Below are 110,947 nucleotides of genomic sequence, written 5' to 3'. Positions count from 1 at the left end.
TTTGTCCAGCCAGGCCAATCGCGACCGGCAACCCGAGCTTGAACAGGATGGCAGTGGTCCTGGCGTTGTACCGGGGCGCTATGGAGAGCCCGCGTGCGCTGGAAAAAATAATTAGCGTCAGAAACGTGATCAGTTCGATGACCACGAAATAGCTCATGCCGATCGCAAGTAGGTGTTCCTCGCCATAAATCCAGGCCGGAATAAGGAATGCGATGCCGGCGCACGTCGCGAAGGTTTTCGTTTTTGCACATGCGGCAGCATTGCCCGCGCCCTCATGAAATAAATGCAGAAACGTATTGATGACCGCCATCGGGATACAGGCGGTATAGATGAGCGCCAGGTAGGTGATGGTATAGGGGCAGAGCGTCTGCGCTCCGGGAAACCAGGAGATCATGCTGGCCAACGCTATTGACAGCAGGGTCGCTGTCGCTGCGATGGTGCATGAAAGGAACAGCCCGGCGCTGAATGTTGCCTGTGATGAATGCTTGTCTTGAGAGGGTGCCGCGATTACGTTCCCTGCGGCGGAGAGACACATGGAAGTAATGGCCGAAATGATGGAGAACAGTGCCAGCGTATAAGCAAAAATTGCCAGCCCATCGCTGTCGTTGCGGGCCAGGATTGAAAATACCAGACTTACACCAATGATCGGCACTGTGCGGCTGACGAGGATGGGGGCATAGTTTTTTTTGAGGTGTTCGTTGTAGCTCATTGGTTCAAGACCAGATTGAGATCATACGGTCTCCGAATTCGTGCTCGTACAATTTTTGCATCTGCGCAAGAGCGATCGCCAGGTGTTGTAACAGTGCAGATAGTAGGAGGATTTATGGAGGTGTCAATACGCGGAAAGTCTCTGCTGCAATTTTTAGTTGCTTGGGAAAAGTCCTACATATTTTTATTTTGAAGTTTGGCGAGATAGAGATTTTTGGTTTTTATTTCACGCTCCTGTTGTCTCGTTTTGATGTTTGATTGCCTCCACTTTGTTTTTGGAAAGTGGCCTGGCCCAGCCACTTTAATGCCTCGGTCCAGCGCGAGGTTTTAGGGCCGGTAGCATGCTCAATTCAAGTGGATGCTGGCTTGAACAGCCTATGGGTCCCTACGAGCCCTGCCACGCAAAGCCCTAAAAACACTACTCCCAGGATGAATTCAAAATCGGCCGCCACCAGGCTGATCGCCGCGCTGCCTAAACCCCCTGCCACCAACACCAGCGTGTTCAACACCGACGCCGACGCCCCCGCGCTGGCCGGCACCAGCTCCATGGCGCGGGAGGTGGCGGCCGGGCGGGCGATGGTGGTGCCGGCGGTGCAGATCATCATCGGCAACAGCACGGTCGCCACGCTGCGTTCGGTGGCCAGGCCCAGCACCAGCATGGCCAGGCCTGCAGCGCCGATCAGCAACAACCCGGTGAACAGCTGGTGGCGGTGGCTGACGCTGCGGCTCATGCGGCTGGCCAACAGGCCGCCCAGCACATAGGCCGCGCCGTAGCCGAGCAGGGTCAGGCCGAATTCGAGCTGTGACAGTTGGAAGTAGTCGAGGAAGATCAACGGCGAGATGGCAATAAAGCTGAAGTGGCAGGTAAAGGCGATTGCAGCAATCAATGAGAAGCCCATGAAAGCCGGGTTGAGGAACAACTCGCTGTAGGTTGCCAGCAAGCTTTGGCTTTTTCGAACGGCGCCACGGGCGGGCGGCAGGATGCGCATGGCCTGTATCAGCACGCCCAGGGCGATCAGCGTGAACACATGGAAGCTGGCCTGCCAGCCGAACAGATGCTGCAGCAACGCCCCCGCCAAGGGCGAAAGTGAAATCAGCACGCCGCTGGCGCTGGTGACCAGGATGCGTGCGCGTTCCCGCTCGCGGCCTTCGAACAGATCCTGCACCAGTGCATTGAGCAGCACGAAGCAGCCGCAGCCGATGGCTTGCACCGCGCGGAACGCTATGAAGCTGGCGAAGGTGTCGGCGTTCGCGCAGCCAATCGCGCCGATGATGGAAATCCCCAGCCCCAGGATCAGCAGCCCCTTGCGGCCAACCCGGTCAGACAGTGGACCGAGCAAGAACTGCGACACGGCAACCCCGATGGCGAACACGCTGATGGACAGGGCGATGTCGTGGGTGGGGGTGGCGAAATGAGCAGACAGCGCGGGGAAGGAGGGCAGGACGACGTCGAGGGGGAAGACGGCGAGCAGAACCATGGCCAGCAGCAGTGCCATGACGGAGTGTTTGTGCGGAGCAGACATGAGCCAAGCCTTTTTGACAACGAAGGCTACTCGCATCCAAATCGTGGTCAATAGCGGCTAGATCACGAAATTTCCCAAGTTTTTGTAGGAATAATCGTAGCCGCTACCGCAGGCTGCGCTAGCCCTGTGCCTCGCTAGACATCTCCAGTGAATGCGAGGGCCAGCGCAGCCTGCGGCAGCGGCTACGCGGCATTTCTCATCGCTGAGCAGGCATCAGCTATTCGGCAGCAACCGGCAGGTAATGCTCTTGATGTAGCGGGTTTCCGGGATGGCCGGGTGTACCGGGTGGTCCGGGCCCTGGCCGCCGCGTTCCAGCAGCTGGATGTTGCGGTCCAGGTGGCGGGCGCTGGTCAGCAGGATGTTCTGCAGGTCGTCTTCAGGCAGGTGCATGGAGCACGAGGCGCTGACCAGGATGCCGTCCTTGCTGAGCAGGCGCATGGCCTGTTCGTTCAGGCGGCGGTAGGCGCCTTCGCCGTTTTTCAGGTCTTTTTTGCGCTTGATGAAGGCGGGCGGGTCGGCGACGATCACGTCGAAGCGCTCTTCGGAGGCCTTCAGTTGCTTCAGGGCTTCGAACACGTCGCCTTCGACGCAGGTGACCTTCTCGGCGAAGCCGTTGAGGGCGGCGTTGCGCTCAACACCGTCCAGGGCGAAGCCCGAGGCGTCGACGCAGAACACTTCGCTGGCGCCGAAGGCACCGGCCTGCACGCCCCAGCCACCGATGTAGCTGAACAGGTCGAGCACGCGCTTGCCCTTGACGTACGGGGCCAGGCGGGCGCGGTTCATGCGGTGGTCGTAGAACCAGCCGGTCTTCTGGCCTTCCATGACCGGGGCCTGGAATTTCACGCCGTTTTCTTCCAGGTCGACCCACTCCGGCACCACGCCGAAAGCGGTTTCCACGTAGCGTTCCAGGCCTTCGGCGTCACGGGCAGCCGAGTCGTTCTTGAACAGGATGCCGCTGGGCTTGATGACCTGGATCAGCGCGGCCATGACGTCGGCCTTGTGCTGTTCCATGGTGGCCGAGGCCAGCTGTACCACCAGAATGTCGCCGAAACGGTCGACAACCAGGCCCGGCAGCAGGTCGGAATCGCCGTACACCAGGCGGTAGAACGGCTTGTCGAACAGGCGCTCGCGCAGCGACAGGCAGACGTTCAGGCGGTGCACCAGCAGCGACTTGTCCAGCGGCAGCTTGGCGTCGCGCGACAGCAGGCGGGCGCAGATCAGGTTGTTGGGGCTCATGGCGACGATGCCCAGCGGCTTGCCACCGGCGGCTTCGAGCACGGCCTGGTCGCCGGCCTTGAAACCATGCAGGGGCGTGGCGGCTACGTCGATCTCGTTGCTGTAGACCCACAGGTGACCGGCGCGCAGGCGGCGGTCGGCATTGGCTTTGAGGCGAAGGCTGGGCAGGGACATGAAGTCGCTCCGGGGAAAAAAGAGCGGGAGTATAGCGTGAACGCAAATGGCAGGCTTGCCGGCTTGACGAATAGCTTCTGCGTCGCTCTGTGGGAGCTGGCTTGCCAGCGAGCTGTTGAGGTCCGAGAAGCTCGCTGGCAAGCCAGCTCCCACAAGGACAGTGATTTTCACGGGGTATCGGTTTTGATACGTGAAAGGTAGTGGCCACTTGTCATGAATCATATCGCTAGCGGTTGTGCCGTCGCCCCTCGCAGGGGTTAAAATCGCGCCTCAGTCCAGAGTGTGTACTTATGTCCCAAGAGCTTTCAGAAGAACAGATCCAGCAGGCCTTGCAGGGGATCAGTGTGCCGCCTCAACCGCAGATCATGGTAGATCTGCAGATGGAGCAGTACATGCCCGACCCGGACCTGGAAGTGATTGCTCGTCTGATAGCGCAGGACCCGGGCCTGTCGGGGGCGCTGCTGAAAATCGTCAACTCGCCGTACTACGGGCTGTCGAACAAGATCGCCTCCATCCAGCGCGCGGTGAACCTGCTGGGCAGCCGCTCCATCATCAACCTGATCAACGCCCAGTCGATCAAGGGCGAGATGAGCGACGAAACCATCGTCACCCTCAACCGTTTCTGGGACACCGCCCAGGACGTGGCCATGACCTGCCTGACGCTGGCCAAGCGCATCGGCTCCCAGGCGGTGGACGAGGCCTATGCCCTGGGCCTGTTCCACGACTGCGGCATCCCGCTGATGCTCAAGCGTTTCCCCGACTACATGAGCACCCTGGAGCGCGCCTACGCCAACGCCGGCCCCGGGCTGCGCGTGGTGGACACCGAAAACCAGGCCTACAACACCAACCACTCGGTGGTGGGCTACTACACCGCCAAGTCCTGGCGCCTGCCCGAGCACCTGGGCAATGCCATCGCCAACCATCACAATGCCCTGGCGATCTTCAGCGATGACTCCAACCAGAACAGCCAGTTGAAAAACCTGCTGGCGATCCTGAAGATGGCCGAACACATCTGCTCGTCGCATCGGGTGCTGGGCAACCAGAACGAAGACCACGAGTGGAACACCATCAGCCATCTGGTGCTCGATTACGTCGGCCTGTCGGACTACGACTTCGAGAACCTGAAGGAATCCATCCGCGAGCTGGGCGCGCGCTGACGCTTCCCGCCGCTCTGCAACGAGCCTTCCATGCCTGAATTGCCTGAAGTCGAAACGACCCGCCGGGGCATCGCGCCCCACCTTGAAGGGCAGCGCGTGAGCCGCGTGATCGTGCGCGATCGCCGCCTGCGCTGGCCGATCCCCGAAGATCTGGACACGCGGTTGTCGGGGCAGAAGATCATCGGCGTCGAGCGGCGGGCCAAATACCTGCTGATCAACGCCGAGGTCGGCACGTTGATCAGCCACCTGGGCATGTCCGGCAACCTGCGCCTGGTGGAAGTGGGGCTGCCGGCGCTCAAGCATGAGCACGTGGACATCGAGCTGGAGTCGGGCCTGGCGCTGCGCTACACCGACCCGCGGCGCTTCGGCGCCATGCTCTGGAGCCTGGACCCGCTCAACCACGAGTTGCTGGTGCGCCTGGGGCCGGAGCCGCTGACCGCGCTGTTCGACGGCGAGCGGCTGTTCCAGCTGTCGCGCGGCAAAAGCATGGCGGTGAAGCCGTTCATCATGGACAACGCCGTGGTGGTGGGGGTGGGCAACATCTACGCCACCGAAGCGCTGTTCGCCGCTGGTATCGACCCGCGCCGCGAGGCGGGTGGCATTTCTCGGGCGCGCTACCTGAAGCTGGCCATCGAGATCAAGCGCATCCTGGCCATGGCCATCGAGCGCGGCGGCACCACCTTGCGCGACTTCATCGGCGGCGACGGCCAGCCGGGCTACTTCCAGCAGGAGCTGTTCGTCTACGGGCGCGGCGGCGAGATGTGCAAGGTGTGCGGCAGCACCCTGCGCGAGGTGAAGCTGGGCCAGCGCGCCAGCGTGTACTGCCCGCGCTGCCAGAAGTAAGCGGTTACGCGCCGGGCCTGACAACCCGGCAGACGCTGATATAGTGAAGAATCAAGTAGCCGCAAACGCCCGCAAAAGGACTGTGCCATGAATTGCTTCCGTACCCTGTCCCTCGTACTGATGCTGTGCCTGGGCCTGCAGGCCTTGCCCAGCCTGGCCGACGAACTGCAGGAAAGCAGTGGCAGCGGCGACCCGGTGTACCAGGTGCAGAGCCCGCCCGCTTTTTCGATGATCGCCGACCTGGTCATTGCCCGGCCCTTGCTGATTGCGGCCACGGCCATCGGTGCGGCGGTGTTCGTGGTGTCACTGCCGTTCACCGCCCTGGGCGGCAACGTCAAGGACGCCGGCAAGGCGCTGGTGGTTGACCCCGGCAAGGCGGCGTTCGTGCGGTGCCTGGGCTGCACCGGCGACGGCTACGGCAAGCGCCAGTAACCGCCGCGCCGGTCACGGGTTGGCCGGCATCACCTCGGAAACACCCACGCCGCGCGGGTCGCTGGCGGCTTCCACCTTGCCATTATCCTTATGCCACAGCAGCACCTGCTGGTTGCCGTAGGCGCGGCCGGCCTGCTTGAGGCTGTAGCCGCGGCCCTGCAGCTCGGCCAGTTGGGCAGCGCTGAACGCACCCGGCTCGTACTCCACCACGTCCGGCAGGTACTGGTGATGGTAGCGCGGCACGGCTGGCCAGGTTGGCACCGGCTGGCCATCCAGGTACTGCAGCATCGCCAGCAGCACCATGCTCGGGATACGACTGCCGCCCGGCGTGCCAAAGGCGGCAAAATCCGTCGGGCTTTCGATGAAGCTGGGGCTCATGCTCGACAGCGGGCGCTTGCCCGGCGCCACGGCGTTGGCCTGGCTGCCGGCCAGCCCGTAGGCATTGCTGCCGTGGGGGTCGGCGGCGAAGTCGTCCATCTCGTCGTTGAGCACCACGCCAGTGCCGGCGGCGGTGAAGGCGGCGCCGAACGGCAGGTTCACCGACAGCGTGGCGGCCACGGCGTTGCCCTGGTTGTCGAGCACGGCAAAATGGGTGGTGTGCTCGCCCTCGCGCCAGGCCGGGGCGGGCGGCAGGTCGGCGCTGGGCGTGGCTTGCTGCGGGGCGATGCTGGCGGCCAGGCTTTTCAGGTAGGCGGGGGCCAGCAGCGCCTGGGTCGGGTTGTTGACGAAATCCGGGTCGCCCAGCTGGCTGCGGTCACGGTAGGCGCGGCGCAGGGCTTCCACCACGTAATGCACGCGCTGCACCGGCTCGGCCTGGCGCCACGGCACCTGCTGCAGGATGGCCAGGGACTGGGCCAGGGCGATGCCACCGGCCGAAGGCGGCGGTGCGCTGATCAGCTCGCGCTGGTCGGCCAGGGCAAAGCGCAGCGGCGCGCGGCTGGCCACCTGGTAGTCGGCCAGGTCCTTCAGGGTCCAGATGCCGCCGCCCGCCTGCACCGCCTTGACCAGCGCCTGGGCGGTGGCGCCGGCGTAGTAGCCATCGCGGCCCTGTTCGGCGATGCGGGTGAGGGTTTGCCCCAGCTCGGGTTGGCGCAGCACTTCGCCGACGGCCGGTACCTCGCCATCGCGCAGGAACAGGCGCGCGGTTTCCGGGTCGTCGCGCATGGCCGCCAGGCGCGCGGTGGCCCAGGCGCGGTACACGCGGTCCACGGCAAAGCCCTTGTTGGCCAGGCGGATGGCCGGCGCCAGGGAGTCCTTCAGCGGCAGCTTGCCGTAATGCCCGGCCAGTTCCACCAGCGCCGCGGGCAGGCCGGGGATGCCGCTGGCCAGTGCGCCGGTGGTGGACAGCCCCGGTTGTTCCTTGCCGTCGCGCAGGTACATGTCGGCGCGGGCCGCAAGCGGTGCTTTCTCCCGGGCATCCAGGAAGCGATAGGTGGCCGGGGTGCCGGCCTGGCGCAGCAGGAAGTAGCCGCCACCGCCCAGCCCGGAGGCGTAGGGCTCCACGACCGCCAGGGCGGCACTGATGGCAATGGCGGCATCGAAGGCGTTGCCGCCCTCGGCGAGAATCTTCTGCCCGGCGGCGGTAGCCTGCGGGTGAGGGCTGGCGATGGCCGCCGCAGCCGGCAGCGGCTGGGCGTGGGCCAGGGCGGAGCAGCACAGCAGCAACGCGCCGAACAGCAGTGAGCGGGTGTTCGGCATGGGCGGCTCCTCCTTGAGCGGCAAGATCAGGCTTTGCCGGTGATCTTGCGGTATTTCTCCATCAACTGTTCTTCTGTTTCCGGGTGGGCTTCATCCAGGGGGATGCAGTCGACCGGACACACCTGCTGGCACTGCGGTTCGTCGTAGTGGCCGACGCACTGGGTGCACAGGTTCGGGTCGATCACGTAGATCTCCTCGCCTTGGGAAATCGCCGCGTTCGGGCACTCGGGTTCGCAGACGTCGCAGTTGATGCAATCGTCGGTGATGATCAGGGACATGGGTACTCCGGCCGGGGCCTTGGCCCGGGCATATGAACACTAATGTGCGCAATTGTGCCGCATAAGCGCGCGCAGTGCACGCTTATGCAAGGCGGCCGGCACTGGCTATTTCTTGAAGCGCAGGGTTAGCGCCTCGGCCACGGCCGGGTGCACGAACTTGGTGATATCGCCGCCCAATGCCGCTATTTCCCGGACCAGGGTCGAGGAAATGAACGAATAACGCTCCGACGGGGTAAGGAACAGGCTCTCGACGTCGGGCGCCAGCTGGCGGTTCATGTTGGCCAGCTGGAACTCGTACTCGAAGTCCGAGACCGCACGCAGGCCGCGCAGGAACACGTTGGCACCCTGCTCCTTGGCGAAGTGCGCCAGCAGGGTAGAGAAGCCGACCACCTCGACGTTGGGCAGATGCTTGGTGACCTCGCGCGCCAGCTCGACCCGTTGTTCCAGGGGGAACAGCGGGTTTTTCTTGGGGCTCGCGGCCACGGCTATGACCACGTGGTCGAACAGGCGCGAGGCGCGTTCGACCAGATCGCCGTGACCCTTGGTGATGGGGTCGAAGGTACCTGGGTACAACACTCGGTTCATCGCGTCGTCCTGGCGGGAATCCGTTGGGGACTGGGATGGTATCGCAGCATTCCCGGCCGGCCAAGTCGGCGTGCAGGGTATATCGGACTATAGACAGGTTTGCCGTTCGCTGATTGCTAGCTGGAAATCTGTCCTCGTTTGCTGCCGCAGGCGCTGTGGCGGCGCCCGGCCAGGGCCGGCTTCTACCGCGGTTTCCGTAGCAGCGGCCGCAGGCCGCGTCCAAAGCACTGTGCTTTTACCGGCACACCGCGGTGAATCCGGACGCAGCCTGCGGCAGCTGCTACGGGGGCTCTGGCTTCAGGCGCTGGGCGAGCAGGGTGCTCAGCTGCGCGCTCAGGCCGTACACCGACAGCTGCGGGTTGGCGCCAATGCTGGTGGGGAACAGCGAGCCGTCGTGGATCGACAGGTTCTCCAGCTGGTGGTGCCGGCCCAGGCTGTCAGTGACCGCGCGGCCCGGATCTTCGCCCATGGCGCAGCCGCCCATGACGTGGGCGCTGCCCAGGCGGGTGCGGAACAGCTCCAGGGGCAACCCGGCGATCATCTGGCGGGCCTGGTCGAGGGTTTTCGCCGGGCGGGCGTCGTTGTGCAGCGGCAGCACGCTTTGCGCGCCGGCGGCGAACTGGATCTCGGCCATGCTCAGGAAGGCCCGGCGCACGCCGTCCCAGGCGTAGTCGGAAACCCGGTAGTCGAGCACCGGCGAGCCATCGTCGCGCAGCTCCACGCTGCCGCCCTGGCTGTCGGGGTGGAAGCCGTCGCGCAGCAGCGCCAGCATCATGTGGGTGTGGGGCAGCTGCGCCATGCGCGCGGCGTTTTCCTCACCGAAGCCGCCCAGCAGGGTGCTGGCCAGGGCCGGTTGCAGGGGCGGCACTTCGAGCTTGTAGGCCATGGGCCCGGTGGTGCCGTCGAGCCACTGGAAATGGTCGGAATAGATCGACTGGGGCGCGCCGTAGAACGGGTTGATCACCTGTTCGAACAGCCCGGCGGAGAAATTCACCAGGTGCAGGAAGGTGCGCTTGCCCAGCCGGTCGTGAGGGTCGGGGGCCTTGGAGCGCAGCAGCAGGGCCGGGCTGTTGATGCCGCCGCCGGCCAGCAGGTAGTGACGGGCCTTGAGGGTGATGGTGGTGCCGGTGGGCGCCACGCAGCGCTCATCCATGGCCAGGCATTGCAGGCCGGTTACCCGCGTGCCGTCGATCAGCAGGCGCTGGGCTCGGGTCAGGTAGAGCAGCTCGGCACCCTTGTCGAGGGCGGCCGGGATGGTTGTCACCAGCATCGACTGCTTTGCGTTGGTGGGGCAACCCATGCCGCAATAGCCCAGGTTCCAGCAGCCGCGCACGTTGCGCGGGATGACTTTCCAGCTGTAGCCCAGGGCTTCGCAGCCGCGGCTGATGACCTCGTTGTTGGCGTTGGGCGGGATCAGCCAGGGCGCCACGCCCAGGCGTTGTTCCATGCGCTCGAACCAGGGCGCCATGTCATCCACGCCATGGCCCTTCACCCCGTGCTCGCTGGCCCAGTGCGCGAGGGTCTGGGGTGGCGTGCGAAAGCTCGACGTCCAGTTCACCAGGGTAGTGCCGCCCACCGCGCGGCCCTGGAGGATGGTGATGGCGCCGTCCTTGCTCATGCGGCCGATGCCTTCCTGGTAGAGGCTGGCGTAGGCCTGGGGCTCGATCATCTTGAAGTCGCTGCTGGTCTTGAGCGGGCCTTCCTCGACGATCAGCACCTTGAGCCCGGCGGCGCTGAGGATCTCGGCAGCGGTGCCGCCACCGGCACCGCTGCCGATGATGACCACGTCGGCTTCAAGCGTCAGGTCCTGCTGCAGGCGTGAGCCGTCATGGGTTTTCCAGCCGCGGGCCATGCCGTCGCGGAACAGATCGGGTACAGGCATCACAGGCTCTCTTATTGTTGTTTTTCAGACGGTGGGTGGCCCTGGGTAGCCGCAGTGGGCCCAGGCTTGCGGGCGGCCGTACCAGGCCATCAGCACCAGTTGTAGCAAGGACGCGTGCCCCTGGCGCAGCAGGTTCAGGCTGCTGCCTTGCCAGCGTTGCAGGAACGCCTCGATCTGCTCGGAACTGGCCTGCTGCCAGCTGCCCCACACCCCGGTCAGCGGGCCGCGGGTAACGGGTAGGGTGAGTACGTCGAACAGTTGCTGGGTGAGCTTGAGCATGGGCGCGGACAGGTGGTCGAGGCTGCTGTCCAGGCCTTGCAGCGTCTGTTCCACGGCGGCCGGCATGGCGTCGGTGCTGCCGGCCAGCATGACCGGCACCAGCGCCCGCAGGAACGCCAGGTCGCTGTCGCGCAGCACCGCGAAGCCGTTGGCCGGCGTGGCCTGGCTGCAGCCGCTGAGGCTGGCGCCCAGGCCAGCCACGGCGAGAAAAGCGCTCGCGCCCAGGCCCAGCTTGAGCACGGCGCGGCGGTCGAGGCTGTGCATGGCGGCGCCCTCAGCGAATAAACAGCTTGTACACCAGTTTCTGCAGGGTCTTGCCGTAGGGCGGGTAGATCACCCGGGCGGCGTTGAAGCGCTGCTTGACCAGCACGCCCTTGGCCTTGCTGAAGGTCAGGAAGCCCTCGTGGCCGTGATAGTGGCCCATGCCCGAGGGGCCGATGCCACCGAACGGCATGTCGTCCTGGGCCACGTGCAACAGGGTGTCGTTCAGGCAGGCGCCGCCGGAATGGGTGTGGGCCAATACGTGCTGTTGGGCGGCCTTGTCGTAGCCGAAGTAATACAGGGCCAGCGGGCGAGGGCGGGCGTTGACGTAGGCCAGGGCCTCGTCCAGCTCGCCGTAGGGCACGATGGGCAGCAGCGGGCCGAAGATTTCGTCCTGCATGACCGTCATGCCATCGTTGACGTTGAGCAGCACCTGCGGCGCCAGGCAGCGCCCCGCATCCGGTGTTTGCGGGTACAGCTCGACTACCCGCGCGCCCTTGCGCCGGGCGTCGTCGAGGTAATGGTTGAGCCGCGCCAGCTGGCGCTCGTTGATGATGTGGGTGTAGTCCGGGTTACCGTGCACCTGTGGATAAAAGCCCAGCACGGCCTGGCGGTAAGCGTCGACAAAGGCGTCCAGGCGCTCGGCCGGCACCAGCACGTAGTCGGGGGCAACGCAGGTCTGCCCGGCGTTCAGGGTCTTGCCGAAGGCGATACGCTCGGCGGCGTCCTTGAGGGGCACGTCGTGGCTGACGATGGCCGGCGACTTGCCGCCCAGTTCCAGGGTCACCGGGGTGAGGTTGTCGGCCGCGGCGCGCATCACCTGGCGGCCGACGCTGGTGGCACCGGTGAACAGCAGGTGGTCGAACGGCAGCCGTGAGAAGGCGATGCCCACGTCGGCCTCGCCCAGCACCACGCACACCAGGTCGCTGGGGAACACCCGTTCCAGCAGGCGCTTGAGCAGCAGGCCGGTGGCCGGGGTGGCCTCGCTGAGCTTGAGCATCACCCGGTTGCCCGCCGACAGCGCCCCCACCAGCGGCCCCACGGCGAGGAACAGCGGGTAGTTCCACGGCACGATCACCCCGACTACGCCGAGGGGCTGGTAGGCCACCTTGGCCGAAGCTGGCTGGAAAGCCACCCCGACCTTGCGCCGCGAGGCTTTCATCCAGCCCTTGAGGTGGCGGCTGGCATAGTGGATGCCTTGCAGGCTGGGCATCAGCTCGGCCAGCAGGGTCTCGTCGGCGCTGCGGTTGCCGAAGTCCTGGCGCAGGGCTTCGACCAACGCCTGCTGCTCGGCCACCAGCACCTCGCGCAGGCTCTTGAGCCATTGCCGGCGCTGGGCGGCAGGCGGCATGGGGTTGGCGGCGAAGGCCTGGCGCTGGGCCTGGAACAGGGGCTCCAGCAGGGCCAGGGCGTCTGGCGATGCTTGCAGTTGCGCGGACATGGCGTGGGCTCTCTGGTTAATTATTGTACTTTGTAGAGCTTATACTCTAACGACGTTAATCGTGCCTGAACATTCGGCGGGGGAATGTCGCGCCTGTTGTGGGAGCTGGCTTGCCAGCGAGCTGTTGAGGCCCAAAAGCTCGCTGGCAAGCCAGCTCCCACACTGGATCATGGCGCTACGTGTACACTGTGATCATTCATTCAAGACCATGGCCAGGGAATCGCACATGGCTGCCCGCCCCAAGACCCGTGACCGTATCGTCCAGCACAGCCTGGAGCTGTTCAACCAGCAGGGCGAGCGCAGTGTCAGTACCAACCACATCGCCGCGCACATGGAGATATCGCCCGGCAACCTGTACTACCACTTCGCCAACAAGCAGGAAATCATCAGCGAACTGTTCGACCAGTACCAGGCGCTGGTGGACGGTTTCCTGCGCCCGCCGGCCGGGCGCCTGCCCACGGTGGACGACAAGCGCTATTACCTGCGCGCGGTGCTGTCGGCCATGTGGAACTACCGCTTCCTGCACCGCGACCTGGAGCACCTGCTGGACAGCGACGCCGAACTGGCCGAGCGCTACCGGCGCTTCTCCCAGCGTTGCATGGTGCAGGCGCAGCTGATCTACAAGGGCTTCGTCGAGGCCGGGATCCTGGACATGAACCCCACCCAGATCGAGGTGGTGACCCTCAATGCCTGGATCATCCTCAGTTCGTGGGGGCGTTTTCTCAGCACCACGCGGGAAAACTCCGCGCGCATGAGCGAAGAAGCCATCAAGCGTGGTGTCTATCAAGTATTGATGCTGGAGTGGGGCTACGTCACCGCCGGTTACCGCGCGGCGGTCGACAGCCTGTTCCAGGAGTTCCACGTGTCGCTGAACCAGGCGCTGGAACCGTCGGACTAACCGTTAACTGTTCATATCCCAGGGAGGCTGCCATGCCCATCGCGCAATTGATCACCCCCCAGCAATTGGCTGCTCGCCTCGAGCAACCGGGGCTGGTGGTGCTGGACTGTCGTTTTGCACTGGAAGACCCGGACTACGGCCAGCGCAGCTACGCCGAGGGGCATATCGCCGGGGCGCACTTCGCTGACCTCGAGCGTGACCTGAGCGGCCGCGTGGTCAAGGGCGTGACCGGGCGCCACCCGCTGCCGGAGCCGGGCCGCCTGCTCGAGCGCCTGCAACAGTGGGGCATCAATGCCGACAGCGAGGTGGTGCTGTATGACGACGGCCCCGGCGCCTTCGCCGCGCGTGCCTGGTGGCTGCTGGCCTGGCTGGGCAAACGCAGTGGCGTGGCCATTCTCGACGGTGGCCTGAAGGCCTGGCACGCCGCTGGCCTGCCGCTGAGCCTGGATGCCCCGCACACCACGCCGGGGCACCTGCAGGGCAAGCCCGATGCACACTTGGTGGTGACCGCCCGGCAACTGCAGGAGCGCCTGGGCCAGCCCGAACTGACCCTGCTCGATGCCCGCGCGTTGCCGCGTTTTCGTGGCGAAGTGGAGCCCATCGACCCGGTGGCCGGGCATATTCCGGGCGCGCAGTGCGCGGCCTTCACCGACAATCTGGGGCCCGATGGCCGTTTCCTGCCGGCGGACACGCTCAAGCAGCGCTTCGCCGAGAAGCTGGGCGCGCGCCCGGTGGAGTCGCTGGTGGCGTACTGCGGCTCGGGCGTGACTGCCTGCCATAACCTGTTCGCCTTGTGCCTGGCCGGCTACCCGCTGGCGCCGTTGTACGCCGGTTCGTGGAGCGAGTGGATCACCGACGCTCAGCGGCCGCTGGCCAAGGGCGACTGAGCCCCGGCGTCGCGGTAGGCCCGCGGCCCCACGCCGTAGACCTTCTTGAATTGCCGGCTCAGGTGGCTCTGGTCGGCAAACCCCAGCTGCGTGGCCACCGCCAGCGGCAGGCAGCCCTCGCGCAGCAGCGCGCGGGCGCGGGCGATGCGTTGCTGCATCAGCCAGGCGTGGGGCGGCAGGCCGGTAGCCTTGCGGAAGCAGCGGGCGAAATGGAAAGGCGACAGGTGCACCGCGGCGGCCAGCGCCTCCAGTGAAGGCGGCTCGGCCAGTTGCGTCAGCAGCAGGTCCTTGGCCCGGGCGATGGCCTGGGGCTCGCGCCCGATCCTGGTGGGCACCCGCACCTTGGCGTGGCGGGCGAACAGCGCCAGTACCATCTCCCGCCACAAGGTCTGTTGCTCAAGGGCCTGGCCGTTGTGCTCCAGCAGTTGGTGCAGGCGGTAGAAGCCGCTGACCAGGTCCGGGTCGCGGTACAGGGTCTCGCTGAACGACGGCGTGGCGCTGCTGCTGATGTCCAGTTCCTGCAGCAGGCTTTCCAGTCGCGCGTTCTGTGGATAAAACGCCCGGTACAGCCAGCCCTGGTCGTGGCCCTTGCTGCCGGTATGCACCTCGTCGGGGTTGATCAGCACCAGGGTGCCGCTGGGCGCCAGGTGGTCGGCGCCACGGTAGCGATAACGCTGGGCGCCGCTGACGATCATGCCGATGACGAAGCCGTCGTGCACATGGGGCACGAAGCGCTGCTCGATGTAGCGCGCCGACAGCAACTCCACCCCCGCCAGCGGTGGCGTTTGCCAGAAGTGGATCGACTCCTGGCTCATGCCAGTGCCGTCAGCCATTGGGGGATGCGACGTTCCAGGTAGTAAGCGGGCTTGCGCAGGCTGCCCTCGACGAAGCCCACGTGGCCGCCGTGCTCGTGCAGCTCGAAGGTGATGCTGGGCGACAGTTCGTTGGCCTGGGGCAGGCTGTGGCGGAACACGAAGGGATCGTCGGCGGCCTGGATGATCAGCGTGGGCGTGGCGATGGCTGCCAGGTAGTAGCCGCTGGACGAGCGCCGATAGTAGTCGTGGGCGTCGGTGAAGCCGTTGAGCGGCGCGGTGACCTTGCCGTCGAAGTCCCAGAAGGTGCGCAGGTTCTTCAGCGGCCCCAGGTTGCTCAGGGTTGCCAGGCCATCGTGCTTGCCTTCGTGCAGGAAGCGCCGCTGCTTGTCCTTCACGTAGGCCAGCATCTCGCGCATGAAGTGCGCCTGGTACACCTTGGAGAAGCCCATGGCGATGCGGTCGGCGCACTGGTCCAGGCGGAAGGGCACCGAGACCGCAACCGCCCCCTGCAGCTCGCTGTTTGCGCCCACTTCGCCCAGGTGCTTGAGCAGGATGTTGGCGCCCAGCGAATAGCCGGCGGCGAACAGCGGCGCCATGGGCCGGCGGCTGCGCAGGTGGGCGATGACCTCCGCCAGGTCCTCGCTGCTGCCCGAGTGATAGCTGCGCGCCAGCAGGTTGGGTTCGCCCGAGCAGCCGCGCCAGTTCAACGCCACGCTGGCCCAGCCCTGGGCCGCCAGCGCACGTTGCAGGCCGACCACGTAGGGCGAGTTCGACGAGCCGGTGAGTCCGTGAAGGACCAGCACCAGGGGGCTGTCGGCGCTGTGCGGGCCATGCCAGTCCAGGTCCATGAAGTCGCCATCGGCCAGCCACAGGCGTTGGCGTTCACGTTGCAGGGGGGGCTGACGGCGCAACACCGGGCCCCAGAGGGTTTGCAAATGCGGGTTGCCCAGCCCCGTGGCGGGGTGGAAAGGCGCAGCAGCCTGCGCGGTAGACGTGTGCACGGGTGTTTCTTCCTCCAGTAACCCGGCTAAGTTGCCACAATCGTCGCCGCCTGTATCGGCCTATTTATTGCCGGATAGCGGCAGGGGTGGCCGGACTACCGTGGGACCATTGTTTGATGCCCGGGGCGCTGGAGCCCAGTGCATGGCCCACGGCCAGGCCAACGCCAAGCACCACGATGAGGATCGAAAGGTGTGGCGTGCTCATGAAATATCGCCTGGAGGCTTTGCTGGCCAGGACGCGTAGCGCATAGGGCTGTGGCTTGGGGAACATCACGGTTGCACCTCGTGATCGATGGATGACGAGGGGCAGGGTCTTGCAAGCGGGGAGGGTGGAGGGGGTACATATATGTAGCCGCTGCCTGCGGCAGCGGCTACGCGGTTGCGAAAGGCAGTATCAGCCGCGCTGCCACAGGGCGTAGTAGACCTGGCCGGCCTTCTTCTCGCGGTGCAGGCGCCAGTTGCCCGGCAGCTCCAGGGTGGAGGGCGGCGTCTCGCTTTCGGTGTACACCCAGGCGTGCTCGCTCAGCCAGCCACGGGTTTCCAGCAGCGCACAGGCGGCGGGCAGCAGGTTCTGGTGGAACGGCGGGTCGAGGAACACCAGGTCGAAGGCGCTGGCCGCCTGGGTTTCCAGGTAGCGCAGGGCATCGCTTTGCAGCAGCTGGCCGGTGGCGCAGTTGAGCAGGTCGAGGTTGGCCCGCAGGCTGGCGATGGCCTGGGCATTGCTGTCCAGCGCCAGGCCCATGCTGGCGCCACGGGACAGGGCCTCCAGGTACAGGGCGCCGCTGCCGCAGAACGGGTCCAGCACCTTGGCGCCGTTGACGTAGGCCGCCAGCCAGTTGAACAGGGTTTCACGCACCCGGTCCGGCGTGGGGCGCAGGCCCGGGCCGTCGGGGAAGCTCAGCTTGCGGCTGCGCCATTGGCCGCCAATGATGCGCAGCTGGCCCTGGCCGTTGTGTTTCACAGGTTTTGCAGGGGGATGTGCCATTAATGCTCCGGAACGCCCATGGGTTGTTCCTGGGGTTTGTCTGTAGGGGGTGGCAGCGGTTTCTGGGCCACGGTGGGGCCAGCGGTGACAATCACCAGCTTGTCGGCGTCCAGGTGGCGGTTCATGGCGGCCTTGACCTGCTCGATGGTCAGGTCCTGGGACTGCTGCATGAAGTCTTCCAGAAAGCTCAGGGGCAGATTATAGAAGCCAATGGCCCCCAATTGCCCGACGATGCTCGAATTGCTTGCCGTGGACAGCGGGAAGCTGCCGGCCAGCTCGCGCTTGGCGGCATCCAGCTCCTGCTGGGTAGGGCCGGTTTTCAGGTAGTCACGCAGGATGTCCTGCACCAGCTTGAGGGTGGCTTCGCTCAGTTCGGCGCGGGTCTGCAGGCTGATGGAGAACGGCCCGCGGGCCTGCATCGGGGTGAAGCCCGAATAGATGCCGTAGGTCAGGCCGCGCTTTTCCCGCACTTCACTCATCAGGCGGGTGCCGAAGGTGCCGCCGCCCAGGATCTGGTTGCCCATGGACAGTGCCGCGTAGTCGGGGTCGTCGCGGGTGATGCCCAGCTCGGCCAGCAGCATGGTGGTCTGCTTGGAGGGGAATTCGAGGTGGGTAAGGCCGGGCTTGGGCGCCTGGGGTTCGGGCATCAGCGCCAGGGCTGGGCCCTTGGGCAGTGCCGACGAGACCTGCTCGGCGATTTTTTCCGCTTCCTCCCGCGACAGGTCGCCGACCAGGGCGATCACCGTGTTGCCAGCCGCGTAGGCGCGGTTGTGGAAGGCGCGCAGCTGCTGGGCGTTGATGGCATTTATGGACTTGGCGTCACCGTCGCTGGGGTGCGCGTACGGATGGTCGCCGTACAGGCGGCTGAACAGCTCGTTGCCCGCCAGCTTGCCGGGGCTCTGCTTCTGGTACTGGAAGCTGGCCAGCAGCTGGTTCTTGATGCGGGCCATGGAGTCGGCAGGGAAGGTCGGCTTGCCCACCACCTCGGCGAACAGTTTCAGCGCCGGCTCGCGTTTGTCGGGCGCGCTGAGGCTGCGCAGCGAGGCGATGGCCATGTCGCGGTAGGCGCCGTTGGCGAAGTCCGCGCCCAAGCCTTCGAAGCCCTGGGCGATGGCCTCGACGTTCTTGCCGGCTACGCCTTCATTGAGCATGGCGTTGGTCAGCAGGCCAATGCCCGGGGTTTTCTGGTCCTGGCTGCTGCCGGCGGCGAAGGTCAGGCGCAGGTCGAACATGGGCAGCTGGTGCGCTTCGACGAACATCACCTTGGAGCCGGCGGCGGTGCGCCAGGTCTGGATGTCCATCAGGCGGTGGCTGGGCGCCTTGCCGTCCAGTTCCTTCAGGGTCTGCAGGTTGTCCAGCGGCGCCGGGGCTTCGGCGGCCAGCGCCTGGCCGGTGACCAGCGCGGCCAGCAGCGCCACGCCCAGCAGGGCGCGGCGGGGTGAGTTGCGCTTATTCATGCGCCGATTCCTCTGGCAGTACGTGGGCGACGCTCAGGCGCGACCGGGTGAAATAGGTACGAGCAGCGTTCTGGATGTCCTGGGGGGTGACGCTCTTGATGTCATCCAGTTCGGTGTCCATCAGCTTCCACGACAGGCCCACGGTTTCCAGCTGGCCAATGGTGGTGGCCTGGCTGCTGATGGAATCGCGCTCATACACCAGCCCGGCAATGACCTGGGCGCGCACGCGCTCGAGTTCCTCGGCGGTGGGCGGCTTGGTCTTGAGCTGGTCCAGCAGGCGCCAGAAACCTTTCTCGACGTCGGCCAGGGTCTTTTTCTTCTGGGTATTGGGCGTGGCCGACAACATGAACAGGCTGTCGCCGCGGGTGAACGGGTTGTAGCTGGCGGAGGCGCCGGTGACCAGTTCCTCGCCGCGCTCCAGCTGGGTGGACAGGCGCGCGCTGTAGCCGCCGTCCAGCAGCGCCGAGATCAGGCGCAGGGCCTGGGCGTCGCGTGGGTTGGCGGCGGTGGCCAGGCCCGGCACGTTGAAGCCGTAGACCACGCTGGGCAGCTCGGTCTTGACGTGCAGGGTGATCTGCCGCTCGCCAGGCTCGGCCAGCTCCAGCGGGAGCTTGCTGGGCGGCGTGTCGCGCCGGGCTATGCTGCCGAAGAAGCGTTGGGCCAGGGCCTTGACCTGGTCGGGGGTGACGTCGCCGACCACCACCAGGGTGGCGTTGTTGGGCACGTACCAGGCCTTGTACCAGGCGCGCAGCTCGTCGATTTTCATGCGGTCGAGGTCAGCCATCCAGCCGATGGTCGGCGTGTGGTAGCCGCTGGCCGGGTAGGCCATGGCCTTGAACAGCTCGAAGGCCTTGGCGCTGGGCTTGTCGTCGGTGCGCATGCGCCGCTCTTCCTTGATCACCTCGATCTCGCGGCTGAACTCGTCGGCCGGCAGCTTCAAGGTGGCCATGCGGTCGGCTTCCAGCTCCAGGGACACCGGCAGGCGGTCCTTGGCCAGCACCTGGTAGAAGGCGGTGTAGTCATCGCTGGTGAAGGCGTTCTCCTCGGCGCCCAGGTCGCGCAGCACCCGCGAGGCCTCGCCTGGGCCAAGCTTCTCGCTGCCCTTGAACATCATGTGTTCCAGGGCGTGGGACAGGCCGGTCTGGCCCGGGGTCTCGTAGCTGGAGCCGACCTTGTACCAGATCTGCGAAACCACCACCGGCGCGCGATGGTCTTCGCGCACCACGACCTTCAGGCCGTTGTCGAGGGTGAACTCGGTGGTGGGTTGGGGATCGGCGGCCAAGGCGGCAAATGGCAGACAAACCGAGCTGAGCAGCAGGCCGGCGGCACGGCGGGCTAGAGCATTCATTCGTTTTTTAACCTGTCGGACTGCCCGCTTGGTCTTAGCGTCCACGGGCGAGGAGGTGCTAGGATACTGATCCGGTTACCTGGCGACCATGCCTGGTTGCAGAGAATGGCCTGCGGGCTCTCTACAAAATGTTGCGCATGAACGAGCCGGGAAAAATACAGTCTGTTCTGCGTTATTAGAATTTCCTGAGGCGCCGCTCTGGCGCGTCGCTACCTTGAGATAGCCGTCTTCCATGTTTGGTTCCAACGACGACAAAAAGTCCCCCGAAAAGAAAGGCCTGTTCGGCTGGCTGCGCAAAAAGCCTGCGCAAGAAGCCGTCGAGCAGCCCAAAGCCCCTGAAACCGTTGCGCCCGAGACCATCGTCGAGGTAGCGCCGGAGCCCGTACTGGCACCTGTGCCACCCGTGGTGGCGCAGCCTGAACCCGTGGCCGCGCCTGCGCCTGCGCCGGTGGTGCTGGAGTTGCCGGTGCCGGAAGAGCCGGTGGCCCTGGTCCCGGACCTGGAACCCCATGCGCCGCCGCCGATCGCCCCGGTCGCCGAGGCGCCGGTGGTTGTGCCGGTCATCGAGCCAGAGCTTGTGCCTGAGCCGGTAGTGGTCGCGCCCGAGCCTGTAGTCGCGCCTTCGGTGCCTGAGCCGGTGGTGGTTGCGCCTGCGCCAACGCCTGAACCAGAGCCAGCCCCAGCGCCGCAACCAGAGCCGGTTGCCTTCGTCGCCCCGGTGGTAGCGCCTGCACCTGCGCCGGAGCCGGTGGTTGCCGCCCCGGCCCCCGTTGCCGCGGTCGAACCCCAGCTTGCACCTGCCCCGGAGCCAGCCCCGGAGCCAGCCGCCCAGACCGAAGCCGCCAAGGTCGGCTTCTTCGCCCGCCTCAAGCAGGGCCTGGCCAAGACCAGCGCCAGCCTGGGCGAGGGCATGGCCAGCCTGTTCATGGGCAAGAAGGTCATCGACGACGACCTGCTGGAAGAGATCGAGACCCGCCTGCTGACCGCCGACGTCGGCGTCGAGGCCACCTCGGTGATCGTCCAGAGCCTGACCCAGAAGGTGGCGCGCAAGCAGCTGGCCGACAGCGACGCGCTGTACAAGTCGCTGCAGGGCGAGCTGACCGACCTGCTGCGCCCGGTGGAGCAGCCGCTGAAAATCGAGTCGCAGAACAAGCCGTTCGTGATCCTGGTGGTGGGCGTCAACGGCGCCGGCAAGACCACCACCATCGGCAAGCTGGCCAAGAAGCTGCAGCTGGAAGGCAAGAAGGTCATGCTGGCTGCCGGTGACACCTTCCGTGCCGCTGCCGTCGAGCAGCTGCAGGTGTGGGGCGAACGCAACAAGATCCCGGTCATCGCCCAGCACACTGGCGCCGACTCGGCCTCGGTGATCTTCGACGCCGTGCAGGCCGCCAAGGCCCGTGGCATCGACGTGCTGATCGCCGACACCGCCGGCCGCCTGCACACCAAAGACAACCTGATGGAAGAGCTGAAGAAGGTGCGCCGGGTCATCGGCAAGCTCGACGCCGACGCGCCGCACGAAGTGCTGCTGGTGCTGGACGCCGGCACCGGGCAGAACGCCATCAACCAGGCCAAGCAGTTCAACAACACCGTGGCCCTGACCGGCCTGGCCCTGACCAAGCTCGACGGTACCGCCAAGGGCGGCGTGATCTTCGCCCTGGCCAAGCAGTTCGGCCTGCCTATCCGCTACATCGGCGTGGGCGAAGGCATCGACGACCTGCGTACCTTTGAAGCAGAACCCTTTGTCCAGGCACTGTTTGCCGAGCGGGAGCGTTCATGATTCGTTTCGAACAGGTCGGTAAGCGCTATCCGAACGGACACGTCGGCTTGCATGAGCTGAGCTTTCGAGTGCGTCGCGGCGAGTTTCTGTTTGTAACCGGGCACTCCGGTGCCGGTAAAAGTACCCTGTTGCGCCTGCTGCTGGCGATGGAACGGCCCACCTCCGGCAAGCTGCTGCTGGCCGGCCAGGACCTGGGCCAGATCAGCAACTCGCAGATCCCGTTCCTGCGCCGCCAGATCGGCGTGGTGTTCCAGAACCACCAGTTGCTGTTCGACCGCACGGTGTTCAACAACATTGCCCTGCCGCTGCAGATCCTCGGGCTGTCCAAGCCCGAGATCGCCAAGCGCGTGGACTCGGCGCTCGAACGCGTGTCGCTGTCCGACAAGGGCGAGCTCTACCCGGGCGACCTGTCCACCGGCCAGCAACAACGCGTCGGTATCGCCCGGGCCATCGTTCACCGCCCGGCCTTGCTGCTGGCGGACGAACCCACCGGTAACCTCGACCCACGGCTGGCAGCGGAAATCATGGGTGTATTCGAAGACATCAACCGGCTGGGCACCAGCGTGCTGATCGCCAGCCACGACCTGGCGCTGATCGCGCGCATGCGCCACCGCATGCTGACCCTGCAGCGCGGCCGCCTGATCGGCGACGGGGAGGCAGCAGAATGAGCTCCACCCGCAGCCCCAAGGTCACCGACCGCGTAGCCCCCAAGGCCGCCGAGCCGCCACCGTCGAAGCAGCAGAAGCAGCAGGAAGACGACGGCCCGGATTTCGCCACCCTGTTCAAGGCGTGGGTGGAAAGCCACCGCGCCAGCCTCAAGGACAGCCTCAAGCGCCTGGGCAAGCAGCCTATCGGCAGCTTCTTTACCTGCCTGGTAATGGCCGTGGCCCTGAGCCTGCCCATGGGCCTGTCGCTGCTGCTCAAGAACGTCGAGCGCCTGGGCGGCTCGTGGCAGCGTGCGGCGCAGATCTCCCTGTACCTGGACATGAACGCCAGCAACCGCGACGGCGACGCCCTGGTCACCCAGATCAAGGGCCTGAACGGCGTGGCCGATGCCGAGTTCATCAGCAAGGACAAGGCCCTCACCGAGTTCCAGCAGCAGTCGGGCCTGGGCGAGGCGCTCAAGGAACTGCCCGACAACCCGCTGCCGGGCGTAGTGGTGGTGACCCCGCTGGAAATCGACAAGGCCGCGCTCGAGGCCCTGCGTTCGCAACTGGCCGACCTGCCCAAGGTGCAACAGGCGCAGCTTGACCTGGTGTGGGTGGAGCGCCTGGCGGCCATTCTCAAGCTGGGCGACCGCTTCGTCTTCGGCCTGACCGTGCTGCTGGTGTCGGCGCTGCTGCTGGTGGTGGGCAATACCATTCGTCTGCACATCGAGAACCGCCGCACGGAAATCGAGGTCATCAAGTTGGTGGGCGGTACAGACGCCTACGTGCGTAGGCCGTTTCTCTACATGGGGGCGATTTATGGCTTGGGCGGCGGTGTTTTTGCCTGGGGCGTGCTGGCTTTCGGCCTGGATTGGCTGAATGACGCCGTGGTAGGGCTTTCCGGGCTGTATGGCAGTGATTTTGCCTTGGCCGGTGTTCCGTCGTCCGATGGTCTGTCGCTCTTGCTAGGCGCCTTGTTGTTGGGGTATATCGGTGCGTGGATTGCGGTAGCCCGCCATTTGCGAGAGCTCGCTCCTCGGTAATATTTTGAAATATTTCGTGTGCCAGCATTGACCTTTGGTGAAATTAACTTTAGGGAACTTGTTTAGCGGTTCCCGGTCTATGCGTCTGTGCTTTAATGCACAAATTCGTGAGTCGGAGGTTTTTTCGTATGACCACTTCTTTGCAACCTGCGTATGCCTTGGTCCCGGGTCAGAACCTGGAAGCCTATGTGCACACGGTGAACAGCATTCCATTGCTGACGCCGGAGCAGGAGCGTGAACTGGCCGAGAGTCTCTACTATGAGCAGGATCTTGGGGCGGCTCGGCAGATGGTGCTCGCCCACCTGCGTTTCGTCGTGCACATCGCACGCAGCTATTCGGGGTACGGCCTGGCACAGGCCGACCTGATCCAGGAAGGTAACGTCGGCCTGATGAAGGCCGTGAAGCGCTTCAACCCGGAAATGGGCGTACGCCTGGTGTCCTTTGCCGTGCACTGGATCAAGGCGGAAATCCACGAGTTCATCCTGCGCAACTGGCGCATCGTCAAGGTGGCTACCACCAAGGCCCAGCGCAAGTTGTTCTTCAACCTGCGCAGCCAGAAGAAGCGCCTGGCCTGGTTGAACAACGAGGAAGTCCACCGCGTGGCCGAAAGCCTGGGCGTGGAGCCGCGTGAAGTGCGCGAGATGGAAAGCCGCCTGACCGGCCATGACATGGCCTTCGACCCGGCCGCGGAAGCGGACGACGACAGCGCCTTCCAATCGCCGGCCAACTACCTGGAAGACCACCGCTACGACCCGGCGCGTCAGCTGGAGGATGCCGACTGGAGCGACAACTCCAACAGCAACCTGCACGAGGCCCTGGAAGTGCTGGACGACCGCAGCCGTGACATCCTCTACCAGCGCTGGCTGGCCGAGGAAAAGGCCACGCTGCACGAGTTGGCCGAGAAGTACAACGTGTCGGCGGAGCGTATCCGCCAGCTCGAAAAGAGCGCGATGAACAAGCTGAAGGTCTCGATCGCAGCCTGATTCACCCGCTTGATCAAAAAGACCCGGCCATGTGCCGGGGCTTTTTTTTGTGGGCGAAGATGACGCGGCCTGGCGGCCGCTGCTACGGATCGCGTCTTGTAGCAGCAACTGTCTTGTGGGAGCTGGCTTGCCAGCGAGCTTTTATGGCCCCAACAGCTCGCTGGCAAGCCAGCTCCCACAGGATGTAACAGCGGCGGGGCGGCCATCCGCCTAAGGCCGCGTCAGCGGTCACATCGCCCAAGGCGTTGCACTGCGCGAATGGTTGAGGTCGGTCAGGTAGGCCGAACCGCCCAGCTGCCCCATCTGCGTGCGAATCCAGCCGGCGCGGCGGGCCACGTAGGTGCTCGGGTGGCTGGCGCTCCACACGCGCGGGTTGGGCAGCACGGCGGCCAGCAGGCTGGCCTGCTGGGTGGACAGGCTGCCGGCGCCGACGCCGAAGTGGTGGCGGGCAGCCGCCTCGGCACCGAATACGCCGTCGTCCCATTCCACGCTGTTGAGGTACACCTCGAGAATCCGCTGCTTGGACCAGAACGTCTCGATCAGCGCGGTGAACCAGGCCTCCAGCGCCTTGCGGAAGTAGCTGCGGCCCGACCACAGGAACAGGTTCTTCGACACCTGCTGGCTGAGGGTGCTGGCGCCGCGAATGGAGCCACCGCGTTCGTTGTGCAGGAAGGCCGCCTGCATGGCGTCGAAATCAAAGCCCCAGTGCTGGGCGAAGCGCTGGTCTTCGCCGGCGATGACGGCGATTTTCAGCGAGTCGGAGATTTCGTCGTAGGAGCGCCAGCTGCGCTGCAGGTCGATGGGCTCGCCGTCCGTCCAGGACTCGACCTTGCGTTCCACCATCAGCATGGTCCCTGGCGGCGGCACGAAGCGAAACAGCACCACCAGCAGGACGCTGCCGACGACGAACCAGATCGCCACTTTACGCAGCAGGGTGAACACGGAATTGAGCATGGATGACTTGGCCGGGCGCATTGAGCGGGCCATTATACAGACCCTGTGCCAACGAACCGGAGTTCCTGGATGCTGCGACAATTTCTCATGCTGGCTGCCTTTTTCGGATTCACCGGGGTAGGGCTAGGCGCGTTCGCCGCCCATGGCCTCAAGGATCGTTTGAGCAGCGACTACCTGGCGGTGTTCCACACCGGGGTCAACTATCAACTCATTCACGCCCTGGCGCTGCTGGCCGTGGCCGTGCTCAGCGTGCAGGTGCCCAGCCGCCTGGTGAACGCCGCCGGGGTGATGTTCTGCATCGGTATCGTGCTGTTCTCCGGCAGCCTCTACCTGCTGACGCTCAGCGGCGTGCGCGTGTTCGGCGTGATCACCCCATTCGGTGGCCTGGCATTCCTGGTCGGCTGGGCCTGCCTGGGCATGGCTGCCTGGAACCTGGGCAAGGCGTGAGACGAATGGGCCGCGTTTGTGTTGGTCGCCAGCGGCGAACGGGCTAGAATGCCAGCCCCTTTGAAATGATGGCTGCTGCCTGCATGCACATTCAGTTGAACGGTGAATCCTTTGAATTGCCCGACGGCGAGACCGTCGCGGCGCTGTTGACCCGCCTGGAGCTGACCGGCCGCCGGGTCGCGGTGGAACTGAACCTGGATATCGTGCCGCGCAGCCAGCACGAAGCCACTGCCCTGCGCGAAGGCGACCAGGTCGAAGTGGTGCACGCCATCGGTGGCGGCTGACTGCCGCCGCCTTCCACCGCCCCTTCAACCCCCGAGAGGAACGACGATGAGCAATCCGCGTACCGACAAGCCCTTCATCCTGGCTGGCCGCACCTTCGAATCGCGTCTGCTGGTAGGCACCGGCAAGTACCGCGACCTGGAAGAAACCCGCCTGGCCATCGAAGCCTCGGGGGCCGAGATCGTCACCGTGGCGGTGCGCCGCACCAACATCGGCCAGAACCCTGGCGAGCCGAACCTGCTGGACGTGCTGCCGCCGGACCGCTACACCATCCTGCCCAACACCGCCGGCTGCTACGACGCCGTGGAAGCGGTGCGTACCTGCCGCCTGGCCCGTGAGCTGCTCGACGGCCACAACCTGGTGAAGCTGGAAGTGCTGGCCGACCAGAAAACCCTGTTCCCCAACGTCATCGAGACCCTCAAGGCCGCCGAAGTGCTGGTCAAGGACGGTTTCGACGTGATGGTGTACACCAGCGATGACCCGATCATCGCCCGCCAGCTGGCCGAGATCGGCTGCATCGCCGTGATGCCGCTGGCCGGCCTGATCGGCACCGGCCTGGGCATCTGCAACCCCTACAACCTGCAGATCATCCTGGAAGAAGCCAAGGTGCCGGTACTGGTCGACGCCGGCGTGGGCACCGCCTCGGACGCCACCATCGCCATGGAACTGGGCTGCGAGGCCGTGCTGATGAACTCGGCCATTGCCCACGCCCAGGACCCGATCATGATGGCCGGTGCCATGAAGCACGCCATCGTCGCCGGGCGCATGGCCTACCTGGCCGGCCGCATGCCGAAAAAACTCTATGCCAGCGCATCTTCGCCGCTGGATGGTCTGATCAAGTAAGAGCCACCATGACTGAACCGCAAGATACCCCGACCCCGGAAAACGACGACGTGCAGGGCGAGGGCGAGCAGCGCCAACACCGCGCCATCAAGAGCTTCGTGATGCGCGCCGGGCGCATGACCGAAGGCCAGCAGCGCGGCCTGGACCAGGGCGCGCCACTGTTCGTGCTGCCCCTGGCCGACGCGCCGGTGGACTACGACCAGGTGTTTGGCCGCAGTGCCCCGCGCACCGTGGAAATCGGCTTCGGCATGGGCCACTCGCTGCTGGAAATGGCCGCTGCCGCGCCCGACCAGGACTTCATCGGCATCGAAGTACACCGTCCGGGCGTGGGTGCACTGCTCAACGGCGTGCTCACCCAGGGCCTGAAGAACCTGCGCGTGTACGACACCGACGCCATCGAAGTGCTCAAGCGCTGCATCGCCGACAACAGCCTGGACCGCCTGATGCTGTTCTTCCCGGACCCATGGCACAAGAGCCGCCACCACAAGCGTCGCATCGTGCAGCCGGCGTTCGCCGAGCTGGTACGCAGCAAGCTGAAGGTAGGGGGTGTGTTGCACATGGCCACCGACTGGGAGCCCTATGCCGAGTACATGCTGGAAGTGATGAACGTGGCGCCTGGGTATCGCAACCTGGCCGAAGACGGCAAGTGCGTGCCACGCCCGGCCGAGCGGCCGATCACCAAGTTCGAGCGCCGCGGTGAGCGCCTGGGCCATGGTGTGTGGGACCTGAAGTTCGAAAAGCTCGACTGATACCTCACCGTAGCAGCGGCCACAGGCCGCGTCCGGCATCAACACGGTGTTGCGTCGGACGCGGCCTGGGGCCGCTGCTACGGGGTTTGGTTATTTGCGGTCGGCGACTACGCCCAGTATCACCAGCACCACCAACAGCACCGGCGCCAGGCTGTAGTTGTTGAACTGGCTCAACCCCTTCACCACCCACGGCGTGGCATAGATCAGCGCCGCGCCGCTGCCGATGCAGCACACCAGCGCCATCACCGGTACGCGCAATGCGCCGGCGATACCCCCCAGGCGGGCGTCCAGCCAGGCCTTGATATCCGCACCGAACAGCACCAGCAGGCAGCCCACCAGCGCCAGGGCGATTTCCGACAGGTTGCCACGGCTCCAGCGGGACGCCGTAGCCAGCAGGTTCAACACTAATTCCATGGTCAATCCTTAGGTCAAGAAGTACTGCAGCAGGTCGTTGAGGAACAGCTGGCCTTGGGGCGTGGCGACCAGGCGCGACGGTTCGACCTGCAAAAGGCCTTTTTGTTCGGCCTGCCGGCGCCCCTCGTCCAGGCTTTCCAGGGTCAGGCCGGTGCGTTGCGGGTACAGCTGCGCGTCCACGCCGGCGGTCAGGCGCAGCGCGTTCATCAGGAACTCGAACGGCAGTTCGTCCAGCGCCAGCAGCTTCTCGCCGGCCTGGAACGGCTTGGCCGGGTTCAGGTAGTCCTTGGGCAGCCGGGTCTTCCAGGTGCGCACGATGCGCCCGTCCGGGTGGCTGAGCTTGCCGTGGGCACCGGCGCCGATGCCGATGAAATCACCGAAGCTCCAGTAGTTCAGGTTGTGCCGCGCGGCCTTGCCCGGCTGGGCGTAGGCCGACACTTCGTATTGACCGTAACCGTGCTCGGCCAACAGTGCCTGGCCGGCTTCCTGAATGTCCCACAGGGTGTCGTCTTCAGGCAGCACCGGCGGCTGGTTCCAGAACACCGTGTTGGGCTCCAGGGTCAGCTGGTACCAGGACAGGTGCGTGGGTTTGAGCGCGATGGCCTGGCGCAGGTCGTCCAGCGCTTCTTCCAGGGACTGGTCGGGCAGGCCGTGCATCAGGTCCAGGTTGAAGTTGTCGAAGCCGGCCTGGCGCGCCATGTCGGCGGCGCGGATGGCCTCGTCGCCGTTGTGGATGCGCCCCAGGGCTTCCAGCTTGCTGGCCTGGAAGCTCTGGATGCCGATGGACAGGCGGTTGATGCCCAGCTGCCGGTAGGCGCGGAATTTCTCCTGCTCGAAGGTGCCCGGGTTGGCTTCCAGGGTGATCTCGATGTCGGGCGCGAACGGAATGCGCTGCTCCACGCCCTCCAGCAGCCGCCCTAGCGCCTTGGCGCTGAACAGGCTGGGCGTGCCGCCACCGAAGAAGATCGAGCTCAGGGGGCGCCCGTAGGCGGCCGGCAGGTCGATGTCCAGGTCGGCCAGCAGCGCGTCCACATACTCTTCTTCCGGCAGCTCCGGGCTGGCAGCGTGGGAGTTGAAGTCGCAGTACGGGCATTTGCGCACGCACCACGGGATATGGATGTACAGGGCCAGGGGCGGCAGCACGGGCAGCGGCGCCCGCGGTGCTACCGAGGAAAAACCATCCTCACCGGCAAACAGCGTGGTGGTGGTCATGCAAGGCCCAGGCGTTGACGCAGGATGGCCATGGCGCGGGCGCGGTGGCTCAGCTGGTTTTTTTCCACCGGGCTCAGCTCGGCGCTCGAGCAGTCGCGCTCGGGCACCCAGAACAGCGGGTCGTAGCCAAAGCCGTGGTCGCCGCTGGCGGCGTGCAGGATGCGCCCGTGCCACAGGCCTTCGCACAAGATGGGCAGCGGGTCATCGGCGTGGCGCACCAGGGCCAGCACGCAGACGAACTGCGCGCCGCGCTCGGCGTCCGGCACGTCTTTCAGGGCGTCCAGCAGCTTGGCGTTGTTGGCCGCGTCGCCCTTGCCGTCGGCGTAGCGCGCCGAGTAGATGCCCGGCGCACCGCCGAGGAAGTCCACCGCCAGGCCCGAGTCGTCGGCCAGGGCCGGCAGGCCGGACAGGCGCGAGGCGTTGCGGGCCTTGAGGATGGCGTTCTCGACGAACGACAGGCCGGTCTCTTCCGGCTCTACCTGGCTGAATTCGCCCACCGAGCGCAGCTGCACGCTGCCGCCCAGCATGGCCTGGAGTTCCTTGAGTTTGCCGGCGTTGTGGCTGGCCAGCACGAGTTGCGTGAAGTTCATGAGTCGCCCGGGAAGAGTTCTTGGTCGAAGGTCAGGCGGTGTTCGTCACCGGCCGCCTTGACGCTCAGGTCAAAGGTATAGGTCGCGTCCTGCGGAATCTGGAACTGTGTAACGTAGGACACGGCGCCCTGTTCGGTTACCTGGGTGAAGGTCAGCTGCTCTTTCTTGCCGCCCGGCCCGCTGACGGTGCCGCTGATGGCGGCGGGGAAGGACTTGCCGGCCTTCTCCAGTGCCACGTTGAGCACGCCCAGGTTTTTGCCGCGCAGCAGCCCTGCAGCCTTGGCGATGCCTGGCTGGAGGATGCTGGAGGTGATCGCATTGTAATGCACCGTCAGCTCGCCGAACTGTTCCTGGCGGTTGTCCCTGGCCGCATCGGCGGCGAAGGCCGGCAGGGCGAGGCAGCAGGTAAGCAGGAGCAGGGCGAGCTGGCGCATGATCGATCTCCGTGGGTGGGCAGGTCACACCGCCAGGCGATGCTCCTGCAGGCCCGGGCTGTTGACCCGGTAGATGCCGATTTCACCCAACAGATTAGGCCACAGTTTGCTCGCCCAGCCATGCCTGTGCTGGTGGTCTACCGCCAGACGGTCGAGGACCTGGGCGCTGCGCTCGCGGCACAGCTCCTCGAAGTCCTCGAAGGTGCAGAAGTGGATGTTCGGCGTGTTGTACCAGGTATACGGCAGGAATTCCGACACCGGCATGCGGCCGTTGCGGGCCAGGTACCAGCGGCAGCGCCAGTGGCCGAAGTTGGGGAAGGTGATGATGCACTGGCGGCCCACGCGCAGCATCTCGTCGAGGATGCGGTCGGGGTATTCCACGGCCTGCAGCGCCTGGGTCATCACCACCACGTCGAAGCTGTTGCTGGCGAAGTTGCCCAGGCCCTTGTCCAGGTCCTGCTCGATGACGTTGATGCCCTTGCGCACGCACTCGTTGATGTTGGCGGCGTCGATTTCCAGGCCGTAGCCGGTCACCTGCTTGTTGTCGCGCAGCCAGGCCAGCAGTTCACCGTCGCCGCAACCGAGGTCGAGCACGCGGCTGCCGGCCGGAATCCAGTCCTGGATGATTTCAAGATCGGCTCTCATGGCTTCCTCAGATCGCAATTCGGTTCATGTAGCGGGTGAAGGCCTGCAGGTAGCGCGGGATCGGGATCAGGAAGGCGTCATGGCCTTGCGGGGCGTCGATCTCCAGGTAGCAGACGTTCTTGCGCGCGGCCATCAGCGCGTCGACGATCTCCCGCGAACGGGCCGGGGAGAAGCGCCAGTCGGTGGTGAACGACATCACGCAGAAATCGGCCGTGGCGTGCTTGAAGGTCTCGGCCAGGTCGTCGCCGTGCTGGGCGGCCGGGTCGAAGTAGTCCAGCGCCTTGGTCATCAGCAGGTAGGTGTTGGCGTCGAAACGTCCGGAGAACTCCTCGCCCTGGTAGCGCAGGTAGCTTTCCACCTGGAATTCCACGCTGTGGAAGTCGTAGTTGAGCTTCTCGCTCTTCAGGCCACGGCCGAATTTCTCGCCCATGGAGTCGTCCGACAGGTAGGTGATGTGGCCCACCATGCGCGCCAGCATCAGCCCGCGCTTGGGGATGACCCCGGCTTCCTGGAACGAACCGCCGTGGAACTCGGGGTCGGTGAGGATGGCTTGGCGCGCCACTTCGTTGAAGGCGATGTTCTGCGCCGACAGCTTGGGCGCCGAGGCGATGGCCACGCAATGGCGCACGCGGTCGGGGTAGGTGATGGTCCACTGCTGGGCCTGCATGCCGCCCAGGCTGCCACCGACTACGGCGGCCCACTGGTGGATGCCCAGGTAGTCGGCCAGGCGCGCCTGGCTGTGCACCCAGTCTTCCACGGTCAGCACCGGGAAATCGGCGCCAAACGGCTTGCCGGTGTCCGGGTTGATGCTGCTGGGGCCGGTGGAGCCGTTGCAACCGCCGAGGTTGTTGAGGCTCACCACGAAGAACTTGTTGGTGTCGATCGGCTTGCCGGGGCCGATGCAGCTGTCCCACCAGCCGGGCTTGCGGTCAGCGGCCGAGTGGTAGCCGGCGGCATGATGGTGCCCCGACAGCGCGTGGCAGATGAGGATCGCGTTGCTGGCGGCGGCGTTGAGCTGGCCGTAGGTTTCGTAGATGAGGTCGTAGGCGTTCAGCGCGCGGCCACAGGCAAGGGCCAGGGGTTCGCTGAAGTGGGCTATTTGCGGTGTGACTAAACCGACGGAATCTTCGGGGAAGACAGTGGACATCGACCCTGCTCTCGCATAAATGAGGCGTAAGTCTAAAGACCCCCGCACCCAGCGGCAAGCGGCGCCGGTGACGCGGCCTGCCGCCGCTGCTACAAGGCCTGTAGCAGCGGCTAAAGGCCGCGTCCCGGGAGGTCAGATCAGCATACGCAGGATGCTTGGCATCAGGGTCATGGCGGCGAGGTTGTTGATCACCAGCATGTCCAGCAGCTTGAGCACCATGAACGCCAGGATCGGCGAAATGTCCAGGCCGCCCAGGTTGGGCAGGATGCGGCGGAACGGCGCCAGGGCCGGTTCGCAGATCTGGTTCACCAGTTCGGCGCCCGGGTTGTGGCTGCCTGGCGCTACCCACGAGAGGATCACGCTGATGATCAGGGCGTAGAAGAAGATCTTCAGGAACAGCGCGGTGACGCCAATGATCGACCAGATCAGCAGCTGCAGCGGGTTGCCGGTGGTGCCGTAGGCCAGCAGCAGCGTCAGGCCCATGACGATCAGCTGGATAACGATGGCCAGCAGCAGCGACGACATGTCCAGCCCGAACAGGCTGGGCACGATGCGGCGGATAGGCTTGAGCAGCGGCTGGGTGGCGCGCACCGCGAACTGGCTCAGCGGGTTGTAGAAGTCGGCGCGCACCAGTTGCAGCACGAAGCGCAACAGCACGATCAGCAGGTACAGGCTGCCGACGGTTTGAATGATGTAGATACCTGCGGTGTTCAATCCGATCATGTCGGCTCCTTACTTGCCCAGTTGTTCGGCCATTTCGGCCGAGCGGTGTGCAGCGGCGCCCAGCGCCTTTTCCACCAGGGCTTCGAAACCACCGGCCTGGAACGATTTGATTGCAGCTTCGGTAGTGCCGGCCGGCGAGGTGACGCGGCGGCGCAGCTCGGCGGCGTCGACGTCGCTGGAAACCGCCATGTGGGCGGCGCCCAGGGCGGTCTGCAGGGTCAGTTTGGCAGCGGTCTCGCGTGGCAGGCCAAGCTTCTCGCCGGCGGCGGTCATGGCTTCGATCAGCAGGAAGAAGTACGCCGGGCCGCTGCCCGAGACGGCGGTGACGGCGTCCAGTTGCTGTTCGTCGTCCAGCCACAGGGCGATGCCCACGGCCGACAGCAGTGCCTCGGCCTGCTGGCGTTGCTGCTCCGTGACCTGTGCGGTGGCGTACAGGCCGCTGACGCCCTGGCGCAGCAGCGCCGGGGTGTTGGGCATGCAGCGCACGATGGGCTGCTGGCCCAGCCACTGGGTCATGCTGGCGCAGGTGATGCCGGCGGCGATGGAAACCACCACCTGGTTGGGCGCAAGGCTGGGGCGCAGGGCCTCGCACACGGCCTTCATGGCCTGCGGCTTGACCGCCAGCACCACCACGTCGGCGCCTGCCACGGCTTGGCCGTTGTCGGCGAAGGTTTCGATGCCGTGTTCGGCGCTGATGCGCGCGCGGGTCTCTTCGCCCGGGTCGCTGGCGCGGATCTGCTGTGCTTCCAGGCCTTGGGCGCGCAGGCCGCCGATCAGGCTGGCGGCCATGTTGCCGGCGCCGATAAACGCAATACGAGTCTTGCTCATGTCAGGTCCTTGAGAGGTTGCGGGGGTACCCGCGCTATGGCTGCTGGCCATAGTCGCGGGCGCCGAACAGGGCAGTGCCGATACGCACCCAGGTGGCGCCTTGTGCAACGGCGGCTTCCAGGTCGTGGCTCATGCCCATGGATAAAGTGTCCAGTGGCAGGTTCAGGCTCGCCTGCAGGCTGCGCACGGTGGCGAAGGCCGCGTCTTGCTCGGCACGGTCCTCGGTAGGTTCGGGAATCGCCATCAGGCCGCGCAGCTTCAGCCGCGGCAGGGCGGCAATGGCCTGGGCCAGCGCCGGCAGGTCCGCAGCGGTGCAGCCGGACTTGCTGGCCTCGCCACTGACGTTGACCTGGATGCAGATGTTCAGCGGTGGCAGGTCGGCCGGGCGTTGCTCGGACAGGCGTTGGGCGATTTTCAGGCGGTCCACGGAATGTACCCAGGCGAAATGCTCGGCAATGGCACGAGTCTTGTTCGACTGAATGGGGCCGATGAAATGCCAAGTCAAGGGCAGGTCGGTCAATTGCGCCTGTTTGCCCAGGGCTTCCTGCAGGTAATTTTCGCCGAATTCGCTGATTCCGGCGGCGAACGCCTCGCGAACGGCCTCGGCCGGCTTGGTCTTGCTGACCGCCAGCAGGCCGATGCCCGCAGGGTCGCGCTGCACGGCCTGTGCGGCGGCGTCGATTCGGGCGCTTACCCGTAAAACGTTGTCTGCTATCGTGGACATTAATTTGTGCCAGCGGGTCTTGGGGTCCGGGGCATTCTACCTGCTTGTCTGTTTTTGGGGAGTCTCATGGACATTACTGAATTGCTGGCTTTCAGCGCCAAGCAAGGCGCTTCCGACCTGCACCTGTCCGCCGGGCTGCCGCCAATGATCCGGGTCGATGGTGATGTACGCAGAATCAATTTGCCAGCACTGGATCACAAGCAGGTCCACGAGCTGATCTACGACATCATGAACGACAAGCAGCGCAAGGACTTCGAGGAGTACCTGGAGACTGACTTCTCCTTCGAAGTACCTGGCGTGGCGCGCTTCCGGGTCAACGCCTTCAACCAGAACCGCGGCGCTGGCGCAGTGTTCCGTACCATCCCCTCCAAGGTGCTGACCATGGAAGACCTGGGCATGGGCGATGTGTTTCGAAAGATTACCGATGTGCCCCGCGGCCTGGTGCTGGTCACCGGCCCCACCGGTTCGGGCAAGTCCACCACGCTGGCAGCGATGATCGACTACCTGAACAACAACAAACACCACCACATCCTCACCATCGAGGACCCGATCGAATTCGTCCACGAGTCGAAGAAGTGCCTGGTCAACCAGCGCGAGGTGCACCGCGACACCCTGGGCTTCTCCAACGCCCTGCGCTCGGCCCTGCGTGAAGACCCGGACATCATCCTGGTGGGCGAGATGCGCGACCTGGAGACCATCCGCCTGGCGCTGACCGCGGCCGAGACCGGCCACCTGGTGTTCGGCACCCTGCACACCACCTCGGCGGCCAAGACCATCGACCGGGTGGTGGACGTGTTCCCGGCCGAGGAGAAATCCATGGTCCGCTCCATGCTCTCCGAATCGCTGCAGGCGGTGATCTCCCAGACCCTGCTGAAGAAGATCGGCGGTGGCCGGGTGGCGGCGCACGAAATCATGATCGGCACCCCGGCCATCCGCAACCTGATCCGCGAGGACAAGGTGGCGCAGATGTACTCGTCGATCCAGACCGGCGGCGCGCTGGGCATGCAGACCCTCGACATGTGCCTCAAGGACCTGGTGGCCCGCGGGCTGATCGGTCGCGAGGCGGCGCGCGAGAAGGCCAAGTCCCCCGACAATTTCTGACCGCTGGATGCGAGGTGTAGGCCATGGAGTTCGAAAGGCTGTTGAAACTGATGGTCGACAAGGCCGGTTCCGACCTTTTCATCACGCCAGGCCTGCCACCCTCGCTGAAGGTGCACGGCAAGATCATGCCGGTCACCAAGAACGCCATGAGCCCCGAGCAGGTGCGCGAGGCCGTGCTGGGGCTGATGAGCGAGCCCCAGCGGCTGGCGTTCGTCGAGCACCGCGAGTGCAACTTCGCCATCCACGCCCGCGACATCGGCCGCTTCCGCGTCAGCGCGTTCTGCCAGCGCAGCCTGCCGGCCATGGTCATCCGCCGCATCGAAAGCCGCATTCCCACCTTCGATGAGCTGAAACTGCCCGACACCCTCAAGGGCCTGGCCATGCTCAAGCGCGGCCTGGTGCTGGTAGTGGGCGCCACTGGCACCGGCAAGTCCTCGACCCTGGCGGCGATGATCGACCACCGCAGCAAGCACAGCAGCGGCCACATCATCACCATCGAGGACCCCATCGAGTTCCTCCACGAACACCAGAACTGCATCGTCACCCAGCGCGAGGTGGGCATCGACACCGACTCGTTCGAAGTGGCACTGCGCAACACCCTGCGCCAGGCCCCGGACGTGATCATGATCGGCGAGGTGCGCAGCCGCGAGACCATGGGCCAGGCCCTGAGCTTCGCCGAAACCGGCCACCTGTGCGTGGCCACCCTGCATGCCTCCAACGCCGACCAGGCGCTGGAGCGGGTGATCAGCTTCTTCCCCCAGGACCGCCACACCCAAGTGTGGATGGAGCTGTCGCTGAACCTGCGCGCCATCATCGCCCAGCAACTGGTGCCCACCCCGGATGGAACTAGTCGGCGTGCCGTGGTCGAAATCCTGGTGAATACGCCGCTGATGGCCGACCGCATCCGCCGGGGCGAGGTGCCGGGCCTGAAAACCCTGATGCGCCGCACCAACGACCAGGGCATGCGTACCCTGGACCAGGCGTTGTACGAGTTGTACCGGGAGAAGGCGATCAGCTACGAGGACGCGCTGGCGTATGCCGATTCGGCGAACGACCTGCGGTTGATGATCAAGCTGGAGTCGAGCACGGGCGCGGAGCCCAGGGAGGGGTTGAACCTGGCGCCGGAACGGGGCCCGACGCCAGGGTCACGGTGAATCAGCGCTGGACCACGCGCATGGCCTGGTCCTTTGGCAGGACGCGCTTGGCAACAACGTAGTGTTCCTGCCAGTACGGCTTGTTCAGGGTGTCGATGGTCACCGACTTGCCGCGACGCGGCGCGTGGATGAAGCGATCGTTGCCCAGGTAGATGGCCACGTGGTTGACCCGGCGGCTCTTGATGTTGAAGAACAGCAGGTCGCCCGGCTTCAGGTCCTTCTGGTCCACCTTCTGGCCGTGGCCGGCGGCCATGGCGTTGGAAGTGCGCGGCAGGTCCACCGCATGCACGTCGTTGAAGGCGTATTTCACCAGCCCGCTGCAATCGAACCCTTTACTTGGGCTGCTGCCGCCCCAACGATAGGGAGTACCCAGGACGTTGACCGCGCGCGACAGCACTTCGCTGCTCTGCTTGGGCGACATCTGGGCCACGGCCTTGGCCGCCGGGCTGTTGCTGCTGCCGCTGTTGCGGCCGTGGCGGTTGCGCCCCGACTGCTTCTTGCTGCGGCTGGTGGATTTGCTGGCCAGCACCTCGGTACGTTCTACCGGGGTGGATGTATGTTCTGCTGCGCCGGTCTTGGCAGCGTGACCGGTGAAGCCGGCGGGTAGTCGTTGCTCACGATTGGTGGCGTGGGCGGCCAGTGGCAATAAAAGGCAAATGGTTAGCCATGTCTTCAAAAATGGACGCATTCGGCAAGGCTCTTGTGGGTAAGCGCGCAACTTTATAACAGCTTTTTGATCAGTTTTTAACCCGCTGGTCGGCAGTGATCCTGATCGAAAAGTGATCAATCTACGGCAAATTCCCACAATTTTTGCGTGGAAGTCAGGCGGGGCAAGGGTTTGCTCGACTCGGTGGTCACACAACCACACGTCGGCACGGGACAAAAAAGTCACATAAATGTTTAGAAAATTTAATTATCAGAGGGTACGAAGCCGCTCATGAACAGCTATCAGCAAGACAGCCAGTACCAGGACACCCACAGCGTGGTGCTGGGTTACCTGTTGTGGATTTTCGGTTTTACCGGGTCGCATCGCTTCTATTACGGCAAGCCGATCACCGGCACGTTGTGGTTCTTCACCTTCGGCCTGTTCGGCATTGGCTGGCTGATCGACCTGTTCCTGATACCGGGGATGGACCGCGAGGCGGACATGCGTTTCTTCGCCGGCCCCACCGACTACAGCGTGGCCTGGATCCTGCTGACCTTCCTGGGGGTGTTCGGGGTGCATCGCATGTACCAGGGCAAATGGATCAGTGGCCTGATCTACCTGCTCACGGGCGGGTTCTTCCTGATTGGCGTGCTGTATGACTTCTGGACGTTGAATGACCAGATTTCCCTGAAGAACGCGCAGAACCGGTAAGCAGCGGCGCCTGGGGGCGCGGCCTGGCGGCCGCTGCTACAGGGATTTGCGTCAGCCGTTGTGGGCGATATGGCCGTCCACCAGGGTGTAGCGCACCACGCCCGGCAGGGTGTGGCCGATGAACGGGCAGTTGTCGCCCTTGGACAGCCAGCGCTCGCCCGCCACGGTGGAGACGTTGCGGGCGAACAGCACCAGGTCGGCCGGGCCACCCACTTTCAATTCGCCTAACGGCAGGCGCAGGGCCGCGGCCGGGCCGCTGCTCAGGCGTGCCAGCAGGGTGGGCAGGTCCAGCAGGCCATCTTCCACCAGAGTCAGCGCCAGTGGCAGCAGCAGCTCGACGCTGCTGATGCCCGGCTCGGTGGCCCCGAACGGCGCCAGCTTGGCGTCGCGCTCGTGGGGCTGGTGATGGCTGGAAATGGCCTGGATCACGCCGGACTTCACCCCCTCACGCAAGGCGTCGCGATCGGCGCGGGTGCGCAGCGGCGGCTGCACGTGGTACAGGCTGGAAAAGTCGATCAGCGCCTCGTCGGTGAGGATCAACTGGTACAGCGCCACATCCGCCGTCACCGGCAGGCCACGGGCCTGGGCCTGGGCAATCAGCTCCACGCCACGGGCGCTGGTCAGCTGGCTGAAGTGCGCGCGCACGCCGCTCTGTTCCACCAGCAGCAGGTCGCGGGCCAGGGCCACGGTCTCGGCGGTTTCCGGAATACCGGCCAGGCCCAGGAAGCTGGCGGTGGGACCTTCGTGGGCCAGGCCTCCCTGGGCCAGGTCGCGGTCCTGGGAGTGGAACACCACGGTCAGGTCGAAGGTGGCGGCGTATTCCAGCGCCCGGCACAGGGTGCGGGTGTTCTGGAAGCTTGCCAGGCCGTTGCCGAAGGCCACGCAACCGGCGTCACGCAACGCCACCAGCTCGGCCAGCTGTTCGCCTTCCAGGCCCTTGCTCAGGGCGCCGACCGGGAACACCTTGGCGTGGCCGGCCTCGCGGGCGCGGTCCAGGATCAGTTCGGCCACCGCCGGGGTGTCCAGCACCGGCCTGGTGCGTGGCGGGCAGCACAGGCTGGTGACGCCACCGGCGGCAGCAGCGCGGGTTTCGCTGGCGATGGTGCCCTTGCGGCTGTAGCCCGGCTCGCGCAGGGCCACGCTCAGGTCCACCAGGCCAGGGGCGGCGATCAGGCCGTTGGCCTCCAGGGTCTGGCTGGGCACGAAGCCTGCGGGCGCGGCGCCCATGGCCAGCAGCTTGCCTTCGCTGATGTGCAGGTCGCTGACCTGGTCCAGGCCGGTAGCCGGGTCGATGACGCGAGCGCCGAGGATACTGAGGCTCACTGGGCGTTCTCCTGGTCGAGTTGACGCTGGGCATTCTGGCCACTCATGGCCATGGACAGCACGGCCATGCGCACGGCGATGCCATAGGTGACCTGGTTGAGGATGACCGAGTGGGCGCCGTCGGCCACCGCCGATTCGATCTCCACGCCGCGGTTGATCGGCCCGGGGTGCATCACGATGCAATCGGGCTTGGCGCCGGCCAGGCGCGCGGTGGTCAGGCCGAACAGGCGGTAGAACTCACCCTCGCTGGGCAGCAGGCCGCCGGCCATGCGCTCGCGCTGCAGGCGCAGCATGATCACCACGTCGACGTCCTTGAGGCCCTGGGCCAGGTCGGTGTACACCTTGACGCCGTACTGTTCCACGCCAACCGGCAGCAGGGTTTTGGGCGCCACCACGCGGATGTCCGGGCAGCCCAGGGCCTTGAGCGCGATCATGTTCGAACGGGCCACCCGCGAGTGCAGGATATCGCCGACGATCGCCACCGACAGATGCTCGAAGCTGCCTTTGTGGCGGCGGATGGTCAGCATGTCGAGCATGCCCTGGGTAGGGTGCGCGTGGCGGCCGTCGCCGCCGTTGATGATCGCCACCTCCGGGCACACGTGCTCGGCGATGAAGTGCGCGGCGCCGGAATCGGCGTGGCGCACCACGAACATGTCGGCGGCCATGGCCTCCAGGTTGCGCAGGGTGTCGAACAGCGTCTCGCCCTTGCTGGTGGAGGAGGTGGACACGTTCAGGGTGATGACGTCCGCCGACAGCCGCTGGGCCGCCAGCTCGAACGTGGTGCGGGTGCGCGTGGAGTTCTCGAAGAACACGTTGCACACGGTCTTGCCGCGCAATAGCGGGACCTTCTTGACCGCCCGCGCGCCCACTTCCAGGAACGAGTCGGCGGTGTCGAGGATCTCGGTCAGCAACTCGCGGGGCAGGCCGTCGAGCGAAAGGAAATGGCGCAGCTGGCCCTGGTCGTTGAGCTGCAGCGGGCGCTTGGCGTCGATAGGCGTCATCACGGGAACTCTCAAAGGGCGGAAGCGAGGTCCTGGCGCTCGAAGGCGAGCGGGGCGGGCCCGGTCAGTTTGATCCGTTCGTGCGGTGCCAGCGACAGGGTGGCGCCGACGACGTTGGGGCGAATCGGCAGCTCGCCGGCGTCCAGGTCCAGCAGGCTGACCAGGGTCACGCTGGCCGGGCGGCCGTAGTCGAACAGCTCGTTGAGGGCGGCGCGCACGGTGCGGCCGCTCATCAGCACGTCATCCACCAGCACCAGGTGCTGGCCTTCGATCTCGAACGGCAGGTCCGAGGGCCGCACCTGCGGGTGCAGGCCGTTCTGGCTGAAGTCGTCGCGGTAGAAGGACACGTCGAGGGTGCCCAGCGGCGCGTCCTTGCCCAGGGCTTGCAGCAGGGCCTGGGCCACCCACACGCCGCCGGTGCGGATGCCGATGAAGCGCGGCTCGGCGATGTTGCGCCGGGCCAGGTGCGCCGTGAGGTCGGCCGCCATCTGGCTGATCAGCTGGGCGGGGTTTGGAAGGCTCATGACTTGCTCCTTGAGAAACCGGGCGGCGCGCGCCCGGCGGTGCAACGGGGATGTTCAGGCACCGAACTGGCCGGCGTGCTCCTCCAGCCAGCCCTGCAGCAGCAATGCCGCGGCGATGGCGTCCACCGGGTTGTCGCGGTAGCTGCCTTTCTGGCCGCCACGGTCGCGGCGCTGGCCCTTGGCCTCGAAGGTGGTCAGGCGCTCGTCGTGGGTGTGCACCGGCAGGTTGTAGCGGCCGTTGAGGCGGCGGGCGAACTTCTCGGCGCGCTCGCACATTTCGCTGGGGGTGCCGTCCATGTTCAGGGGTAGGCCGACGACGATGGCGTCGGGCTTCCACTCCTTGATCAGGGCTTCCACCTGGTTCCAGTCGGGCACGCCGTTCTGGGCCTTGAGGGTGCACAGCTCGCGGGCCTGGCCGGTGATGACCTGGCCCACGGCGACGCCGATCTGCTTGGTGCCGTAGTCGAAGCCCAGCAATAGACGAACCTGGGCCATCAGGCGTGCCCCGCCTGGTTGGTCAGCAGGCTGAGGTTGACCCCCAGCAGGGCGGCGGCGGCGCTCAGGCGCTGCTCGCTTTCCATGCCGAACAGGATGTCGGCGTCGAACGGGCAGGTCAGCCAGGCGTTCTCGGCCAGTTCGGCTTCAAGCTGCCCGGCTTCCCAGCCGGCGTAGCCGAGGGTGATCAGGCTCTGCTTGGGCCCCAGGCCGTCGGCGATGGCGAACAGCACGTCCTGGGAGGTGGACAGCGAGATGCCGCCCAGGTCCACGGTGGCCTGGTAGGTCGGGCCGCTGGGGTGCAGCACGAAGCCGCGGTCGGTCTGCACCGGGCCGCCGCTGTAGATGGGGATGTGCTGGCAGCTGGCGGGCGGGTCGACGTCCGGGCGCAATTGCTCGAGGATATCGGCCAGGTTCAGTTCCTGGGGCCGGTTGACCACCAGACCCATGGCGCCATTGGCCGTGTGCTCGACGATGTAGGTCAAGGTCTGCGCAAAGTTCGGGTCCGCCATGTGGGGCATGGCGATCAGGAATTGATGCTTGAGGTAACTCGGATCGACGTTCTTCATGGCCTGTAGTGTGGCGCCGCCCAGGCGGGCTGACAAGCCGACTTTCAAGACTGTTTTCGTGCCAATCAGTTGCTGGAAAGACGATCGCCCTTGGCAAAGCGCCAGGTACGGATGATTTCCAGGCGGTCGACGTCCGACAGGTCGCCGGTGAACGGCGCGAACGGCGCGGCCAGGCGCACGATGCGCTGGGCGGCCTGGTCCAGCAGCGGCTGGCCGGAGGACTCCAGCACCATCACGTCGTACAGCGAGCCGTCGCTGTTGATCGAGACCATCAGCCGCAGGCTGCCGTAGATCTGCTGGCGGCGGGCTTCCTCGGGGTAGTTGAGGTTGCCGATGCGCTCGACCTTCTTGCGCCAGTCGTCCTTGTACCAGGCACCCTTGTCATGCATGGTCGAGGCGGCCGTCAGGCGGTGGATGCGCGGGCGCTTGGCATACAGCTGCTGCTCGTGCGCCAGCTCGGCCTCCAGGCTGGAGATCTCGCTGGACAGCTTGGTGCTGTCGAAGTCGGGGGTGGCCTTCTGCGGCTGGGCCTCCTGCTTGACTGCATCGCGACGGGTGTCGACCTTCTGCGGCTTGGGCGCCACGGTGGTCACGGCCTTCTTCACCGGCGCGGTCTCGGGCTTGACCTCGGGCTTGGCCACGGGCGGCGGGGTGACCTTGTTGATGACGTTGTCCTGGAACGGCGCCACCTCGGTGGTCTTGGGCAGTGCCTTCTTGTCCAGGGTGCCGCTGCCTTGCTGGTTGTCCTGGGCCAGGTAGTCGGCCTTCTTCGGCGCCTTGGCGTCCTTGAAGGTGGACAGGGTGATTTCCAGGGTCTGGCGGATTTCCGCAGGCTTGACCATGGTGAAGCTCACACCCAGGATCACCGCCACGTGCAGCAGGGCGGCGACGAACAGGGTGAAGCCGAGCCGGTCCGCCGGGCGCACGGAAGCACGGGAATACTTGGCAGGAAGATCGGTTACGGCAGTCATCGGGTATCCGGCAGTCATGCGGCGCGGGGGTCAGTCCGCCAGCGCACGCCCCACAGCTGAAAAAGGGCGTGCATCATAACGCACTGGGCGGAAAAACCCCCGGCTTGTCGCTCAGCGGGCCTTGAGCTTGCGATCGATGGCGTCCATCAGCTGGCCGCCGATGTTGGTGCCGAACGCAGCGTCGATCTCGCGGATGCAGGTGGGGCTGGTGACGTTGATCTCGGTGAGGTTTTCACCGATCACGTCCAGGCCCACGAACAGCAGGCCCTTGGCGCGCAGGGTAGGGCCCACTTGCTCGGCGATCCAGCGGTCCTTGTCGCTCAGCGGGCGCGCTTCGCCACGGCCACCGGCGGCCAGGTTGCCACGGGTCTCGCCGGCGGCGGGGATGCGCGCCAGGCAGTAGGGCACCGGCTCGCCGTCGATCATCAGGATGCGCTTGTCGCCGTCCTTGATGGCCGGCAGGTAGCGCTGGGCCATGATCTGCTGGGTGCCGTTGGCGGTCAGGGTCTCGAGGATCACCGACAGGTTGGGGTCGCCCGGGCGGTGCCGGAAGATCGAGGTGCCACCCATGCCGTCCAGCGGCTTGAGGATGACGTCGCCGTGCTCGGCGGCGAACTCGCGCAGGATGTCGGCGCGGCGGCTGACCATGGTCGGCGGGGTCAGCTGCGGGAACAGCGTGGCGAACATTTTCTCGTTGCAGTCACGCAGCGATTGCGGCTTGTTCACCACCAGCACGCCGTCGTTCTCGGCCTGTTCCAGCAGGTAGGTGCTGTAGACGAACTCCAGGTCGAAGGGCGGGTCCTTGCGCATCAGGATCACGTCGAGGTCGGCCAGCGGCGCGTCCACTTCGGATTCGAACTCGAACCAGTGCTCGGGGTTGGCGAACACTTTCAGCGGGCGCATGCGCGCGCGGGCCTGGCCCTTGGCCTGGTAGAGGTCCTGGATTTCCATGTGGAACAGGGTCCAGCCGCGCTCCTGGGCAGCCAGCAGCATGGCCAGCGAGCTGTCCTTTTTGTAGGAGATTTCGGCGATGGGGTCCATGACAATGCCGAGGCGTACGCTCATGGGAAGCTCCTTTGGGCGGCTTGGGCCGCCGTGGACAGGTCTTGAAAAGTGGCGTCAGGGTGGCGCCGACGGGCCGCCGGGTCAAGGGGGCGCTTGATGGAATGCACCGAGCGAGTGTGCTAAAAAGGCTTGTTGATGTGGGAGCCGGTTCCCGGCCAGTTTTTCAGCCTTCCAAAGCAGACCCTTATGGAACAGCACCCCGCAGCGCTCAAGGTCATGGTCATCGACGACTCCAAGACGATTCGTCGCACCGCCCAGATGCTGCTCGAAAATGTCGGCTGCGAGGTCATCACGGCCACCGACGGCTTCGATGCATTGGCCAAGATCGCCGACAATCATCCGCGTATCATCTTTGTCGATATCATGATGCCGCGCCTGGACGGTTACCAGACCTGTGCGCTGATCAAGAACAACAGCGCGTTCAAGGCCACCCCGGTGATCATGCTGTCGTCGCGCGACGGCCTGTTCGACAAGGCCCGCGGGCGCATCGTGGGCTCCGACCAGTTCCTGACCAAGCCCTTCAGCAAGGAAGAACTGCTGGGCGCCATCAGGGCGCACGTACCGGGCTTCGCCGCCGCGCACTAATCAATGAAATGGGGAACACCATGGCTCGTATTCTGATCGTCGACGACTCGCCGACCGAAATGTACAAACTGACCAGCATGCTCGAGAAGCACGGTCATGAAGTGCTCAAGGCCGAGAACGGCGCCGATGGCGTGGCCCTGGCCCGCCAGGAAAAGCCCGATGCGGTGCTGATGGACATTGTCATGCCTGGCCTCAACGGCTTCCAGGCCACCCGCCAGTTGCACAAGGACGCCGAAACCGCGCACATCAAGGTGATCATCATCACCACCAAGGACCAGGAGACCGACAAGGTCTGGGGCACCCGCCAGGGCGCCAAGGACTACCTGACCAAGCCGGTGGAAGAAGAAACCCTGATCAAGACCCTGAACGCCGTGCTGGCGGGCTGATAGCCGGCCATGGCGCAGACCGCCTTCGAACTGTTGCTGGACATCGACCAGCGCTGCCGGCAGCTGGCGGCGCAGCTGCCGTCCCAGGAAAACCACCTGCAGACCTGGAGCGGCATCGGCTTCCGCCTGGGCAGCCACTGGTACGTGGCGCCCATGGGCGAGGTGGCCGAAGTGCTGCACGAGCCGCGCCTGAGCCGCGTGCCGGGGGTGAAGCCCTGGCTGCTGGGCGTGGCCAACGTGCGCGGGCGGCTGTTGCCGGTGCTGGACCTGAGCGGCCTGCTGGGCCACGAGCCCCTGGCCGTGCACAAGCACCGGCGGGTGCTGGTGATCGACCGTGACGAATGGATTGCCGGGTTGCTGGTGGACGAAGTGGGCGGCCTGCAGCATTTTCCGCTGCACAGCCTCGACCTGTCGGTGGCCGGCGACCTGCCGGCGGGCATGGCGGCCTTCGTGCAGGGCCACTTCCAGCGCGACCAGCTGTGGCACGTGTTCAGCCCGTTCGCGCTGGCCCACCTGCCCGGGTTCATGAACGTGGCTCTTTGATATGCTCCCAGTACAGGCGGGGGCCTGACCATGACCAAGGCAAACACCACTGGCAAACCGGCACAGCGCTCGCGCAGCAGCGCGCAGATCGCGGGGCTGTTCGTCGCCCTAATCGTCTCGATCATGCTGCTGTTCGCCAACTTCGCCTACCTCAACACCCAGTCCAACTACGACAAGCAGTACATCGGCAACGCCGGCGAACTGCGGGTGCTGTCGCAGAACATCGCCAAGAACGCCACCGAAGCCGCGTCCGGCAAGCCCCAGGCGTTCAAGCTGTTGGCCGAGGCGCGCAACGACTTCGATCGCCGCTGGAGCCTGCTCAAGTCCGGCGACACCAGCACCGGCCTGCCGCCGGCGCCGGCCGCCGTGCACCAGGACATGCGCCTGGTGCAGCGCGACTGGGAAAACCTGCGCAAGAACACCGACGCCATCCTCGCCAGCGAGCAGACGGTGCTGTCGCTGCACCAAGTGGCCGCCACCCTCGGCGAGACGGTGCCGCAGTTGCAGGTGGAATACGAAAAGGTGGTGGAAATCCTCCTGCAGCGCGGCGCTCCCGCCAGCCAGGTGGCCGTGGCCCAGCGCCAGTCGCTGCTGGCCGAGCGTATCCTGGGCTCGGTGAACACCGTGCTCTCGGGTGACGAGACGGCGGCGGCGGCTGCCGAGTCCTTCGGCCGCGACGCCAACCGCTTCGGCCAGGTGCTGCGCGGCATGCTCGATGGCGACCCGAGCATCCAGATCAGCCAGGTGCAGGACCGCGACGCCCGCGCACGGCTCAAGGAAATTGCCGAGCTGTTCGAATTCGTCTCCGGCTCCGTGGACGAAATCCTCGAGACCTCGCCGCAGCTGTTCCAGGTCCGCGAGGCCTCCACCACCATCTTCGGCCTGTCCCAGACCCTGCTGGACGAGGCCTCGCACCTGGCCATCAGCTTCGAGAACCTGGCCGGCAGCCGCACCCTGGATACCGTCGGTGGCTACGTGCTGGGCCTGCTGGCCCTGGGCTCGATCATCCTCATCGGCCTGGTGATGGTGCGCGAGACCAACCGCCAGCTTCGCGAAACCGCGCTGAAGAACGAACGCAACCAGGCGGCGATCATGCGCCTGCTGGACGAGATCGAGGACCTGGCCGACGGCGACCTGACCGTGACCGCCTCGGTGACCGAGGACTTCACCGGCACCATCGCCGACTCCATCAATTATTCCATCGACCAGCTGCGCGACCTGGTGGCCACCATCAACCTCACCGCCGAGGAAGTCGCCGCCGCCGTGCAGGACACCCAGGCCAGCGCCCGCCAGCTGGCGCGCGCCTCGGAGATGCAGGCGCAACAGATCAGCGAGGCGTCCATGGCCATCAGCGACATGGCCGAGTCCATCGACCGGGTGTCCACCAACGCCTGGGAGTCAGCCAAGGTGGCCGAGCGTTCGGTGACCATCGCCAGCAAGGGCAGCGAGGTGGTGCACAACACCATCCGCGGCATGGACAATATTCGCGAGCAGATCCAGGATACGTCCAAGCGCATCAAGCGCCTGGGTGAGTCTTCCCAGGAAATCGGTGACATTGTCAGCCTGATCGACGACATCGCCGACCAGACCAACATCCTCGCCCTGAACGCTGCCATCCAGGCGTCCATGGCCGGCGAGGCCGGGCGCGGCTTTGCCGTGGTGGCGGACGAGGTGCAGCGCCTGGCCGAGCGCTCATCGTCGGCCACCCGCCAGATCGAGATGCTGGTGCGCGCCATCCAGGCCGACACCAACGAAGCCGTCATCTCCATGGAGCAGACTACCTTCGAGGTGGTGCGCGGTGCGCGCCTGGCCCACGACGCCGGGGTGGCCCTGGAGGAGATCGAAGGCGTGTCCGAGGACCTGGCGGCGTTGATCCAGACCATTTCCGCCGCCGCGCAGCAGCAGACCAGCTCGGCCGGGCAGATTTCCCATACCATGTCGGTAATCCAGCAGATCACCGAGCAGACCTCGTCCGGCACCACCACCACCGCCGAGAGCATCGGCAACCTGGCCCACATGGCCAGCGAGATGCGCCGCTCGGTGTCGGGTTTTACCTTGCCCAAGGCCAGGGAGCCGGGCTGAGTTGAGGCACCACCAGGGGATGCGCCATGGCTGACCGCCACGATTACGTAGCGCTGGAGTGGGTCCGCGGCGAAATCGCCGAGACCCTCGCACAGGCCCGCGCGGCCCTGGAAACCTTTATCGCCGAACCCCATGCCGGCGAGGCCATGGGCCGTTGCCTGGGCTACCTGCACCAGGTGCACGGCAGCCTGCAGATGGTCGAGTTCTACGGCGCGGCGCTGTTTGCCGAGGAAATCGAACACCTGGGCCGGGCCCTGGCCCACGGCCGCGTCACCCAGCAGGCCGAAGCCGTGAAATGGCTGCTGCTGGCCTTCACCCAATTACCTCTTTACCTGGACCAGGTGCACCTGGCCCGGCGCGACCTGCCTCTGGTGGTATTGCCCTTGATCAATGATTTGCGCGGCGCACGTGGTGCGGCGCCGTTGGCGGAAAACAGCCTGTTCGGCGTTGACCTGCCCACCCCCGAAGCCCTGGACGTGAACCAGCTGGCCCAACTCGACAGCCCGGAGTGGCCCGAATGGCTGCGCAAGCTGCGCCAGAGCCTGCAGCAGGCGCTGGTGGGCTTGGTGCGCGAGCCGGAAGTGGCCCTGCACCTGGGGCAGATGGCGCGGGTGTTCGACCGCCTGGAAAACCTGTGCCACGGCGCGCCGCTCAGCCCCCTGTGGCAGGTGGCGGCGGCGCTGGTGGAGGGTTTGCAGCACGGCAGCGTGCTGCCCAGCCCGGCGCTGAACAGCCTGTTCAAGGAGTGCGACCGCGAGCTCAAGCGCCTGCTGGAAGAGGGCGTGGTCGGCATCAACCAGGCCGCGCCGGCGCAACTCCTCAAGGGCCTGCTGTTCTACGTGGCCACCGCCCGCGGCCAGTCGCCGCGCCTGCAGTTGCTGCGCGAGGCCTATGAGCTGGGCGAGCCGCCGCTGCCTGGGCGCTCCCTGGCCCAGGAGCAGGCGCAACTGGTGGTGCCCGACCCCGACGCCTTGCGTTCGGTGGTCAGCGCCCTGTGCGAGGAGCTGGTGCGGGTCAAGGAACAGCTCGACCACTTCGTGCGTGGCGACCGCCAGCAGGTCTCGGCGCTGGATGGCCTGGTGCCGTCGCTGCGCCAGGTCACCGACACCCTGGCGGTGCTGGGCTTCGGCCAGCCGCGCAAGGTCATCCTCGACCAGATGGCGGTGATCCACGGCCTGGCCCAGGGCCTGCGCGAGCCCAGCGATTCGGTGCTGATGGACGTGGCCGGGGCGCTGCTGTACGTGGAATCGACCCTGGTGGGCATGGTCGGCCCTGACGAGCCAAGCCGCGCCGACGACAGCCACCTGCCCAGCACCGACCTGACCCAGATCCACCAACTGGTGATCAAGGAAGCGCGCTTCGGCCTGCAGCAGGCCAAGGACATGATCAGCGAATACCTGGAATCGGGCCGCGACCGCGAGCGCCTGCAACCCCTGCCGGCGTTGCTCACCCAGGTGCGCGGCGCCCTGGCGATGATCCCGCTGGTGCGCGCCGCAGCGCTGCTGGAGACCTGCAACGATTACATCAAGGCGCACCTGCTGGCCGACCCGCAGCAGCCCGGTGCCCGGCAGATGGACAACCTGGCCGATGCCCTGAGCGCCATCGAGTATTACCTGGAGCGCCTGAGCAACGACCCCCAGGCGCCAGGCGAGCGTGTGCTCGACGTGGCCGAGGAGGGCCTGGCCGCGCTGGGCTACCTGCCCACGGCGCTGGACGTGCCGGTGCTGGAAGAAGTGCTGAGCCCCGCCGAGGCCCTGGTGCTGCGCGACCTGCAGCCGCTGGCCAGCCCCCAGGTGGCGCAGTCCCTGGCCCAGGTGCTGGCCAGCCCCGTGCCCACGTTCAACCCGCCGGCGCAGTCGGCCCCCGGCAGCCTGCTGCCACCGCCTGCCGACGAGCCACCGGTGGACGATGAGCTGCGCGAAGTGTTTCTGGAAGAGACCGACGAGGTCTTGCAGGTGCTGCGCGAATACTTGCCGCGCTGGGCCGCCGACCACGCTGACCGCCGCGCGCTGGCCGAACTGCGCCGGGCCTTCCATACGCTCAAGGGCAGCGGCCGCATGGTCCGCGCGCTGGTGCTGGGCGAGCTGGCCTGGGCCTGCGAGAACCTGCTCAACCGCGTGCTGGACGACAGCGTGCGCGACACGGCCCAGGTGCAACAATTGCTTGAACAGGCCCAGGCGCTGCTGCCACGCCTGGCGGCCGACTTCGCCAGCCACCGCCAGCGCCAGTGCGACGAGGTCGACCTGCTGGCGGGCCAGGCCCATGCCCTGGCCGGTGCCAAGGCCGATGAAGCCGAGTTGGACCCGCAGCTGCTGGACATCTTCCGCAGCGAAGCCCTGGGCCACCTGGCCACCGTCGAGCGTTTCCTCGCCGTTGCCGGCGGCCAGCCGCTGGCCGTGGACGACCCCCTGCAACGCGCCCTGCACACCCTTAAAGGCAGCGCCTACATGGCTGGCGTGCTGCCCATGGCCGAGCTGGCCACGCCGCTCGATGCCCTGACCCGCGAATACAAGGCACACCAGCTGGACCTGGACGCGCTGGAACTGGACCTGCTCGGCCGCGCCGTAAGCTGTTGGCACGCCGGGCTGGCCCAGCTGGCCAGCACGCCGCTGGCGGCAATCCCCGGTGCCGCGGCGCTGGCCGCCGAGGCCAGCGCGCACCTGGAACAGCGCCTGGCCCCCCTGGGCGATGCGCCCCAGGCGCGGCGCGATCCGCAGGCCACCCAGGCGTTCCTGGGCCAGGCCATGGACATTCTCTACGACACCGAGACCCTGCTGCGCCGCTGGCGCCAGCAGCCCAACGACCGCAACGAGCTGGAGCGCCTGCTGGACGAGCTGACGCGCCTGGGCGAGGGCGCGCAGTGGGCCGACCTGCCCGACGTGGACGAGCTGTGCGAAGCGCTGCTGGACCTGTACGGCGCGGCCGAGGAAAGCAGCGTCAACGTCAACGCGGCGTTCTTCGACGAAGCCGAGCGCGCCCATGACGGCCTGATCGACATGCTCGACCAGGTGGCCGCCGGCCAGGCCGTGACGCCCCAGCCCGAGCGCATCCGCGCACTGCACGCGCTGGTGGAGCAGGGCCTGGCCCCCGGCGCCATGGGACGCGTGGGCGCCGACGGCATCACGGAACTGCCGGCGCATGCCAGCCATGCCGATGACAGCGTGCTGGCGTTCTTCCTCGACGAAGGCGCCGACCTGCTCGAGAGCGCCGACCAGGCCCTGCAGCGCTGGCTGGCCGACCCCGACAACCTGGCGCCGCTGACCTCGCTGCAAGGCGACCTGCACACCCTCAAGGGCGCGGCGCGCATGGCCGACGTGGCAGCCATCGACGAGCTGGCGCAGCAACTGGAATTGCACTACGAGGCCCTCGGCAAGCGCCGCCTGGCCTTCAGCGAAGCCCAGGCGACGCTGCTGCTGGACAGCCACGAACAGCTGGCGGCCATGCTCGAGCAGCTGCGCCGTGGCCAGGCTGCCAGCAGCGCCGAAGACCTGGTGCAGGCCCTGGCCGCAAGCCGCCACGCTGCCGTGCCCGAGCCAGAGGAGAGTAGCCAGCCTGCGGCCGGCGCGGGTGATAACGAACTGCTGGAAGTGTTCCTCGAAGAAGGCTTCGACATCGTCGAAAGCTCCGGCGCCGCCTTGCAGCGCTGGCAGGCCGAGCCGCGCAACACGCTGGAAATCGAGAACCTGCTGCGTGACCTGCACACCCTCAAGGGCGGCGCGCGCATGGTCGAGATCGCGCCCATCGGCGACCTGGCCCACGAGCTGGAATTCCTCTACGAAAACCTCTCCGCCGGCGTATTGGCGCCCAGCCCGCCGCTGTTCAGCCTGCTGCAGAACGGCCACGACCGCCTGGGCAACATGCTCGACGCCCTGCGCCGGCACCAGCCGGTCAACGCCGACCCGACGCTGATCGCCGCCATCCGCGGTTTCGTCAGCCCGGTGCCGGCCACGCCGCAGCCCGAGCGCGCGGTGCTGCTGCCCGAGCCGCCCGCGGCATTGCAGGAACGTGCACCGGGCGACATGGTCAAGGTAGCCGCCGAGCTGCTTGAAGACCTGGGCAACCTGGCTGGCGAGACCTCGATTTTCCGCGGCCGCATCGAACAGCAGGTCAACGACGCGCAGGTGGCCCTGGGTGAAATGGAAACCACCATCGAGCGCATGCGTGAGCAGCTGCGCCGCCTGGACACCGAGACCCAGGGGCGCATCCTCAGCAGGCAGCACGCCGACAGCGAGCGCCAGGGCTACGAAGACTTCGACCCGCTGGAGATGGACCGCCATTCGCAGCTGCAGCAGCTGTCGCGGGCGCTGTTCGAATCGGCCTCCGACCTGCTCGACCTGCAGGAAACCCTGGCCGCCCGCAATCAGGACGCGCACAAGCTGCTGCAGTTGCAGGCGCGGGTGAACACCGAGCTGCAGGAAGGCCTGATGCGCACGCGCATGGTGCCGTTCGAACGCATGCTGCCACGCCTGCAGCGGCTGGTGCGGCAGGTGGCGGGCGAGCTGGGCAAGGAGGTCGAGTTCGACGTCGGCAACGCCGAGGGCGAGATGGACCGCAGCGTGCTGGAACGCATGCTGGCGCCGCTGGAACATATGCTGCGCAACGCCGTCGACCATGGCCTGGAACCGGCCGAGGTGCGCCTGGCCAAGGGCAAGCCGGCACGCGGGCGCATCAGCCTGAACCTGCTGCACGAGGGCGGCGACATCGTCATCGAACTCAGCGACGACGGCGCCGGCGTGCCGCTGGACGCGGTGCGGGCCAAGGCCGTCAAGCGCGGGCTGATCAGCGCCGACAGCGACATCAGCGACCATGAGGTGCTGCAGTTCATTCTCGAGCCGGGGTTCTCCACGGCGGCCAAGGTCACGCAGATTTCCGGGCGCGGCCTGGGCATGGACGTGGTGCACGAGGAGGTCAAGCAGCTGGGCGGCTCGATGATCATCGATTCGCGGGCGGGGCAGGGCGCGCGGTTCCAGATTCGCCTGCCGTTCAGCGTGTCGGTGAACCGCGCGCTGATGGTGCAGTGCGCCGAGGAGGTCTACGCGCTGCCGCTCAATGGCCTGGAAGGCATCGTGCGGGTGATGCCTGCCGAGCTTGAAGAGTATTACCACCTGGACCCGCCGCGCTATCACTATGGCGGCCAGAGCTACGACCTGCGCTACCTGGGCGACCTGCTGTACAACACGCCGCGGCCCAACCTGCTGGGCCAGACCGCACCGTTGCCGGTGCTGCTGATCCATGGCCACGACCACCAGATGGCCGTGCAGGTGGATGCCCTGGCCGGTTCCCGGGAAATCGTGGTGAAGAACCTGGGGCCGCAGTTCGCGGCGGTGCAGGGCCTGTCCGGCGCCACCATCCTGGGCGACGGGCGCGTGGTGCTGATTCTCGACCTGCTGGCCCAGGTGCGCGCCGCGCATGCGCGCCAGTCGCAGGCGCAACCGGCCAGCGTGCAGCCGCCGCTGCCGGTGGCGGAGCCCGCCAGCAGCCGGCCACCGCTGGTGATGGTGGTGGACGACTCGGTCACCGTACGCAAGGTCACCAGCCGCCTGCTGGAGCGCCACGGCATGACCGTGCTGACGGCCAAGGACGGCGTCGATGCCATGGCCCTGCTGCAGGAACACGTGCCTGACGTGCTGCTGCTGGACATCGAGATGCCGCGCATGGACGGCTTCGAGGTGGCCACGCAGATCCGCCATGACCCGCGCCTGAAAGACCTGCCGATCATCATGATTACTTCGCGCACCGGCCAGAAGCACCGCGAACGGGCCATGGCCATTGGCGTCAACGACTACCTGGGCAAGCCGTACCAGGAATCGGTACTGCTCGACAGCATCGCCCAATGGAGCCGCAGCCATGCTTGACCGTGCCATCGGCCGCCGCACCACCCTCACCGCGCTGCTGCTGCCGCTGGCGGACCGCACCCTGGTGCTGCCCAACGTGGCGGTGGCCGAGCTGATTGGCTACCAGTTCGGCCAGCCGGCCCCCGACCGCCCGGCCTGGCACCTGGGGCACATCACCTGGCGCAACCAGGTGCTGCCGCTGGTGAGCTTCGAAGCCGCCTGCGGCGCGGTGCCGGTGGTGGGCCCGCAGGCGCGCATCGTGGTGCTCAACGCGGTGGGTGGCAGCCCGCTGCGCTTCATCGGCCTGCTGGTGCAGGGCGTGCCGCGTTCGTGCCGATTGGACAGCCAGCTGAGCTACGTCGACGTGCCGCTGGCGCCCCTGGAAGTGGCGGCGGTGCAGGTCGGCGAACAAGTCGCCAAGGTGCCCGACCTGGTAGGCATCGAACGCCTGTTGGATGCCGCCGCCCTGTGACTTGTGGGAGCTGGCTTGCCAGCGAGCTTTTCGGGGCCACCAAAAACTCGCTGGCAAGCCAGCTCCCACAATCATTACCCCCAAGGTAATGATTCCACCCGCTGCTTGATTGATACCCCCGCCCCGCGCGCCTAAGGTCTACCCACGACATCCCCGCCGTGGAGGCCCCATGACAATCACAAACACCCCCGAGCCACAGTGGTCGCGACGGCGCAGCGAAAAGCAGCGGCGCCTGGCGCAGGTAAGCGCCCTGGCCGACGGCGTGGTGCTGCCCACCGATGGCATCGTCGCCGCGCTGGAAGCGCTGCTGATGCCCGGCGACCGGGTGGTGCTGGAAGGCAACAACCAGAAGCAGGCGGACTTTCTCTCGCGCTCCCTGGCCCAGGCCGACCCCGGCAAGCTGCATGACCTGCACATGATCATGCCCAGCGTCGGCCGCCCCGAGCACCTGGACCTGTTCGAAAAGGGCATCGCCCGCAAGCTCGACTTCTCCTTCGCCGGCACCCAGAGCCTGCGCATCAGCCAGCTGCTGGAAGACGGCCTGCTGGAAATCGGCGCCATCCACACCTACATCGAACTGTACTCGCGGCTGGTGGTGGACCTGATCCCCAACGTGGTGCTCTCGGCCGGCTTCATGGCCGACCGCCAAGGCAACATCTACACCGGCGCCAGCACCGAGGACAGCCCGGCGCTGATCGAGCCGGCGGCCTTCAGCGACGGCATCGTCATCGTCCAGGTCAACCAGCTGGTGGACGATGTCAGCGACCTGCCGCGCGTGGACATCCCGGCCAGCTGGGTCGATTTCGTGGTGGTGGCCGACCGGCCGTTCTACATCGAGCCGCTGTTCACCCGCGACCCCCGGCACATCAAGCCGGTGCACGTGCTGATGGCGATGATGGCGATCCGCGGCATCTACGAAAAACACAACGTGCAGTCGCTGAACCACGGCATCGGCTTCAACACTGCCGCCATCGAGCTGATCCTGCCCACCTACGGCGAGTCCCTGGGCCTGAAGGGCAAGATCTGCCGCAACTGGACCCTCAACCCGCACCCCACGCTGATCCCGGCCATCGAAAGCGGTTGGGTGCAGAGCGTGCACTGCTTCGGCACCGAGCTGGGCATGGAGAACTACATCGCCGCCCGGCCAGACGTGTTCTTCACCGGCCGCGACGGCTCCATGCGCTCCAACCGCATGTTCTGCCAGCTGGCCGGCCAGTACGCCGTGGACCTGTTCATCGGCGCGACCCTGCAGGTGGACGGCGACGGCCATTCCTCCACGGTCACCCGCGGGCGCCTGGCCGGCTTCGGCGGCGCGCCGAACATGGGCCACGACCCCCGCGGGCGCCGCCACGGCACGCCGGCGTGGCTGGACATGCGCCGTCCTGGCGCCGATGCCAACGCCACCTTGCTGGAGCGCGGGCAGAAGCTGGTGGTGCAGATGGTCGAGACGTTCCAGGAGGGCGGCAAACCGACCTTTGTCGAGACCCTGGACGCGGTGGACGTGGCGAAGAAGACCGGTATGGCCCTGGCGCCGATCATGATCTACGGCGACGACGTCACCCACCTGCTTACCGAAGAGGGCATCGCCTACCTGTACAAGGCGCGCTCGCTGGAAGAGCGCCAGGCGATGATCGCTGCCGTGGCCGGGGTTACCGCCATCGGCCTGCGCCACAACCCGGCCGACACCGCGCGCATGCGCCGCGAAGGGCTGATCGCGCTGCCCGAGGATCTGGGCATCCGCCGCACCGACGCCACCCGTGAATGGTTGGCGGCCAAGAGCATCGCCGACCTGGTGGAGTGGTCCGGCGGCCTCTACAACCCCCCTGCGAAATTCAGGAGCTGGTGATGCATGCGCTCATAGCTCAACCGAACGTACTGACCCTGGCCGAGCGGCTGGCCGACCTCGCGGTGGACGCGCTGATCGACGAAGCCGACCTGTCGCCCAAGCCTGCCTTGGTGGACCGGCGTGGCAGCGGCGCCCATGACGACCTGCACCTGGGCCTGATGCACGCCTCGGCGCTGGCCCTGTGGCCGGCGTTCCAGGCCATGGCCGGGGCGGCGCTGTTGGCTGGCCGCGTCGACCTGCCCCTGCGCGAAGCCCTGGGGCAGCACGGCCGCGAGGGCGAGGCCGACATGCTGCGCACCACGGCAGGGGTCAATACCCACCGCGGCGCCATCTGGGCCCTGGGCCTGCTGGTGGCTGCGGCCGCACTGGCGCCCGACGACCTGGCGCCGGCCGCCGTGGCCGAGCGCGCCGGCGCCCTGGCGCGCCTGCCGGACCGCCTGGCGCCGCAACCCCTGAGCCACGGCCGAGTGGTGCAGCAGCGCTATGGCGCCGGCGGTGCCCGCGCCGAAGCCCAGGCCGGGTTCCCCACGGTCATCCAGCACGGCCTGCCGCAGTTGCGCGCCAGCCGCCTGGCCGGGCATGGCGAGCAGCACGCGCGCTTGGACGCGCTGCTGGCAATCATGGCCACCCTGGCCGACACCTGCGTGCTGTACCGCGCCGGCCCCGAGGGCCTTGCGGCCATGCAGCAAGGCGCGCAAGCCGTGCTGGCGGCCGGTGGCAGTGCCACCCTGGCGGGCCGCCGGCGCCTGCATGCACTGGACCAGCAACTGCTGGCCCTCAACGCCTCGCCCGGTGGCGCCGCCGACCTGCTGGCCGCCTGCCTGTTCATCGATCGCCTGGAACGTGGCGAGCATTCACGGAGCCTTGCCTGATGGAAACCCTGAACTTCGAATTCCCCGCCGGGCAACCGGCCCGTGGCCGCGCCCTGGTGGGCTGCGTAGGCTCGGGCGACCTGGAAGTGCTGCTGGAGCCGGGCACCGCCGGCACCCTGGCGATCCAGGTGGTGACCTCGGTCAACGGCGCCGCGCAGCGCTGGGAACACCTGTTCGCCCGGCTGTTCAGCGGCCAGGCGCTGCCGGCCCTGCGCATCGACATCAATGATTTCGGCGCCACCCCGGGGGTGGTCCGCCTGCGCCTGGAACAGGCCTTGGAGGAGATCGGCCATGACTGACACCACGCGCCTGCTGCAACAGCACAGCTTCATCGAACTCGGCGCCCGCCAGCGGGCCAGGGCCTTGCTGGACGAGGGTAGCTTCCACGAGCTGATCGACCCCTTCCAGCGCGTCATGTCGCCCTGGCTGGCGCGCCAGGGCGTGGTGCCCCAGGCCGACGACGGTGCGGTCATCGCCAAGGGCACGGTCAACGGCCGCCCGGTGGTGCTGGCCGCCATCGAAGGCGCGTTCCAGGGCGGCAGCCTGGGCGAGGTGAGCGGCGCCAAGATCGCCGGGGCGCTGGAACTGGCCGCGGCCGACAACCGCAAGGGCATTCCCACGGCTGCCATCCTGCTGCTGGAAACCGGTGGCGTGCGCCTGCAGGAAGCCAACCTGGGCCTGGCGGCGATTGCCGATATCCATGCCGCCATTGTCGACCTACGCCAGTACCAGCCGGTGATCGGCGTGATTGCCGGCAGCGTCGGCTGCTTCGGCGGCATGTCCATCGCCGCCGGGCTGTGCAGCCATTTGATCGTGACGCGCGAGGCGCGCCTGGGGCTCAACGGCCCGCAGGTGATCGAGCAGGAAGCCGGCATCGGCGAATACGATTCGCGCGACCGGCCCTTTATCTGGAGCCTGTGCGGTGGCGAGAAGCGCTTCGACCAGGGGCTGGCGGATGCCTACGTGCGTGACGACGTGGCGCAGATCCAGGCCAGCGTGGTCGATTGCCTGGCCCAAGGCGTGCCGGCGCAGTTGCGTAGCCAGCAGCACGAGCACTTCCTGCAACAGCTGGCGGCGGTCGAGCGCCTGCCCGCCAGCCAACCACTGCCGGCCTCCACCCGTGGCGCCAGCTGGTTTGCTGCCCTTGCGGCCAACACCCGTTCGGTCGCCGGCCTGCCGGACTCTGTCCTGGCCGCCGACAGTGACAGCGCCCGCTTCATCGCGGTGGTCGCCGACCCCGAGAACCCGTTCCCCCGCGCCCGCCAGGGTGAAGTTGGCCTGCTGGAGGGCTGGGGGCTGGCCAAGGCGGTGGACGAGGTGATCAGCGCCGACCGCGATGCGCCGCGCAAGCGTGCGCTGGTCGCCATCGTCGATGTGCCCAGCCAGGCCTACGGTCGCCGCGAGGAAGAGCTGGGCATTCACCAGGCCCTGGCGGGTGCGGCCGACGCCTACGCCCGTGCACGCCTGGCGGGCCACCCGGTGGTGGCGCTGCTGGTGGGCAAGGCCATGTCCGGCGCGTTCCTGGCCCACGGCTACCAGGCCAACCGGCTCATCGCGTTGCGTGACCCGGGCGTGCAGGTGCATGCCATGGGCAAGGCCTCGGCGGCGCGGGTAACCCAGCGCAGTGTCGAGGCGCTGGAAGCCCTGGCCGCCAGCGTGCCGCCCATGGCCTACGACATCGACAGCTACGCCAGCCTGGGGCTGCTGTGGGAAACCCTGTCGGTGGCGCAGATAGAGCAACCCACGGCCGACGACGTGAGCCGCGTGCAAGCCTGCCTGGCCCAGGCGTTGGCGGATATCGGCGCGGATGACCGCGACCTTGCCGGCCGCCTGGGGGCGCCGAACCGGGCCGCTTCGGCGCGGGTGCGCCAGCTGCTGCGCGAGCAATGGCAGTGATCCGCCCCCACGACCTGCTGTGGGGCCTGACGCCGGCCATGCTGCCGGCTGATGCCCCGGCCTGGGCTGCCTCGGCGCTGGCCGACGGGCAGCCGGTGGTGGTGCGTCGCGCCAGCGTGGCAGCCGGGCAGGTGGCGGTGGGCGTACGCGGCATCAGTCGTGACCAGCGCTACGCCACCACCATGCCCCTGGCGGCAGTCAGTAGCCAGGTCAGCCCGGAAGCCTTGACCCATTGCGTGGGCCAGCGCGACTGGCCGGCCCTGCAGGCGCTGTACCGGCTGCGCCCCCGGCTGGATGCCTGCGGCCTGGTATGGGGCGTGAGCGGCAGCGCCGGGTTCGAGCTGGCCAGCGGTTGCGCTGCGCTGCACGAAGGTAGCGACCTGGACCTGATTCTGCGCACGCCGCAGGCCCTGTCGCGGGGCGCGGCGCGACGATTGTTGAGCGTGCTGGAACCGGCCGTAGACCTGCAATTGCAGACTCCTGCCGGTGCGGTGGCCTTGCGCGAATGGGCCGGCAGCAGCCACAAGGTGCTGCTCAAGGCCGCCGACGGCGCGCGGCTGGTCTGTGATCCCTGGAGCCTGGCCTCGTGAGCACCCTGCTGGCGTTTCCCGGCCAGGGTGCGCAGCAGCCCGGCATGTTGCATGGCCTGCCGGATCACGCCGTGATCAAGGCCTGCCTCGACGAGGCCAGCGCGGCGTTGGGCGAGGACGTACTCGGCCTCGACACTGCCCAGGCCTTGGCCCACACCCGCGCCGTGCAGCTGTGCCTGCTGGTGGCAGGCGTGGCCAGCACGCGGCTGTTGCTGCAGGACGGCCCGCTGCCCGACTACGTGGCGGGCTTGTCCATCGGTGCCTATCCGGCCGCCGTGGTCGCCGGTGCCCTGGACTTTGCCGACGCCGTGCGCCTGGTGGCCCTGCGCGGCGAGTTGATGCAGGCCGCTTATCCCCGGGGCTATGGCATGACCGCCATCGTCGGCCTGGAGCTGGCGCGGGTCGAACAGTTGCTGGCCGAGGCCGAAGGCCCGGTGTACCTGGCCAATATCAACGCCGACAACCAACTGGTGATCGCCGGCAGCGACGCGGCGATGGCCGCCGTGGCTGCCCGGGCCCGGGCCGAGGGCGCCGGGCTGGCCAGGCCGCTGGCCGTTAGCGTGCCGTCGCACTGCCCGCTGCTGGCAGAACCGGCGCAGCAGCTGGCGGCGGCGTTCGCCCAGGTCAAGTTGCAGGCGCCGCGCATCCGCTACCTCAGCAGCACCAGCGCCCGGCCGATCGTGCAGGCCGAGCGGCTGCGCGATGACCTGGCCTTCAACCTGTGCCGTGTCGTCGACTGGCGCGCGCTGGCCCGCACCGCCTTCGAGCGCGGCGTGCGCCTGCACATCGAAATGCCGCCGGGCACCGTGCTCACCGGCCTCAGCCGCCGCGCGTTCAGCGAGGGCACCCTGGTTGCCTGGCAAGGCACCCGCCTGGATACCTTGCAGGCATTGATGCAGGAGGACGCCCGGCGCCCCCAATAATCTGCAACCGCCCGACAAAAACAACAATCGAGGACAACGACAATGATTATCTACGGTGTGGCATTGCTGGCTATCTGTACCCTGGCCGGGGTTATCACGGGCGACCTGCTCGGGGTGCTGCTGGGGGTCAAATCCAACGTGGGCGGGGTGGGGATCGCCATGATCCTGCTGATCTGCGCGCGCCTGTACATGGCCCGGCGCGGCGGCCTGAGCAAGGACTGCGAGATGGGCGTGGGCTTCTGGGGCGCGCTGTACATACCGGTGGTGGTGGCCATGGCCGCCCAGCAGAACGTGGTGACCGCCCTGCACGGCGGCCCGGTGGCGGTGATCGCGGCCATCGGCTCGGTGCTGATCTGCGGCTCGACCATCGCCCTGATCAGCCGCACCCACAAGGGCGAGCCGCTGCCGCCCGAAGTGCCTGAAGCGGTTGAACCGGTAGGGGCGCACTGACATGTGGAACCTCATCGAACATGCCCTGGAAAACAACGGCCTGGTCACCGCGTTCGCTTTCGTCGGCGTGGTGATGTGGGTCTCGGTGCAGCTGTCGCGGCGCCTGACCTTCGGCCGTGTGCACGGCTCGGCGTTTGCCATCGTCATCGGCCTGGTGCTGGCGTGGGTGGGCGGCACCCTGACCGGCGGGCAGAAGGGCCTGGCCGACCTGTCGCTGTTCTCCGGCATCGGCCTGATGGGTGGCGCCATGCTGCGCGACTTTGCCATCGTCGCCACCGCCTTCGAGGTGCAGGCCACCGAGGCGCGCAAGGCCGGCTTCATCGGCGCCTTCTCGTTGCTGCTGGGGACCTTGCTGCCGTTCATTTTCGGCTGCTGCGTGGCCTGGGCCTTCGGCTACCGCGACGCGGTGAGCATGACCACCATCGGCGCCGGCGCGGTGACCTACATCGTCGGCCCGGTGACCGGTGCGGCCATTGGCGCCAGTTCGGACGTGGTGGCGCTGTCGATTGCCACGGGGCTGATCAAGGCGATCCTGGTGATGGTCGGCACGCCCCTGGCGGCGCGCTGGATGGGCCTCGACAACCCGCGTTCGGCGATGGTCTTCGGCGGGCTGGCGGGTACGGTCAGTGGGGTTACTGCAGGGCTGGCTGCCACCGACCGGCGGCTGGTGCCCTATGGCGCGCTGACGGCCACGTTCCACACCGGGCTGGGCTGCCTGCTGGGCCCCTCGGTGCTGTACCTGGCGGTGCGCGCCATCGTTGGGGGATGAGGGTTACGGGGTGCTCAGGCGGTTGGTGTACATCCGGCATTCTGCCAGCAGCGCCAGCAGGTTGGGATCGCGCTCCTTGGCGCGCAGGAACACCACGCCAATATGCTGCTGCAGGTGGTACCGCGCCTGCAGCGGCACCAGGCGCACGCGGTTCTCGTACACCGCGGCCACGCGCCCCGGCAGCAGGGCGTAGCCCACGCCGGAGCTGACCATGCTCAGCAGGGTGAAGATGTCGTTCACCTGCATCGCCACCTTGGGCTCGAAGCCGGCCTGGCGGAACACCCGGGCGCCGTCCTGGTGGGTGGCAAAGCCCTGGGTCAGGGTGATGAAGGTGTCCTCGCGCAGCTCCGCCAGGTCCACCTCGCTGCGCCCGGCGAAGGGCGAGTCGGCCGGGGTGGCGAGGAAAATGTCGTCGGCGAACAGCGGCAGCTGCTCGCAGTCCGGGTCGCTGACGGTCTCGTCCAGGGACACCAGGATGGCGTCCGCTTCCATGTTCTTGAGCTTGTACAGCAGGTCGGTGTTGGAGCCCAGGATCAGGTCGATGTTCAGCTCGCTGCGCCGCAGCTTCAGGCCCATGATCAGCTGCGGCACGGTCTTCACCGTCAGCGAGTACAGCGAACCCAGGCGGAAACGCTCGGCCGAGAAACCTGCCGCCTCGCGGGTCAGGCGCACGGCGCCGACCACGTCCTGCACCAGTTTCTGTGCGTGCTCTTCCAGCACATAGGCACTTTCCAGCGGCGTCAGGTTGCGCCCCTCGTGCTTGAACAGCGGGCAGCGCAGGGCGCTTTCCAGCGAATGAATGGCGCGGTGCACGCTGACGTTGCTGGTATTGAGCTCAGCCGCCGCGCGCCCCAGGTTGCCGGTGCGCATGAAGGCCAGGAAGATTTCCAGCTTCTTCAACGTCAACTCTTCATCAATCAACATCACACTGGCTCTGTTAGGGTAGGGGGCGATTGCATACCAATCGAGACCAAGGAGAAACGACTGCATGTATCACGGCGAACGATTCAACGCCTGGACACACCTGGTCGGTGCGGTGCTGGCGTCCATTGGTGCTGTCTGGATGCTGGTGCTGGCAAGTTTCCAGGGCGACGTGTGGAAGATCGTCAGCATGGCGATCTACGGTGTGACCCTGGTGATTCTTTACAGCGCCTCGACGGTTTACCACAGCGTGCGGGGGCGCGCGAAGGTGATCATGCAAAAGGTCGATCATTTTTCGATCTACCTGCTGATCGCCGGCAGCTACACGCCGTTCTGCCTGGTGACGTTGCGCGGGCCCTGGGGCTGGACCCTGTTCGGCATTGTCTGGGGGCTGGCGGTGATCGGCATGTTGCAAGAGATCAAGCCGCGCTCGGAGGCGCGGGTGCTGTCCATTGTCATCTACGCGGTGATGGGCTGGATCGTGCTGGTAGCAGTCAAACCGCTGCTGGCGACGCTGGGCACCGCCGGGTTCGCCTGGCTGGCGACCGGCGGCGTGTTGTACACCGTGGGCATCATCTTCTTTGCCTACGACCAGCGTTTCCGCCACTGGCACGGCATCTGGCACCTGTTCGTGATTGCCGGCAGCCTGCTGCACTTCGTGGCGGTGTTCTTCTACGTCCTCTAGAAGTCGCCCCACAGCTGCTGCGCCACGGCCAGCGCCACCACTGGCGCGGTCTCGGTACGCAGCACCCGCGGGCCCAGGCGTGCCGAGTGGAAGCCGGCGGCCTGGGCCTGGCCAACCTCGGCGTCGGACAGGCCGCCCTCGGGGCCGATCAGGAACGCCAGGCTGGCAGGCCGGGCGTGGCTCACCAGCGGCTCGGCCACCGGGTGCAGCACCAGCTTGAGCTCGGCGTCGCAGGCCTTGAGCCATTCGCTCATCAGCACCGGTGCATGAATCACCGGCACGGTGGAGCGCCCGCATTGCTCGCAGGCGCTGACGGCGATCTGCTGCCAGTGGGCCTGGCGCTTTTCGGCGCGTTCGTCCTTGAGGCGCACTTCGCAGCGCTCGCTGATGATCGGGGTGATCTCGCTGACGCCCAGTTCGGTGGCTTTCTGGATGGCCCAGTCCATGCGCTCGCCACGGGACAGGCCCTGGCCCAGGTGAATCCTGAGGCTGGATTCAGGCTGGCCGGCGAAGGCTTCGTCGAGTTGCACGCGCACGCGCTTCTTGCCCACTTCCAGCAGGGCGCCACGGTATTCCTGGCCCGAGCCGTCGAACAGCTGCACGGCATCGCCTTCGGCCATGCGCAGCACGCGGCCGATGTAGTGGGCCTGGGCCTCGGGCAGTTCGTGCTCGCCCAGGCTCAGGGGGGCATCAATGTAAAAACGGGAGAGTCTCATGTTCAGTCTCGGTAGCCGTAGCAGCTGCCGCAGGCTGCGTCCGGGCGCACTATTGTGTTGCCTGCGGACGCAGCCTTCGGCAGCTGCTACGAAGTCGTGTGGTTAGCCCGGGTCGCGGAAGTCGGGGTGGAAGTCGCTCGGCACGGCCACGCTGACGCTGGTGCGGGTGGCGATGTCGATGCCTTCGCTGGCCACCTCGGCCAGGAAGTCGATCTGCTCCGGGGTGATGATGTACGGCGGCAGGAAATACACCACGCTGCCCAGCGGGCGCAGCAGCGCGCCACGGGTCAGGGCGTGGTTGAACACCTGCAGGCCGCGGCGTTCCTGCCACGGGTAGGCGGTCTTGGTGGCCTTGTCCTGGACCATCTCGATGGCCAGCACCATGCCGGTCTGGCGCACTTCCGAGACGTGGGCGTGGTCGGCCAGGTGCGCGGTGGCGCTGGCCATGCGCGCGGCCAGGGCCTTGTTGTTCTCCACCACGTTGTCCTGTTCGAAGATGTCCAGGGTCGCCAGGGCCGCCGCGCACGCCAGCGGGTTGCCGGTGTAGCTGTGCGAGTGCAGGAAGGCGCGCAGGGTCGGGTAGTCGTCGTAGAAGGCGCTGTACACGTCGTCGGTGGTCAGGCACGCGGCCAGCGGCAGGTAGCCGCCGGTGAGCGCCTTGGACAGGCATAGGAAGTCCGGGCGGATGCCGGCCTGCTCGCAGGCGAACATGGTGCCGGTGCGGCCGAAGCCCACGGCGATCTCGTCGTGGATCAGGTGCACGTTGTAGCGGTCGCAGGCCTCGCGCAGCAGCTTGAGGTACACCGGGTGGTACATGCGCATGCCGCCGGCGCCCTGGATCAGCGGCTCGACGATGACGGCGGCGACGCTGTCGTGGTTTTCGGCCAGGGTCTGTTCCATGGCCAGGAACATGTTGCGCGAGTGCTCTTCCCAGCTCATGCCCTCGGGGCGCAGGTAGCAGTCGGGACTCGGTACCTTGATGGTATCCAGCAGCAGCGCCTTGTAGGTTTCGGTGAACAGCGGCACGTCGCCCACGGCCATGGCGGCGATGGTTTCGCCGTGGTAGCTGTTGGTCAGGGTGACGAAGCGCTTCTTGTTCGGCTGGCCGCGGTTGACCCAGTAGTGGAAGCTCATTTTCAGCGCCACTTCGATGCAGGACGAGCCGTTATCGGCGTAGAACACCCGGTTCAGGCCCTCGGGCGTCATCTTCACCAGGCGCTCGGACAGCTCGATCACCGGCTGGTGGCTGAAGCCGGCAAGGATGACGTGCTCCAGCTGGTCCACCTGGTCCTTGATGCGCTGGTTGATGCGCGGGTTGGCGTGGCCGAAGACGTTCACCCACCACGAGCTGACCGCGTCCAGGTAGCGCTGGCCTTCGAAGTCTTCCAGCCAGATGCCTTCACCGCGCTTGATCGGAATCAGCGGCAGTTGTTCGTGGTCTTTCATTTGGGTGCAGGGGTGCCACAGGACCGCGAGGTCGCGTTGCATCCACTGATTGTTGAGGCCCATTTTCTCTCTCCTGGCAGCAGCGTGGTCGCAAGCCTATGCAATGCATGGGCTGGGGGCAACTAACAAGACTGTGGGAGCTGGCTTGCCAGCGAGTTTTTCATCGCCCGCCCAGCTCGCTGGCAAGCCAGCTCCCACAATTAACGTTCGCTTAACGCTTTGCATCTATAGTTATTGATCGGGTATCTAGATATTTCAAAGCGAAATTTTCCGCTTTAATTCGATAGATAAAAAGCTAGTCTTTGTCGAAGAACTTACAGGAACACCGTGATGCAGCTACGCAATTCACCTTCTCGCTATGGTTGGGTCAGCATCCTCCTGCACTGGGGCGTGGCGCTGGCCGTGTTCGGCCTGTTCGCCCTGGGCCTGTGGATGGTCGACCTGGGCTACTACGACCCATGGCGCAAGGCCGGCCCCGACCTGCACAAAAGCATCGGCCTGACCCTGTTCTTCTTCATGCTGTTGCGCGTGGTATGGCGCTTCATCAGCCCACCGCCGCCGCCACCGCCCACCCAGGGCCGGCTGACGCGCATCGCGGCGAAGCTGGGCCATGCCTTCCTTTACCTGGACCTGTTCCTGGTAATGGCGGCCGGTTACCTGATCTCCACCGCCGACGGCGTGGGCATCCCGGTGTTCGGCCTGTTCGAAGTACCCGCGCTGATCAGCGGCCTGCCCAACCAGGCGGAAACCGCGGGTGACGTGCACCTGTACCTGGCCTGGATCCTGGTGATCTTCGCTGTACTCCATGGCCTGGCCGCCCTGAAACACCATTTCATCGATCGTGATGCGACCCTGGTACGCATGCTGGGCCGCAAAGGCTGACCTTCAACTCAACCCAAGGAATACCGCACATGTTGAAAAAGACACTGGCCGCTCTGGCTCTGGGTACCGCACTGCTGACGGCCGGCCAGGCCATGGCTGCCGACTACACCATCGACAAGGAAGGCAACCACGCCTTCATCAACTTCAAGATCAGCCACCTGGGCTACAGCTTCATCTACGGCACCTTCAAGGACTGGACCGGTACCTTCAGCTTCGACGCTGCCAAGCCTGAAGACAGCAAGATCAGCATCACCCTGAACACCAAGAGCGTCGACACCAACCACGCCGAGCGTGACAAGCACATCCAGAGCAAGGACTTCCTGGAGACCGACAAGTACCCAACCGCTACTTTCGTGTCGACCAGCGTCAAGCCAACCGGCAAGAATGCTGATGGCAAGCTGACCGCCGACGTGACCGGTGACCTGACCCTGCACGGCGTGACCAAGCCGGTCGTGGTCAAGACCGTGTTCCTGGGCGAAGGCAAGGATCCATGGGGCGGCTACCGTGCCGGCTTTGAAGGCACCACCACCATCAAGCGCTCTGATTTCGGCAAGATGATGGACCTGGGCCCGCAGTCCGACACCCTGACCCTGGACATCACGTTCGAGGGCGTGCAGAAGAAGTAATTCTTCGGCGCACAAAAAAACCGCAGCCAATGGCTGCGGTTTTTTTGTGCCTGTGGAATTGAAAAACTCGCTGGCAAGCCAGCTCCCACAAGGTCAGGTGCTGTCTGTGGGAGCTGGCTTGCCAGCGAGCTTTTCGGCCCCCACAGATGCCTGATCCTGACTTAGCCTTCGCGGTTGCGGGTCAGCAGCGCCGGCTTCTCGCCGTTGCGACGGCTAGGCAGCGACTCCAGCTGTTCCAGCTGCTCGGCGGTCGGGAAGCGATCGATCTTCGATTCCTTGTGCACGATGCGCGGCTGGTTCTGCGGTGCGCGCGAGTTGCTCACCGCTGGTTCCTGACGCGGCTGGTCATCACGGGCCGGACGACGGTTGCGGCCAGCGCCACCGTTGTTGTCGCGACGCGGCTGGCCATCACGGGCACCGCCACCGTTGCTGCGCGGGCCGCTGCTGCGCTTGTCACCGGCCGGCTTGCCAGCCGGACGGCCAGCTGGGCGCGGCGCCGAGGCCGGGGCTGCACCACCGACGGCGGCTGGTGCGCCGGGGCGACGGTTGCGGCCCTGGTTCTTGTTCTGGTACGGGCTGACGTAGTCAGCGCGGTTACCAAAGTTGTCGACTTCGTCATCCAGGAACTCGTCCGGCGCGCGGTCGGCAGGAGCTACCGGCGGCTTTGGAGTGGACTGGGCCTGACGTGGCTTCTGGTCACGGGGTTGGCGTTCAGAACGCGCCCCGGCGGGCTTTTCCTTGCCTTGCTCCTTGCGCTGTTCGCTACCTTGCTGGGGCGCGGCAGCACGGCGCTCCTTGCCTTTGTCCTTGCCCTTGTCCTTGCGACCACCACCACCTTCGGCGGCCTTGGTCCCTTCGCGCGGCGTGCGGGTGTTGCGCGGCTGGTTGGCCTGCGGGCGCTCGCGCACCTCGGGCTTCTCGGCCTCCACGGCGCTGATGTCGAAGCCCATCAGGTCACCGTCAGGAATCTTCTGCTTGGTCATGCGCTCAATGCTCTTGAGCAGCTTTTCCTCGTCCGGGGCGACCAGCGAGATGGCCTCGCCGCTGCGACCGGCACGGCCGGTACGGCCGATACGGTGCACGTAGTCTTCATCGACGTTGGGCAGCTCGAAGTTGACCACGTGGGGCAACTGGTCGATGTCCAGGCCGCGGGCGGCGATGTCGGTGGCAACCATGATGCGTACCGAGCCGGCCTTGAAGTCGGCCAGGGCCTTGGTGCGCGCGTTCTGGCTCTTGTTGCCGTGGATGGCGACAGCGCTCAGGCCGTGCTTTTCCAGGTACTCGGCCAGGCGGTTGGCGCCGTGCTTGGTGCGGGTGAACACCAGCACCTGCTCCCAGGCACCCTGGGTGATCAGGTGCGCCAGCAACGAACGCTTGTGGCTGGCAGGCAGGCGGTAGACCCGTTGCTCGATGCGCTCCACCGTGGTGTTCGGCGGGGTGACTTCGATACGCTCGGGGTTGTGCAGCAGCTTGCCGGCAAGGTCAGTGATGTCCTTGGAGAAGGTGGCCGAGAACAGCAAGTTCTGGCGCTTGGCCGGCAGGCGTGCCAGCACCTTCTTGACGTCATGCACGAAGCCCATGTCGAGCATGCGGTCAGCTTCGTCCAGCACGAGGATTTCCACGTGGGACAGGTCGACGCTGCCCTGGCCGCACAGGTCGAGCAGGCGGCCGGGGCAGGCCACCAGCACGTCGACGCCGCGGGACATGGCCTGGACCTGCGGGTTCATGCCTACGCCGCCGAAGATGCAGGCGCTGACGAACTTGAGGTCACGGGCGTAGATCTTGAAGCTGTCGTGCACCTGGGCCGCCAGCTCGCGGGTGGGAGTCAGGACCAGTACGCGCGGTTGGCGCGGGCCGTGACGCTGGGATTTGTCCGGGTGACCGTTGGGGAACAGCCGTTCCAGGATCGGAAGGGCGAAGCCACCGGTTTTACCAGTACCTGTCTGTGCCGCGACCATCAGGTCGCGACCTTGCAACACGGCGGGGATGGCCCGCTGTTGCACCGGAGTAGGCTGGGTATAGCCCGCCGCCTCGATGGCACGGACTAAAGCCTCGGAGAGACCGAGGGAAGCAAAGGACATGAGTAATCCTGTTCTAGTGAGGGCTTTGCCCAATGGGAATCTTGCCTGGCGCGACACGTGCGTGGGGGCACTGTCGCGTCCGGTCCTGCCGGGCCTTCAATGCGCATCCGGACCTGGCTGAGCGGGCGTGAGCCTGGCGGTCGAGCGGGTCGGGATGCCTTTTGCAAGGCCGGGCGTCCGGGCGTAAGCCTGGCGGGAAGGTCGGAGTATAACAGAGCAATCACAGCGCGCTGCGTTCCTGCTGCTCAACGGTTTTCACTACCGTTGACGGGCTTGCATAGCGGGCCAGCAACTGCGCGTAGGCAGGCTCGCGCTTGAAGCGCCGCAGCTCGATGGAAAAGCGCAGGGCCAGCTGGTCCATGCCGGCGCCGCGGCGCACGGCCAGGTACTGGGGCTCGCGGTTGACCACCAGGGGCAGGGCGCTGACCTGGCCCTCCAGGCCCATGGCCTGGGCGGTGAAGTTGCCCACGCGAATGTCGGTGATGATCAGGTCGACCCGGTTGCGCACCAGCTTGCCGAAGTTGGCCTCCTGGCTACTGGCGGCCTCACGGCGGAACGCGCTGGCCTGCATGAATGGATCGCCGTAGTTGTAGCCCGCCGAGGTGCCGATGGTCAGGCCTTGCAGGTCATCGAGGCTGCCGGCCGGGTGCGGCCTGGCGTTGGCCTGGAACAGCACGAACTGCACGTCGGACAGCGGCTCGTCGGGGTACAGCAGGGTGGTTTCGCGCTCGCTGGTGCGGAAAATATCCAGCACGCCATCGGCCTCGCCCTGGTCGAGCATGGCCAGGCAGCGCTTCCATGGCAGGAACTGCCACTGGATCTCCACGCCCAGGCGTTCGAACACCTGGGCCGCCACTTCGTAGTCGATGCCCATGCCCTGGCCGTTCTGCTGGTAGGCGTAGGGCGCCCAGAAGTCGGTGACAATGCGCAGCTTCTCGGCCTGGGCGGCAAGGCTCAGGCACGTCAGGCACACGGCTGTCAGCAGGGAGAGGTAGGCAGGCATGGATCCGAAGATACGATGCCGGTCGCGGGTTTGGCAACGCAATCAGCGGCGTCAGGCCTGAATCAGGTGCTGGTAGATGGTGTGGCGGCGCTTGCCCAGGATCAACCGGTTGAGCGGCGAAGACAGCCAATGCAGCAGCTGGTCGGCCTCGACCGGGGTGTCCTGGCGCTCTTGCAGGTTTTGCCGGGCCTTGTCCCACCACACCGGCGCACAGGCGCGGTCGAACTCGTTGGCGTGGTCGTAGCAGCCATAGAGGATCTCGCGCATGAACTGCCGCTGTTCCACAGGCAGGGCCAGGGTCGCGGCCTTATACAGCAGGCGCTGCAGGGCCGGCGGCCGGGGCACGTGGTCGCTGACCTGGCTCACGTCGGCAAGGGCGTCGGCGCTCAGCGGCTGCCCGGCGTGCTTGCGGGCCCAGGCCTGGACCTTGGCGCGCATCAGCTGCTTGCGGCTCCAGTAGTGGTGGATCAGGTCGGGGCATTCGCTGACCTGGTAACGCTGGTAAGCGGCCAGGGTCAGGCAGAACTCTTCCAGCGTATAGGCGGTGGGCGTGCGCGGGTAGTACTGGTCCATCAATTCCAGGGAACGGTCCAACAGGGCGCTGTCGCACTGGTACAGGCCGATGACCCCGGAGTTGAGCAGCCACATGTCGTCGTCCGCCATGCCTTGTGCCTTGAGCTCCGGTGCCAGCACCGAATAAAGCGGTGAGGCAGCGCCCTGGCGGTAGCGCATGGTGCGCGCGTTGACCAGCAGCGTGCCCGGCTGGATGCGTTCGAACAGCGCCAGGGGCGAGGCATGGAAGAAGGTGTCGGTGTCGATCAGCAGCGCCAGTTCGGTGTCCTTCAACACTTCGCGGATGGCGACGTGCTTGGTGCGGAAGTGGTAGCCGTGGGGTTGGCACCAGGCTTGGCGGGTTTCGGCGCTGAGCGGGCGAATGCGCACGGGCAGTTGGGCGTAGGGGGCGGGGTTGTCAGTGAATACCTGGATGTCGAGCGGCAGCTCGCCGGGGTTGCCCAGCTTGGCGATGGCGCTGGCGATGCTGAACAGCGCCTCCTGATGATAAGTGTCGGCCCCGAAAACCAGGTAGACCAGTTGTGGGCGTGCAGCGGCAGCCATGGTGTATCACCCGCAAAACAATGAAGAAACAAAAAAGGCCTTGAATTGTATCAAGGCCTTTCTGAATTCTTCGTGAAAGCGTCTAGCGAGGCAACTTCAGGTTGTTCCACACCGCCAGGCTTGGCTCGGCCTGGTTCAGCGTATAGAAGTGCAGGCCAGGGGCGCCGCCGTCGAGCAGTTGCTCGCACATGCGGGTGATCACCTGCTCGCCGAACTGCTGGATGCTGGTGACGTCGTCGCCGTAGGCTTCCAGCTGCTTGCGGATCCAGCGCGGGATCTCGGCGCCACAGGCGTCGGAGAAGCGGGCCAGCTTGCTGTAGTTGGTGATGGGCATGATGCCCGGCACGATCGGGATGTTCACGCCCATTTTCTGCACGCGCTCGACGAAGTTGAAGTAGCTGTCGGCGTTGAAGAAGTACTGGGTGATGGCACTGTCGGCGCCGGCGTTGGCCTTGCGCGCGAAGTTCTTCAGGTCATCCTCGAAGTTGTGCGCCTGGGGGTGCATCTCCGGGTAGGCGGCGACTTCGATGTGGAAGTGGCTGCCGGTCTCGGCGCGGATGAATTCCACCAGGTCGTTGGCGTGGCGCAGCTCGCCGCTGGCCATGCCCATGCCCGAAGGCAGGTCGCCACGCAGGGCAACGATGCGCTTGATGCCGGCATCCTTGTACTGCGCCAGCAGGGCGCGCAGGTCGGCCTTGCTGTCGCCCACGCAGGACAGGTGCGGGGCAGCGGGGACTTTCACTTCGTTCTCCAGCTGCAGCACGGTGTTGAGCGTGCGGTCGCGGGTAGAACCACCGGCACCGTAGGTGCAGGAGAAGAAATCGGGGTTGTAGCCGGCCAGTTGGCGGGCAACGTTCAGCAGTTTTTCATGCCCAGCGTCGGTCTTGGTGGGGAAGAACTCGAAGCTGAAGCGGCGTTCCTGAGACATGATTACACCTATCTGGAAACTCGAAAGCCGTGGGATCGTGGGTGCCCCGGACGCCGCCTGGCGGCGGCTGCTACAAGGGAAATCCTCGTAGCAGCTGCCGAAGGCGGCGTCAGGGCCTGCGATCAGTAGCGGTAAGCGTGCGGCTTGAACGGGCCTTCCACGGTCACGCCGATGTAGTCGGCCTGCTGCTTGGTCAGCTTGGTGACCACGCCGCCGAAGCCGCGGACCATTTCCAGGGCCACTTCTTCGTCGAGTTTCTTCGGCAGTACTTCAACGGTCAGGCGCTCGGCTTTCTGGGCTGGCGACAGGTCGGCGAATTTCTGCTCGAACAGGAAGATCTGCGCCAGCACCTGGTTGGCGAACGAACCGTCCATGATGCGGCTTGGGTGGCCAGTGGCGTTGCCCAGGTTCACCAGGCGGCCTTCGGCCAGCAGGATCAGGTAGTCGTCGTTCTGGGCGTCGAAGGCGCCGGCACCGGTACGGTGGATCTTGTGTACCTGTGGCTTCACTTCTTCCCATGCCCAGTTCTTGCGCATGAAGGCAGTGTCGATTTCGTTGTCGAAGTGACCGATGTTGCAGACCACGGCGCGCTTTTTCAGGGCCTTGAGCATGTTCGCGTCGCAGACGTTGACGTTGCCGGTGGTGGTCACGATCAGGTCGATCTTGCCCAGCAGGGCCTTGTCGATGCTGGCTTCGGTGCCGTCGTTTTCACCGTTGATGAACGGCGAAACCAGCTCGAAACCGTCCATGCAGGCTTGCATGGCGCAGATCGGGTCGACTTCGGTGACCTTGACGATCATGCCTTCCTGACGCAGGGACTGGGCCGAGCCCTTGCCCACGTCGCCGTAGCCGATCACCAGGGCCTGCTTGCCCGACAGCAGGTGGTCGGTGCCGCGCTTGATGGCGTCGTTCAGGCTGTGACGGCAGCCGTACTTGTTGTCGTTCTTGCTCTTGGTAACCGAGTCGTTGACGTTGATGGCCGGGATCTTCAGTTCGCCCTTGGCCAGCATGTCCAGCAGGCGGTGCACGCCAGTGGTGGTCTCTTCGGTCACGCCGTGGATGCGTTCCAGCATCTGCGGGTATTTCTTGTGCAGGATTTCGGTCAGGTCGCCGCCGTCGTCCAGGATCATGTTGGCGTCCCAAGGCTGGCCATCCTTGAGGATGGTCTGCTCGATGCACCACTCGTACTCTTCCTCGGTCTCGCCTTTCCAGGCGAACACTGGAATACCGGCGGCAGCGATGGCGGCAGCGGCCTGGTCCTGGGTGGAGAAGATGTTGCAGGACGACCAGCGCACTTCGGCACCCAGGGCAACCAGGGTTTCGATCAGCACGGCAGTCTGGATGGTCATGTGGATGCAGCCCAGGATCTTCGCGCCCTTGAGCGGTTGCTCACCGGCGTACTTGCGGCGCAGGCCCATCAGTGCTGGCATTTCCGATTCGGCGATGATGGTCTCGCGGCGGCCCCAGGCGGCCAGGGAGATGTCGGCAACCTTGAAATCGGTGAAACCTGCAGGCGTGTGTACAGCGCTCATGAAGAGCCTCCATTCGTAATGTGCGAATGGGCGCCGTTGTGCGTTTAGAGCCCGTACGGACCAACCGTGCGGGCAACGCCCCATCCGAGCCTGACAGGTATCCCTGCTGCAGCGCCCCTCGGACGGGTGGCGGGAGCGACGCACGTCAGTGCATCGCCGTTTGAAGCGCAGCGATTATAGACGTGCTTGCCTGCCAGCCCAAGAGGCAATGGTCGAAAGTCCTGCTCAAGCCGCGAACTGCAGTTGCAGGGTCAGGGTGAAGAAACCCCTGGGGGTGCAGTCGCGCGCCACCACGCCCAGGCTCAGGGTCAAAGTGCAGGCGCCGGACTGGTTCAGCTGGCAGGTCCAGGCATGGTCGCTGACGGTCTGCAGGGTCAGTTGCAACGGCTCGTTGAAGTCGGGGGCGGGCACCTTGACCTCGCGCACTTGCAGCTGTGGTGGTGAAAGCCCGCCGCTTACGCCCACGGCCAGCAGCACCAGGGCATCCTCGCCCCGGAACCCCAGGCCAGTGGCCCGCAGTATCAGGGTGTCGCCGGTTTCCACGGCATCACAGCCCAGCACGAAGCAGTGCACTGGATCCATTGGGCTGGGCTGGTCGGGCGAGGTGCTGGCGGCCGCAGTGGCGTCGAGGGCGCCCTGGGTGTCGATAATGAAGCTGATGTGTCTGTCCATGATCATCGCTCCTTCGGACCGCCCCAGCAGGGTGGGGCGGCCGTGGCAGTGGGGTGCCGGTCAGTTGTGGATGCTGATGAACGGATCCCACTTGAAGTAGCCGCAAGGCTTGCAGTCGCGGTCCACGATCATGAAGTGGAAGTGATAGGTCACGCGGCCCTCGGACAGCGTTTCGCTGGACCAGTAGAAGTTATCCACCTTCTGGCAGGTGGGCACGCTGGGGTTGCTGGGGTTGGGCAGGGCGATGCTGGCGGTGGCCTTGCGCGGCGTGGGCGGGGAGATCAGCAAATACTTGGGGTCGCTGGTCTCGAACTTGTAGAAGATGACGGCCTTCTCGAAGCCCAGGGACAGGCTGGTCTCGCGCCAGCGGATCAGGTCGCCGACCTGGGCCTTGAGGTCCAGCTCGCCGCCGGCCTGGCCACTGACCACGTTGTCCTGGTTGGTGATCATGTACACGTGCTTCCAGTCAATCATGGTCGGATTGCCTGGATCTTTGCTCGGGTTCGAGTACTTCTGCAGGATGGTCTCGGTGTCGAAGTTGCAGATGACATCGGTAACTCGTGACATGTTCGTGCGTCCTTTGCAAGAAATGGGGTGGACCCCTTTTCTGGTTCCAAACTGCCATTACTGGATCCAATCATTGGGTCCGGGCTTCAGCCTAGCCTTGCACCCGTGGCCGTCAAGAAAGTTTTTGCTATCGCTGGCATGGGTTCCCCGGCGCCGCGCAAAAGCGGATCATAGGGGCATCCTGATATGGCGAAGAGCCAGGAGCGACGCATGAATTTCCACACCCGCAAGTGGGTCAAGCCCGAAGACCTGAACCCCAACGGCACCCTGTTCGGTGGCAGCCTGCTGCGCTGGATTGACGAGGAAGCGGCGATCTACGCCATCGTGCAACTGGGCAACCAGCGCGTGGTGACCAAGTACATCTCGGAGATCAACTTCGTCAGCGCCTCGCGCCAGGGCGACATCATCGAGCTGGGCATCACGGCCACCGAATTCGGCCGGACCTCCATCACCCTGACCTGCGAGGTGCGCAACAAAATCACCCGCAAGAGCATCCTCACCGTGGACAAGATGGTCTTCGTCAATTTGGGCGAGGACGGCCTGCCGGCGCCGCACGGGCGCACGGAGATCCGCTACATCAAGGACCAGTTCGACGCCGAGACTGCGGAATAATCCTTGGCCATGTGGGAGCGGGCTCTGCCCGCGAACGTAACGCCGCATAGTGTCTGAAACACTGCAACGTTTGCTTCGCGGGCAGAGCCCGCTCCCACAAAAACAGCTGCTCCCCGGTAGGTCAGTGTGTTGCCTCTTCGGGCGGGGTATCGCGGGTGACGCTTTTCACCAGCTTGCCGATGCTCAGCCCCTGCAGCAGGATCGACGACAGCACCACGATGTAGGTGATGCTCAGCAGCAGGTCGCGCTCCGGGCCCACCGGCAGCGCCAGGGCCAGCGCCACCGATACGCCACCGCGCAGGCCACCCCAGGTGAGGATGCGGATGGTGCCCTTGGGCACGCTGCGCCAGCGGCGCAACAGCAGGATCGCCGGGGCCACGGTGAGCAGCCGCGACAGCAGGATCGCCACCGCCAGCAGGCTGGACGCGATCACGTGCATCCACGAGAACGGCAACAGCAGCAGTTCCATGCCGATCAGCGCGAACAGCAGCGCGTTGAGCATGTCATCCAGCAGTTCCCAGAAACCGTCCATGTAGCGCCGGGTCATGTCGTTCATGGCCAGCTTGCGCCCCAGGTTGCCGATGATCAGCCCTGCGGTGACCATGGCGATGGGCGCCGACACGTGCAGCTCGTAACACATGGCCGAGCCACCGATCACCAGTGCCAGGGTCAGCATGACCTCCACCTGGTACTGCTCGATGCTCTTGATCATGCGGTACACCACGTAGCCGATCAGCGCGCCGAACAGCACGCCGCCGATGGCCTCGTGCACGAACAGCATGGCGGTTTCGCCCAGGGTCGGTGTCGCACCCTGCTGGGCGATGCCCAGCAGCACGGTGAACACCACCACCGCGGTGCCATCGTTGAACAGCGATTCACCGACGATGGTGGTCTTCAGCGGCTTGGAGGCGTTGGCGGTCCGCAGCACGCCCAGCACCGCGATGGGGTCGGTGGGCGAGATCAGCGCGCCGAACAGCAGGCAGTAGAGGAAGCTCACGTGCCAGCCGAACATGCCGAAGATCCAGAACGCCAGCGTGCCGATCACCAGGGTGGCGATCAGCACGCCGAAGGTAGCCAGCAGGCCGATGGGCCAGCGGTAGCTGCGCAGGTCGCTGAGGTTAACGTGCAGGGCGCCGGCGAACAGCAGGAACGCCAGCATCCAGTTCATCAGCAGGTCGCCGAAGTCGATCTGGCCGATCAGGCCCTGCACCCGGGCTTCAAGGCCGGGGTAGCCGAGCACGCTCAAGCCTTGCAGCAACAAGGAGAACATCAGCGCCGTGACCATCACGCCGATGGTGGGGGGCAGGCCGATGAAGCGGAAATTGACGTAGGTGAGAAGGGTGGTAAGGCAGATAAAGGCGGCGACTAACTCGAGCATCCGGGCTCCCATGGTGGTGTGACGGAGTGGCGCGCGCAGGCGCCATGTAGGGGTTGGACGAGCACGTAACTCGTTGTGACACAGGCACGAATGTCGCACTTGTTACAAAGTCTTGCGAAGACCCGCACCGCAGCCTTGGACCCACGCTAAGATAGGCCCGTTCATTTCTCCCCGGCCTCTCGGATGCCTAAGGAAACCCCGCGTGCTCGCCACAGGTTTGGTGCTGTTCGCCGCGTTGCTGCACGCGGCCTGGAATACCCTGGTGAAATTCAGCTCCGAGCGCCTGCTGGTGGTGGCGGCGATGGACTCGGTGGCGCTGTTGCTGGTGGCGGTATTGCTGCCCTTCGTACCAGTGCCACCCGCCGAGATCTGGCCGTGGATGCTGGCGTCCGCCGGCTTCGAGCTGCTGTACCGCTACCTGCTGATCCAGGCCTACAAGGTGGGCGACCTGGGGCTGGTGTACCCGTTGATGCGCGGCCTTTCGCCGTTGATCGTGCTGGGGCTTACCCTGGCGACCGGGGGCGAGGCACTCTCGGGCCATCAGGTGGTCGGAATCCTGTTGATCCCGTGCGGCATGGCGTGCCTGCTGTGGCAGGGCGGCGGCGGTGATCGCCTGCCCTGGCGGATGCTGCCGGTGGTAGGGCTGATTGGCCTGTGCATTGGTTGCTACACCTGGCTGGACGGGCAGGCGATTCGCCGCTGGCCGGAGCCGCTGGGCTACCTGACCTGGCTGACGCTGATCAGCGCCTGGCCGTTCCCGCTGCTGGCGGTGACCACCCGGCGCGCCAGCTTCCGGCACTTCTGGCGCACCCAGTGGCGCATTGGCCTGAGCGTCGGTTTCTTCGTGTTGGCGAGCTACGCCCTGGTGTTGTGGGCGATGCAGTTGGGCTCCATCGCCGAGGCTGCGGCATTGCGCGAGATCAGCGTGATCCTGGTGGTGCTGCTGGGCATGCGTTACCTGAAGGAACCCTTTGGCCGCCCGCGGCTGCTGGCGTGCGCGCTGGTGCTGGTGGGCATGTTGATCATGAAACTTTAACAAGAGATCCGCTAAATGACCGTTGCTTTCTGGTGTGTCCTGATTGCCCTGGTGCTGCCGTTCGTGTGCACCAGCATCGCCAAGTTCAGCGGCGGCAAGTTCGGCCCGCGGCAAAACCATGACCCGCGCACGTTCCTGGCCAACCTCGACGGTTTTGCCAAGCGTGCCCATGCCGCGCAGCTGAACAGCTTCGAGGCGTTCCCGGCGTTCGCGGCCGCGGTGATCATCGCCGACATCTGCCACAACGCCCAGCAGGTGACCATGGACGTGCTGGCGGTGTTGTTCATCACCAGTCGCCTGCTATACATCATCTGCTACCTGGCCGATTGGGCCATGCTGCGCTCGCTGGTGTGGTTCATCGGCCTTGGGTTGATCGCCAGTTTCTTCTTCATTTCCATGTGACCGGGCGCCCATGACCCTCAAGACTTTCACCGTGGTGACCCTGGCGTGCCTGGCCCTGAGCGCCTGCGGCGGCGTGGACCCCAATTCGCCGCTGGGCCAGCGCAAGGCAATCTTCAAGCAGATGCTGCACACCAGCGAGGACATGAACGGCATGCTGTTGGGCCGCTTGAGCTTCGACGGCCCGCAGTTCGCGGCCAGTGCGGTGAAGCTCGACCAGCTGGCGCACCAGCCCTGGCAGCATTTCCCCAAGGTGCGGGAGGAAGATCACACCAGCGCCAAGCCCGAGGTGTGGGAGAAACAGGCGCGGTTCCAGCAGTTGGCCCAGGCGCTGGAGGTGTCAACCGGTGAGCTGGTCGAGGCCAGCCGCGCGCAGCCGCTGGCGGCTACTAGCCTCGACGGGCCGATGCAGAAGGTGGAAAACGCCTGCAAGGCCTGCCATCGGGAATTCCGCGACCACTGAGGGCGGGTTATTTGTCCAGCTCGTCCAGGGCTTGCTGCAGTTCCTTGCGGGACTGCGCCAGCTTGTCCTTGCGGCTGTTGATCTTGTCGGCGTCACCTTTCTTCATGGCCTTGTCCAGGTCGGCCTGGCGCTTGGCCACTTCGTGACGGGCGTCGAGCACCTTGTTCTCGCGCTCTTTCTGCAGGCCGGCGTCGGTGCAGTGTTCCTTGTTCTCGGCCAGTGCTTTTTCCAGGCCAGCCTGTTGCGCGCCATTGCCGTGGGCGCGGGCCTGCTCGATCTGTTCGTTGATGGCCTGTTGCTTGGCCGCGCAGCCCTTGAGTTCAGCGGCGTCTTCGTCGGCGGCCAGCAGCGGCGTGGCTACTGCGCAGCACAGGGCGAGCGCTGTGAGGAGAGGTAAGGGTTTCATGGTGACTCCATGTGATGGACTGCGCTATTGGAAAACTAATTGAAGCCTTTGTCTGTAGGAAGTTTCCTTCCGTACCGTAATTATTCCCGTAGCAGCGGCCGCCAGGCCGCGTCCCGGACCCTGCGGCGCTCCCAAGACGCGGCCTGCGGCCACTGCTACGGGAATGCGGGGATGTTGGCGTTGTGCAGCTGTTCGGCCAGCAGTTGCACGTGCGGGTGGTTGAAGAACTCGTGCAGCTGCCGGGCCTTGGTGGCGCCGATGCCGGGCTGTTCACGCCATTGTTCGGGTGTGCGTGACGCCAGGGTCTGCCAGCGGTCCTGAGGGGCCAGCCTGGCTCCGGCAGGCATGCCAAGGGCCCGCAACCATTGCTCCAGGCTGCGCTCGCGGGCCAAGGTGAAGCTGGCGAGCAGGCGTTGCCCGGGTAGTTCGCGCAGTTCCAGCCAGTCCAGCAAGCCCTGCACCTGCCCAGTGTTGATCAGCCGTTGCCAGGTGCCGGGCCCCACGTGCGGCAGATCCAGGCCCTGCTTGCCACTGAGCCAGGCAAGGCGCGCCAGGAACTGGCCTTCGCAGCCCGGCTCGGGCTGCCAGCAGCTGAGCCCGTGGTAGCGGCTGCTGTCGGGGGCGGTGACGGCGGCACGGTCCGGGCTGCGCCAGACCAGGCTATTGAAACGGGGGATGGTCAGCCCTGCCAGGTCAATGGCCACCTGGTCGCCGGGGCGAATGTCCAGCGCCTGCCAACGGGCCAGCGAGCCGATGCTGACGCGCTTCACGGTGCGGTCGTCGAGGCGCACCGGCAACAGCTCGAGCACGGGCGTGATGCGGCCGCTGCGGCCGATGCTGAAGGTCACGTCGCGCACCTCGGCCAGGGCTTGGGCGTACGGGTATTTCCAGGCGGCAATCCAGTACGGCACCTTCGCCTGCCAGCGCGAGGCTGGCGGGCGGCGGCTCTGGCGCAGGATCAGGCCGTCGCTGGCGAACGGCAGGGGGCTGGTGTACCACTGCTCGCGCCAATAGCTGGCATCCGCCACCGTCTGGATCGGCTGGCTGTAGGCGGCAGGCTCGGCAAACCCCAGCGCCTGCAGGCCGGCAAGGCGCTCGGGCAGTGTGGCGGGGCCCTCGGGCCAGTCCCAGACAAACAGCCCCAGGTTGGCGCCGTCTTCCATTGACAGGGTGTTGCGCGCCATCAGCCCCGCCACCTTGCTGCGGGCGTTGTCGCTGCCGGCGGTGGCCTGCACGTGCCCTGCGTAGCGCCAGTACAGCTCGCCCTGCAGCACCAGGTCGACAGGTTGTGGCAGGGTGGCCGGAATCGCGCTGATCGAGCGCGCGGCAATGCTCCAGTCCTGCCCGCGCACGCCATCGCCGCGGCTGATCAACTGGTGCAGGCTGCCTTGGCGATAAACCAGGGTGACGGCGACGCCATCGACCTTGGGTTGCACCCACACCTCTTCGCGGCCCTTGAGCCAGGCGGCGACGCTGTGTTGTTCGGCATGTTTGCCCACGCCGGTGTGGACGATGGGATGAGGTACAGGGCCGGACGCGGTGGCCAGGGGGGAAGGGGTGGCCGGGGCGTGTTCGGGGAAGCAGCGGCGCCAGTTTTCCAGGCGCAGGCGTGACTGGTCGTACAGTTCGTCGGCAATGGCCGAAGCGCCCTGGCGGTGGTAACGATCGTCCCACTGGGTGACCTGCGTCTGCAGGGCACCCATCTGGCGGATGGCCTTGGCAGCGTCCCACGGCGGGCACTCACTGGCGTGGACCGTGGGCAACAGCAGGGCGAGCAGCAGCAAGAAGACTTTCATCGTCGGCGTCCTTGCACGACTGGGCGAACCCCAAGCCTAGGAAAGCTTTGCTACCGGCGCCCAGCCGTCTGGTTACCGGGTGCTACCGACTCAGCGGTTGGCCGGGGTGTCGCGGTGTTCCTGGTTGCTGTGGGCCGGCGCCTTGCGGGCCTGGACCTTGTGCTTGGGCGCCGGGGCCTTCTTGGTGACGATCTTGTGCTGCGGCGCCTTGTGCACCTGCACCTGGGCGTTGTCGTGGCGGTCAGGCGAGTTGGCCATGGTGGCCATGTTGGCCGCCTGGGCGTTGATGGCAAACAGGCCCAGCAGGGCGGCGGCGGGGGCGAACAGCGAAATGCGCATCGGAACCTCAAAGTCTGAAAATAAACGTTGCCCGTGGAGAGGGCAGGCATAGGAGCGAAAAAGCCCCGGCCAGTTTCCCGGCCGGGGCTTTTTATTTGGTGTCGGTCTTGTTACAGGCCGGCAGCAGCACGCAGCGCGTCGGCGCGGTCGGTGCGTTCCCAGGTGAACGTGGTGAAGGTGTCATTGCCCACGGTCACTTGCTCCGGGGTACGGCCGAAGTGGCCGTAGGCCGCGGTGGCCTGGTACATCGGGTGCAGCAGGTCGAGCATGGTGGTGATCGCGTACGGACGCAGGTCGAAGTGCTCGCGGACCAGGTTGATGATCTTGTCATCGCTGATCTTGCCGGTGCCGAAGGTGTTGATCGAGATCGACGTAGGTTGGGCCACGCCGATGGCGTAGGACACCTGGATCTCGCAACGGTCGGCCAGGCCGGCGGCAACGATGTTCTTGGCCACGTAGCGACCGGCGTAGGCAGCCGAGCGGTCAACCTTGGATGGGTCCTTGCCGGAGAACGCGCCACCGCCGTGGCGGGCCATGCCGCCGTAGCTGTCGACGATGATCTTGCGGCCGGTCAGGCCACAGTCGCCCACCGGGCCACCGATGATGAAGTTGCCGGTAGGGTTGATGTGGAACTGGGTGTCACGGTGCAGCAGTTCGGCCGGGATCACCTTCTTGACGATCTCTTCCATCACGCCTTCACGCAGGTTGGCGTAGGAAACGTCCGGGTTGTGCTGGGTCGACAGCACGATGGCGTCGATGCCCACGACCTTGCCGCCTTCGTAGCGGCAGGTAACCTGGGACTTGGCGTCCGGGCGCAGCCAAGGCAGCAGGCCCGACTTGCGCGCTTCGGCCTGGCGCTCTACCAGGCGGTGCGAGAAGCAGATCGGCGCTGGCATCAGCACGTCGGTCTCGTTGCTGGCGTAGCCGAACATCAGGCCCTGGTCGCCGGCGCCCTGGTCTTCAGGCTTGCTGCGGTCAACGCCCTGGGCGATGTCCACGGACTGCTTGCCGATGATGTTCATCACGGCGCAGGTGGCGCCGTCGAAACCGACTTCGGAGCTGTTGTAGCCGATATCGACGATCACCTTGCGGACGATGTCTTCCAGGTCTACCCAGGCCGAAGTGGTCACTTCGCCAGCGATGATGGCGACACCGGTCTTCACCAGGGTTTCGCACGCGACGCGGGCGAACTTGTCCTGGGTGATGATGGCGTCCAGCACCGCATCAGAAATCTGGTCGGCGATCTTGTCCGGGTGCCCTTCAGAGACGGACTCGGAGGTGAAAAGAGAATATTCGCTCATCTCGACGGTTTCCTAAATTTACCGATGGTGAGTGTCGCCAGCCGGCCGCTGAAAATGACGGACCTGAATCTGGAAACCATTACGTAAGCCTACATACAGGCTTTCCCCGGGAACCAGTCCCGCAGCAGCGGCCCAAAAGGCCAGATCTTCCTGTTCGAAACCCAGCCACAGGTCGCCACAGGCGTCCCGGGCCCAGCTCTGGTTGTGACTGCACAGCTCGGTCACCAGCAGGCTACCGCCCGGTTTTACCCGGGTGGCCAGTTGCTTGAGGGCCTGGGCCGGCTCCGGAAAGTGGTGCAAGACCATGTTCAAGACCACGCAGTGCGCCTGCACGCTGGTGTCGCCCAAGGCGTCGGCCAAATGCAACTGGACGTTGTCCAGGTTCTCGCGCTGGCACAGCTGGCGGGCCAGGTCGAGCATCTCGGCACTGTTGTCCAGCGCCGTCACCTGGGCAAAGCGGCTGGCCAGGTCGGGCAGGAATGCACCGTCGCCGGGGCCGATCTCCAGGGCGCTGGCCTGGGTATCGAAGCTGAGCTTGTCGAGCAACGCCAGCACGCTGTCGCGGTACTGTGCCAGCCCGGCGATCAGGTCCTGCTGCGCACGGAATTTCTCTTCCATGCGCGAGAAAAAGTGTTCGCTGGTGGCCGCGCGCTGGCGCTGCACCAACGCCATGCGTGCCTCGGCGTCGGCCGGCAGGTCGAGGTCGTCGACCTCGTCCAGCAGCGCCGCGTACAGGCGGCCGCCCAGCGCGCCGGTGTCGGGCAGGGCGCGGCGATAGAAGATCGCGTTGCCTTCGCGGCGGGTGGCCACCAGGCCTGCCTGGGCCAGCACCTTGAGGTGGTGGCTCATGCCCGACTGGCCGATGGCGAAAATCTGCGCCAGCTCCAGCACCCCGAACGAGTCGCTGGCCAGGGCGCGCAAGACGTTCAGCCGCAGCGGGTCGCCGCCGGCCTTGCACAGGGCGGCCAGCTCGTCGCTGTATTCGTGGCGGATCGCGGGCGCAGGTAGATTCATAGGGTCGGCAGTCTAGTCAGCGAAATGCCACCCCGCAAGACCAATATCAAAAAGTTTTGATATTGGTCGATGGATGGAATCCCTGGCCGGCAAAAGGGGTCCACTGCAGGTATACGTTGCAGGCCGATCGACATTTAGGCTCCGCAAGGCAGGAAAAACGCTGCGCAATGACTATCTGTCATTGCCCAGAGGCGTGGCCTGGGGGAAAATGCCGGTCTTTTCGAAATCCGTACTTTTTATAAAGCCCAGGAGATAAGCGATGCCCAGCCGTCGTGAGCGTGCCAACGCCATTCGTGCCCTCAGCATGGATGCCGTGCAAAAAGCCAACAGCGGCCATCCCGGTGCCCCCATGGGCATGGCGGATATCGCCGAAGTGCTTTGGCGTGACTTCTTGAAGCACAACCCGACCAATCCGTCGTTCGCCAACCGCGACCGTTTCGTGATGTCCAATGGTCACGGTTCGATGCTCGTCTACTCGCTGCTGCACCTGACCGGTTACGACCTGTCGATCGACGATCTGAAAAACTTCCGCCAGCTGCACAGCCGTACCCCGGGCCACCCGGAATTCGGCTACACCCCGGGTGTGGAAACCACCACCGGCCCATTGGGCCAAGGCCTGGCCAACGCCGTCGGCTTCGCCATCGCCGAAAAGACCCTGGGCGCCCAGTTCAACCGCCCAGGCCACAACATCGTCGACCACCACACCTACGTTTTCCTGGGTGATGGCTGCATGATGGAAGGTATCTCCCACGAAGTCGCCTCCCTGGCCGGTACCCTGGACCTGGGCAAGCTGATCGCCTTCTACGACGACAACGGCATTTCCATCGACGGCGAAGTCGAAGGCTGGTTCACCGACGACACGCCGAAGCGTTTCGAAGCCTACAACTGGCAGGTGATCCGCAACGTCGACGGCCATGACGCCGACGAGATCAAGACCGCCATCGAGACCGCCCGCAAGAGCGACCGTCCGACCCTGATCTGCTGCAAGACCACCATCGGCTTCGGTTCGCCGAACAAGCAGGGCAAGGAAGAGTCCCACGGCGCGCCACTGGGTGCCGAGGAAATCGCCCTGACCCGCGCCGCGCTGAAGTGGAACCACGGTCCTTTCGAAATCCCGGCCGACATCTACGCCGAATGGGACGCCAAGGAAGCCGGCCGCGCGCTGGAAGCCGACTGGGACCAGCGCTTCGCCGCCTACTCCGCCGCACACCCTGAGCTGGCCAACGAGTTCATCCGCCGCATGGCCGGCGAGCTGCCAGCCGACTTCGCCGCCAAGGCCGACGCCTGGATCGCCGAAGTGGTTGCCAAGGGCGAGACCATCGCCAGCCGCAAGGCCAGCCAGAACGCCCTGAACGCCTACGGCCCGCTGCTGCCTGAACTGCTGGGCGGCTCGGCTGACCTGGCCGGTTCCAACCTGACCTTCTGGAAGGGCAGCAAGAGCGTCAGCGCCGAAGCGCCAGGTGGCAACTACCTGCACTACGGCGTACGCGAGTTCGGCATGGGCGCCATCATGAACGGTATCGCCCTGCACGGCGGTTTCGTGCCCTACGGCGCCACCTTCCTGATCTTCATGGAATACTGCCGCAACGCCGTGCGCATGTCGGCCCTGATGAAGAAGCGCGTGCTGTACGTGTTTACCCACGACTCCATCGGCCTGGGCGAAGACGGCCCTACCCACCAGCCGATCGAGCAGCTGGCCAGCCTGCGCTGCACCCCGAATCTGGACACCTGGCGCCCAGCCGACGCCGTTGAATCGGCAGTGGCCTGGAAGCACGCCATCCAGCGCAACGACGGTCCTTCGGCGCTGATCTTCAGCCGCCAGAATCTGCAGAACCAGCCGCGTGATGCCGCGCAACTGGCTGACATCGCCCGCGGTGGCTACATCCTCAAGGACTGCGACGGCGAGCCGGAGCTGATCCTGATCGCCACCGGTTCCGAAGTTGACCTGGCCGTGAAGGCCCAGGCCAAGCTGACCGAGCAGGGCCGCAAGGTTCGCGTGGTGTCGATGCCGTGCACCAGCGTGTTCGAAGCCCAGGACGCCAGCTACAAGCAGGCCGTGCTGCCACTGGAAGTCAGCGCGCGCATCGCCATCGAGGCCGCGCACGCCGACTACTGGTACAAGTACGTGGGCCTGGAAGGCCGCGTCATCGGCATGACCACCTTCGGCGAGTCGGCCCCTGCGGCCGCCCTGTTCGAAGAGTTCGGCTTCACCGTCGACAACATCGTCGGTACTGCCGAAGAACTGCTGGAAGACTGATGTAAGGCCTGCCCTGCGGGGCAGGTGCTGCATGCTGGTTCTTGTGGGAGCTGGCTTGCCAGCGAGCTTTTAGGGCCCCTGAAAAGCTCGCTGGCAAGCCAGCTCCCACAAAAGCATTTGCACTGCAGCTTGCATAAAGGTTTGAACCATTGTTTTCAGTGAGCACCTCATGCCCCAGCCACGCCCCTATAAAGTTGCACTCAATGGCTACGGCCGTATCGGCCGTTGCGTCATGCGTGCGTTGTACGAGCGCGGCGCCGAAGCGGGCTTCGAGGTGGTTGCCATCAACGACCTGGCCGACATGGCCAGTCTCGAATACCTGACACGCTTCGACTCCACCCACGGCCGCTTCCCCGGCCAGGTGCGCAGCGAAGGCGACTGTCTGATGATCAATGGCGACTGCGTGAAAGTACTGCGCAGCGCCAGCCCCGAGGGCATCGACTGGGCGGCGCTTGACGTCGACCTGGTACTAGAATGCTCCGGGGCGTGGCATACCCGTGCCGACGGCCAGCGTTTCCTCGACGCCGGCGCCCCACGGGTGCTGTTCTCCCAGCCCATGGCCAGCGAGACCGATGTCGACGCCACTGTGGTGTTCGGCATCAACCAGCAGGTATTGACCGGTACCGAGACGCTGGTGTCCAACGCTTCCTGCACCACCAACTGCAGCGTGCCGTTGCTGCGGTTGCTGGATGAGGCCCTGGGCCTGGAGTACATCTCGATCACCACGATCCATTCGGCCATGAATGACCAGCCGGTGATCGATGCCTACCATGCCGAAGACCTGCGCCGCACCCGCTCGGCCTTCCAGTCGATCATCCCGGTGTCTACCGGGCTGGCGCGCGGAATAGAGCGGCTGCTGCCGGAACTCGGCGGCCGAATCCAGGCCAAAGCAGTGCGCGTGCCGACAGTGAACGTGTCGTGCCTGGACATCACCTTGCAGGTGCGCCGGGACACCGACGCCGCGGAGGTCAATCGCATCCTCCACGACGCCGCCCTCACTGGCCCGCTGAAAGGGCTGGTGGCCTACACCGAGCTGCCGCACGCCAGCTGTGATTTCAACCATGACCCGCATTCGGCCATCGTCGATGCCAGCCAGACCCGTGTATCAGGCCCGCGCCTGGTGAACATCCTGGCCTGGTTCGACAACGAATGGGGCTTTGCCAATCGGATGCTCGACGTCGCGGAGCACTTCCTGTACGTCGTCAACCAACAATTAAAACAGGCTTGAAGGACTGAACACATGACAGTGTTGAAGATGACCGACCTCGATCTGCAAGGTAAGCGCGTGCTGATCCGCGAAGACCTCAACGTTCCCGTGAAAGACGGTGTGGTCACCAGCGACGCGCGTATCCTGGCCTCGCTGCCAACCATCAAGCTGGCGCTGGAGAAAGGCGCAGCAGTGATGGTCTGCTCGCACCTGGGCCGTCCCACCGAAGGCGAGTTCTCTGCCGAGAACAGCCTGAAGCCGGTGGCCGACTACCTGAGCAAGGCCCTGGGCCGCGACGTGCCGCTGGTGGCTGACTACCTGGGCGGCGTCGACGTCAAGGCCGGCGACCTGGTGCTGTTCGAGAACGTGCGCTTCAACAAGGGCGAGAAAAAGAACGCCGACGAGCTGGCCCAGCAATACGCCGCCCTGTGCGACGTGTTCGTCATGGACGCCTTCGGCACCGCCCACCGCGCCGAGGGCTCGACCCACGGCGTGGCCAAGTTCGCCAAGGTAGCCGCCGCAGGCCCGCTGCTGGCCGCCGAGCTGGACGCGCTGGGCAAGGCCCTGGGCGCCCCGGCCAAGCCGATGGCCGCCATCGTCGCCGGTTCCAAGGTGTCCACCAAGCTGGACGTGCTCAACAGCCTCAGCCAGATCTGCGACCAGCTGATCGTCGGCGGCGGCATCGCCAACACCTTCCTGGCCGCGGCTGGCCACAAGGTCGGCAAGTCGCTGTACGAGCCGGACCTGCTGGACACCGCCCGCGCCATCGCCGCCAAGGTCAGCGTGCCGCTGCCGGTGGACGTGGTGGTGGCCAAGCAGTTCGCCGAAACCGCCGAAGCCACCGTCAAGCTGATCGCCGACGTGGCCGATGACGACATGATCCTGGACATCGGCCCGCAGACCGCCGAGCAGTTCGCCCAGCTGCTGAAATCGTCGAAGACCATCCTGTGGAACGGCCCGGTGGGCGTGTTCGAGTTCGACCAGTTCGGCAACGGCACCAAGGTGCTGGCCAAGGCCATCGCCGAGAGCCCGGCGTTCTCCATCGCCGGCGGCGGCGACACCCTGGCGGCCATCGACAAGTACGGCGTGTCCAAGGACATCTCCTACATTTCCACCGGTGGCGGCGCTTTCCTCGAGTTCGTCGAGGGCAAGGTGCTCCCGGCCGTCGAGATGCTGGAGCAGCGGGCCAAGGCCTGATACGCCATGCGCGAATGGAAAGGGAGCGTCCAGATGACCAAGGCATTGCCGCTGTTGTTGCTGGCTGGCGTGCTCGCCGGGTGCGCCGGCAAGCCGGCGCCCGCTGCAGCCGAGCAGGTGCCCGGCAAGGGCGGCTGCTACCAGGCTGACTGGCAGGCCGAGACCGCGCCGGTCATCAACAAGCGCCTGGGCCCGGATGGCCTGGAAAAGTACGACCCTGAACACCAGGCCCCGGGGCAAGGTTGCCCCTGAGCCGACCGCGGGTCGGAACAACTGGCGGGCTTTTCAGTCCGATGGAACTGAGCGGCGGGCCTGCGTGCCTGCCGCCATGCTGCAACCCGAGGAAGTACAATGAAAGGCTTCATGGCCCTTGTGGCGTTTGCAGTGCTGGGTGGATGTGCAAGTTTCAACCAGGCCCCGGTGTCCGCTGACTGGACACACTGGACCTGCGACAGCCAGGCGACCGTCGATTGGCGCTTCCTGGATGCGGGCAAGAACAGCGTGGAAGTGAAGCTGGGTGGCAGCGACCAGGTCTACCGCCTGAAAGCCGAGCCCGGCGCGTCGGGCGAGCTGTTCAGCGACGGCGTGCTGGCCTTCCACAGCAAAGGTAATGAAGGGCTGGTGTACTGGGTCGCGACCAACGACCTGATTGGCCGGGCCTGCAAGGCCCAGTGATGCAGCGGGTCGGGCACAGGCCCGATCTACACTACTTGAATGGCAGCCGCCGCTTCGGCAGGCTTGCACGATTAACGACCCTCGACCGGGAGATAAACACAAGATGGCACTCATTAGCATGCGCCAGATGCTGGACCACGCCGCAGAGTTCGGCTACGGCGTCCCAGCTTTCAACGTCAACAACCTTGAGCAGATGCGCGCCATCATGGAAGCCGCTGACAAGACTGACTCCCCGGTAATTGTCCAGGCCTCGGCCGGCGCTCGCAAATACGCCGGTGCCCCCTTCCTGCGCCACCTGATCCTGGCCGCCATCGAAGAATTCCCGCACATCCCGGTGTGCATGCACCAGGACCACGGCACCAGCCCTGACGTCTGCCAGCGCTCGATCCAGCTGGGCTTCAGCTCGGTGATGATGGACGGCTCGCTGGGCGAAGACGGCAAGACCCCCACCGACTACGAGTACAACGTGCGCGTCACCCAGCAGACCGTGGCCATGGCCCACGCCTGCGGCGTGTCGGTAGAAGGCGAGCTGGGCTGCCTGGGTTCCCTGGAAACCGGCATGGCCGGTGAAGAAGACGGCATCGGCGCCGAAGGCGTGCTGGACCACAGCCAGATGCTGACCGACCCGGAAGAAGCCGCCGACTTCGTCAAGAAGACCCAGGTGGACGCCCTGGCCATCGCCATCGGCACCAGCCACGGCGCCTACAAGTTCACCAAGCCGCCTACCGGCGACGTGCTGGCCATCGACCGCATCAAGGAAATCCACAAGCGCATCCCTAACACCCACTTGGTGATGCACGGTTCTTCCTCGGTACCGCAAGAGTGGCTGGCGATCATCAACCAGTACGGCGGCGACATTAAAGAAACCTACGGCGTGCCGGTCGAGGAAATCGTCGAGGGCATCAAGCACGGCGTGCGCAAGGTCAACATCGACACCGACCTGCGCCTGGCGTCCACCGGTGCCATGCGCCGCCTGATGGCCACCAACCCGAGCGAGTTCGACCCTCGCAAGTTCTTCGGTGAAACCGTGAAGGCCATGCGCGACGTGTGCATCGCCCGCTACGAAGCCTTCGGCACCGCCGGCAACGCTTCGAAGATCAAGCCGATCTCCCTGGAAGCGATGTTCCAGCGCTACGCCAAGGGCGAGCTGAACGCCAAGGTCAACTAAGCGTCTGGCAACACCGAAAGCCCCGCCCTGAAAAGGCGGGGTTTTTTTTTGCCCGGCGGGTCTGGAAGCGCTGCATGGCGTTGAAGGTTTTCTGGGTTAAATCGGCTTCGCACACCCCGTAAGTTCGCGTGCACTACTTACGTGTATGAAGGATTGCAGCATGAACGATTTGGTCAATTTCGAAGGGCTGGAGCCGTTGCCAGCGGCGGATATCTGTAGTTTGGGCGGTGACGACCAGGAGTCCATGGCTGGCTGGTGCCCCAATGGTGGCTTGCAGGACGGCATCTGCCAGCCGTTCAACAACCAGCGCATTGACTGGATGGGGCGCTACAGTGGCGCACGTTCCTTGCGGATCCAGGATTGCATCTTGCCGGGCACGCACCACTCCGCCTTCGACAAGAAGGCCCCGCATACGCCCTCGAGTGAAACCTGCCAGGATGTGGGGCCGTTCAGCCAGTTGGTATGCGGCATCCGGGTGCTGGATCTCAGGGTGCAGTTCTTTTCCGGGTACCCTGCTGGTGACCCGCGCCGATTCTCCATTTTTCATAGCACCACGTCCGGGCGGACCGTGGCCGGTGATGTACTGCGCGATCTGCTGATGTTCCGCTTGCTTCAGGTTACCTCTCGGGAAATCGTCATCCTCGACTTCCATGAGTTCAAGAATTTCACTGATGCAGCTCATCTGGAGCTGGCCACCTTGATTAAGCAAAAGTTGGGCGAGCAGCATTTGGTAACCCCGAGCATGGCCCGCATGACCATCAACCAGATCTGGAATGCCGGCCCGGCCAATACCGTCATCGCCTACAAGCGCGCGGTGCGTGATGCAAAATTCTGGGACGGGGTGAACCAGCGCTGGAGCGGCAGCCATACCCCGACTAACAACGAGCTGCGCGATTTCATCGCGCGGGTGGGCCGCGAGACCAAGGGCGAGTTGGAGCTCAAGTCGGTTCAGGCCTGCAAATACGCGCTGCCGTTCTTCGTGCCCAATGATCGCTCCGGCGACCTGATGACCTGGTTCGCCTCGGGGCCGGGCAAACCGATACTCAACCACTACATCATCAACACCGACTGGTCGCTGCGCCAGCGGCTGGTGGACAACTGCATCCACGGCAACCACTTGCGCGCGCAGAGCCTGCGTTACGCCCAATCACCCGAGGACGCCGCCCCGTAGCAGCGGCCGCAGGCCGCGTCCAAGGCCTGACGCAGCCTGCGGCAGCTGCTACGTGGAGGTATGGGCAATCGCCAGCTTGTAGAACGTCACCGTCCCGCCTTCGGTGGCATCCCCGGTGTTGTCCTGGGTATAGACCCCGGCCTTGAAATACAGCTGCGAGGCCTTCCAGGTGCCACTGATCTGGTCGGTCCAGGTGTAGCCCGCCGCATCCACGCTCAACTGGCCGCCGGGGCTCAGGTGGATCAGGTAGTTGAACTGCTTGTTCATGGGCACGCCGGTGGCCACCTGGATCACCGTGGGCTCGTCATCGTCGAGGTGGTAGCGCACCTTGGCGACGATGTTGCCGGTCTGGGTCTTGGTCTTGTATTGGTATTCCACCTTGAGCAGCGGCTGGTTGCTGCCGTACACGTGGATCTGGCCGATCACCACCTTGCCCGACGACGGCACCTGGTCGACGGCCAGGGTGGCGCGCAGGGTGTTGTCGGCGGTGGAGTACTGCCAATTGCGCACTGAACCGTCGGCGTTGGCCTCGCGCAGTTCGCAGCGCGGGTAGATGGCGCTGTCGGTGACCGTGCCGGTCACCGGGGCCCAGAAGAACAGGGTGCCGGTATCGGAGTGGAAATACTGGTCCTTGAAGCCCGCTACCAGGGTCGGGGTACTGATGGTCTGCGCTGGCGTTCCTTCCGGAACGCTGAGCATCCAGGTCGATAGGTCTATCATGTTGTTGCCTTCCTTTTATCGCGGCGGTCGACTGCCGGAAAACCAACCCGGCCGCTTAGCTCGGGGGTTGAAGAGGGCGCTCTTTATAGAGACCTGAAATTAAATTGTTAATGCTGGCACGTCGATTAGTTGGCGCCAACCTTTCGTCGATTTACCTGCAGGCCTTTGATTTCGGGGGCTGTGGAAAATTACCGTTAGTCGGGTAAGCGATCTTTGGTAGGGTGCTGGCACTTTAACGGCTCCCGCTTCTTTGGATCCCGGTCTAGAGTAAGGAACGATCTGTATCCGGTTTTTGTCATAAAGGCCGGTGCCATATGTCTTGACGAGAAGCATGCATGGAATGCGCGCAATCCCAGCCAAATGACGGCGGCTCAGTGCTACTGGTCGTTGATGACTACCCCGAGAACCTGATCAGCATGCGGGCCCTGCTCGAGCGTCAGGATTGGCGGGTGGTGACGGCCGCTTCCGGTGTGGAAGCCCTGAGCATGCTGCTGGAACATGAAGTCGACCTGGTGCTGCTGGATGTGCAGATGCCAGGCATGGACGGTTTCGAAGTGGCCCGCCTGATGCGCGGTAGCCAGCGCACGCGGTTGACCCCGATAATCTTCCTCACCGCCAACGAACAGAACCAGGCCTCGGTGCTCAAGGGCTACGCCAACGGCGCCGTGGATTACCTGTTCAAGCCCTTCGACCCACAGATCCTGCGGCCCAAGGTCCAGGCCCTGCTCGAGCAGCAGCGTAACCGCCGCGACCTGCAGCGCCTGAGCCGCGACCTGGAAACCGCCCGCGCCTTCAACGCCTCGGTGCTGGAGAACGCTGCCGAAGGTATTTTGGTGATCGACGAGAAGGGCCGTATCAGTTTCGCCAACCCGGCCATCTCGCGCCTGCTCAACGCCTCGGTGGCCGAGCTCACCGGCGCCGAGCTGCTCAAGTTCGTGGTCAAGCCCACGGTAGGGCAGTGGGCCGACTCCGAGTTCTACCGCGCCTACGCCAACCGCGAGACCTTCCGGGTGCACGACGCGGTGCTGTGCACCCTGTCGGGCCAGCAGCTGCCTGCGGCGCTGTCCTGTGCGCCGCTGCCTGGCGAGCAGCACGCCATGGTGGTGACGGTGCTGGACATGTCGGTGGTGCGCAACCTGCACCAGCAGCTGGAATACCAGGCCGTCACCGACCCGCTGACCGGCCTGCTGAACCGCCGCGGCTTCTATCAGACCGTGGAAAGCGCGCTGGTGCGCAACGAGCGCTCGGACAAGTCCCAGGCGCTGCTGTACCTGGACCTGGACGGCTTCAAGCGCATCAACGATAACCACGGCCACGACGCCGGGGACCGGGTGCTGCGCTGGGTGGCCGAGCAGCTCAAGGACTGCCTGCGCAGCTACGACATCGTCGCGCGCATGGGCGGCGACGAGTTCACCGCGCTGCTCGATACCCTGGAATACCCGGAACAGGCGGCCAAGGTCGCGGAAAAGCTTATCGACCGGGTCTCCATGTGCCAGCAGATCGACGGCCTGGACGTGACGTTGGGCGTCAGCATCGGCATCGCCACCTACCCCGAATGCGGTTCCAACCTCGACAGCCTGCTGCGCGCCGCCGACATCGCCATGTACGCGGCCAAGCAGGCCGGGCGCCAGCAGTACCGCTACTACGACCAGGACATGAACGGCCGGGCGCGCTCGCGGTTGATGCTCGAGGACAGCGTCAGCAGCGCCATCGAGAAAAAGGATTTCACCCTGGTCTACCAGCCACAGGTGGCCATCGCCGACGGCCGCCTGCGCGGTTTCGAGGCGCTGCTGCGCTGGCGCCACCCCAGCGTCGGCGACGTGCCGCCAGGGCTGTTCATTCCGCTGCTGGAAGAGGCCCGGCTGATCAGCCGCCTGACCAGCTGGATCTACCAGCAGGGCGCCGCCCAGCGCCATGCCTGGCGCGACAGCTTCGATGACGGGCTGATTCTCAGCATCAGCCTCAGCAACGCCCAGTTCGCCATGCCTAACCTCGTGCCCGAACTGCAGCGTGCCATCGCCATGAACGGCCTGCAGGCCCAGCAGCTGGAAGTGGAGGTGGTGGAAACCTCGCTGATGCACAATCAGGAGGAGGCCATGCGCCAGCTGCACGAGCTGCACAACCTGGGCGTGCGCGTGGCGCTGGACGACTTCGGCACCGGCCATTGCTCGCTCAAGCTGCTGCGCGACCTGCCCATCGACACCCTCAAGCTCGACCGCCACCTGGTGGCGCGCCTGCCCGAGTCCGAGCGCGACGCGGCCCTGGCGCGCAACGTGATCAGCGTGTGCCGCGACTTCGGCATCACCGTGATCGCCGAGGGCGTGGAGACGCGCGAGCAGTATCAGTGGCTGCGCACAAACGGTTGCGAGCTGGCCCAGGGCTTCATCGTTGCCAAGCCGTTGACCGCCGACGACGCCACCGGCTTCCCGGGCCAGTTCGATTGGGCCACGGTGTAGGCGCGCAATTGGGTACACTGGCGGCTGACTTGATGATGTGTCGCCGCCATGACCACCCCGCTCAAATACCTGCAAGCCTACCCCCAGCACCTGCAAGACCAGGTGCGCACCCTGCTGGCCGAACAGCGCCTGGGTGACTACCTGCGGCAGCGCTACCCCGACCGCCACGACGTGCAGAGCGACAAGGCGCTGTACAGCTACGCGCTGGACCTCAAGCAGGAACACCTGCGCAACGCGCCGAACCTGGACAAAGTGCTGTACGACAACCGCCTGGACCTGACCCACCGCGCGCTGGGCCTGCACACGGCGGTGTCACGGGTGCAGGGCGGCAAGCTCAAGGCCAAGAAAGAGATCCGCATCGCCTCGCTGTTCAAGGACGCGGCGCCGCAGTTCCTGAAGATGATCGTGGTGCACGAACTGGCCCACCTGAAGGAATCGGACCACAACAAGGCGTTCTACAAGCTCTGCGAATACATGCAGCCGGGTTACCATCAGCTGGAATTCGACCTGCGCATCTACCTGACCTGGCGCGACCTGGCGCAATGACCGACAAGGAACGTTCGATGGAAGTCAGCAAGACCAAGACCAGCTTTTACCGCCGCCTCTACGTGGCCTGGCTGATCGACAGCGGCACCGCCCGCAGCGTGCCGGCCATCACCGAGGCTACCGGCATGCCCCGGCGCACCGCCCAGGACACGCTGCTGGCGTTGGCCGACCTGGACATCGTCTGCGAGTTCGAGCAGGCGCAAGGGGAGCGCAACCACATCGGCCAGTACGTGGTGCGCGATTGGGGAGCGATTGATAAAGCCTGGATCGGCCGCAACCTGGTGGCGATCAAGCAGATCCTGGGCTACCCCTGAGGAGCGCGTCGTCGCCATCGCGACCAAGGTCGGCTCCTACACCCGTAGGAGACGACCTTGGTCGCGATGGGGGCGACGCCGATCACACGGCCCGGCGCATGCCGATGTGGGGGATGTCATCCTCCAGGTATTCCTCGCCTTCGGCGACGAAGCCGTACTTGCCGTAGTACCCCTGCAGGTGCGCCTGGGCCGACAGGTAGATCGGCGTCTGCGGCCACAGCTTGTCGGCGTGCCACAGCCCCTGCACCAGCAGCTCGTGGCCCAGGCCCTGGCCGCGGGCGGACGGCGCGGTCACCACGCGGCCGATGACCACGTCGCCGTCATGCGCAGTGGGGTCCAGCAGGCGCAGGTAGGCCACCAGCTGGTCGCCCTGCCAGCCCATCAGGTGGCAGGTGTCGCCGTCCAGGTCCAGCCCGTCGACTTCCTGGTACGGACATTGCTGCTCCACCACAAATACTTGGGTGCGCAATTGCAGAATTCGGTACAGCTGGTCGATACCTAGATCGCCATGGTGTTTGCAGACCCATTGGGTGGTCATGTGTACTCCTGGAAAAAACGAAACGCTCGCCAACCGTCATCATAAAGAGACTGGGGGCATCAAGGCCAATTCCGTCGATGTTGAGCTAGGCTCTGTACGGGAATGCAGGCTGCACCACCACGCCGACGGGCCAGGAGCCCGCTACAGGATCTTGAGCATGCTGCACTTGCTTCGAGCCTCGTATTTGCTTGGATTGCTGTTGTTCGCGCAGGTGGCCTGGGCCGATAAATTGCGCCTGGTGGCCGATGCCTGGCCGCCGTTCACCGACGCCACCATGGTCAACGGCGGCCTGGCCACCGAGCTGGTCACCACCGCGCTGGCCCGGGCCGGCTACGCCAGCCAGTTCGAGCAGGTGCCCTGGGCGCGCGCGTTGCTGGGTATCGAGGAAGGCCACTACGATGTGCTGGTCAACGCCTGGTACAACGAGGAGCGCACGCACATCGGCGAGTTCTCCGGCAGCTACCTGCAGAACCGCATCCTGTTCCTCAAGCGCAAGGGCTCGCCCATTACCTTCAGTGGCGACCTCGACGCGTTGCACCCCTACCCTGTGGCGGTGGTGCGCGGCTATGCCTACTCCGGTGCGTTCGACAACGACGACCTGCTGCAGAAGGTGCAGGTGCACAACTTCTCCATGGGCGTGCGCATGCTGGCGGCCCAGCGGGTGGAGCTGACGTTGGAGGATGAGTACGTGGCGCGCTATTACCTCAGCCACGAGGTGGCCCGGGTGCGCGACCAGGTGGAGTTCCTGCCGCAGCCGCTGAGCCTGAACCACCTGCACATTCTGGTCAGCCTGAAAAATCCTGACCACGACAAGATCGTCGCCGCCTTCGACAAGGCCATCGGCCAGATGCAGGCCGATGGCAGCTACGCGCGCCTGCTCAAGCAGTACGGCATGTGATCAGGCCGCCGCCGGCGCGGCCTTGTCCTTGATCAGGTGGGCCGCCAGGGTGCGCAGCGGCCCCAGCTGGCGGCAGATCAGCGCCAGTTGCGTCTGCACCAGGCGCTGGCCTTCATCGATTTCCTCGGGCATCTGCTCCAGCGCGTTGGCCAGGGCTTCCTCGGCGTCGCTGTGCAGCGCCACCGGGGTCTTGTTCGCCAGGCTGGTGGCGATTTCGTCGATGCTGGCGGCCAGGGTCAGGCCGGTGCCCTCGATCAGCTCGGTGCGCACCGGCTCCGGCAGCTCGGTGGCGCGGTGCGCGCCCAGGCCCGACAGGTAGCTGAGCAGCGTGTGCGACAGCACCAGGAAGCGGAAGCCGACGTCGGCTTCCTTGCGGAAGTGCCCCGGCTCCATGAGCATGTTCGCCAGCGTGGTCGACAGCGCCGCGTCGGCGTTGTGGGCGTTGCGGCGGGCCAGGCGGTAGCTGAGGTCGTCGCGCTTGCCCCGGGCGTACTGCTCCAGGATCTGCCGCAGGTAGATGCTGTTGCAGCTCAGGGTGTTGGCCAGCACCTTGTTCAGGCGGCGGCCCTGCCAGTCGGGCAGGAACAGGAACACCGCCATGATGGCGATCAGGCTGCCGATCAGGGTGTCCACCAGGCGCGGCAGGAACAGCCCGTAGCCGTCGCCCACCTGGTTGAAGCAGAACAGCACCATCAGCGTGATGCCCGCCGTGGACACGGTGTAGCGCGTGGTGCGGTTGACGAAGAACACCAGGCCGGCGGCGATGGCGAACATCGACTGGATCAGCGGGCTGGGGAACAGGTCGAACAGCGCCCAGCCCAGGGTCAGGCCGATGGCCGTGCCGACGATGCGCTGGCCCAGTTTGCGGCGGGTGGCGCCGTAGCTGGGCTGGCAGACGAACACCGTGGTCAGCATGATCCAGTAGCTTTGGGTGGTGGGCACCAGGTGCACGATGGCGTAGCACACCGACACCGCCAGGGGCAGGCGCAGGGCGTGGCGGAACAGCAGCGAGGTGGGCGTCAGGTTCTGTCGCACCCGCGCCCACATGTCCTTGAGCGTGCGTGGCGAGCGGTCCAGCAGGCTGCTGTCGCTTTCGTCGGCCAGCTTGTCGGGGTTGCTGGCGTCGCTGAGCAGGCGGTCGAGGGTAGCCAGGTTGGCCGCCAGCGCGCGCAGCGAGCGCAGCAGACCGCGCCAGGCCGGGTTGCTCTGGATGCGCAGGTGCTCAAGGGAGGCATGCAGGTCGCCCAGGGCCTCGGCGAAGCTGTCGTCGTAGACGAACGGCTGGCGCAGCTGGATCGACTCCGACAGGCGCCGGCAGGCGGCACCCTGCTGGCGCAACAGGCGCTGGCAGCGGAACAGTACGTCGCTGTGGAAGAAGGCTTCGGACAGGGCGTTGTAGGGGTAGTGCGAGGAACTGGCGCGCTCGTGGACGTCCTGGGCCAGGAAGTACAGCTTCAGGTAGCGGCTGATCTTCGACCCCGGCCGGCCGCCGCCCACGCGGTGCAGGATGATTTCCTTGGTGGAGTTGAGCGCCGCCACCACGCGGCCGTTCTGCTTGGCCAGCTCCAGGCGCCGGGCTTCAACGTCCAGGCCGCGGATGGGCTCGAACAGGCTGGCCTTGAGCTTGAGGTAATAGCCCAGTTCGCGGAACAGCTTGGCCAGGGCCTGCTGCACCGGCTGGTTGGCGAACAGCGCCTGCCACAGCACCGACAGCAGCCCGTACCAGGCGGCGCCAGTGACCAGCAGCAGCGGTTCTTCCCAGAAGTTGCTGGTCTCGCCGCCGCGCTGGTCCACGCCGATCATGGTGTACACCGCCACGATCAGCGTGGCGTAGGCCACCGCGTTGTAGCGTTCGCCCAGGGCGCCGAGCATGGTCAGCCCGAAGGCGGCCAGGGCCAGGGCGCAGACGAATAAATAGGGGTAGGGGAACAGCAGCTCCACCGACAGCGCCGAGCAGCTGAAGCACACCAGCGTCACCGCCAGGGCCTTGACCCGGCCCTGCCAGTTGTCGTCGGTCTCGGCCAGGGCGCAGGCAATAATCCCCAGGAAGATCGGGATCAGCGCGTGCATTTCCTTCTGGTACCAGCAGAACGCCATGGAGCCGGTGAGGGCGATGAACACCCGCACGCTGTAGCTGAACTTGTCGAGCGCCCAAAGCCGGCGCATGGATTGGCGAAACGAGGTCGATGCCATAGAGGGGGGCGAACCTGTTGGGCAGATGAGCTAAATAGAGCCGTGGCGAGCGGCGATTCTCTGTCGCCGCTCCCTTATTACCAGCAAAATTTGTTCCGGGATACTGCCCGCGCCGTTTTAGACGAACTGCGCCGCAGCGTAGCCCGAGGCCCACGCCCACTGGAAGTTGAAACCGCCCAGGTGGCCGCTGACGTCCAGCACTTCACCGACGAAATACAGGCCCGGGCTTTTCAGCGACTCCATGGTCTTGGACGACACTTCGCGGGTGTCGACGCCGCCCAGGGTCACTTCGGCGGTGCGGTAGCCCTCGGTGCCGGCGGGGATGACCTGCCAGGCGCCGAGCTTCTGCGCCACGTCGCGCAGCTCGGCCGGGGTGTACTGCTTCATCGGCTTGGAGGCGAACCAGTGCTCGGCCAGCAGATTGGCCATCTTCTTGGTGAAGAGTTCGCCCAGCAGGGTCTTCAGCTCGCTGTTGGGGCGCTCGGCCTGCTGCTGTTGCAGCCAGTCCAGCGCATCGTGGTCGGGCAGCAGGTTGATCTCCACGGTGTCACCGGGGTGCCAGAACGAGGAAATCTGCAGGATCGCCGGGCCGCTGAGGCCGCGGTGGGTGAACAGGATGTTCTCGCGGAACGCCTGGTCGTTGCAGCTCACCAGGCAGTCCACCGAGGTGCCCGACAGCTCGGTGCACAGCTCCTTGAGCTGGTCGGTGATGGTGAACGGCACCAGGCCGGCACGGGTAGGCAGCACGTCGTGGCCGAACTGGCGGGCAATCTGGTAGCCGAAGCCGGTGGCGCCCAGGGTCGGAATCGACAGGCCGCCGGTGGCGATCACCAGCGACTGGCAGCCCACCTGGCCCATGCTGGTGCTCAGCAAGTAGCCGGTGGCGGTCTTCTCGATGTGTTGCACCGAGGTGTCCAGGCGCAGGTCGACGTTCACCTGGTTGCACTCTTCGAGGAGCATTTCCAGGATGTCGCTGGACTTGTTGTCGCAGAACAGCTGGCCCAGCTTCTTCTCGTGGTACGGCACGCCGTGCTTGGCCACCATGGCGATGAAGTCCCACTGGGTATAGCGGGCCAGGGCCGACTTGCAGAAGTGCGGGTTCTGCGAGAGGAAGTTGGCGGGTTCGGCGTACAGGTTGGTGAAGTTGCAGCGCCCACCACCGGACATCAGGATCTTCTTGCCGGCCTTGTTGGCGTGATCGATGAGCAGCACCTGGCGGCCGCGGGCGGCGGCGCTGAAGGCGCACATCAGGCCGGCGGCCCCTGCGCCAATGATCACAACGTCGGTAGAGCGCACAACATCATCCTCGAAATGGGGGGTGTCACAACACCGTAGCCGCTGCCGCCAGGCTGCGCTGGCCGGGGTGCCCGCTGGAGATTTTCAGCGGGGTAAAGGGCCAGCGCAGCCTGGCGGCAGCGGCTACGGAGATTCAGGTGATCAGAGAATACGCACGCGCAGCGAGCGGCCCTTGATCTTGCCGTTGTTCAGGCGCTGCAGGGCCTGCTTGGCGATGTCGCGGTCCACGGCCACGTAGGCCTGGAAGTCGAAGATCGCGATCTTGCCGACCTGGGTGCCCGGGATGCCGGCATCGCCGGTCAGGGCGCCGAGGATGTCGCCTGGGCGTACCTTGTCCTTGCGGCCTGCGGCGATGCACAGGGTGCTCATGGCCGGCAGCAGCGGGCCGCCGCCCTTGGCGACCAGGCTGTCCAGCGGCTGCCAGTTGAGCGGCGCCTTCTGCAGCTGCTCGATGGCCTGGGCGCGGTGGGCCTCGGCCGGGGCCACGAAGCTTACGGCCAGGCCGTTCTCGCCAGCACGGCCGGTGCGGCCCACGCGGTGAATGTGAATTTCCGAGTCACGCGCCAGCTCGACGTTGATCACCATGTCCAGGGCGTCGATGTCCAGGCCGCGGGCGGCCACGTCGGTGGCTACCAGCACCGAGGTGCTGCGGTTGGCGAACATCGCCAGCACCTGGTCGCGGTCGCGCTGCTCCAGGTCGCCGTGCAGGGCCACGGCGCTGATGCCCTTGGCCACCAGGTGGTCGACCACTTCCTGGCACTGCTGCTTGGTGAAGCAGAACGCCACGCACGATTGCGGGCGGAAGTGCCCCAGGGCCTTGGTCACGGCGCCCAGGCGTTCTTCCGGGTTGATCTCGTAGAAACGCTGCTCGATCTGGCTGTCGGCGTGCAGCGACTCGGCCTTGACGGTCTGCGGGTCGCGCATGAATTTCGACGCCAGCTGCTTGATGCCCACCGGGTAGGTGGCCGAGAACAGCAGGGTCTGGCGACGCGCCGGGGTCTGCTCGATGATGTCTTCGATGGCGTCGTAGAAGCCCATGTCGAGCATGCGGTCGGCTTCGTCGAGTACCAGGGTGTTGAGGCCGTCGAGTACCAGCGAGCCCTTGCGCAGGTGCTGCTGGATGCGCCCCGGGGTGCCGACGATGATGTGCGCGCCGTGTTCCAGCGAGGCGATCTGCGGGCCGAACGACACGCCGCCGCACAGGGTCAGCACCTTGATGTTGTCTTCGGCGCGGGCCAGGCGGCGGATTTCCTTGGCCACCTGGTCGGCCAACTCGCGGGTGGGGCACATGATCAGCGCCTGGCAACCGAAGTAGCGCGGGTTGATCGGGTTCAGCAGGCCGATGCCGAAGGCCGCGGTCTTGCCGCTACCGGTCTTGGCCTGGGCGATCAGGTCCATGCCCTTGAGGATCACCGGCAAGCTTTGCGCCTGGATCGGCGTCATCTGCGCATACCCGAGGGATTCCAGGTTGGCCAGCATGGCGGCGGACAAAGGCAAAGTGTTAAAAGCGGTGGCGATGGTGGTCACGGGACTGGCCTGCAAAACAAAATGTCGCGCAGTGTACCAGCCCCATGGCCTTTGGCCCTAAGCCTCTATCTCCGGTTCCGGACGAACAGCGTTGCTGCTGTCCTTTTTGCCGTCCTTGTTCGACAGCTGCACGAATATCGCCGCCGCCAGCATGGCCATGATGCCGATGGTCAGGAAGGTCAGCTGGAACGCCTGCAGCACGTTGGTGCCGGCCTCGGTGCTGAAGCCGCCCAGCAGGGCCCCGGCGCAGGCCACGCCCAGGCTCAGGGACAGCTGCGCCACCACCGACAGCAGGCTGTTGCCGCTGCTGGCGCTGGCGTCGTCGAGGTCGATCAGGGTCACGGTGTTCATGGCGGTGAACTGCAGCGAGTTCACCGCGCCCATGATGCCCAGCTGCACCAGCAGCACCACGTAGGGCGTGTCCGGCGTCACCAGGCCCATGCTGGCCAGCATCAGGCCCAGGGCCAGGGTGTTGGCGGTGAGCACGATGCGGTAGCCGAAGCGTTCGATCAGCGGCCGCGCCACCGACTTGGCCAGCATGGCCGAGGCCGCCAGCGGCAGCATGCTCATGCCCGCCTGCGCCGGCGAGTAGCCCAGCGCCACCTGCAGCAGCAACGGCACCAGGAACGGCAGGGCGCCGCTGCCCAGGCGGGCGAACAGGTTGCCCAGGATGCCTACGGCGAAGGTGCGCGTGCGGAACAGGGTAGGCGAGAACAGCGGCTCCGGGTCGTGGGCGGCGCGCACCCAGTAGGCGGCCAGGCAGGCCATGCCGGCGAACAACAGCAGCATCACCCGCAGGTGCGGCAGGTGCAGCTCGCCCAGGCCTTCCATGGCGATGGTGATCAGCACCATGGCGGCGCCGAACATCAGGAAACCCAGGGTATCGAAGTGCGTGCGGCTGCTGCCGCGCAGGTCCGGGACGATGCTCCACACCGCCCAGCAGCCCAGCAGGCCCACCGGCAGGTTGATCAGGAAGATCCAGTGCCAGCTCAGGTACTCCACCATCCACCCGCCCATGGTGGGGCCGATCAGCGGGCCCAGCAGGCCGGGAATGGTGACGAAACCGAGGATGCGCACCAGCTCCGAGCGCGGGTAGGCGCGCAGCACCACCAGCCGGCCCACCGGCAGCATCAAGGCGCCGCCCAGCCCCTGCAGCACGCGGGAGATGATCAGCACCGTGAGGCTGCCCGACAGCGCGCAGGCCAGCGAGCCGAGGCTGAACAGGGCGATGGCGCTGAAGAACACGCGCTTGGTGCCGAAACGGTCGGCGATCCAGCCCGAGGCCGGGATCAGCAGGGCCACGGTGAGCATGTAGGCGATGACCACCGACTGCATGCGCAGCGGGTCTTCGGCCAGGTCGCGGGCCATGGCGGGCAGGGCGGTGTTGAGGATGGTGCCGTCCAGGGACTGCATGAAGAAAGCGATGGCTACTACCCAGGGCAGCAGCTTGGCGGTGCGGGGGTCTAGAAGGGCCGGCATGACATCCCTTGCTTGTGTGGGGGAGTGCCTAGCTTAGGTGGGTGCGGTGATTTGTCGCAAGGGTTTGTCTGGCAACGTGGGAGCTGGCTTGCCAGCAAGCTTCTGAGGCCTCAAAAGCTCGCTGGCAAGCCAGCTCCCACAAGGGTTACAGGCTGACGGCGCGCAGTGGTGCCTTGCGCACTGGTGCATCACCGGCCACGTAGTAATCCGCCGTGCTGCGCGGAAGCGGCTGGCGGCCACGAATCTTGTCGGCGATTTTCTCGGCCATCATGATCGTCGGCGCGTTGAGGTTGCCGGTGGTGATGATCGGCATGATCGAGGCGTCCACCACGCGCAGGCTTTGCAGGCCATGCACGCGGCCCTGGCCATCGACCACGGCCATTTCGTCGGTGCCCATCTTGCACGAGCAGGACGGGTGGAACGCAGTCTCGGCGTGCTCGCGGACGAACTTGTCCAGCTGCTCGTCGGTCTGCACCTCGATGCCCGGGCTGATCTCGCGGCCACGGAACTCGTCCAGGGCGGGCTGCTGCATGATCTCGCGGGTCAGGCGGATGCCGTCGCGGAATTCCTGCCAGTCCTGCTCGGTGGCCATGTAGTTGAACAGGATGCTCGGGTATTCGCGCGGGTTCTTCGACTTCAGCTGCACGCGGCCACGGCTCGGCGAGCGCATGGAGCCCACGTGGGCCTGGAAGCCGTGCTCTTTCACACCGTTGCTGCCGTTGTAGTTAATCGCCACCGGCAGGAAGTGGTACTGGATGTTCGGCCATTCGAATTCCGGGCGCGAACGAATGAAGCCGCCGGCCTCGAACTGGTTGCTGGCGCCGATGCCGGTGCCGTTGAACATCCACTCGGCGCCGATGGCCGGCTGGTTCCACCACAGCAGCGACGGGTACAGCGACACCGGCTTGGTGCAGGCGTACTGCAGGTACATTTCCAGGTGGTCCTGCAGGTTCTGGCCGACGCCAGGCAGGTCGTGCACCACCGGGATGTCCAGGCTCTTGAGCAGGTCTTTCGGGCCCACGCCGGAACGCTGGAGGATCTGCGGCGAGGCGATGGCGCCGCTGCACAGCAGCACTTCCTTGCGGGCACGGGCTTCTACCGGAGTGTTGCTCTCACCCACCAGGTAGGCCACGCCCACGGCGCGCTTGCCGTCGAACAGGATGCGGTCGGTCAGCGCGTGGGTGACGATGGTCAGGGTGTCGCGCTGCTTGGCGGTGTCCAGGTAGCCACGGGCGGTGCTGGCGCGACGGCCCTTGGGCGTCACGGTGCGGTCCATGGGGCCGAAGCCTTCCTGCTGGTAACCGTTGAGGTCGTCGGTGCGCGGGTAGCCGGCCTGCACGCCGGCCTCGACCATGGCGTGGAACAGCGGGTTGTTGCCGGCCTTGGGCGTGGTGACGCTGACCGGGCCTTCGCCGCCGTGGTAGTCGTTGGGGCCGATGTCACGGGTTTCGGCCTTGCGGAAGTACGGCAGGCAGTCCAGGTAGGTCCAGTCTTCCAGGCCCGGCAGCTTGGCCCAGCCGTCGTAGTCCATGGCGTTGCCGCGGATGTAGCACATGCCGTTGATCAGCGACGAGCCACCCAGGCCCTTGCCGCGGCCGCATTCCATGCGGCGGTTGTTCATGTGCGGCTCGGGGTCGGTCTCGTAGGCCCAGTTGTAGCGGCGGCCCTGCAGCGGGAAGGCCAGGGCGGCAGGCATCTGGGTGCGGAAGTCGGCACGGTAGTCAGGGCCGCCGGCTTCCAGCAGCAGGACAGTGACGCCTTTGTCTTCGGTCAGGCGGGTGGCCAGGGTGTTACCGGCCGAGCCGGCACCGATGATGATGTAATCGAATTCTTTGGACATGAAATAGCATCCTCAGGTGGATGTGGGGACTGTAGGAGCTGACCTTGGTCGCGATGGCATCGCTGCGGTTCGACTTGGTCGCGCGGCGTCTGCATCGCGACCAAGGTCGGCTCCTACGGGGTGGCGGGGCGGCTTTAGAAGACCGAGGCGTACTCGCCCAGCTCGACCTGGATCGATTTGATCCGGGTGTACTGGTTCAGCGAGCTGATGCCGTTCTCGCGGCCCACGCCCGACTGCTTGTAGCCGCCCACTGGCATCTTGGCGTCGGATTCGCCCCAGGCGTTGATCCAGCAGATACCGGCTTCCAGCTGATGGATCACGCGGTGCGCGCGGGTCAGGTTCTGGGTGACGATACCGGCGGCCAGGCCGAAGTCGGTGTCGTTGGCACGGCGGATCACTTCTTCCTCGCTGTCGTAACCGAGGATGGCCATCACCGGCCCGAAGATCTCTTCACGGACGATGGTCATGTCGTCGCGGCAGTCGGTGAACACGGTCGGGGCCACGTAGGCGCCCTGGGCGAACTCGCCGTCGGTCAGGCGCTGGCCGCCGCACAGCACGCGGGCGCCTTCTTCCTTGCCCTTGGCGATGTAGCCCAGCACGCTTTCCATGTGGGCGAAGCTCACCAGCGGGCCGAAGTTGGTGTTTTCGTTCTCCGGGTTGCCAATACGGATGCGCTGCACGCGCTCGACGATCTTGGCTTCGAAGGCCGCCTTCAGGGCGTTGGGCACGAACACGCGGGTGCCGTTGGTGCACACCTGGCCCGAGCTGTAGAAGTTGGCCATCATGGCGATGTCGGCGGCGCGGTCCAGGTCGGCGTCGTCGAAGATGATCAACGGGCTCTTGCCACCCAGTTCCATGGTCACTTCCTTCAGCGAGCTGCTGGAGGCGCTGGCCATGACCTTCTTGCCGGTGTCGGTGCCGCCGGTGAAGGAGATTTTCTCGATGCGCGGGTGCTCGGTCAGCCAGCTGCCCACTTCGCGGCCGCTGCCGGTCAGCACGTTGAACACGCCTGCTGGCAGGCCGGCCTCGGTGTAGATCTCGGCCAGTTTCAGGGTGGTCAGCGAGGTGACTTCGCTAGGCTTGAAGATCATCGCGTTGCCGGCGGCCAGGGCCGGGGCCGATTTCCACAGGGCGATCTGGATCGGGTAGTTCCAGGCGCCGATGCCCACGGTCACGCCCAGCGGCTCGCGGCGGGTGTAGACGAACGAGGTGTCGCGCAGCGGGATCTGCTCGCCTTCGATGGCCGGCACCAGGCCTGCGTAGTATTCCAGCACGTCGGCACCGGTGACGATGTCCACGTAGCGGGTTTCCGAGTAGGCCTTGCCGGTGTCCAGGGTTTCCAGGGCGGCCAGCTCGTCGTTGCGCTCGCGCAGGATGTCCACGGCGCGGCGCAGGATGCGCGAACGCTCCATGGCGGTCATGGCGGCCCAGACTTTCTGGCCCTTTTCGGCGCTGACCACGGCGCGCTCCACGTCGGCCTCGGTCGCCCGTTGCACTTGGGCAAGGACTTCGCCGTTGGCCGGGTTGATGGCGTCGAAGGTGGCGTCGCTGGAAGCGTCCACGTAACCGCCGTCAATGTAGAGTTTTTGCAGTTCGAAACGGGCCATAGTGTCCTCGCAAGTGCTTGTCTGGGAGCTGGGCAGATGCGAGCGGCTTGCCGCTAGTTCATCTGCTTCGCCAGTTGCTGATCCATGTATTCGTAGGCGATCTGCACCGCCTGGTCAGTGTCAAAGGCGTCGCCCGAGAGCGCGCCGCGCAACCACAGCCCGTCGATCAGCGCCGCCAGCCCGCGGGCGGCGGTGCGTGCCTGTTCCTGCGGCAAGACGCGGCGGAACTGGCAGCACAGGTTGGAATACAGGCGGTGGTCGTTGATCCGCTGCAACCGGTGCAAAGACGGCTGGTGCATGCTGGCGGCCCAGAAGGCCAGCCAGGTTTTCATCGCCGGGCCGTTGACCTGGCTGGCGTCGAAGTTGCCTTCGATGATCACCTGCAGGTGGGTGCGGGGGCTTTCGTCCCCCAGTGCCTGGCGCCGGGCCCGGACGTTTTCGATCAGGGCGTTCATCAGGTAGCGCATGGTCGCCGCGATCAGGCCGTTCTTGTCCTGAAAGTAGTGACTGATGATTCCGTTCGACACCCCTGCCAAGCGGGCGATCAGCGCAATGCTGGCATCTGCCATCCCGACCTGGTCGACCGCAAGCAAAGTGGCTTCGATCAACTGCTGGCGGCGTATGGGCTGCATACCGACCTTGGGCATTGAAAACTTCTCCTTTGGCCTCGCGACGGACAGCAAGCCGCCCGTCTCGGCGAAGACCAGTCTATTTTGTTTTGATTGAACGTTCAATCAACAAAGAATAAGCTCTGCGACAATTTGTGCCATTGACATGCTTTGCGGGCGTCCTGGTGGCACAAATGGCACTCCGAAAAAAATCGAGGTGCTTTATATCACTCCTTGGCGTGTGGGCATTGGTCCATTCGCCAAAGGAATGAGTCCTTGTGTGTCCTTCTCTCGCACTGCCTGGAGCATCTGTGCCATGAGTTCTGCCTCCTTGATCAAGAACCCCACCGAAAGGGTTCGGCTCAACCCCGTCGTGTTCTACGCATCGACGATTCTGATATTGCTGCTGACCGCGGTGCTGATCGCCGCACCCCAGCAGGCTGGGCATTTGCTGGGCGTGGCCCAGGACTGGCTGTCGAAAAGTTTCGGCTGGTACTACATGCTGGTGATCGGCGCCTACCTGGTGTTCGTGGTGGCGCTGGCGTTCACCTCGTTCGGCAAACTCAAGCTGGGGACCAAGGACGACACCCCCGATTTCAGCTACGGCGCGTGGGCCGGCATGCTGTTCTCCTCGGGCATCGGTATTTCGCTGCTGTACTTCGGCGCTTCCGAGCCGCTGGACCACTTCTTCAACCCGCCCGAGGGCGTTTCGGCCAGCCATGAAGCCGCTCGTCAGTCCATTCAGCTGACGTTCCTGCACTGGGGCCTGCACGGCTGGGCGATCTATGCGCTGGTGGGCCTGGCGGTGGCGTATTTCGCCTACCGGCACAACCAGCCGCTGGCGCTGCGCTCGGCGCTGTACCCACTGGTGGGCCAGCGCTGGGTCAAGGGCCTGGCGGGTGACGCGGTGGACGGTTTCGGCATGTTCGTGACCCTGCTGGGCCTGGTGACCAACCTGGGCATTGGCGCCATGCAGGTGTCGTCGGGGCTGGAGCACCTGTTCGGCATGCAGCACAGCAACACCAACCTGCTGATCGTGATCCTGGTGATGAGCACGGTGGCCACCATCGCCGCGGTGTCGGGCGTGGAGAACGGCATTCGCCGGCTGTCCAACCTCAACATCGTGCTGTTCAGCGGCCTGCTGATTTTCGTGCTGCTGGCCGGCAACACGCTGCACCTGCTCAACGGCTTCATCCAGAACATCGGCGACTACCTGAACGGCGTGGTGCTGAAGACCTTCGACCTGTACGTGTACACCGGCGACACCGCCAAGTCCGAGCGCTGGCTGGGCCTGTGGACCCTGTTCTACTGGGCGTGGTGGATTTCCTGGGCGCCATTCGTGGGCATGTTCATCGCGCGTATTTCCCGTGGCCGCACGGTGCGTGAACTGGTGTTTGGCGTGCTGCTGATTCCGTTGGGTTTCACCCTGGCGTGGCTGTCGGTGTTCGGCAATACCGCACTGGACCTGGTGATGAACCAGAATGCAGTGGAGTTGGGCAAGACGGCGCTGGAACAGCCTTCGATGGCCATGTACCAGCTGCTGGACCACTACCCGGCGTCGAAGGTCGTCATCGGCGTGGCTATTTTCGTCGGCTTCGTGCTGTTCCTCACCCCGGCCGACTCCGGCGCGGTGATGATGGCCAACCTGTCGTGCAAAGGCGGCGACGTGGATGAAGATGCCCCTCACTGGTTGCGTATCCTCTGGTCGGCGATCATCACGCTAGTGACCATCGGCCTGCTGTTCGCAGGCAACTTCGAAGCCATGCAGACCATGGTGGTGCTGGCAGGCCTGCCGTTCTCGGTGGTGCTTGTGCTGTTCATGTTCGGCCTGGTGAAGGCCATGAAGCAGGACGCGAAAGAAGAAGAGGACCGCCTGGAACAGATGCAGGCGGAGTTGCTGGCGTTGGGTGGGCGGGAGTTTATTCGCCGTTGAGTTCGCGATAAATCCTTGCTTGGCTTGTGGTTGTGGGAGCTGGCTTGCCAGCGAGCTTTTGAGGCCCTAAAAGCTCGCTGGCAAGCCAGCTCCCACAGTCGTGCTTACCCCAGATTCTTACCCAGCAGCGCGTGGTACAGCTCGCTGTCACCCAGGATACCCACCACCCGGTTGTTGTCGTGCAACACCAGCTTGTTGCCGGTGTGGTAGCGAATCTGCAGCGCGTCGCGCATGCCGATGTCGGCGCCCACCAGCGTCGGCTGGCGCCCCAGGCCGTCCACGGCCTGCCCCGGCACCCAGTTCTGCAGGTCCAGCACGCCGGCGCCCTGGCGCGCACCCTTGATGGTGTTGCCTTCGGCCAGGTCCAGCCAAGAGTCGCCACCCGGGTCCAGGCACACCGAGCCGTTGATGCGCTTGCAGTTGTCCAGCGTGCGCATCAGGCTGCGGCCGCACAGCACGTTCAGCGGGTTGGTGTGGGCAACGAAGGTACGCACGTAGTCGTCGGCAGGGTTGAGTACGATCTCTTCGGGCTTGCTGTACTGGATGATCTTGCCGTCTTTCATGATGGCGATGCGGCTACCCAGCTTCAGCGCCTCGTCCAGGTCGTGGCTGACGAAGACGATGGTCTTGCTGAGCTTGTTCTGCAGGGCCAGCAGTTCGTCCTGCAGGCCTTGGCGAATCAGCGGGTCGAGGGCCGAGAAGGGCTCGTCCATCAGCAGGATGTCGGCGTCCATGGCCAGGGCGCGGGCCAGGCCCACCCGCTGCTGCATGCCGCCGGACAGCTCGTCGGGCTTCTTGTTGCGCCATTGGGTCAGGCCCACCAGTTCCAGCTTCTCGTCCACCAGCTGGCGGCGTTCCTTCTCCGGACGGCCCTGCATTTCCAGGCCGAAGCTGATGTTCTCGCGCACCGTCAGCCAGGGCATCAGGGCGAACTTCTGGAACACCATGGCGATGCGCTTGGTGCGCATCAGCTTGAGTTCGGCCGGGGTGCAGTTGGCGATGTCGATCTGCGCACCTTCGTGCTCGATGAACAGGTTGCCGCGGCTTACCGTGTTGAGGCCGTTGATGCAGCGCAGCAGGCTGGACTTGCCCGAGCCCGACAGGCCCATCAGCACGCAGATCTCGCCCTTGTTGATGTCCAGGCTGGCCTTTTCCACGCCTACCACCTGGCCGGTCTTCTTCAGGATCTGGTCCCGCGACAGGCCTTGGTCCAGCAGGCTGAGGGCCTCCCGCGGTTTATTGGAGAAGACCACGTCTACCTTGTCGAAGCGGATTATGCTCATGCGTCACCCCCTACCTTTGGCTCGGGTTGCTTGCAGATACGGTCGAGCATGATCGCCAGCAGCACGATGGCCAGGCCAGCTTCGAAGCCCAGGGCGATATCGGCGGTGTTCAGTGCGTTGACCACGGGTTTGCCCAGGCCGTCGGCGCCCACCAGGGCGGCGATGACCACCATCGACAGCGACAGCATGATGCATTGGGTAATGCCGGCGGCGATGCTGGGCATGGCGTGCGGCAGTTCGATGCGCGACAGCAGCTGGCTGCGCGAGCACCCGAAGGCCTTGCCGGCGTCCAGCAGCTCGTGGGGCACGTCGCGGATGCCCAGGTACGTCAGGCGGATGGGCGCGGCAATGGCGAACACCACCGTGGAAATCAGCCCCGGCACCACGCCCAGGCCGAACAGAGTGAGGGTTGGGATCAGGTACACGAAGGTCGGTACGGTCTGCATCAGGTCGAGCACGGGGCGCATCATGGTGTAGAACATTGGCTTGTGCGCCGCGACGATACCCAGCGGCACGCCCACGGCCACGCACACCAGGGTGGCGAACAGCACCTGGGCCAGGGTTTCCATGGTTTCCTGCCAGTAGCCAAGGTTCAGGATCAGCAGGAACGACAGCACCACGAAGGCGGTCAGCCCCCATTTTCGCTGGATGAAGTGCGCCAGCGCGGCTATCAGGAAGATCAGGGCGAATGGGTTGAACCAGGTCAGGCAGAACGTCAGGCCGTGGATCATCGCTTCGAGGGAGGAGGAGATGGCGTCGAAGGTGCTGGCGCCGTGTCGCGTCAGCCAGTCGACGAAGCTGGCGATGTATTGGCCCAGCGGGATTTTATGATCTGTCAGCATGGTAGTGAACGTCCGCATGCAAGTTGAAAGAACGACTTGCGGCGGGCGCACCCGCCGCAAGGTCTGCGGTTACTGCGTCAGCTTGGCTTTTGCGGCTTCCAGGCCTGGTTTGCCATCCACGGTGGTCACGCCCGC

110 protein-coding genes, 1 pseudogene and 1 riboswitch (2 of these 112 cut by a window edge) are annotated in these 110,947 nt (G+C 65.6%); of the genes and pseudogenes, 50 read left to right on the top strand and 61 right to left on the bottom strand.

Annotated features, from left to right (window positions below; all coding sequences use genetic code 11):
• From RAM80_RS15640 to RAM80_RS15630, 3 genes are all read right to left on the bottom strand, one after another.
• A protein-coding gene (locus RAM80_RS15640) for a hypothetical protein (protein WP_416427384.1) crosses the window boundary here: on the bottom strand, positions 1-709 show its 5' portion. It extends 572 nt beyond the left edge of the window; only the first 709 of its 1,281 coding nucleotides appear in the window; the start codon lies at positions 707-709; its stop codon lies off the left edge, out of view.
• Positions 710-1,058: 349 nt separating this feature from the next.
• Complete coding sequence (locus RAM80_RS15635; RefSeq protein ID WP_416427383.1) at positions 1,059-2,267, bottom strand: MFS transporter; 1,209 nt, start codon at positions 2,265-2,267, stop codon at positions 1,059-1,061.
• Between the two features lie 177 nt (positions 2,268-2,444).
• Complete coding sequence (locus tag RAM80_RS15630; protein WP_008364826.1) at positions 2,445-3,641, bottom strand: class I SAM-dependent rRNA methyltransferase; 1,197 nt, start codon at positions 3,639-3,641, stop codon at positions 2,445-2,447.
• A 344-nt stretch (positions 3,642-3,985) separates the two neighbouring features.
• Here RAM80_RS15630 and RAM80_RS15625 point away from each other — a divergent pair, with 344 nt between their 5' ends.
• The 3 genes from RAM80_RS15625 to RAM80_RS15615 all read left to right on the top strand — a co-directional run bounded on the left by RAM80_RS15625 (position 3,986) and on the right by RAM80_RS15615 (position 6,073).
• A complete protein-coding gene (locus RAM80_RS15625) occupies positions 3,986-4,798 on the top strand; it encodes an HDOD domain-containing protein (RefSeq protein ID WP_416427493.1) in 813 nt (270 codons plus the stop codon).
• 30 nt (positions 4,799-4,828) lie between these two features.
• On the top strand, positions 4,829-5,641 hold the full coding sequence (mutM, locus tag RAM80_RS15620) for a bifunctional DNA-formamidopyrimidine glycosylase/DNA-(apurinic or apyrimidinic site) lyase (RefSeq protein ID WP_416427382.1): 813 nt from the start codon (positions 4,829-4,831) through the stop codon (positions 5,639-5,641).
• Positions 5,642-5,728: 87 nt separating this feature from the next.
• Entirely contained in the window at positions 5,729-6,073 is a 345-nt protein-coding gene (locus RAM80_RS15615; protein WP_416427380.1) for a multidrug transporter, read from the top strand.
• A 12-nt stretch (positions 6,074-6,085) separates the two neighbouring features.
• Here the strand turns inward: RAM80_RS15615 and ggt are convergent, their stop codons facing one another.
• From ggt to RAM80_RS15585, 6 genes are all read right to left on the bottom strand, one after another.
• A complete protein-coding gene (gene ggt, locus RAM80_RS15610; protein WP_416427379.1) occupies positions 6,086-7,771 on the bottom strand; it encodes a gamma-glutamyltransferase in 1,686 nt (561 codons plus the stop codon).
• 26 nt (positions 7,772-7,797) lie between these two features.
• Positions 7,798-8,049 carry a YfhL family 4Fe-4S dicluster ferredoxin gene (locus RAM80_RS15605; protein WP_003195146.1) on the bottom strand — a complete coding sequence of 84 codons (252 nt, stop codon included), beginning with the start codon at positions 8,047-8,049 and terminating at the stop codon, positions 7,798-7,800.
• 105 nt (positions 8,050-8,154) lie between these two features.
• Positions 8,155-8,634 (bottom strand): pantetheine-phosphate adenylyltransferase, encoded by a 480-nt coding sequence (gene coaD / locus RAM80_RS15600; protein WP_416427378.1) that lies wholly within the window; start codon positions 8,632-8,634, stop codon positions 8,155-8,157.
• Positions 8,635-8,914: 280 nt separating this feature from the next.
• On the bottom strand, positions 8,915-10,516 hold the full coding sequence (locus RAM80_RS15595; protein ID WP_416427377.1) for a GMC family oxidoreductase N-terminal domain-containing protein: 1,602 nt from the start codon (positions 10,514-10,516) through the stop codon (positions 8,915-8,917).
• 24 nt (positions 10,517-10,540) lie between these two features.
• On the bottom strand, positions 10,541-11,059 hold the full coding sequence (locus tag RAM80_RS15590) for a twin-arginine translocation pathway signal protein (protein ID WP_416427375.1): 519 nt from the start codon (positions 11,057-11,059) through the stop codon (positions 10,541-10,543).
• Between the two features lie 10 nt (positions 11,060-11,069).
• Positions 11,070-12,497, bottom strand: coding sequence for a coniferyl aldehyde dehydrogenase (locus RAM80_RS15585; protein WP_416427374.1), 1,428 nt, complete (start codon positions 12,495-12,497; stop codon positions 11,070-11,072).
• Between the two features lie 226 nt (positions 12,498-12,723).
• Here RAM80_RS15585 and RAM80_RS15580 point away from each other — a divergent pair, with 226 nt between their 5' ends.
• Together RAM80_RS15580 and RAM80_RS15575 are read left to right on the top strand one after the other, a co-directional pair.
• On the top strand, positions 12,724-13,395 hold the full coding sequence (locus RAM80_RS15580) for a TetR/AcrR family transcriptional regulator (RefSeq protein WP_416427372.1): 672 nt from the start codon (positions 12,724-12,726) through the stop codon (positions 13,393-13,395).
• A 32-nt stretch (positions 13,396-13,427) separates the two neighbouring features.
• The gene (locus RAM80_RS15575; protein ID WP_416427371.1) at positions 13,428-14,282 is read left to right on the top strand and encodes a sulfurtransferase; all 855 of its coding nucleotides are present in this window, start codon (positions 13,428-13,430) and stop codon (positions 14,280-14,282) included.
• Here RAM80_RS15575 and RAM80_RS15570 read toward each other — a convergent pair.
• The 6 genes from RAM80_RS15570 to RAM80_RS15545 form a co-directional block, all read right to left on the bottom strand.
• Positions 14,255-15,115, bottom strand: coding sequence for an AraC family ligand binding domain-containing protein (locus tag RAM80_RS15570; RefSeq protein WP_416427370.1), 861 nt, complete (start codon positions 15,113-15,115; stop codon positions 14,255-14,257). The genes RAM80_RS15575 and RAM80_RS15570 overlap by 28 nt on opposite strands.
• Positions 15,094-16,098: a hydrolase gene (locus tag RAM80_RS15565; RefSeq protein WP_416427369.1), complete on the bottom strand. Its 1,005-nt coding sequence runs from the start codon at positions 16,096-16,098 to the stop codon at positions 15,094-15,096. Before RAM80_RS15565 ends, RAM80_RS15570 begins: the two co-directional genes overlap by 22 nt.
• Before the next feature lie 64 nt (positions 16,099-16,162).
• Positions 16,163-16,303 carry a hypothetical protein gene (locus RAM80_RS15560; protein ID WP_416427368.1) on the bottom strand — a complete coding sequence of 47 codons (141 nt, stop codon included), beginning with the start codon at positions 16,301-16,303 and terminating at the stop codon, positions 16,163-16,165.
• Between the two features lie 189 nt (positions 16,304-16,492).
• Complete coding sequence (rsmD, locus tag RAM80_RS15555; protein ID WP_416427367.1) at positions 16,493-17,083, bottom strand: 16S rRNA (guanine(966)-N(2))-methyltransferase RsmD; 591 nt, start codon at positions 17,081-17,083, stop codon at positions 16,493-16,495.
• Positions 17,083-18,540: a M16 family metallopeptidase gene (locus RAM80_RS15550; protein WP_416427366.1), complete on the bottom strand. Its 1,458-nt coding sequence runs from the start codon at positions 18,538-18,540 to the stop codon at positions 17,083-17,085. Before RAM80_RS15550 ends, rsmD begins: the two co-directional genes overlap by 1 nt.
• Positions 18,533-19,888: a M16 family metallopeptidase gene (locus RAM80_RS15545; protein WP_416427365.1), complete on the bottom strand. Its 1,356-nt coding sequence runs from the start codon at positions 19,886-19,888 to the stop codon at positions 18,533-18,535. The genes RAM80_RS15550 and RAM80_RS15545 overlap by 8 nt, the downstream gene beginning before the upstream one ends.
• A gap of 232 nt (positions 19,889-20,120) precedes the next feature.
• Between RAM80_RS15545 and ftsY the strand changes: the two genes are divergently transcribed.
• The 4 genes from ftsY to rpoH all read left to right on the top strand — a co-directional run bounded on the left by ftsY (position 20,121) and on the right by rpoH (position 24,338).
• On the top strand, positions 20,121-21,665 hold the full coding sequence (ftsY, locus tag RAM80_RS15540; protein WP_416427364.1) for a signal recognition particle-docking protein FtsY: 1,545 nt from the start codon (positions 20,121-20,123) through the stop codon (positions 21,663-21,665).
• Positions 21,662-22,333: a cell division ATP-binding protein FtsE gene (ftsE, locus tag RAM80_RS15535; RefSeq protein WP_416427363.1), complete on the top strand. Its 672-nt coding sequence runs from the start codon at positions 21,662-21,664 to the stop codon at positions 22,331-22,333. The genes ftsY and ftsE overlap by 4 nt, the downstream gene beginning before the upstream one ends.
• Positions 22,330-23,355, top strand: coding sequence for a permease-like cell division protein FtsX (ftsX, locus tag RAM80_RS15530; protein ID WP_416427362.1), 1,026 nt, complete (start codon positions 22,330-22,332; stop codon positions 23,353-23,355). The genes ftsE and ftsX overlap by 4 nt, the downstream gene beginning before the upstream one ends.
• Before the next feature lie 128 nt (positions 23,356-23,483).
• A complete protein-coding gene (gene rpoH / locus RAM80_RS15525; protein WP_027980159.1) occupies positions 23,484-24,338 on the top strand; it encodes an RNA polymerase sigma factor RpoH in 855 nt (284 codons plus the stop codon).
• A 228-nt stretch (positions 24,339-24,566) separates the two neighbouring features.
• On the opposite strand, the gene mtgA is transcribed toward rpoH, so the two are convergent.
• On the bottom strand, positions 24,567-25,292 hold the full coding sequence (gene mtgA, locus RAM80_RS15520) for a monofunctional biosynthetic peptidoglycan transglycosylase (protein ID WP_416427492.1): 726 nt from the start codon (positions 25,290-25,292) through the stop codon (positions 24,567-24,569).
• 69 nt (positions 25,293-25,361) lie between these two features.
• On the opposite strand from mtgA, the gene RAM80_RS15515 reads away from it, so the two are divergent.
• The 4 genes from RAM80_RS15515 (at position 25,362) to trmB (ending at position 27,613) form a co-directional block, all read left to right on the top strand.
• Positions 25,362-25,739 carry a DUF423 domain-containing protein gene (locus RAM80_RS15515; protein ID WP_416427361.1) on the top strand — a complete coding sequence of 126 codons (378 nt, stop codon included), beginning with the start codon at positions 25,362-25,364 and terminating at the stop codon, positions 25,737-25,739.
• Positions 25,740-25,822: 83 nt separating this feature from the next.
• Positions 25,823-26,023, top strand: a complete 201-nt coding sequence (gene thiS / locus RAM80_RS15510) for a sulfur carrier protein ThiS (protein WP_416427360.1) — start codon at positions 25,823-25,825, stop codon at positions 26,021-26,023.
• 46 nt (positions 26,024-26,069) lie between these two features.
• The gene (locus RAM80_RS15505; RefSeq protein ID WP_416427359.1) at positions 26,070-26,864 is read left to right on the top strand and encodes a thiazole synthase; all 795 of its coding nucleotides are present in this window, start codon (positions 26,070-26,072) and stop codon (positions 26,862-26,864) included.
• 101 nt (positions 26,865-26,965) lie between these two features.
• Positions 26,966-27,613: a tRNA (guanosine(46)-N7)-methyltransferase TrmB gene (gene trmB, locus RAM80_RS15500; RefSeq protein ID WP_416427490.1), complete on the top strand. Its 648-nt coding sequence runs from the start codon at positions 26,966-26,968 to the stop codon at positions 27,611-27,613.
• 90 nt (positions 27,614-27,703) lie between these two features.
• On the opposite strand, the gene RAM80_RS15495 is transcribed toward trmB, so the two are convergent.
• From RAM80_RS15495 to RAM80_RS15455, 9 genes are all read right to left on the bottom strand, one after another.
• Positions 27,704-28,027: a DUF3392 domain-containing protein gene (locus tag RAM80_RS15495; RefSeq protein WP_416427358.1), complete on the bottom strand. Its 324-nt coding sequence runs from the start codon at positions 28,025-28,027 to the stop codon at positions 27,704-27,706.
• A gap of 9 nt (positions 28,028-28,036) precedes the next feature.
• Positions 28,037-29,239, bottom strand: coding sequence for a radical SAM family heme chaperone HemW (hemW, locus tag RAM80_RS15490; protein WP_416427357.1), 1,203 nt, complete (start codon positions 29,237-29,239; stop codon positions 28,037-28,039).
• Positions 29,236-29,829, bottom strand: coding sequence for an RdgB/HAM1 family non-canonical purine NTP pyrophosphatase (gene rdgB, locus RAM80_RS15485; RefSeq protein WP_416427355.1), 594 nt, complete (start codon positions 29,827-29,829; stop codon positions 29,236-29,238). The genes hemW and rdgB overlap by 4 nt, the downstream gene beginning before the upstream one ends.
• Complete coding sequence (locus RAM80_RS15480) at positions 29,826-30,263, bottom strand: DUF4426 domain-containing protein (protein WP_416427354.1); 438 nt, start codon at positions 30,261-30,263, stop codon at positions 29,826-29,828. Before RAM80_RS15480 ends, rdgB begins: the two co-directional genes overlap by 4 nt.
• Before the next feature lie 24 nt (positions 30,264-30,287).
• A complete protein-coding gene (gene metW / locus RAM80_RS15475) occupies positions 30,288-30,908 on the bottom strand; it encodes a methionine biosynthesis protein MetW (RefSeq protein WP_416427353.1) in 621 nt (206 codons plus the stop codon).
• A 7-nt stretch (positions 30,909-30,915) separates the two neighbouring features.
• Complete coding sequence (gene metX / locus RAM80_RS15470) at positions 30,916-32,055, bottom strand: homoserine O-succinyltransferase MetX (protein ID WP_416427352.1); 1,140 nt, start codon at positions 32,053-32,055, stop codon at positions 30,916-30,918.
• A 132-nt stretch (positions 32,056-32,187) separates the two neighbouring features.
• Positions 32,188-32,778, bottom strand: coding sequence for a YggT family protein (locus tag RAM80_RS15465; protein WP_416427351.1), 591 nt, complete (start codon positions 32,776-32,778; stop codon positions 32,188-32,190).
• 9 nt (positions 32,779-32,787) lie between these two features.
• Positions 32,788-33,606, bottom strand: coding sequence for a pyrroline-5-carboxylate reductase (gene proC, locus RAM80_RS15460; RefSeq protein ID WP_416427350.1), 819 nt, complete (start codon positions 33,604-33,606; stop codon positions 32,788-32,790).
• Between the two features lie 34 nt (positions 33,607-33,640).
• Positions 33,641-34,330 (bottom strand): YggS family pyridoxal phosphate-dependent enzyme, encoded by a 690-nt coding sequence (locus RAM80_RS15455; RefSeq protein ID WP_416427349.1) that lies wholly within the window; start codon positions 34,328-34,330, stop codon positions 33,641-33,643.
• 66 nt (positions 34,331-34,396) lie between these two features.
• Between RAM80_RS15455 and RAM80_RS15450 the strand changes: the two genes are divergently transcribed.
• Both RAM80_RS15450 and RAM80_RS15445 read left to right on the top strand, forming a co-directional pair.
• Positions 34,397-35,431, top strand: a complete 1,035-nt coding sequence (locus RAM80_RS15450) for a type IV pilus twitching motility protein PilT (protein ID WP_416427347.1) — start codon at positions 34,397-34,399, stop codon at positions 35,429-35,431.
• 23 nt (positions 35,432-35,454) lie between these two features.
• Positions 35,455-36,585, top strand: coding sequence for a PilT/PilU family type 4a pilus ATPase (locus RAM80_RS15445; RefSeq protein ID WP_416427346.1), 1,131 nt, complete (start codon positions 35,455-35,457; stop codon positions 36,583-36,585).
• A 1-nt stretch (position 36,586) separates the two neighbouring features.
• Here RAM80_RS15445 and RAM80_RS15440 read toward each other — a convergent pair whose 3' ends face one another.
• Positions 36,587-37,273: a C40 family peptidase gene (locus RAM80_RS15440; protein ID WP_416427345.1), complete on the bottom strand. Its 687-nt coding sequence runs from the start codon at positions 37,271-37,273 to the stop codon at positions 36,587-36,589.
• A 249-nt stretch (positions 37,274-37,522) separates the two neighbouring features.
• On the opposite strand from RAM80_RS15440, the gene RAM80_RS15435 reads away from it, so the two are divergent.
• Positions 37,523-37,942, top strand: a complete 420-nt coding sequence (locus tag RAM80_RS15435; RefSeq protein ID WP_416427344.1) for an NINE protein — start codon at positions 37,523-37,525, stop codon at positions 37,940-37,942.
• A gap of 51 nt (positions 37,943-37,993) precedes the next feature.
• On the opposite strand, the gene RAM80_RS15430 is transcribed toward RAM80_RS15435, so the two are convergent.
• From RAM80_RS15430 to gshB, 7 genes are all read right to left on the bottom strand, one after another.
• Positions 37,994-39,265, bottom strand: a complete 1,272-nt coding sequence (locus RAM80_RS15430) for a dihydroorotase (protein WP_416427343.1) — start codon at positions 39,263-39,265, stop codon at positions 37,994-37,996.
• Positions 39,262-40,266, bottom strand: a complete 1,005-nt coding sequence (locus RAM80_RS15425; RefSeq protein ID WP_416427342.1) for an aspartate carbamoyltransferase catalytic subunit — start codon at positions 40,264-40,266, stop codon at positions 39,262-39,264. The genes RAM80_RS15430 and RAM80_RS15425 overlap by 4 nt, the downstream gene beginning before the upstream one ends.
• Before the next feature lie 11 nt (positions 40,267-40,277).
• Positions 40,278-40,790 (bottom strand): bifunctional pyr operon transcriptional regulator/uracil phosphoribosyltransferase PyrR, encoded by a 513-nt coding sequence (pyrR, locus tag RAM80_RS15420; RefSeq protein ID WP_416427341.1) that lies wholly within the window; start codon positions 40,788-40,790, stop codon positions 40,278-40,280.
• 54 nt (positions 40,791-40,844) lie between these two features.
• Entirely contained in the window at positions 40,845-41,285 is a 441-nt protein-coding gene (ruvX, locus tag RAM80_RS15415; RefSeq protein WP_416427340.1) for a Holliday junction resolvase RuvX, read from the bottom strand.
• Entirely contained in the window at positions 41,285-41,854 is a 570-nt protein-coding gene (locus tag RAM80_RS15410) for a YqgE/AlgH family protein (RefSeq protein WP_416427489.1), read from the bottom strand. Before RAM80_RS15410 ends, ruvX begins: the two co-directional genes overlap by 1 nt.
• A 65-nt stretch (positions 41,855-41,919) precedes the next feature.
• Positions 41,920-42,825: a TonB family protein gene (locus tag RAM80_RS15405; protein ID WP_416427339.1), complete on the bottom strand. Its 906-nt coding sequence runs from the start codon at positions 42,823-42,825 to the stop codon at positions 41,920-41,922.
• Positions 42,826-42,936: 111 nt separating this feature from the next.
• Entirely contained in the window at positions 42,937-43,890 is a 954-nt protein-coding gene (gene gshB, locus RAM80_RS15400) for a glutathione synthase (RefSeq protein WP_416427338.1), read from the bottom strand.
• 186 nt (positions 43,891-44,076) lie between these two features.
• Between gshB and pilG the strand changes: the two genes are divergently transcribed.
• From pilG to madM, 15 genes and pseudogenes are all read left to right on the top strand, one after another.
• Positions 44,077-44,475, top strand: coding sequence for a twitching motility response regulator PilG (gene pilG / locus RAM80_RS15395; protein ID WP_416427337.1), 399 nt, complete (start codon positions 44,077-44,079; stop codon positions 44,473-44,475).
• 20 nt (positions 44,476-44,495) lie between these two features.
• Positions 44,496-44,861, top strand: a complete 366-nt coding sequence (pilH, locus tag RAM80_RS15390) for a twitching motility response regulator PilH (RefSeq protein ID WP_416427336.1) — start codon at positions 44,496-44,498, stop codon at positions 44,859-44,861.
• Between the two features lie 9 nt (positions 44,862-44,870).
• Positions 44,871-45,404, top strand: a complete 534-nt coding sequence (locus RAM80_RS15385; RefSeq protein ID WP_416427335.1) for a chemotaxis protein CheW — start codon at positions 44,871-44,873, stop codon at positions 45,402-45,404.
• Positions 45,405-45,434: 30 nt separating this feature from the next.
• Positions 45,435-47,486, top strand: coding sequence for a methyl-accepting chemotaxis protein (locus RAM80_RS15380; RefSeq protein WP_416427334.1), 2,052 nt, complete (start codon positions 45,435-45,437; stop codon positions 47,484-47,486).
• Positions 47,487-47,512: 26 nt separating this feature from the next.
• Positions 47,513-53,341, top strand: coding sequence for an Hpt domain-containing protein (locus tag RAM80_RS15375; protein WP_416427332.1), 5,829 nt, complete (start codon positions 47,513-47,515; stop codon positions 53,339-53,341).
• Entirely contained in the window at positions 53,334-53,792 is a 459-nt protein-coding gene (locus RAM80_RS15370; protein WP_416427331.1) for a chemotaxis protein CheW, read from the top strand. The genes RAM80_RS15375 and RAM80_RS15370 overlap by 8 nt, the downstream gene beginning before the upstream one ends.
• A gap of 169 nt (positions 53,793-53,961) precedes the next feature.
• Positions 53,962-55,638, top strand: a complete 1,677-nt coding sequence (gene mdcA, locus RAM80_RS15365) for a malonate decarboxylase subunit alpha (protein WP_416427330.1) — start codon at positions 53,962-53,964, stop codon at positions 55,636-55,638.
• The gene (locus RAM80_RS15360) at positions 55,638-56,510 is read left to right on the top strand and encodes a triphosphoribosyl-dephospho-CoA synthase (RefSeq protein WP_416427329.1); all 873 of its coding nucleotides are present in this window, start codon (positions 55,638-55,640) and stop codon (positions 56,508-56,510) included. Before mdcA ends, RAM80_RS15360 begins: the two co-directional genes overlap by 1 nt.
• Positions 56,510-56,809 carry a malonate decarboxylase subunit delta gene (locus RAM80_RS15355; protein WP_416427328.1) on the top strand — a complete coding sequence of 100 codons (300 nt, stop codon included), beginning with the start codon at positions 56,510-56,512 and terminating at the stop codon, positions 56,807-56,809. Before RAM80_RS15360 ends, RAM80_RS15355 begins: the two co-directional genes overlap by 1 nt.
• A pseudogene (locus tag RAM80_RS15350) lies at positions 56,802-57,614 on the top strand (biotin-independent malonate decarboxylase subunit beta); the annotation flags it as partial. The gene RAM80_RS15355 and the pseudogene RAM80_RS15350, both read left to right, overlap by 8 nt.
• Positions 57,615-58,406, top strand: a complete 792-nt coding sequence (gene mdcE / locus RAM80_RS15345; RefSeq protein ID WP_416427488.1) for a biotin-independent malonate decarboxylase subunit gamma — start codon at positions 57,615-57,617, stop codon at positions 58,404-58,406.
• Positions 58,397-58,996 carry a malonate decarboxylase holo-ACP synthase gene (locus tag RAM80_RS15340; protein WP_416427327.1) on the top strand — a complete coding sequence of 200 codons (600 nt, stop codon included), beginning with the start codon at positions 58,397-58,399 and terminating at the stop codon, positions 58,994-58,996. The genes mdcE and RAM80_RS15340 overlap by 10 nt, the downstream gene beginning before the upstream one ends.
• Positions 58,993-59,919 carry a malonate decarboxylase subunit epsilon gene (gene mdcH, locus RAM80_RS15335; RefSeq protein WP_416427326.1) on the top strand — a complete coding sequence of 309 codons (927 nt, stop codon included), beginning with the start codon at positions 58,993-58,995 and terminating at the stop codon, positions 59,917-59,919. Before RAM80_RS15340 ends, mdcH begins: the two co-directional genes overlap by 4 nt.
• Before the next feature lie 42 nt (positions 59,920-59,961).
• Positions 59,962-60,369 (top strand): malonate transporter subunit MadL, encoded by a 408-nt coding sequence (gene madL / locus RAM80_RS15330; protein WP_416427325.1) that lies wholly within the window; start codon positions 59,962-59,964, stop codon positions 60,367-60,369.
• A gap of 1 nt (position 60,370) precedes the next feature.
• Positions 60,371-61,138: a malonate transporter subunit MadM gene (madM, locus tag RAM80_RS15325; protein ID WP_416427323.1), complete on the top strand. Its 768-nt coding sequence runs from the start codon at positions 60,371-60,373 to the stop codon at positions 61,136-61,138.
• Between the two features lie 3 nt (positions 61,139-61,141).
• Here the strand turns inward: madM and RAM80_RS15320 are convergent, their stop codons facing one another.
• The gene (locus tag RAM80_RS15320) at positions 61,142-62,062 is read right to left on the bottom strand and encodes a LysR substrate-binding domain-containing protein (RefSeq protein ID WP_416427322.1); all 921 of its coding nucleotides are present in this window, start codon (positions 62,060-62,062) and stop codon (positions 61,142-61,144) included.
• 64 nt (positions 62,063-62,126) lie between these two features.
• Between RAM80_RS15320 and trhA the strand changes: the two genes are divergently transcribed.
• A complete protein-coding gene (gene trhA / locus RAM80_RS15315) occupies positions 62,127-62,744 on the top strand; it encodes a PAQR family membrane homeostasis protein TrhA (protein WP_416427321.1) in 618 nt (205 codons plus the stop codon).
• Here the strand turns inward: trhA and RAM80_RS15310 are convergent.
• The gene (locus RAM80_RS15310; protein ID WP_416427319.1) at positions 62,741-63,460 is read right to left on the bottom strand and encodes a 16S rRNA (uracil(1498)-N(3))-methyltransferase; all 720 of its coding nucleotides are present in this window, start codon (positions 63,458-63,460) and stop codon (positions 62,741-62,743) included. The two genes, trhA and RAM80_RS15310, sit on opposite strands and share 4 nt — an antisense overlap.
• Before the next feature lie 102 nt (positions 63,461-63,562).
• A complete protein-coding gene (locus tag RAM80_RS15305) occupies positions 63,563-64,969 on the bottom strand; it encodes an adenosylmethionine--8-amino-7-oxononanoate transaminase (protein ID WP_416427318.1) in 1,407 nt (468 codons plus the stop codon).
• Between the two features lie 267 nt (positions 64,970-65,236).
• On the opposite strand from RAM80_RS15305, the gene RAM80_RS15300 reads away from it, so the two are divergent.
• Both RAM80_RS15300 and RAM80_RS15295 read left to right on the top strand, forming a co-directional pair.
• Entirely contained in the window at positions 65,237-65,788 is a 552-nt protein-coding gene (locus RAM80_RS15300; RefSeq protein WP_416427317.1) for a cytochrome b, read from the top strand.
• Positions 65,789-65,817: 29 nt separating this feature from the next.
• Positions 65,818-66,414, top strand: a complete 597-nt coding sequence (locus tag RAM80_RS15295) for a YceI family protein (protein WP_158152935.1) — start codon at positions 65,818-65,820, stop codon at positions 66,412-66,414.
• 161 nt (positions 66,415-66,575) lie between these two features.
• Here the strand turns inward: RAM80_RS15295 and RAM80_RS15290 are convergent, their stop codons facing one another.
• From RAM80_RS15290 to RAM80_RS15260, 7 genes are all read right to left on the bottom strand, one after another.
• Complete coding sequence (locus tag RAM80_RS15290; protein ID WP_416427316.1) at positions 66,576-68,495, bottom strand: DEAD/DEAH box helicase; 1,920 nt, start codon at positions 68,493-68,495, stop codon at positions 66,576-66,578.
• A 220-nt stretch (positions 68,496-68,715) separates the two neighbouring features.
• Positions 68,716-69,498: a substrate-binding periplasmic protein gene (locus RAM80_RS15285; protein ID WP_416427315.1), complete on the bottom strand. Its 783-nt coding sequence runs from the start codon at positions 69,496-69,498 to the stop codon at positions 68,716-68,718.
• Positions 69,499-69,549: 51 nt separating this feature from the next.
• Complete coding sequence (locus tag RAM80_RS15280; protein WP_416427314.1) at positions 69,550-70,614, bottom strand: hypothetical protein; 1,065 nt, start codon at positions 70,612-70,614, stop codon at positions 69,550-69,552.
• Positions 70,615-70,696: 82 nt separating this feature from the next.
• Positions 70,697-71,542 (bottom strand): methylenetetrahydrofolate reductase [NAD(P)H], encoded by an 846-nt coding sequence (gene metF / locus RAM80_RS15275; RefSeq protein WP_416427312.1) that lies wholly within the window; start codon positions 71,540-71,542, stop codon positions 70,697-70,699.
• Positions 71,543-71,664: 122 nt separating this feature from the next.
• Entirely contained in the window at positions 71,665-73,074 is a 1,410-nt protein-coding gene (gene ahcY / locus RAM80_RS15270; RefSeq protein WP_416427311.1) for an adenosylhomocysteinase, read from the bottom strand.
• Between the two features lie 21 nt (positions 73,075-73,095).
• A riboswitch (S-adenosyl-L-homocysteine riboswitch) is annotated at positions 73,096-73,200 on the bottom strand.
• Between the two features lie 99 nt (positions 73,201-73,299).
• The gene (locus RAM80_RS15265) at positions 73,300-73,746 is read right to left on the bottom strand and encodes an AidA/PixA family protein (RefSeq protein ID WP_416427310.1); all 447 of its coding nucleotides are present in this window, start codon (positions 73,744-73,746) and stop codon (positions 73,300-73,302) included.
• Between the two features lie 60 nt (positions 73,747-73,806).
• The gene (locus RAM80_RS15260) at positions 73,807-74,313 is read right to left on the bottom strand and encodes an inclusion body family protein (RefSeq protein ID WP_416427309.1); all 507 of its coding nucleotides are present in this window, start codon (positions 74,311-74,313) and stop codon (positions 73,807-73,809) included.
• 210 nt (positions 74,314-74,523) lie between these two features.
• On the opposite strand from RAM80_RS15260, the gene RAM80_RS15255 reads away from it, so the two are divergent.
• Positions 74,524-74,925: an acyl-CoA thioesterase gene (locus RAM80_RS15255; protein WP_416427307.1), complete on the top strand. Its 402-nt coding sequence runs from the start codon at positions 74,524-74,526 to the stop codon at positions 74,923-74,925.
• 121 nt (positions 74,926-75,046) lie between these two features.
• On the opposite strand, the gene RAM80_RS15250 is transcribed toward RAM80_RS15255, so the two are convergent.
• On the bottom strand, positions 75,047-76,303 hold the full coding sequence (locus RAM80_RS15250) for a cation:proton antiporter (protein WP_416427306.1): 1,257 nt from the start codon (positions 76,301-76,303) through the stop codon (positions 75,047-75,049).
• A gap of 202 nt (positions 76,304-76,505) precedes the next feature.
• Between RAM80_RS15250 and RAM80_RS15245 the strand changes: the two genes are divergently transcribed.
• From RAM80_RS15245 to RAM80_RS15235, 3 genes are read left to right on the top strand one after another with little or no spacing between them, the layout of a single operon-like run.
• Positions 76,506-77,339 carry an EamA family transporter gene (locus tag RAM80_RS15245; RefSeq protein ID WP_416427305.1) on the top strand — a complete coding sequence of 278 codons (834 nt, stop codon included), beginning with the start codon at positions 76,506-76,508 and terminating at the stop codon, positions 77,337-77,339.
• Between the two features lie 15 nt (positions 77,340-77,354).
• Positions 77,355-77,741 carry an MAPEG family protein gene (locus RAM80_RS15240; protein ID WP_416427304.1) on the top strand — a complete coding sequence of 129 codons (387 nt, stop codon included), beginning with the start codon at positions 77,355-77,357 and terminating at the stop codon, positions 77,739-77,741.
• Positions 77,742-77,751: 10 nt separating this feature from the next.
• On the top strand, positions 77,752-78,201 hold the full coding sequence (locus RAM80_RS15235; RefSeq protein ID WP_416427303.1) for a c-type cytochrome: 450 nt from the start codon (positions 77,752-77,754) through the stop codon (positions 78,199-78,201).
• Between the two features lie 7 nt (positions 78,202-78,208).
• Here RAM80_RS15235 and RAM80_RS15230 read toward each other — a convergent pair whose 3' ends face one another.
• From RAM80_RS15230 to RAM80_RS15210, 5 genes are all read right to left on the bottom strand, one after another.
• Positions 78,209-78,607, bottom strand: a complete 399-nt coding sequence (locus RAM80_RS15230; protein ID WP_416427302.1) for a DUF1090 domain-containing protein — start codon at positions 78,605-78,607, stop codon at positions 78,209-78,211.
• A gap of 155 nt (positions 78,608-78,762) precedes the next feature.
• Positions 78,763-80,403, bottom strand: coding sequence for an NAD-dependent DNA ligase LigB (gene ligB, locus RAM80_RS15225; RefSeq protein ID WP_416427301.1), 1,641 nt, complete (start codon positions 80,401-80,403; stop codon positions 78,763-78,765).
• A gap of 90 nt (positions 80,404-80,493) precedes the next feature.
• The gene (locus RAM80_RS15220; RefSeq protein ID WP_416427300.1) at positions 80,494-80,742 is read right to left on the bottom strand and encodes a hypothetical protein; all 249 of its coding nucleotides are present in this window, start codon (positions 80,740-80,742) and stop codon (positions 80,494-80,496) included.
• Between the two features lie 110 nt (positions 80,743-80,852).
• A complete protein-coding gene (gene metK, locus RAM80_RS15215; protein WP_416427299.1) occupies positions 80,853-82,043 on the bottom strand; it encodes a methionine adenosyltransferase in 1,191 nt (396 codons plus the stop codon).
• 18 nt (positions 82,044-82,061) lie between these two features.
• A complete protein-coding gene (locus tag RAM80_RS15210) occupies positions 82,062-83,057 on the bottom strand; it encodes an ArsR/SmtB family transcription factor (RefSeq protein WP_416427298.1) in 996 nt (331 codons plus the stop codon).
• 259 nt (positions 83,058-83,316) lie between these two features.
• On the opposite strand from RAM80_RS15210, the gene tkt reads away from it, so the two are divergent.
• From tkt to RAM80_RS15175, 7 genes are all read left to right on the top strand, one after another.
• Entirely contained in the window at positions 83,317-85,314 is a 1,998-nt protein-coding gene (gene tkt, locus RAM80_RS15205) for a transketolase (protein ID WP_416427297.1), read from the top strand.
• Between the two features lie 169 nt (positions 85,315-85,483).
• Positions 85,484-86,542 (top strand): erythrose-4-phosphate dehydrogenase, encoded by a 1,059-nt coding sequence (gene epd / locus RAM80_RS15200; RefSeq protein ID WP_416427295.1) that lies wholly within the window; start codon positions 85,484-85,486, stop codon positions 86,540-86,542.
• Between the two features lie 12 nt (positions 86,543-86,554).
• Complete coding sequence (locus RAM80_RS15195) at positions 86,555-87,718, top strand: phosphoglycerate kinase (protein ID WP_416427294.1); 1,164 nt, start codon at positions 86,555-86,557, stop codon at positions 87,716-87,718.
• Between the two features lie 33 nt (positions 87,719-87,751).
• Positions 87,752-87,970, top strand: a complete 219-nt coding sequence (locus RAM80_RS15190; RefSeq protein WP_416427293.1) for a hypothetical protein — start codon at positions 87,752-87,754, stop codon at positions 87,968-87,970.
• A gap of 99 nt (positions 87,971-88,069) precedes the next feature.
• Positions 88,070-88,393, top strand: coding sequence for an MliC family protein (locus tag RAM80_RS15185; protein WP_416427292.1), 324 nt, complete (start codon positions 88,070-88,072; stop codon positions 88,391-88,393).
• 103 nt (positions 88,394-88,496) lie between these two features.
• Complete coding sequence (gene fba / locus RAM80_RS15180) at positions 88,497-89,561, top strand: class II fructose-bisphosphate aldolase (protein WP_416427291.1); 1,065 nt, start codon at positions 88,497-88,499, stop codon at positions 89,559-89,561.
• Between the two features lie 160 nt (positions 89,562-89,721).
• Positions 89,722-90,732 (top strand): hypothetical protein, encoded by a 1,011-nt coding sequence (locus tag RAM80_RS15175; protein WP_416427290.1) that lies wholly within the window; start codon positions 89,722-89,724, stop codon positions 90,730-90,732.
• A 48-nt stretch (positions 90,733-90,780) separates the two neighbouring features.
• Here RAM80_RS15175 and RAM80_RS15170 read toward each other — a convergent pair whose 3' ends face one another.
• Positions 90,781-91,452, bottom strand: a complete 672-nt coding sequence (locus RAM80_RS15170; RefSeq protein WP_416427289.1) for a polysaccharide lyase family 7 protein — start codon at positions 91,450-91,452, stop codon at positions 90,781-90,783.
• 335 nt (positions 91,453-91,787) lie between these two features.
• On the opposite strand from RAM80_RS15170, the gene RAM80_RS15165 reads away from it, so the two are divergent.
• The 3 genes from RAM80_RS15165 to RAM80_RS15155 are packed head-to-tail and all read left to right on the top strand — an operon-like array spanning position 91,788 to position 94,768.
• Complete coding sequence (locus RAM80_RS15165) at positions 91,788-93,908, top strand: putative bifunctional diguanylate cyclase/phosphodiesterase (RefSeq protein ID WP_416427288.1); 2,121 nt, start codon at positions 91,788-91,790, stop codon at positions 93,906-93,908.
• Between the two features lie 48 nt (positions 93,909-93,956).
• A complete protein-coding gene (locus RAM80_RS15160; protein WP_416427287.1) occupies positions 93,957-94,454 on the top strand; it encodes a YgjP-like metallopeptidase domain-containing protein in 498 nt (165 codons plus the stop codon).
• A gap of 17 nt (positions 94,455-94,471) precedes the next feature.
• Positions 94,472-94,768, top strand: a complete 297-nt coding sequence (locus RAM80_RS15155; RefSeq protein ID WP_416427286.1) for a winged helix-turn-helix domain-containing protein — start codon at positions 94,472-94,474, stop codon at positions 94,766-94,768.
• An 82-nt stretch (positions 94,769-94,850) separates the two neighbouring features.
• Here RAM80_RS15155 and RAM80_RS15150 read toward each other — a convergent pair whose 3' ends face one another.
• The gene (locus RAM80_RS15150) at positions 94,851-95,306 is read right to left on the bottom strand and encodes a GNAT family N-acetyltransferase (RefSeq protein WP_416427285.1); all 456 of its coding nucleotides are present in this window, start codon (positions 95,304-95,306) and stop codon (positions 94,851-94,853) included.
• Positions 95,307-95,463: 157 nt separating this feature from the next.
• Between RAM80_RS15150 and RAM80_RS15145 the strand changes: the two genes are divergently transcribed.
• A complete protein-coding gene (locus RAM80_RS15145) occupies positions 95,464-96,204 on the top strand; it encodes a substrate-binding periplasmic protein (RefSeq protein ID WP_416427284.1) in 741 nt (246 codons plus the stop codon).
• Here the strand turns inward: RAM80_RS15145 and yccS are convergent, their stop codons facing one another.
• From yccS to betI, 7 genes are all read right to left on the bottom strand, one after another.
• Entirely contained in the window at positions 96,205-98,397 is a 2,193-nt protein-coding gene (gene yccS, locus RAM80_RS15140) for a YccS family putative transporter (protein ID WP_416427283.1), read from the bottom strand.
• A gap of 117 nt (positions 98,398-98,514) precedes the next feature.
• Positions 98,515-99,693, bottom strand: a complete 1,179-nt coding sequence (locus RAM80_RS15135; RefSeq protein WP_416427282.1) for an NAD(P)/FAD-dependent oxidoreductase — start codon at positions 99,691-99,693, stop codon at positions 98,515-98,517.
• A 141-nt stretch (positions 99,694-99,834) separates the two neighbouring features.
• Positions 99,835-101,172: an ATP-dependent RNA helicase DbpA gene (gene dbpA, locus RAM80_RS15130; protein WP_416427486.1), complete on the bottom strand. Its 1,338-nt coding sequence runs from the start codon at positions 101,170-101,172 to the stop codon at positions 99,835-99,837.
• A gap of 105 nt (positions 101,173-101,277) precedes the next feature.
• Positions 101,278-102,699, bottom strand: a complete 1,422-nt coding sequence (gene mdtD, locus RAM80_RS15125; RefSeq protein ID WP_416427280.1) for a multidrug transporter subunit MdtD — start codon at positions 102,697-102,699, stop codon at positions 101,278-101,280.
• 145 nt (positions 102,700-102,844) lie between these two features.
• The gene (betA, locus tag RAM80_RS15120) at positions 102,845-104,539 is read right to left on the bottom strand and encodes a choline dehydrogenase (protein ID WP_416427279.1); all 1,695 of its coding nucleotides are present in this window, start codon (positions 104,537-104,539) and stop codon (positions 102,845-102,847) included.
• Between the two features lie 134 nt (positions 104,540-104,673).
• Complete coding sequence (gene betB / locus RAM80_RS15115) at positions 104,674-106,146, bottom strand: betaine-aldehyde dehydrogenase (protein ID WP_416427278.1); 1,473 nt, start codon at positions 106,144-106,146, stop codon at positions 104,674-104,676.
• A gap of 53 nt (positions 106,147-106,199) precedes the next feature.
• Entirely contained in the window at positions 106,200-106,793 is a 594-nt protein-coding gene (betI, locus tag RAM80_RS15110; protein ID WP_416427276.1) for a transcriptional regulator BetI, read from the bottom strand.
• Positions 106,794-107,127: 334 nt separating this feature from the next.
• Here betI and RAM80_RS15105 point away from each other — a divergent pair, with 334 nt between their 5' ends.
• On the top strand, positions 107,128-108,687 hold the full coding sequence (locus tag RAM80_RS15105; protein WP_416427485.1) for a BCCT family transporter: 1,560 nt from the start codon (positions 107,128-107,130) through the stop codon (positions 108,685-108,687).
• A gap of 104 nt (positions 108,688-108,791) precedes the next feature.
• Here the strand turns inward: RAM80_RS15105 and choV are convergent, their stop codons facing one another.
• The 3 genes from choV to RAM80_RS15090 all read right to left on the bottom strand — a co-directional run.
• Positions 108,792-109,970 carry a choline ABC transporter ATP-binding protein gene (choV, locus tag RAM80_RS15100; RefSeq protein WP_416427274.1) on the bottom strand — a complete coding sequence of 393 codons (1,179 nt, stop codon included), beginning with the start codon at positions 109,968-109,970 and terminating at the stop codon, positions 108,792-108,794.
• A complete protein-coding gene (gene choW / locus RAM80_RS15095) occupies positions 109,967-110,812 on the bottom strand; it encodes a choline ABC transporter permease subunit (protein ID WP_416427273.1) in 846 nt (281 codons plus the stop codon). The genes choV and choW overlap by 4 nt, the downstream gene beginning before the upstream one ends.
• A 69-nt stretch (positions 110,813-110,881) precedes the next feature.
• Positions 110,882-110,947, bottom strand: the end of a protein-coding gene (locus RAM80_RS15090; RefSeq protein ID WP_416427272.1) for a choline ABC transporter substrate-binding protein. 882 nt of this gene lie beyond the right edge of the window; 66 of the gene's 948 nt are visible here — the last part of the coding sequence; its start codon lies beyond the right edge, outside the window; it ends in the stop codon at positions 110,882-110,884.

The sequence above is a fragment of the Pseudomonas sp. App30 genome (assembly GCF_047947025.1).
Lineage (GTDB): Bacteria > Pseudomonadota > Gammaproteobacteria > Pseudomonadales > Pseudomonadaceae > Aquipseudomonas.
This window is presented reverse-complemented; position numbering and strand designations above follow the sequence as displayed.

Excerpts from the sequence above, each read along its gene's own strand:
- RAM80_RS15635 (WP_416427383.1), bottom strand. The coding sequence starts at position 2,267 with ATGCGAGTAGCCTTCGTTGTCAAAAAGGCTTGGCTCATGTCTGCTCCG.
- RAM80_RS15630 (WP_008364826.1), bottom strand. The coding sequence starts at position 3,641 with ATGTCCCTGCCCAGCCTTCGCCTCAAAGCCAATGCCGACCGCCGCCTG.
- mutM (WP_416427382.1), top strand. The coding sequence starts at position 4,829 with ATGCCTGAATTGCCTGAAGTCGAAACGACCCGCCGGGGCATCGCGCCC.
- RAM80_RS15615 (WP_416427380.1), top strand. The coding sequence starts at position 5,729 with ATGAATTGCTTCCGTACCCTGTCCCTCGTACTGATGCTGTGCCTGGGC.
- ggt (WP_416427379.1), bottom strand. The coding sequence starts at position 7,771 with ATGCCGAACACCCGCTCACTGCTGTTCGGCGCGTTGCTGCTGTGCTGC.
- RAM80_RS15605 (WP_003195146.1), bottom strand. The coding sequence starts at position 8,049 with ATGTCCCTGATCATCACCGACGATTGCATCAACTGCGACGTCTGCGAA.
- coaD (WP_416427378.1), bottom strand. The coding sequence starts at position 8,634 with ATGAACCGAGTGTTGTACCCAGGTACCTTCGACCCCATCACCAAGGGT.
- RAM80_RS15595 (WP_416427377.1), bottom strand. The coding sequence starts at position 10,516 with ATGCCTGTACCCGATCTGTTCCGCGACGGCATGGCCCGCGGCTGGAAA.
- RAM80_RS15590 (WP_416427375.1), bottom strand. The coding sequence starts at position 11,059 with ATGCACAGCCTCGACCGCCGCGCCGTGCTCAAGCTGGGCCTGGGCGCG.
- RAM80_RS15585 (WP_416427374.1), bottom strand. The coding sequence starts at position 12,497 with ATGTCCGCGCAACTGCAAGCATCGCCAGACGCCCTGGCCCTGCTGGAG.
- RAM80_RS15580 (WP_416427372.1), top strand. The coding sequence starts at position 12,724 with ATGGCTGCCCGCCCCAAGACCCGTGACCGTATCGTCCAGCACAGCCTG.
- RAM80_RS15575 (WP_416427371.1), top strand. The coding sequence starts at position 13,428 with ATGCCCATCGCGCAATTGATCACCCCCCAGCAATTGGCTGCTCGCCTC.
- RAM80_RS15570 (WP_416427370.1), bottom strand. The coding sequence starts at position 15,115 with ATGGCTGACGGCACTGGCATGAGCCAGGAGTCGATCCACTTCTGGCAA.
- RAM80_RS15560 (WP_416427368.1), bottom strand. The coding sequence starts at position 16,303 with ATGAGCACGCCACACCTTTCGATCCTCATCGTGGTGCTTGGCGTTGGC.
- rsmD (WP_416427367.1), bottom strand. The coding sequence starts at position 17,083 with ATGGCACATCCCCCTGCAAAACCTGTGAAACACAACGGCCAGGGCCAG.
- RAM80_RS15550 (WP_416427366.1), bottom strand. The coding sequence starts at position 18,540 with ATGAATAAGCGCAACTCACCCCGCCGCGCCCTGCTGGGCGTGGCGCTG.
- RAM80_RS15545 (WP_416427365.1), bottom strand. The coding sequence starts at position 19,888 with ATGAATGCTCTAGCCCGCCGTGCCGCCGGCCTGCTGCTCAGCTCGGTT.
- ftsY (WP_416427364.1), top strand. The coding sequence starts at position 20,121 with ATGTTTGGTTCCAACGACGACAAAAAGTCCCCCGAAAAGAAAGGCCTG.
- ftsE (WP_416427363.1), top strand. The coding sequence starts at position 21,662 with ATGATTCGTTTCGAACAGGTCGGTAAGCGCTATCCGAACGGACACGTC.
- ftsX (WP_416427362.1), top strand. The coding sequence starts at position 22,330 with ATGAGCTCCACCCGCAGCCCCAAGGTCACCGACCGCGTAGCCCCCAAG.
- rpoH (WP_027980159.1), top strand. The coding sequence starts at position 23,484 with ATGACCACTTCTTTGCAACCTGCGTATGCCTTGGTCCCGGGTCAGAAC.
- mtgA (WP_416427492.1), bottom strand. The coding sequence starts at position 25,292 with ATGCTCAATTCCGTGTTCACCCTGCTGCGTAAAGTGGCGATCTGGTTC.
- RAM80_RS15515 (WP_416427361.1), top strand. The coding sequence starts at position 25,362 with ATGCTGCGACAATTTCTCATGCTGGCTGCCTTTTTCGGATTCACCGGG.
- thiS (WP_416427360.1), top strand. The coding sequence starts at position 25,823 with ATGCACATTCAGTTGAACGGTGAATCCTTTGAATTGCCCGACGGCGAG.
- RAM80_RS15505 (WP_416427359.1), top strand. The coding sequence starts at position 26,070 with ATGAGCAATCCGCGTACCGACAAGCCCTTCATCCTGGCTGGCCGCACC.
- trmB (WP_416427490.1), top strand. The coding sequence starts at position 26,966 with ATGCGCGCCGGGCGCATGACCGAAGGCCAGCAGCGCGGCCTGGACCAG.
- RAM80_RS15495 (WP_416427358.1), bottom strand. The coding sequence starts at position 28,027 with ATGGAATTAGTGTTGAACCTGCTGGCTACGGCGTCCCGCTGGAGCCGT.
- hemW (WP_416427357.1), bottom strand. The coding sequence starts at position 29,239 with ATGACCACCACCACGCTGTTTGCCGGTGAGGATGGTTTTTCCTCGGTA.
- rdgB (WP_416427355.1), bottom strand. The coding sequence starts at position 29,829 with ATGAACTTCACGCAACTCGTGCTGGCCAGCCACAACGCCGGCAAACTC.
- RAM80_RS15480 (WP_416427354.1), bottom strand. The coding sequence starts at position 30,263 with ATGCGCCAGCTCGCCCTGCTCCTGCTTACCTGCTGCCTCGCCCTGCCG.
- metW (WP_416427353.1), bottom strand. The coding sequence starts at position 30,908 with ATGAGAGCCGATCTTGAAATCATCCAGGACTGGATTCCGGCCGGCAGC.
- metX (WP_416427352.1), bottom strand. The coding sequence starts at position 32,055 with ATGTCCACTGTCTTCCCCGAAGATTCCGTCGGTTTAGTCACACCGCAA.
- RAM80_RS15465 (WP_416427351.1), bottom strand. The coding sequence starts at position 32,778 with ATGATCGGATTGAACACCGCAGGTATCTACATCATTCAAACCGTCGGC.
- proC (WP_416427350.1), bottom strand. The coding sequence starts at position 33,606 with ATGAGCAAGACTCGTATTGCGTTTATCGGCGCCGGCAACATGGCCGCC.
- RAM80_RS15455 (WP_416427349.1), bottom strand. The coding sequence starts at position 34,330 with ATGTCCACGATAGCAGACAACGTTTTACGGGTAAGCGCCCGAATCGAC.
- RAM80_RS15450 (WP_416427347.1), top strand. The coding sequence starts at position 34,397 with ATGGACATTACTGAATTGCTGGCTTTCAGCGCCAAGCAAGGCGCTTCC.
- RAM80_RS15445 (WP_416427346.1), top strand. The coding sequence starts at position 35,455 with ATGGAGTTCGAAAGGCTGTTGAAACTGATGGTCGACAAGGCCGGTTCC.
- RAM80_RS15440 (WP_416427345.1), bottom strand. The coding sequence starts at position 37,273 with ATGCGTCCATTTTTGAAGACATGGCTAACCATTTGCCTTTTATTGCCA.
- RAM80_RS15435 (WP_416427344.1), top strand. The coding sequence starts at position 37,523 with ATGAACAGCTATCAGCAAGACAGCCAGTACCAGGACACCCACAGCGTG.
- RAM80_RS15425 (WP_416427342.1), bottom strand. The coding sequence starts at position 40,266 with ATGACGCCTATCGACGCCAAGCGCCCGCTGCAGCTCAACGACCAGGGC.
- pyrR (WP_416427341.1), bottom strand. The coding sequence starts at position 40,790 with ATGAGCCTTCCAAACCCCGCCCAGCTGATCAGCCAGATGGCGGCCGAC.
- ruvX (WP_416427340.1), bottom strand. The coding sequence starts at position 41,285 with ATGGCCCAGGTTCGTCTATTGCTGGGCTTCGACTACGGCACCAAGCAG.
- RAM80_RS15410 (WP_416427489.1), bottom strand. The coding sequence starts at position 41,854 with ATGAAGAACGTCGATCCGAGTTACCTCAAGCATCAATTCCTGATCGCC.
- RAM80_RS15405 (WP_416427339.1), bottom strand. The coding sequence starts at position 42,825 with ATGACTGCCGTAACCGATCTTCCTGCCAAGTATTCCCGTGCTTCCGTG.
- gshB (WP_416427338.1), bottom strand. The coding sequence starts at position 43,890 with ATGAGCGTACGCCTCGGCATTGTCATGGACCCCATCGCCGAAATCTCC.
- pilG (WP_416427337.1), top strand. The coding sequence starts at position 44,077 with ATGGAACAGCACCCCGCAGCGCTCAAGGTCATGGTCATCGACGACTCC.
- pilH (WP_416427336.1), top strand. The coding sequence starts at position 44,496 with ATGGCTCGTATTCTGATCGTCGACGACTCGCCGACCGAAATGTACAAA.
- RAM80_RS15385 (WP_416427335.1), top strand. The coding sequence starts at position 44,871 with ATGGCGCAGACCGCCTTCGAACTGTTGCTGGACATCGACCAGCGCTGC.
- RAM80_RS15380 (WP_416427334.1), top strand. The coding sequence starts at position 45,435 with ATGACCAAGGCAAACACCACTGGCAAACCGGCACAGCGCTCGCGCAGC.
- RAM80_RS15375 (WP_416427332.1), top strand. The coding sequence starts at position 47,513 with ATGGCTGACCGCCACGATTACGTAGCGCTGGAGTGGGTCCGCGGCGAA.
- RAM80_RS15370 (WP_416427331.1), top strand. The coding sequence starts at position 53,334 with ATGCTTGACCGTGCCATCGGCCGCCGCACCACCCTCACCGCGCTGCTG.
- mdcA (WP_416427330.1), top strand. The coding sequence starts at position 53,962 with ATGACAATCACAAACACCCCCGAGCCACAGTGGTCGCGACGGCGCAGC.
- RAM80_RS15360 (WP_416427329.1), top strand. The coding sequence starts at position 55,638 with ATGCATGCGCTCATAGCTCAACCGAACGTACTGACCCTGGCCGAGCGG.
- RAM80_RS15355 (WP_416427328.1), top strand. The coding sequence starts at position 56,510 with ATGGAAACCCTGAACTTCGAATTCCCCGCCGGGCAACCGGCCCGTGGC.
- RAM80_RS15340 (WP_416427327.1), top strand. The coding sequence starts at position 58,397 with ATGGCAGTGATCCGCCCCCACGACCTGCTGTGGGGCCTGACGCCGGCC.
- madL (WP_416427325.1), top strand. The coding sequence starts at position 59,962 with ATGATTATCTACGGTGTGGCATTGCTGGCTATCTGTACCCTGGCCGGG.
- madM (WP_416427323.1), top strand. The coding sequence starts at position 60,371 with ATGTGGAACCTCATCGAACATGCCCTGGAAAACAACGGCCTGGTCACC.
- RAM80_RS15320 (WP_416427322.1), bottom strand. The coding sequence starts at position 62,062 with ATGTTGATTGATGAAGAGTTGACGTTGAAGAAGCTGGAAATCTTCCTG.
- trhA (WP_416427321.1), top strand. The coding sequence starts at position 62,127 with ATGTATCACGGCGAACGATTCAACGCCTGGACACACCTGGTCGGTGCG.
- RAM80_RS15310 (WP_416427319.1), bottom strand. The coding sequence starts at position 63,460 with ATGAGACTCTCCCGTTTTTACATTGATGCCCCCCTGAGCCTGGGCGAG.
- RAM80_RS15305 (WP_416427318.1), bottom strand. The coding sequence starts at position 64,969 with ATGGGCCTCAACAATCAGTGGATGCAACGCGACCTCGCGGTCCTGTGG.
- RAM80_RS15300 (WP_416427317.1), top strand. The coding sequence starts at position 65,237 with ATGCAGCTACGCAATTCACCTTCTCGCTATGGTTGGGTCAGCATCCTC.
- RAM80_RS15295 (WP_158152935.1), top strand. The coding sequence starts at position 65,818 with ATGTTGAAAAAGACACTGGCCGCTCTGGCTCTGGGTACCGCACTGCTG.
- RAM80_RS15290 (WP_416427316.1), bottom strand. The coding sequence starts at position 68,495 with ATGTCCTTTGCTTCCCTCGGTCTCTCCGAGGCTTTAGTCCGTGCCATC.
- RAM80_RS15285 (WP_416427315.1), bottom strand. The coding sequence starts at position 69,498 with ATGCCTGCCTACCTCTCCCTGCTGACAGCCGTGTGCCTGACGTGCCTG.
- RAM80_RS15280 (WP_416427314.1), bottom strand. The coding sequence starts at position 70,614 with ATGGCTGCCGCTGCACGCCCACAACTGGTCTACCTGGTTTTCGGGGCC.
- metF (WP_416427312.1), bottom strand. The coding sequence starts at position 71,542 with ATGTCTCAGGAACGCCGCTTCAGCTTCGAGTTCTTCCCCACCAAGACC.
- ahcY (WP_416427311.1), bottom strand. The coding sequence starts at position 73,074 with ATGAGCGCTGTACACACGCCTGCAGGTTTCACCGATTTCAAGGTTGCC.
- RAM80_RS15265 (WP_416427310.1), bottom strand. The coding sequence starts at position 73,746 with ATGGACAGACACATCAGCTTCATTATCGACACCCAGGGCGCCCTCGAC.
- RAM80_RS15260 (WP_416427309.1), bottom strand. The coding sequence starts at position 74,313 with ATGTCACGAGTTACCGATGTCATCTGCAACTTCGACACCGAGACCATC.
- RAM80_RS15255 (WP_416427307.1), top strand. The coding sequence starts at position 74,524 with ATGAATTTCCACACCCGCAAGTGGGTCAAGCCCGAAGACCTGAACCCC.
- RAM80_RS15250 (WP_416427306.1), bottom strand. The coding sequence starts at position 76,303 with ATGCTCGAGTTAGTCGCCGCCTTTATCTGCCTTACCACCCTTCTCACC.
- RAM80_RS15240 (WP_416427304.1), top strand. The coding sequence starts at position 77,355 with ATGACCGTTGCTTTCTGGTGTGTCCTGATTGCCCTGGTGCTGCCGTTC.
- RAM80_RS15235 (WP_416427303.1), top strand. The coding sequence starts at position 77,752 with ATGACCCTCAAGACTTTCACCGTGGTGACCCTGGCGTGCCTGGCCCTG.
- RAM80_RS15230 (WP_416427302.1), bottom strand. The coding sequence starts at position 78,607 with ATGAAACCCTTACCTCTCCTCACAGCGCTCGCCCTGTGCTGCGCAGTA.
- ligB (WP_416427301.1), bottom strand. The coding sequence starts at position 80,403 with ATGAAAGTCTTCTTGCTGCTGCTCGCCCTGCTGTTGCCCACGGTCCAC.
- RAM80_RS15220 (WP_416427300.1), bottom strand. The coding sequence starts at position 80,742 with ATGCGCATTTCGCTGTTCGCCCCCGCCGCCGCCCTGCTGGGCCTGTTT.
- metK (WP_416427299.1), bottom strand. The coding sequence starts at position 82,043 with ATGAGCGAATATTCTCTTTTCACCTCCGAGTCCGTCTCTGAAGGGCAC.
- RAM80_RS15210 (WP_416427298.1), bottom strand. The coding sequence starts at position 83,057 with ATGAATCTACCTGCGCCCGCGATCCGCCACGAATACAGCGACGAGCTG.
- tkt (WP_416427297.1), top strand. The coding sequence starts at position 83,317 with ATGCCCAGCCGTCGTGAGCGTGCCAACGCCATTCGTGCCCTCAGCATG.
- epd (WP_416427295.1), top strand. The coding sequence starts at position 85,484 with ATGCCCCAGCCACGCCCCTATAAAGTTGCACTCAATGGCTACGGCCGT.
- RAM80_RS15195 (WP_416427294.1), top strand. The coding sequence starts at position 86,555 with ATGACAGTGTTGAAGATGACCGACCTCGATCTGCAAGGTAAGCGCGTG.
- RAM80_RS15190 (WP_416427293.1), top strand. The coding sequence starts at position 87,752 with ATGACCAAGGCATTGCCGCTGTTGTTGCTGGCTGGCGTGCTCGCCGGG.
- RAM80_RS15185 (WP_416427292.1), top strand. The coding sequence starts at position 88,070 with ATGAAAGGCTTCATGGCCCTTGTGGCGTTTGCAGTGCTGGGTGGATGT.
- fba (WP_416427291.1), top strand. The coding sequence starts at position 88,497 with ATGGCACTCATTAGCATGCGCCAGATGCTGGACCACGCCGCAGAGTTC.
- RAM80_RS15175 (WP_416427290.1), top strand. The coding sequence starts at position 89,722 with ATGAACGATTTGGTCAATTTCGAAGGGCTGGAGCCGTTGCCAGCGGCG.
- RAM80_RS15170 (WP_416427289.1), bottom strand. The coding sequence starts at position 91,452 with ATGATAGACCTATCGACCTGGATGCTCAGCGTTCCGGAAGGAACGCCA.
- RAM80_RS15165 (WP_416427288.1), top strand. The coding sequence starts at position 91,788 with ATGGAATGCGCGCAATCCCAGCCAAATGACGGCGGCTCAGTGCTACTG.
- RAM80_RS15160 (WP_416427287.1), top strand. The coding sequence starts at position 93,957 with ATGACCACCCCGCTCAAATACCTGCAAGCCTACCCCCAGCACCTGCAA.
- RAM80_RS15155 (WP_416427286.1), top strand. The coding sequence starts at position 94,472 with ATGGAAGTCAGCAAGACCAAGACCAGCTTTTACCGCCGCCTCTACGTG.
- RAM80_RS15150 (WP_416427285.1), bottom strand. The coding sequence starts at position 95,306 with ATGACCACCCAATGGGTCTGCAAACACCATGGCGATCTAGGTATCGAC.
- RAM80_RS15145 (WP_416427284.1), top strand. The coding sequence starts at position 95,464 with ATGCTGCACTTGCTTCGAGCCTCGTATTTGCTTGGATTGCTGTTGTTC.
- yccS (WP_416427283.1), bottom strand. The coding sequence starts at position 98,397 with ATGGCATCGACCTCGTTTCGCCAATCCATGCGCCGGCTTTGGGCGCTC.
- dbpA (WP_416427486.1), bottom strand. The coding sequence starts at position 101,172 with ATGCTGGCCAACCTGGAATCCCTCGGGTATGCGCAGATGACGCCGATC.
- mdtD (WP_416427280.1), bottom strand. The coding sequence starts at position 102,699 with ATGCCGGCCCTTCTAGACCCCCGCACCGCCAAGCTGCTGCCCTGGGTA.
- betA (WP_416427279.1), bottom strand. The coding sequence starts at position 104,539 with ATGTCCAAAGAATTCGATTACATCATCATCGGTGCCGGCTCGGCCGGT.
- betB (WP_416427278.1), bottom strand. The coding sequence starts at position 106,146 with ATGGCCCGTTTCGAACTGCAAAAACTCTACATTGACGGCGGTTACGTG.
- betI (WP_416427276.1), bottom strand. The coding sequence starts at position 106,793 with ATGCCCAAGGTCGGTATGCAGCCCATACGCCGCCAGCAGTTGATCGAA.
- choV (WP_416427274.1), bottom strand. The coding sequence starts at position 109,970 with ATGAGCATAATCCGCTTCGACAAGGTAGACGTGGTCTTCTCCAATAAA.
- choW (WP_416427273.1), bottom strand. The coding sequence starts at position 110,812 with ATGCTGACAGATCATAAAATCCCGCTGGGCCAATACATCGCCAGCTTC.